This window comes from Nocardia nova, from assembly GCF_002933465.1.
In the GTDB taxonomy this organism is placed as follows: domain Bacteria; phylum Actinomycetota; class Actinomycetes; order Mycobacteriales; family Mycobacteriaceae; genus Nocardia; species Nocardia nova_B.
On sequence record NZ_PSZE01000007.1, the window covers coordinates 1 to 112,804 of the forward strand.

Genomic DNA, 112,804 nt, shown 5'->3' on the forward strand with positions numbered 1-112,804 from the left:
AGACAGCCTCTCCCTCCTCTCCACCGACGGCGGCACCCTCCTCATCCCCACCACCACACCCACCAACCTCGACACCCTCATCACCCACCTCTCCCACGCCGCCAGAGTCCCCATCACCGCCACCACCACAACCACACCCACCACCGACATCCCCACCGCCACCGACCAAACCCACCAACTCCTCGACATGGTCACCCGCCTCCAATCCACCCCCGGCCTCTACCGCTTCGACGACCTCGCCCTCGAATACCAACTCACCCGCCCCGGACCCGGACGCGACCACCTCCACACCCTCCTCAACCCCCTCGACCACCACCCCGAACTCCTCACCACCCTCCAAACCCACATCGCCAACAACCTCAACCGCCAACGCACCGCCCGACTCCTCCACATCCACACCAACACCGTCGACTACCGCCTCAAACGCATCGCCCAACTCACCCACCTCGACCCCACCCAACCCAGCGGACTCTGGTACCTCCGCAGCGCCCTCATCGCCCGCACCTACACCACCACATGAGGCGCCGGTCGCCGTATCGCACCGGCGGTCAGCGGGCGGCGTGTCCCCGAATTTCGGCGACGTAGGCGCGGGAAACGGTGCAGGTCAGCAGATCCAGCATGTCGACCAGGAAACTGCGATCGGCCACCGGATCGGTGGTTCCGTTGCCGCCCGCCGGGTCGATGCGATTCAGGGTCGATTTCACCCCGTCGTGAATCGCGTGCTGCACCATATCGATCGGTATGCCGTCGCGCGCCCACACCCCCGCGGCGTATTCGAGTCGCCGCAGCGCCCGCGTCGCCCCGCTGGGCGCATCGCCGAGCAGGATCAGCGCCAGTTCGAATCCCATCCGCATGACTATCGCGGGATCGGAATGCGTTGCACTCCTGGAATTTCCGGAATCGAACCCATCGCCCTCCGCGGATTCCGCATCCCAGGAGTCGTAGGCCGGCATCGCGCTCCTTCCGTGCGCCCGATCCGCATCGCACTGACGAAGGTAACGGTGACGCGCGGTGATTACGAGCAGTCGGCGCGGGTTGGCCCAAACATCCGAACCACAGGGGTCCGCGGTTGTGAGATCTCCCAATAATCGGCCGGATTCGGGTCGTCCGTCCGCAATTCGGACGGCGCCGTCCGGCATGCGAGAACCGGCGAGATATTCCGGCGAATCCGTGCGTACTCGTGACTCCGGCCGCACTCGGCTGTCGCCGAAACCATGATAGCCTGAGTGTGATACATGCTAGCGTGATTATCACGCGAAGGAAAGCGATTGGGACGGAAGAGATTTCGTCGGGCGTATGATCATCATGCAGCAGTGCCTCGTTTCGTCGACCTCCCGGGCCGCGCGTCGCGCCGATACGCTGGCACCCATGGGAGCCCGATTACGTACCGCGCGAAAATTACTGCTGGGTCGCGAGATCGAACACATGATCAGCGCCGCGGGGGTGAATCAGGCGGAGGCCGCACGGATCATCGACACCAGCCAGAGCCGGATCGCGATGTTGATCAACGGCGCCAGCTCGATCACCGTGGGCGATCTCGAACGCCTCGCGGTCGCCTTGGGATTCACCGACCCCGGCTATCTCGACAGCCTCGAGGCGTTACGCCGGGACAACCACAAACGCGGTTTCTGGAATACCGGTCACCGCCGCGCCTACCTCGAGGAATTACGTCTGCTGGTGGACCTCGAGGCCCATGCCAGCCTGCTGCGGGTCACCGAGGCCGAGATCGTGCCCGGACTGATCCAATGCGAGTCCTACATCCGGGCCCTGCACGAACCCCCGCACGACGCGCAGACCGCGTCAGCCGATCCCTGTGCGGTCACCGTGGAGGATTCGGTACGCGCGCGGCTGGCCCGCCAAGACGTCCTCACCGGCCCCGCCGCACCGCGGTTCCACGCCGTGCTCTCGGAATCGTGCCTGCGCCGCGAATACGGCGGCCGCGCGGTGATGGCCGATCAACTGGAATACCTGCTCGACCTGTCGCATCGGCCCAACATCACCCTGCAGGTGCTGCCGTTCACCGTCCCCACCCGGGGTGCGGGGATGGAGGACCGCTTCACCCTGGTACGGGTCCCCTCCCCCGGCGCGGCGGGCGACCTGGACATGGCGATCGTGGAGAGCCAGGGCGACATTCGCTACATAGACGACAAGTCCGCGGTACGCGCCCGCGAGACCGTCTGGGACCGATTATCCGCGGCCGCAGCGGATCCCGATCGGTCGCGAGCGTTCATCGACCGGATCGCGCGTTCGTTCCGACGCGAGAGCGTCACCGGGACGTGACCCACCGTCCGTAATCTGCAAAGCCTAAGGAGTGCCGGGCCTCTATGAGCGACAACGACTTTCCCTCACGCGACTTCGACACGAGCCGGCCCTCGGCGGCGCGCATGTACCACTACTACCTGTCGGGACAGGCGCTGTTCGACGTCGACAAGGTTTTCGGTGAGCGGGTGTTCGCACTGTTCCCGCACGCCGACGCTTGGGCACGGCACAATCGCGAATTCCTGCACCGCGCAGTCGATTTCATGGCGGCACTCGGAATCCGGCAGTTTCTCGACATCGGCGCCGGCCTGCCGACGGCGGACAACACCCACGAGATCGCGCGGGCCCACGACCAACGGACCCAGGTCGTGTACGTGGACAACAACACCGAGGCGGTGGCGCGCTGGCTCGACCTGCTGCGCGGCGCCGACGCTCTCGCCACCACCGCGGTCGTCGATGCCGATCTGCGATGTCCCGACGATATTTTCGACCATCCCGAGACCCGGCGCCTCATCGATCCGGATCAGCCGCTCGGATTGCTCATCGTCGGCGTCTGGCCGTTCGTGCCGGACAGCGACCGCCCGTACCGTCTGATGGCCCAGCTGCGGGATCGGCTCCCGCGCGGTAGCTGTGTGGCGATGAGCCATGCCGGTCTCGACGACGCATCCGAGGATGTCAAACGCGGAATGGCCGCAGCGGCAGAGCTCTACAAGCAGACCTCGGATCCGTTGACCCTGCGCCGCCGTGACGATTTCGCCGCCTTCTACGACGGCCTCGAGCTCCTGAACCCCGGGATCGTGCACGCCCCCGATTGGCGGCCCTCTGCACCGGTGGACATGGCGGATCCGGCACGGCCGTGTAATTTCGCGGCCGTCGGCTACAAGCCGTAGCCGGCACGGTCGGCGCGTCGGTCCGCGCATCGGTGCGCCGGCAGCTTTACTCCGTAGAAAGGGCATCCGATGATGCGGCCACCGACCTTCACCGTAGGCGAATTCCGAAAAGCCTCAGCCAGTTCCCCGCACCAGAACTGCGTGCGCGTCGCACGCAAACGCGGATGGACCGCCCTCTGGGACGACAAGTGCGCTACTGCCGCCACCACCGCCATCACGGCCGTGGGCAGCACCGAGATACTGCTGGTGACCGACGAACAGTTCGACAGCTACCAGGCCGGTATCCGCGCCGGGCGCACCGAGCGATTACCGATCACGCAGTGGCGGCGCCCCGACGGACGCTACGTGCTGCGTACCGAAACCGGCCGTCCCGCAGCGGATGTTGAGCTCGTTTTCGATCGGGCCGAGCTAGACGCCTTCCACCACGGTGTGCGGACCCACGAATTCGATCTGCACAGATTCACCGCACCGAGGCTCGACGGCACCGAATATGACACTCGCGCAATCGGTCTCACGGCCCGAATACCGGCCTAGCGGCTCCCACACGCCTCCGGTGCCCGCCCGAGCGGGCACCGCTCCCTTGAAAACTCCTGCGCCGCAGGGTGTCTGGATCAGTCCGAGCCCGCGGCGGCGTTGTCCAGCCGCACCCGTACCCGCACCCGGCCCTTCTCGTCGCGCGTCGCCACGGCATGGCCGCGGCGGTCCCCACCGTCCAGGTGCAGCGTGATGGGGCCGCCCTCGCCGGTGAAGTTGCGCCACCAGCTCTTGCGATCGGGCATCGCGACGCCGATGAGGATCGAATCGCCGGAACGCCGGTAGTTCACCGGTGTGCTGAACGTCTTACCCGACTTCCGCCCGACATAGCTGATCTCGACGAACCCCTTGCGCATCAGCGGGCCGAGAACCGGGGCCTCCGTCAGCGTGAGTACCACCGAATTGAAGCCGCGCACGGCCGATTTGACGTCCACCTGTTGCCTCCTGACTGGCCCGACCGAGAGATGTCACTCTACCGGCGGGCAGTGACATCGTCAGGCGAGCGGCGACATTCAGCCCATGTCCGGCCCGGACCGGATCTCGGCCCCGAGCAGGTGCCCGGCACGCCGCGGCGATCGGCCGGCCGGCCGGCACCCCGCCGCACCGCGGCCGCCGGCGGAGGCGTCCGTGGCCCCGTCGATGGTCCGGTTCGGTCCGCGCACGGGGGGCTCCGGCGTCGGCTCCGGCAGGGCACCCGCCAGCCCGGCGCCGATGCCGAGTGCCGGCCCGGCGACCGCGCCCGGGGCGAAGGCGGCGATCACCGCGCCACGCCGAGCGGGCCACGGCGACGTCGCGCGCACCATCGCCCACCAGACCCGGATGCCGTCCGAGGCCGCATCGCAGACGCGCAGATACGGCGCGGCGGCGTAACCGGCGGCGAGGATCAGTGCCGCACCGGCGGCGCAGTCGAGCAGATAATGGTTCGCGGTGCCGATCACCACCAGCGTGATGAGAATCGGGTACCCGACACCGGCCCAGCGGACGAGCGGAGTCCGGCCGAAGCGGTACAGCATCAGTCCGCACCACAGCGCCCAGCCGACGTGCAGGCTCGGCATCGCGGCGAAATCGTTGGTGAGCGAATCCAATCCGCGTGGCGTGCTGGCATCACCCTGCCACCAGCCCACCGAGGCGTGCAGTGCCATCACGTCGACGAAACCGTAGGACTCTTCCAGCAGTCGCGGCGGCGCGGTGGGCAATGCCACGAATCCGACCAGACCTGCGACGGTTGCGATGCCCAGCTGGGTGCGAGCCGCCCGATACTGCTCGCGGTGCGCCCACCACATCCAGATCAGGATCGCCGGAGTCACGACGTAGTGCAGCGTGGCGTAGGCGAAGTCGGCCGGTATCGCGATCCAGGCGTGGCCGACGAAGATCCGGTTCAGCCACAGTTCCGGGTCCAGCCGCAGCCAGTCCTCGATCCGCAGCAACGCGTGCGCGTCGCGGCGGGCGTGGTCGAGACCGCTGCCGACCAGCAGCCGGGCGCCGTCGTAGGCGAAATACACCACGACGACCAGCACCACTTCCCGAAACCAGCCCCCGGCTCGCGCCGGAACCTGCGCGAGCGGACCCGAGATGGTTGTTGCAGCCACGAACCGACCTCCACGACGAGGGCTGACGTACAACGTACGGTACGTCGTACGTCCATATTACAATGGCGTCGAGACCGGATTTCATCCAGACCGGAGAAGTTGCCGTGACATCTGAGCCCGCCCGACGAACCCGAACCGGGGGCGGCCGCCGCCGAGTACCGCGCCATACGCTCAGCGCCGAGGCGATCGTGGACGCCGCGCTGCGCATGCTCGACGACACCGACTGCGAGGGCATCTCCATGCGCGCCCTCGCCGCCGAACTGGGCGTCGGCACGATGACGCTCTACACCTACTTCCGCAGCAAGGACGAACTGCTGCAGGCCGCGCGCGATCAGGTGCTCGACAGCTTCCATCCCCCGGCCGTCTCGGGCGACTGGGCCGACCGGGTGCGGGCCTGCTGCCAAGCGCTGTACCGGCTGCTCGTGAAGCGCCCGGCGGTGCTTCGGGTACTCGCCGTGAGACCCGACGGCGACGGCGATTTCGCCGATACCGCCACCGCCGCACTGGAATTGGTGCTCTCCCAATTACGGGCCGCCGGCCTCGGCCGACAGGAGACCGCGCGCGGCTACCTGGTGCTGTTGCAATACACCTTCGGCTCGGCGCTGCGGCATGTGTTCGCTCCAGTGCCCCGCAACGGTGAGAACATCCCCAGCCGCCTGCAGATGCTGGATCCGGTCGCCCATCCGACGATCGCCGATCTGATACCGGAACTGGCGATCACGCACGGCAGCGGCGAGGAGCAGTATCTGTTCGGCCTGGATCTCATCCTCGACGGGTTGCGTAAGGCGGCCGCGGCGCAGCACTAGACCCGCGCTGCCGTCCACCTCGCGGCGGCCGGTCGATCGACAAGCGCAGGGCCACGTCGGTGATCACCGTCTCACGCGGCGTTCAGCCGCCGCGTTTGCGGCGATGGCGGCGATGGGTCGTATCGCAGAGCGGATAGATCCCGGAGCGGCGGCAGGTGCACACCGCGACGACGAACCGATCGCAGCGCACGACGCGGCCGTCGTCGGTCACCAACTCCACCGGCCCCTCGACGAGTGCCGGACCGTCCTTGGTGAGCGTGACCCGGGTACGGCGGGCCGGGCGGGGGGTGGGCTCGTCATTCTCGATCGGCACGGATCACCACCAACTCCTCTTGCCGTGTTCCCGGTTCGATCAGGCGCTGTTGCTCCAGCCAGTGGGCCCGCCGGCTCAGCACCGGACCGAATTCGCAGGTTTCCCGCACGACGATCGCGGCCTTGAGCCCGCCGTCGCGCAGTTGTCGTACGGTCAGATCCGGATCGCACAGCGACGAATGCACGATCAGCGCGATTCCCTTGGTGCGCAACAACTCCGGCATCAGCCGACACAGCGGATCCAGCAGCGCCCGGCCGCGCGGTCCGCCCTCCCAGGCGCGCGCCCGGCCACGTGCCGGAATTTCCGCGGGTCCCGGCACATAGGGCGGATTCGCCAGCACCGCGTCGAAGGTACGCCGGTGCAGCACCCGGCCGAAATCGCCGTGCAACAATTCCAGCGGCACCCCGTGCAACCTGCTGTTGAGCCACGCCGAGGCCAGCGCCCGCCGCGAGATGTCCACCGCGGTGACAGCGGAGGCACCGGTCCGCCCCGCCTCGATCGCCACGGCGCCGGTACCGGTGCATACGTCCACTACCTTGGCCCCCTCGGGGATGGCGGCAGCCCCCAGCGCTCTGATCAGCAGTCCGGTATCGGCTGTCGGGGCGTAGACGCCCGGTGCGCGGAACAAGTTCATGATCGCCGAATACCCGCCTTCCGATGATCAACCCGCGCGATCTCGCGGGATCGCCTCCGGGTCGCGCAGCGAGCTGCGCCCGGCCGACCAGCTGTCGAGCATGTGCCGGTCGATGGCGTTCTCCAGCAACGTCGTCGCCTGGATGCCGAAGACCATCGGTGCGATCAACTCGGGCTCGCGAGCCGACAGATCCCCGATGACGTCGCGGCGCATCACCTGTTCGTGCACCGCGTCGGCCTCCACGTGTTCGGCGTAGAAGCGCACACACGCCGGATGCGCGTCCAGTCGCCGCAGCGTGTCGACCATGCGGCGCGCCGCGGGTGGCGACCCGATCTCCACGCTCGCGAAGTGGCCGACCAGCTCGCCCCGGAACTGCCGGTGCAGGCCGAACAGCGACATCATGTTCACCAGCGCCAGCATCGGCGCCGGGACGGCATCGAGATAGTGCAGGTAGGTGTCGTCGAGGCCGGCGCCGGCCAGCAGATCGGCGAACAGCTGAGCGTGGACGTCCTCGCCCCGGCCGGCGCCGAACTCGTCGTATTCGACCGCGACCAGCGCGGCCTTCGCCTGACCGCGCAGACGAGGAATCACCCACGCGTAGGGATCGGCCTCCTTGTGGTGGTAGATCGAACGGTGCGCGAAGTATTCGCATACCTGCCACCACTGGCCCTGCTCGTTCAGGAAGTGCCCGACGCCCGCGCCCTCGACCGGCTCGACGAGCAGATCGTCGAGTTCGCGGTCGAGATCGTCCCCGCCGGGCACATCGCGTCGCATCGCGGCCAGGAACCGGTCCTCGAGGTGGGCGCGCATGCGCAGCAACGCCGGGTCCCACTCCCACCGCGGGTCGACGGAACCGAAACCGCGGTAATGCAACTCGTAGCACAGGTGCAACGCCAGCTGCAGATCCTCCCCGTACGGGTCGGTGTTATCAGTGTCGAAATCGACATGGCAGGCGGTGCCGTTGAGCAGTGCGCACAGACCGGCGGACAGCTCGCCGCGCGGCTGCGGGAGCGGCGGCGCGCCGGTATTCGGCGTCACCGGCGCCGGGGCGGGCCGATGCCGGGACGCCGAGAGGTGCCGATGGCCGGATGTTCGGCGCACTTCGGGGTGCGGAATCTCCATAGGCGCCGCATACCCGGTGCTCGTCGCCTTCAATCGGCGCACCGGGGGAGACCGGTTCGAGCGCGGAGCGGCGGGTATGCGCGAAACAGAGCATCCCGTCGCCCGTCGAAAGGAGCACATTGTGAACGACCCGACCGGTTCCCGAGCTCCCGGGGACGACCTCACCGCCATCGCGATCAGTTGCACGCTGAAGAAGTCGCCCGATCGATCGAGCAGCGAGCTGATCGCCGAGCAAGTACTGCGCGAACTGTCGAACCACGGCGTGACCGGCAAGACCGTGCGCGCGGTCGACCTGGATATCCGACCCGGCATCACCGCGGACGAGGGTGACGGGGATCAATGGCCACAACTGCGCGAACAGATCAGCGCGGCCGATATCGTGCTGATCGCCACGCCCACCTGGCTGGGCCACATGTCCTCGGTCGCTCAGCGCGTGCTCGAACGCCTCGACGCCGAACTGTCGGTCACCGACGACGAGAACCGGCCCGCCATGGTGGGCAAGGTGGGTATCGCCGCCGTCGTCGGCAACGAGGACGGCGCGCACAAGATCTGCGCCGATACGTTCCAGGCACTCAACGACATCGGCTTCACCGTGCCGGCCCAGGGTTGCACGTACTGGAACGGCGAGGCCATGAGCGGCGTCGACTATCTGGACCTGGACAACACTCCCGAGGCCGTCGCGACGACCACCACGGACATGGCGCGCAATGCCGCGCACCTGGCACGGACCCTGAAGGCCGCGCCCTACCCGGCCTATCCGTCGTAGGGCCCGGGCGGATCGCACAGCGAATCTCCATGTTCGAGGAGCCGATATGTACACCTACAGCGCCGGACCGCGAATACGGGCGAGCGAGCCCCCGGCCCCAGAACCGGTTCCGCCGCAGCCGGTTCCGGATCCCACGCCCGAACGTCCGATCCCGGCCCCGGAACCCGATCCGCGGCCGCCGTTCCCGGAGCCCGATCCCGTGCCGGGCCGTCCACCCGGACCCGGCCGCCCGATACCGGGACCCGCCCCGGATCCGATCCCCGGCCCTCCGCCGCCGGACCCCGGCCGGCCGATACCACCGGAGCCCATTCCCGAGCCGCTGCCTGATCCTGGCCGGCCGATCCCCGGCCCAACGTCCCACCCGAACCCGGCGGTACCCGGCCGTGATCCGCGGCCCACGGTTCCGCAGGCCGGTGTTTTACCGGCCGCACGCCGGGCACCCGCCGGACATGACATCCGATGAGCAGACCCCTGGAACACATCCGCAGGTCACCACCGAGGATCTGCGGATGCTGCTGGACGCGGGCAGCCCCGGCACCCGCCTGGTGCTGACGGAAGGCCGGGTCCGGCTCGCCACCGACAGTGGTGAGGACGGAGTGGAGTTGATCCGGCGCCCCGAACTGGCCGACCGCATCGGCACCCACCCCGATCAGCACGAACTGGCCGAGCAGGCCGAACTACTCAACACCCTGATTCGCATGCAGGGCGCCTGAGCGCCCGTGCGAGCCCCGAGAAGGAGGCGAGATGAGCCGACCCGACCGAGAGCCCACCGTCCTGGTGGTCACCTCGCAGACCGGTGTGGAACGCGACGAGCTACTGGAACCGCTGAAGCAGTTGCGCGACACCGGTATTCGCGTCACCCACGCGGCCCCGTCCACCGATGCGGTGCAGACCTTCGTGCACGACACCGAAGCCGACACCACCGTCGATCCCGACACCGATCTGGCCTCGGTATCGGTGAGCGATTTCGACGCGCTGGTGGTGCCCGGTGGCACCGTCAACGCCGATAAGTTGCGCACCACGAAGGAGGCCGTCGACCTGGCGCGCGGATTCGCCGACGCCGGAAAGACCATCGCCGCGATCTGCCATGGCCCGTGGCTGCTGGTGGAGGCCGATCTGGTCCGCGGCAAGACCATGACCTCGTATCCGTCGCTCCAGACCGATGTGCGCAACGCGGGCGGCCGGTGGGTCGACGAGCAGGTGGTCCGGACGCAGGACGGCTGGACGCTGATCACCTCCCGCAATCCGCGCGATCTGGACGCGTTCTGCTCCGCGATCGAGACCGAAGTGAGCGCGAAGTGACCGGAGAAGGGTGAAGGATCGGTCATGGTGAAAGCCCCGGGTGCGGCGGAATTCGTGCCGGACACCACGGATCTCGCGCGATTGCGCGAGGCCGCCCGCGGATGCCACGGCTGCGATCTGTACCGGAATGCGAGCCAGACCGTCTTCGGCGAGGGCCCGCCGCACGCCCCGATGATGATGATCGGCGAGCAACCCGGCGACCGCGAGGATGTGGCCGGACATCCGTTTGTCGGCCCCGCCGGGGCGCTGTTGAATCGCGCCCTCGCCGATGCCGGAATCGACCGTGACGCGGTATATCTCACGAACGCGGTGAAACACTTCAAGTTCACCGAGCGTGGTAAGCGTCGCATCCATCAGAAGCCCGGGCGCACCGAAATCGTCGCGTGCACGCCCTGGCTGACCGCCGAACTCGACGCGATCCGCCCGCAGTTGGTGGTCTGCCTGGGTGCGGTGGCGGCCCAGGCCGTCTTCGGTCCCGCTTTCCGGATCACCCGCGACCGCGGGCGGCTGATCGCGCACGACGATCGCCGTGCGCTGGCCACCATTCACCCGGCCGCCGCGCTGCGCGCTCCCGATCGCGCCGACGCCTACGACGGTCTGGTCTCCGACCTCACCGAGGCGGCCACCGCACTGTCCGGAACGAGCTCGTAGAAGCGAAAACGCTTGCGGCACAATACGGCCGCCGCCGGTGGTCCGGCGGCGGCCGTTGCTGCCGGCGACGGGCGGCCGAAGGGTGTCAGCTCAGTTTCAAGGAGCGGCCGATGATCTCCTTCATGATCTCGGTGGTGCCGCCGTAGATGGTCTGCACACGCGCATCCATATACGCCTTGGCGATGGGGTATTCGCGCATGTAGCCGTAACCGCCGTGCAGTTGCAGGCACTTGGTGATCAGGTCGAGCTGTTCCTCGGTGCTCCACCACTTGGCCATCGCGGCGTCCTCGGCCGAAAGCGTGCCGGCGTTGAGCGCCTCGATGAAGCGGTCGACCAGCACGCGCACCGCGGTGGTCTTGGTGGCCAACTCGGCCAGGACGAAACGCGTGTTCTGCTGGGCGCCGATCGGTTTGCCGAAGGCCTTGCGGTCGCGCACGTACTGGATGGTGGTTTCCAGGCAGCCTTCCATCGCGGCGGCGGCCATCACGGCGATCGACATCCGCTCCTGCGGCAGGTTCTGCATCAGGTGGATGAAGCCCATGCCCTCGGTGCCGAGCAGGTTCCTCGCCGGAACCCGCACGTCCGTGAAGCTGAGCTCGGCGGTGTCCTGCGCCTTGAGACCGATCTTGTCGAGGTTGCGGCCGCGCTCGAAGCCGGGCATACCGCGCTCGACGACGAGCAGCGAGAAGCCCATCGCCCCCTTCTCGGGATCAGTCTGCGCGACCACGATCACGATGTCGGAGTTGATGCCGTTGGTGATGAAGGTCTTGGCGCCGTTGATGACCCAGTCGCCGCCGTCCTTCACCGCACGGGTCTTGATGCCCTGCAGATCCGAACCGGTGCCCGGCTCGGTCATGGCTATGGCGGTGATGATCTCACCGGAGCAGAAGCCGGGCAGCCAGCGCTGCTTCTGCTCGTCGTTGGCCAGCTCCAGCAGATACGGCGCGATCACGTCGTTGTGCAGCGAGAAGCCCAGACCCGAGTACTGCCCCTTGGTGGTCTCCTCGGTGATCACCGCGTTGTAGCGGAAATCCTTGACGCCGCCGCCGCCGAACTCCTCGGGCACCGCCATGCCCAGGAAACCCTGCTTACCGGCCTCCAGCCACAGCTGCCGATCCACGACTCCCGCCTGCTCCCACTCGGCATGGTGCGGCGCGACGTGCTGATCCAGAAATTTACGGTAGGACTCCCGGAACAGATCGTGTTCGGGCTCGAAAAGGGTGCGCTCCACGCCAACCTCCTAGTGACCACATCGGCAACTCGCCTGCCACATACGGTACCCGGAATGGGAATCGCGGTTCACTTTAGATCCGAAAAAAGTCGCCTACCTGTGCGGAAAGCTCCAGCAAGTAATCTCTGCGCACCCTGAACGCGGGTAAACCTCTACAGCCCGACAGTGCCGCGGACCCGGCCCCACAGGGTGCGACCGCGATCACGATCGCGCTCGGCCAGCAAAGCGGTGATCTCCTCCTCCAGCGCCTTGCGCACCACCTGCTGCAACTCCTCCGCGGCGGCGTCCAGATCGGTGGCGTCCTGCCACGGCGTGGTCTCGATGGGCGTGCCGATCGAGTAGTAGAACCGTTCGGGCCGGGGCACGACGGTGGGGCCGATTCCGCGCAGGAGCGGCGGAGTGAGATTGCCGCGGATACCGAGCGCCTCGACGGTCCAGCGCAGCGGGCTCATCACCGGATGATCGCCGTCGAAGACCACGTCGAACACGTCGTCGGCGCCGATCATCGCGGTGGGCAGGATCGGCGCGCCGGCCTCGATCGCCATCCGAGCGAAGCCGGTGCGACCCTCCCATTTGAGATGGTACTTCTCACCCTTGCGGCGCATCGCCTCGCGGCCGCCGCCGGGGAACACGATGACGGCCTCGCCGTTCTCGAGTAGGGTGCGGCAGTTGTCGCGCGAACCACGCACGCTGCCGATCCGGTGCACGAGCTCGCGCACCGGCGGCACCCGCATCAGCACGTTCTCCGCCAGAGCGCGCACCACCCGGCCAGTGCGGTGGTAGATCTCGTGCACCAGCAGCGGCGCGTCCACGCCGCCGAGCAGCGTGTGGTTGCCGACGAGCATGACCGGGCCGGTCTCGGGAATGTTGTCCAGGCCGTGGAAGACCGGACTGTTCCACAGCCGCACCGGCGTCGACAGCGCGTCGAAAACGCGAAGATCGATGGCGGGCACCGTCATTCGCAACGGTGCGCCGTCACTGAGCGTAGCGGGAACGCTCGGCTTCGCGGCAGCGCTCGGACTTGCGGAGGCGCTCGGCGTCGCGGACTCCCCCGGTGTTGCCGGCGAGCGCTCGGCGGTGGATTCGACAGCCATGACATCGTTCCCGGACATTTGCACCCTCCCCGCAGCCGTTCGGTGAGGACGCGATTCTACCGAAAACAACTGTGGCACACAGACTACGAAAGCTTCAGTGCGAAGGCCCCGCTGCTTCCGCACTGCCGATGGTGCCCGCGTGCGCGTACCGCGACAGGGTCGGCGCGAGCGCCCGGGGGACCCGGGCCCGCACCCGCGTACCACCCTCCTCGTGCGAGGAACTGATGATGCGGCCGTCGGAGTGGATGCGCGCGAGCAGATCACCACGAGTGTACGGGAGCAGCACACTCACCTCGACATCGAGCCCGCCGAGGATCTCCGCGAGCCGTTCGCGCAACTGGTCGATGCCGCGGCCGGTGCGGGCCGAGACGAACACCGCCCCCGGCAGCTGAGCCCGCAGATGCGCCAGCTGCGTCGCGTCCAGTGCGTCGATCTTGTTCACTACCAGCAACTCCGGCGGTCCGGATCCCTCGCCCTGCTCACGCAGCACATCGGTGATCACCTCGCGCACGGCCTTGATCTGCTGATCGGGCAGCGCGTCGGAACCGTCGACCACGTGCAGCAGCAGATCGGCGCCGGTGACCTCCTCGAGGGTGGAACGGAACGCCTCCACCAGCTGGGTCGGCAGATGCCGGACGAATCCCACGGTGTCGGTGAAGACGACCTCACGGCCGTCGTCGAGCGCGGCCCGGCGGGTTGTCGGATCCAGGGTGGCGAAGAGCGCGTCCTGCACCAGGATGCCCGCACCGGTCAGCGCGTTCATCAGGCTGGATTTCCCAGCGTTGGTGTAGCCGACGATCGCCACCGCCGGAATGCCGCTGGAGGTGCGCCGTGACCGCTTGGTGTCGCGTGCGGTCTTCATCTCCTTGATCTCGCGGCGCAGCTTGGCCATCCGCTCGCGGATCCGGCGGCGATCGGTTTCGATCTTGGTCTCACCGGGGCCACGGGTGCCCACCCCGCCGCCCGCACCACCGGCCCGGCCACCGGCCTGCCGCGACATCGATTCACCCCAGCCGCGCAGTCGCGGCAGCATGTACTCCATCTGTGCCAGCGACACCTGCGCCTTACCCTCGCGGGAGGTGGCGTGCTGGGCGAAGATGTCCAGAATCAGCGCGGTGCGGTCGATGACCTTCACCTTGACGACCTTCTCCAGCGCGGTCAGCTGCGCGGGGGTCAGCTCACCGTCGCAGATCACCGTGTCGGCGCCGGTCTCGAGCACCACCGAGCGCAGTTCGTCGGCCTTACCCGAGCCGATGTAGGTGGCCGGATCGGGCTTGTCGCGGCGCTGGATCAGCGCGTCGAGCACCTGGGAGCCGGCGGTTTCGGCCAACGCGGCCAGTTCGGCCATGCTGGCCTCGGCCTGCGCGGCGCTGCCCTCGGTCCACACGCCGACCAGCACGACCCGCTCCAGTCGCAGCTGCCGGTACTCGACCTCGGTGACGTCGGTGAGCTCGGTGGAGAGCCCGGCGACACGACGCAGCGCGCTGCGTTCGTCGAGTTGCAGTTCACCGACCGTGGGCTCGGCCGCCCAGCCGCTGCCGGCGTAGCCGCTGCCGTCGGTCTCGGCGTCGTAATCGGTCACGCCGGTGTCGGCGTCGTCATCGCCGATGCTGTAATCCTGGTCCGCGTAGCCGTCCGTCTCCGAGTCGAGCTGCTCGATCGGGGTGAACTCGTACGTTTGTGATTTCCTCATACACCTCCATGGTCCCACGCCACAACGACACGGCGCACTCGGATATTTCCGGCTGACGCCGGGAGCGGCCCCGGCACGGCGCGGCTCACACGAATCAGGCGCCGGCCCACCACTCAGCGGCGAGGTGTCCGGAACCGACCAGCACCGAGGGGCCGCGCAACCACGCCTGCCCGTGATCGATGCCGACGGTGACGGCGCCGCCGGGCACCCGGACCCGGACCTGCGCGGATTCCGCCGCCGGATCGATGCCCGCAGTCCTCAGCGCCGCCGCGGCCGCGGCGACCGTGCCGGTGCCACAGGAGCGGGTTTCGCCGACGCCGCGTTCGTAGACCCGCATATCGACCGCGCCGTCCTCGCCGAGCGCGGTCAAGATCTCCACGTTCACGCCCTGCGGGAACAACTCCGGATCGAAACCGGGCGCCACGGTGAGATCGAGCGCGGCCAGTCCGTCGGCGGTGAGCCCGGGATCGACACAGGCGAGATGCGGATTGCCCACGTCGACTCCGACTCCGGGCAACGCGCTGCCGGCGACCGTGGCGGTGGAATCGCCGAGCATCAGCACCCGGCCCATACCGACGGTGACCTCGCCGTGCACCGCGTCGAAGGAGTGCACGACCACCGAGCGCGCGCCCGCCCGGGTGCCGACCACGAATTCGGTGTCACGCTGCATTCCCGTCGCGAGCAGATAGTGGGCGAACACGCGAACGCCGTTGCCGCACATCTCGGCGATCGACCCGTCGGCGTTGCGATAGTCCATGAACCAGTCCGCCGCGGCCACACCGTCGGGCAGTTCGGCCAGCTCGCCGCGCTCCACCAGCGCCCCCGCGCGGGCGACGCGCAGCACACCGTCGGCACCGATGCCCTGGCGTCGGTCACACAGCACGGCGACGGTACCGGGGGCCAGGCGCAGGCGGGCGTCGGAGTCGGGCAGCACCACGAAATCGTTCTGGGTCCCGTGGCCCTTGCTGAACTCGATATCGGCCGCGACGGACACCGTCTGCTCCTGCTCGCTCATCGACGTCGATCCTCCACCCGTCCCGCACTATTCGCCGGCCGCACCGGCGTTCACCTTGGTTACCGACACCCGGCGCTGCCGGGATATTTCGTACAGCACGACCGATACGGCGCAGGGGGTGGCCGGCATCGCACCCGCCGGAATCCGCACCATCTCGTCGCACGCGTCGCGCCACCGCACATCGAGTTCGCCGTCGTCGGCGAACACCATGATCGTCGCATCCGCGAAGGTGTGCGCATCGACCGGCCGGTCGGCGGGCTCCGCGCCGACACCGACCAGCCGGGCCGCGACTCCGGCGCCCGCCCGCAGTTCGGCGACGCTCGCCGGCCCGGGCACCCGCAGCACCGGCACCGCGAACAACGCGCCGGCCGAGGCGCGCACACATCGCGGGTCGTATTCGTCCGCGCCGGCACCGCTGATCACCACCGCGGCGGCGCCGAAGGCGTGCGCGGTGCGCAGCACACTGCCCAGCCGCAGCGCGGAGGCCGGGCGATCGATCACGACCACCGGACGTGCCGGATCGAGGCAGACCTCCGATCCGTCCCGGCTGCGGGTGTGCGCCAGCGCCACCAGTTCCGGTGTGCCGGTATCGGGTTCGGCGAGTTCGTCGAGGGCGTCGCCGACCAGTCCGATCGCCGGCACCGCGTCGTTGTCGAGCACCTCGCGCGCCCACGCCGGCAGCGGGGCCCCGAGACGGTACAGCACCGCTTCCAGCGGCCAGCCGTTCGCCACCGCCGCGGTGATCGGTTCGCGGCCGTGTACGAGAAAGCGGCCGTCGCGCCGGCGGCGGGCGCGGTTGCCGAGATAGGCTCGCCACTCCCCCACGGAGGCATTACGGGTCATCGATGTGCGGGTAGTCGATGTGCGGGTGGTCGATGGGCGGGTCACTGCCGAATCGATTCCTGTTCGTCGAGCACATGGGCCAGTACCACATCCGCCAGGCGCGGATCGGCGCCGTCGACCCAGTGCACCCGCGGGTCGCGGCGAAACCACGAGCGTTGCCGGCGCACGTAGCGGCGGGTGCCGATCAGCGTGCGCTCACGCGCATGGCTCAGGTCGTATTCGTTGTCGAGATGAGCCAGGACTTGTGCGTAGCCGATCGCCCGGCGTGCCGTCAGGCCCCGGCGCAGGCCGCGGCCGATCAGTTCGCGCACCTCGTCGACGAGCCCCTGCGCGAACATCGTCTCGGTGCGGGCCTCGATACGCGCGTCGAGTTCGGCGGTCTCGCGGTCGACGCCGATGATCGTGGTATTCCATCGGGGCGTGCCGCGTTGCGGCTGCGAGGCGGCGAACGGCCGGCCGGTGAGTTCGACGACCTCGAGCGCCCGTACGATCCGCCGCCCGTCGGTGGGCAGAATGGTCTGCGCCGCAACGGGATCGGCCGCGCGCAGGGCAGCATGGACGGCCGCGACGCCGTCGCGTTCGAGGACCGCCTCCCACTTCTCGCGGACGCGGGTGTCGGTGGCCGGAAATTCCCATTCGTCCAGCAATGCCTGCACGTACATCATCGAACCACCCACGATGACCGGCACCCGGCCGCGCGCGAGAATGTCCTCGACATCGGCGGAGGCCGCGGCCTGATACGCGGCGACGGTGGCCGTTTCGGTCACCTCCAGCACGTCGAGCTGGTGGTGCGGAATGCCGCGGCGCTGCTGCGGCGGCAGTTTGGCGGTGCCGATATCCATGCCGCGATACAGCTGCATGGCGTCGATATTGACGATCTCCCCGTCCAGGCGAACCGCCAATTCCAGTGCCAGCTCCGACTTTCCGGTCGCGGTCGGCCCGATGACGGCGATGGGCGTACTCATCGCGCTCATCGCGCACCCGCCGGATACCAGACCGACGCGTGGTATCCCACACCGAAAGGTGCCGCGCGATAGAGGGTTTCGACCTTCGGATCGGCGGTGTCGATCCCGAACAGACCGGCCAGCACCTGAAAGCCGGGACGGCCCGCCACCTCGAGTTCGGCACACAGCCGCGGGTCCAGTGCGCCGAGTGCCGCGCGGTCACCGGCGTCGAGGGCGGCGTCGATCCGCTGTTGTTCGCCCTCGGCACGGGGATCGAAATATCCGGGCGAGGTAGTGGACAGGGTCGCGGCGCCGTCGGCCACGATCAGCACACCCTGGGCACGCGGGTCGGCGTCCAGCTCGCCACGCAATCGGGCCCCCAGGTCCACGCAGCGGGCCGGCTCGGCGCCGGGATCGACCGGCAGCGCCCGCGCTTCGATGTCCTCGCCGTCCTCGGCCGCGATCCGTCCGCGCAGCCATGCGCCCACCAGCAGTGCGGTCGGCCAGTCGAACCGCGGCTCACCGCCGGGCTCCGCCGCCGACAACGCGACCCGGACGTCCGCGCCGAAGCCGCGGAAACTGCCCACACCGGTCGGCGGCTCGGTCCCCGCGCCGACGATGGTCCACTGCCGGGCCTGCCGGGCCAGCAGCCGCCCGGCCTCCAGCACGGCCGCGCGCAACTGCGGTACCTGCGCGGCCGGATGGGTGGAGTCGGTCAGCGGGGTCGCACCGCCCAGTTCGGGAATCAAAACGAGCGGCGAGGGAATCAGCGCGGCGACACGAAACACCCGTCAACGGTAGCGGCCGCCGGGAAACGGCAGCCGAGGCCGCCGCTCACCGTGGTTGAGCGTGGTCCCACCACCCTCAACCGTCACTCGGCCCACGCCACCGTTCGCAAGAGAGGGCAATTCTGTCTATTGGCTGGTTGAATGGGATCTGCTAGGGCGTAACCAGGCAGCCGTGACGCGCGGCAGGGATGAGGAGCGATGACCGACAACAGCGGAACCGAGAAGGCAGTGCATCCGGAAACCGGCGCGGCGCAGCAGTCCAGCAATCCCGCCGCGAAGCGTCCGACTCCGGCCGATGCCGCCCCGAAACCCGGCGCGGCACCACGACCGGGAGTACCCAAGCCGGGGGTGCCCAAACCCGTCGCGGCGCAACGAGCCGAACCGGCGGCGAAACCGGCGGCAACGCACCACGTCAAACCGGCTCCCGTCCCCGGCCCCGCCCATGAGCATCCACATCCGGTGGTCGTGCCGACCGTCAGCGATCCCAGCGAGTGGGGCCGGGTCGACGACGACGGCACCGCCTGGGTCAAGACCGCCACCGGCGAACGCGTCGTCGGCTCGTGGCAGGCCGGTGACGCCGCCGAGGGCCTGGCGCATTTCGGGCGTCGCTTCGACGATCTGGCCACCGAGGTCGCGCTGCTCGAGGCTCGCCTCGCGGCCGGCACGGACGCCCGCAAGACCAAGGCCGCGGCCGTCGCGCTCGCCGAATCCCTGCCGACCGCGGCGGTGATCGGCGATGTGGAGGGTCTGGCGCAGCGCCTGCAGGCGATCATCGAACATTCCGACGAGGCGGCCGCCCACGCCAAGGAGGAGAAGGAGCGCACCCGGCACGAGCACACCGAGCGCAAGGAGGCGCTGTGCGCGGAGGCCGAGCAGATCGCCGCCGAATCCACCCAGTGGAAGGCCGCGGGTGATCGGCTACGCGAGATTCTCGAGGAGTGGAAGTCCATCCGCGGGGTGGACCGCAAGGTCGACGACGCACTGTGGCGGCGCTTCTCCAAGGCGCGCGAGGCGTTCAACCGCCGCCGGGGCGCGCATTTCGCCGAACTCGATCGTGAACGTGCCGCCGCGAAGGCACGCAAGGAAGAACTGTGTGCGCGCGCCGAGGAGCTGTCCGATTCCACCGACTGGGTGGGCACCGCCGCGGTCTTCCGGGATCTGCTGACCGAGTGGAAGGCGGCCGGGCGCGCCCCGCGCGAGGCCGACGAGCAGTTGTGGCGGCGCTTCAAGAGCGCCCAGGACGTATTCTTCGCCGCGCGCAATGCCGCCGCCTCCGAACGCGATGCCGAATTCGGCCAGAACGCGGCGGCCAAGGAGGAACTGCTGCACCACTACGAGGACCGCATCCCCGAGCACATCGAACCCGATTCCGCGACACTGGATTCCGCCCGCGCGGCCCTGCGCGAACTACAGGAGCGGTGGGACGCGATCGGTAAGGTGCCGCGCGAGCGTATGCACGAACTCGAGGGCAAACTGCGAGCCCTGGAGAAGCGGGTCCGCGAGGCGGTGGACGCCCAGTGGCGGCGTACCGATCCCGAGGCGATGGCCCGCGCGGCGCAGTTCCGCGAGCGGGTCGCCCAGTTCGAGGAGCAGGCAGCCAAGGCCGAGGCGGCGGGCCGCACGCGCGATGCCGAGAAGGCACTCGAACAGGCCAAGCAATGGCGAGAATGGGCGGACGCGGCCGAGGGCGCGGTCAGCCGGCGCTGAGTGCGTTCGTCGCCGGTCGGTGGTGTCGAGTTCGCCGCCGACCGGCCGGTGCCCGCCGTCGCCGCCGCTGCCCCGCAATAATCCGGACGAGGAGCCGACCATGGATGTCCGCGAGATCAATCGAGGCGTCATCGAGCAGTTCCGCGCCGGCGGCCCGATCGAGGGGATGCACCGGGATCGTCTGGTGCTTCTCACCACCACCGGCCGCCGGTCGGGGACGCCGCACACCACGCCGATGATGTTCCATCTCGACGGCGACCGGTTGCTCGTCGTCGCCTCGAACGTGGGCGCCCCGCAGCATCCGGACTGGTATCTGAACCTCGTCGCCGATCCGGCCGTGACCGTCGAGGTCGACCGGGAGACCTATCCGGCCACCGCCGTACCGTTGCAGGGCCCCGACTACGACCGGGCGTGGACGGAGCTCACCACGCTGTATCCGTTCTTTGCCGAGCACGCGAAGAAGACCGAGCGCACCATCCCCGTGGTAGCCCTGCGCCGCTGAGCGCCGCAGCGGCTACTTGTCGTCGCCGAACAGCCGGCGCCGGTCCTGCTCTTCCTGTTCGGCGGCCGCGATGCGACGGCGCTCCTCGGCCTCGAGCTGAAGCGCGGTCCGGCCCCACACCACGCGGATCCAGTGAAAGGTCAGCACCACGATCCCGATCGTGGCCAGAATCAGCCCGATGCCCGGTCCGGCGCCGTGGTAGTTGCCGAGACCGGGGGTCTGGCGGTGCCAGATCGAGAGCACCCCGAAGACGCTGCCCACCGCGGATCCGGCGACCGCCACCCACGCCAGCGCCCAGCGGCGGGTGACCAGCGCCAGCGACGAGAACCCGATCCCGAAGATCACCACGAACCATTCGAAGACTCGCGACGGCAGCCCGATGTGCTCGGCCTGTGCGTGGTTGTCGAAGGCCAGTACATCCAGCCCGCGGGCAGCCCCGGCATGCGGCAGGATCAGCGACAGCAGCAGCACGAAAACCGCGATCGCGACCACCATCGCGCGCGTCCCGGGATCGATCTCGCCGGCGATCTTGCGTTCGACGGCCTCGAGGTCGCCGCGGAATTGCTCGAAGACCTTCGACTCTGCGGGGTTCATGCTCTCCTCATTCGGCTCGGTCGCATCGTTCGGTTGCTGCGCCGGTGGCTGGTGCGGGTGCTGCGGCGCGGACGCGTCACCGGATCGCTCCGGTGTGGCGTCGCGATCGGCGTCCTCGTTCCCGCGTTCAGCCATCGGTCACGCCCCGCATCCGGTATCACAACCGGCGGCCGCCGGCTGAGTCTCACAGCCGGCGGCCGCCGGCAGCGGCTCCGGCGCACCGATCCGCGGCAGTCCGAGGCCCACCCCGATCGGTGCGGTCGTGGGCAGCACACCGCGTTCGTGCGCATCGCCGGCGCGGGTGCGGCGGTGGGTGTGGACCAGACCGTCGGCGATGAGGTGGTGTGGCGCCGCCTCGGTGATGTCGACGGTGACGATATCGCCGGGCCGGATCGCCGCCTCGCCAGGCCGGAAGTGCACCAGCCGGCCGTCGCGCGCCCGGCCGCTCATCCGCGCGGTCGCCGCGTTCTTCTTACCGGCGCCCTCGGCGACCAGCAGTTCGACCTCGGTGCCGATCAGCGCGCGATTGGCTTCCAGTGAGATCTGTTCCTGCAGTTCGATCAGCCGGTCGTAGCGCTCCTGGACCACCGCCTTGGGCACCTGATCGGCCATGGTGGCCGCGGGCGTGCCGGGGCGGATCGAATACTGAAAGGTGAAGGCGCTGGTGAACCGCGCCTGCCGGACCACGTCCAGGGTCTCCTGGAAATCCTCCTCGGTCTCGCCGGGGAAGCCGACGATGATGTCGGTGGTGATCGCGGCGTGCGGCATCGCGGCCCGCACCTTCTCGATGATGCCGAGGTAGCGATCCTTGCGGTAGGACCGGCGCATCGCCTTGAGCACCCGGTCCGAACCCGATTGCAGCGGCATGTGCAACTGCGGGCAGACGTTCGGAGTCTGCGCCATCGCCTCGATGACGTCGTCGGTGAATTCCGCCGGATGCGGCGAGGTGAAGCGCACCCGCTCGAGTCCGTCGATGCCGCCGCAGGCCCGAAGCAGTTTCGCGAACGCGCCGCGATCACGGTGGTCGGGCGCGAAATCGGCCGGATGTCCCTGCGGCAGTGCGGGTTCGGCGAAGTTCACACCGTAGGAGTTGACGTTCTGTCCGAGCAGTGTCACCTCGAGCACACCCTGATCCACCAACGCCTGCACTTCGGCCAGCACATCGCCCGGCCGCCGGTCGATCTCTTTGCCGCGCAGCGAGGGCACGATGCAGAACGTGCAGGTGTTGTTGCAGCCCACCGAGATCGACACCCAGCCGGCGTAGGCGGATTCGCGACGGGCCGGGAGCGTGGACGGGAACGCCTCCAGCGATTCCAGGATTTCAACCTGCGCCTGCTCGTTGTGGCGGGCGCGCTCGAGCAGCACCGGCAGCGACCCGATGTTGTGGGTGCCGAAGACGACATCGACCCACGGCGCCTTGCGCACGACGGTGTCGCGGTCCTTCTGCGCCAGGCAGCCGCCGACCGCGATCTGCATACCAGGCCGCTCGGCCTTGATCGGCGCCAGATGTCCGAGCGTTCCGTACAGTTTGTTGTCCGCGTTCTCGCGCACCGCGCAGGTGTTGAACACCACCAGATCGGCGGTTTGCCCGCCCGCGGCCTTGGTGTATCCGGCGTCCTCGAGCAGGCCCGACAGCCGTTCGGAGTCGTGCACGTTCATCTGGCAGCCGTAGGTGCGCACCTCGTAGGTCCGCGGGGACTGCGGATCGGTGGCCGAACCGGGGGCGCGTCCCGCAGCCGAATGTGCTGCAACCTGCATGGACGAATTCACGGGTCCAGGGTAGACGCTGCACGAAATCGGACGCCCACCCCGGTCGCCCGCGGCCGGCCCGCCGTGACGTCGGTCACGCGGGCGGGCGCCCAGGTCACCACCGGGTTAAGCGCAGGCGGCGACGGCGCGACGCACGCGCCAAAAGTGCGCATTTCGCGCAGGACCGCTCTAGGGTCGACTGTCATGACCGATGCTGCCGACGCAAGACCCGGCACCGCCAGCGCTGGGAACACCTCCGACCCGGCCGCGGCCGACGCATCCGCGGGCACCGCGACCGTTCCGCCGATGATCTCGATGCGCAACGTGGACAAGCATTTCGGTGCTCTGCATGTGCTGCGCGACGTGAATCTGGAGGTGCCGCGCGGGCAGGTGGTGATCGTGCTCGGCCCGTCCGGGTCGGGCAAATCCACGTTGTGCCGCACCGTCAATCGGCTCGAGCCGATCGATTCCGGCACCATCGCCGTCGACGGCGTCGAGCTGCCGGCCGAGGGTCGCGCACTGGCGAAGTTGCGCGCCGACGTGGGCATGGTGTTCCAGTCGTTCAATCTGTTCGCGCACAAGACGATCCTGGACAACGTCATGCTCGGGCCGGTCAAGGTACGCCGCATCGACAAGAAGCAGGCCCGCGCGCGGGCGCTGGAACTGCTCGAGCGCGTCGGCATCGCCGATCAGGCCGACAAGTATCCGGCGCAGCTTTCGGGCGGTCAGCAGCAGCGCGTGGCCATCGCCCGGGCATTGGCGATGAATCCGAAGGTGATGCTGTTCGACGAGCCCACCTCCGCCCTGGATCCGGAAATGGTCAACGAGGTGCTGGAGGTGATGGTCGCACTGGCCAAGGAGGGCATGACGATGCTGGTGGTCACGCACGAGATGGGATTCGCCCGCCGCGCCGGAGACCGTGTGCTGTTCATGGCCGACGGCCGGATCGTCGAGGACGCCGCGCCCGAAACCTTCTTCACCGCACCCGCTTCCGAGCGTGCCAAGGATTTCTTGGGCAAAATCTTGAGCCATTGATCGCAATGCACGACCGCGGCGGGATCGATAACAGGCCCTCGCACCGCGGAGCACCCTTCACACTTCACGAGAGAGAAGGCATTCGATGAGGATCACCCGAGCGCTGCGGTTCGGCATCGGCGCGCTGGCCATCGCGGTCGTCGCGACCGGATGTGGCGGCGGCAGCAACAAGACCGCCACCGAACACGCGTCGGAAGGCAAACTCACCATCGGCATCAAATTCGATCAGCCGGGTCTGGGCCTGCGCAATCGGGACGGGTCGTTCTCTGGATTCGATGTGGACGTGGCGACCTACGTCGCCGGCAAACTCGGCGTGAGCCCGGACAAGATCACCTTCAAGGAGGCTCCCTCCGCGCAACGTGAGACGCTGATCCAGAACGGGCAGGTCGATTATGTGGTCGCCACCTATTCGATCAACGATCAGCGTAAGCAGAAGGTCGACTTCGCCGGGCCGTATTACGTTGCGGGCCAATCCTTGCTGGTGCGCGCCGACAAAACCGATATCACGGGCCCGGAATCGCTGAAAGGCAGCAAGAAACTCTGCTCGGTGAAGGGATCCACACCGGCGCAGAACATTCAGAAGAATTTCGCCAACGATGTGCAGTTGCAGGAATACGACACCTATTCGCTGTGCGTGGAGGCGCTGAAATCCGGGGCGGTGGACGCGGTCACCACCGACAACATCATTCTGGCCGGTTACGCCGCGCAATCTCCGGGCCAGTTGAAGGTGGTCGGGCAGCCGTTCACGACCGAGAACTACGGCATCGGCCTGAAGAAGGGCGACAAGGAGTCTCGCGACAAGATCAACGATGCGATCGAATCGATGATCAACGACGGCTCCTGGAAAGCGTCGCTGGAGAAGAACTTCGGCAACACCTTCCCGATCCCGTCGCCGCCGCAGGTCGACCGCTACTGATTCGGCTCGGGTTCCGGCCGCCGCGGAAACCCTTTCCGGCACAGAGAAGTAGGAGGGCGCGTCCACCGTGTTCGACTTGATCTCCCGATACGACAATCAGCTGTGGGACGCCTTCTGGGTCACCATCAAACTGACCGTGTTCTCCGCGATCGGGGCGCTGATCATCGGCACCCTGGTGGCGGCGATGCGCGTGTCGCCGATTCCGGTGGCGCGGTGGATCGGTACGGCGTATGTCACCGTTTTCCGCAATACCCCGCTCACTTTGCTCCTGGTGTTCTGCTCACTCGGTCTCTACACGACCCTGGGCATCAAGCTCGCGAGTGCGAGTTCTGGACTGGATTTCCTGCCCACCAACAACTTTCGTTTCGCCGTCCTCGGCTTGAGTGTGTACACGGCGTCGTTCGTGTGTGAATCGCTGCGCGCGGGAATCAACACCGTGCCGCTGGGGCAGTCCGAGGCAGGACGGTCACTGGGCTTGACCTTCGGTCAGAATCTGCGACATGTGGTGTTACCGCAGGCCTTCCGGTCGGTGATCGCGCCGCTGGGCAGTGTGTTGATCGCGTTGACGAAGAATTCCACGATCGCGTCGGCGATCGGCGTGGCCGAGGCGGCGGCACTGATGGCCTCCATGAACGAGACCGAGGCCGACATTCTCGCCATCGGCGCGATCTTCGCCCTCGGCTTCGTCATTCTCACGCTGCCCACCGGATTGCTGTTCGGCTGGCTGGCCAAGCGATTCGAGGTGAAGCGATGAGCGCGAACGCCTCGGTCCTCTACGACGTCCCCGGTCCGAAGGCGCGACGGCGGCATGCGCTGTATTCGGTGCTGGTGCTGGCGGTCCTGGTGGTGCTCGGCTGGCTGGTGTGGCGGGCGTTCGACGAGAAGAGCCAGCTCACCTCGGAGAAGTGGAAGCCGTTCGTGCAGTCGGAGGTCTGGCAGACCTACATCCTGCCGGGCTTGCGCGGCACCGTGGTAGCCGCCGCGCTGGCGATCGTGTTCGCGATGGTGATCGGCGTGATCTTCGGTGTGCTGCGGCTGTCCGACCATCGCGTCGTGCGGTGGGTGGCGGGGGTGATCGTCGAGGTGGCCCGGGCCGTTCCGGTGCTGATCCTGATGATCTTCCTCTACAACTGGTTCGCCAAGGACAATCTGTTCGCCTCCGACCAGCTGGCGCTGGCGGCCGTGGTGATCGCGCTGACCGTGTACAACGGGTCGGTGATCGCCGAGATCGTGCGCTCGGGCATTCGGTCACTGCCGCGGGGCCAGACCGAGGCGGCCCAGGCGCTGGGTTTGCGCAAGGGGCAGGTGACGAGGATGATTCTGCTGCCGCAGGCGGTGACGGCGATGCTGCCGGCGCTGATCTCGCAGATGGTCGTGGCGCTCAAGGACACCGCACTCGGCTACCAGATCACCTATCAGGAAATCGTGCGCCAGGGTCAGCAACTGGGTGCGGCCGAACAGAACACCGTGCCGGCGCTGATCGTGGTCGCCGTCATCATGATCGCCCTGAACTGGGCGCTGACCTTCCTCGCCACCAGGGTGGAGCGACGGTTGCGGTCGCGGCGCCGAGGGCGGACCGTGCTGGGCGCGAATTCGGTGCTCACCGATGCCGCACCGGGCGTGGATCTGTCGCTGAGCCGGACCGCTTCGCCGTAACGGGCAGTCCGGCGACGGCACCTCCGGCAGGGTTGTGCTCGCACCGAACGCAACCCTCGCCCCGGGGGTCCTGAATAGTCGATCCTGGACGCGCACCACCCCGGTCGCCAGGCCACGCCACTCGCGGCGACCGGGGATGGGTGTCCAATCGGGCCGCTGCGGCCTCTGTGGCCGGCTATCTGGCCAGGAAATGCCAGCCGAGCCACGCCCACAGGAGCACCGCGACGACGCGGGCGGTTCGGGTGCGGGTCAGATAGCGCACGGTGTCGCCGAGGCCGGCGAACGACAGGCGGCGCCGCCGGGCCACTGCCGCCGTGCTGATCACGAGGACGGCCAGGACGGCGAATCCCGTGATCACGAGGGCGCGATCGGTCATTTCCGCACCAGCCACCATCCTGCACCCAACCAGATCAGCCATCCGATGAAGCGACCCGGCCCACCCTCCAGCGCGGGACTGAGCAGTGTCGACAGGGTCGGATGGGCAGCGTCGGGCACGAGCAGTGCGGGTTGAGACAGCCAGGCGTACAGTTCCCACGCCAGTACGGCTGCGAGCAGGACCGACCACACCACAACTGCACGCCGAACCGGCGGCGTGAACGACATTCGCCGTGTCCCGACCCGCATGGCACCGATGGCGACCACGACAACGACAGCGGCGACCAGCACCGTCGCGGCAACGCCGAACGGACGGGTGAACGACCCCGCCACCGCCACCCCGGTCCAGACGACCGCCGGGCCGGCGCGTCGGCGCGATCTGCTGCCACCCTCCACATCGGCGGTCATCAGCGCAGCATAGGACTTCTGCCGGCGACGGAGCGAGCCGCGCGGCCCGCCACCGCGCGGGCGATCGCGGCGAAGATGGCCCGGCTCGGGCTCGTGGGTGTCGGTTCGTAGGCGTTCATAGCGACCGAGGGGCGGGCGTGGGGTTCAGTCGGGTGGGTATCCCTGCGCGAGTTCGGCGCGCACGGCGGCGTAAGCGATCGACTGCCGGTATCCCTGGCGGGCGAGCATGCCGACAAGGCGGTTGACCACCTTGTCCTCGGAGAGGTTTCGCGGCAGGGTGCGCATCTTGCGGCGCACCAGTTCCGCTGCTCGTTCCGCATCGTCGTGGCCGGAATCCGCCACTACCGCATCCACGTCGGCGCTCTCCTCGGCATCGCCGACGGTGTTCTCGGTCCGGTTCGGCTGGGCGGCAAAGGATTGCGCGGCCGCGGCCATTTCCTCCTGCACCACGGCATACGCCATGGACTGCGGGTAACCGCGGCGAGCGAGCATACCCACCAGTCGGGCGGTTGCCTTGTCCCGCGGTACATCGTGCGACAGCGTTGCGAGCTTTTTCCGCACCAACTGTGCGGCGTGCTCGGCGTCGTCGGTCCCGGACTTCCGCGACGCCGCCCCGGTCCCGCCGAGCCCGGCCCGTCCGCCGGCCCGGCCCTTCGACGAACGGTGTCCCGCTGCAATGGGTCGGGAACCGCCGACCGGTTCGTCGTCCCCGACGTGATCTGTGTGGTCGACACCATCGGGGCCACTGCTCGACGTGGCGGCCGCTGCGAGCTCGTCCTTGACCACCGCGTAGGCCATGGACTGGTTGTAGCCGCGGCGGGCGAGCATGCTCACCAGCCGGTTGGCCGTCTTGTCGGCGGGAATGTCCGGCGGCAGGGTGGTGAGTGTGCGGCGGACCAGTTCGGCGGCGCGGGCGCTTTCGTCGGCGGGAGTGATGGCGGCCAGCGCGGGCCCAGCGTCGGTGTCGGACACCCCTTTACGCCGAAGTTCCTGGGCGAGAACCTTTTTCCCTTTGCCGGAGAAGGTGTGGCGGGAATGCACCCACTGTTCGGCGAAGGCCGCGTCGTCGATCAGCCCGACCTCGGCGAGGCGGTTCAGTGCCCGCTCGGCGACCTCGGGCGCGAACCCTTTGGCCGCCAGCTTGTCCGCCAGTTCGGCGCGGCTGCGCGCTCGATCGGTGAGCAGGCGCAGACAGATATCCTTGGCCTGCGCCTCGGTCCCCGCCTTCGGTGCGGCACCCTTCGACTGTCCCTCCGCCAGATGGGTGCGGCCGGACCGACCGTTGCCTGTGGCGCGCTCGTCCCGCCCTCGCTGCAGCGCCTCGACCTCAGCCGGCAGTGCGCGAATCCGATTGCGCGCCTGGGAATCCTGTGTCGCCGAGCCATTACCAGGACGACTGGAGATTCCGACTTCGCTACTCGACCGCTCCAACGCGGACCGGTCCGCCGGCTCGGGTACGTCCGCATCGTCGACCGAACCACGCTGGGTCACCGGACCGTCATCGGAACGCCATACACCGGCAGACGCGCCCTCCGCCTCCTGCTTCGATCGTCGGCGACGGACCGAAACACCCTGTCTGCGAACGGGTTTCGACCACGATTCGCTTTCTGGGCCGCCGCTGCGTCGGGAGCGGGATTCGATGTCTTCCAGTTGCCGCCGCAGGCGTTCGACGGCGTCGAGCCGAGAGGCGCCAGGGTCCGGGAGGGGTGAGGACCCCGGCGCTTCCCGGTGCGGCATCGGCTAGAAGTCGACGGGCGCCTCGGCACCCGCGTCTGCGGTGACGTCGGCACCGATGCCGAGCTTCTCCTTGATCTTCTTCTCGATCTCGTCGCGCACGTCGGTGTTCTCCAGCAGGAACTTGCGGGCATTCTCCTTGCCCTGGCCGAGCTGATCTCCCTCGTAGGTGTACCAGGAGCCGGACTTACGGATGAAGCCCTGATCGACACCCATATCGATGATCGAGCCCTCCTTGGAGATGCCGGCACCGTAGAGGATGTCGAATTCGGCCTGCTTGAACGGCGGCGACACCTTGTTCTTGACGACCTTCACACGAGTGCGGTTACCCACCGCATCGCTGCCGTCCTTCAACGTCTCGATGCGGCGCACATCCAGGCGCACCGAGGCGTAGAACTTCAACGCCTTACCACCCGTGGTGGTTTCGGGCGAGCCGAACATCACGCCGATCTTCTCGCGCAACTGGTTGATGAAGATGGCGGTGGTGCCGGAGTTGTTGAGCGCACTGGTCATCTTACGCAGCGCCTGGCTCATCAGGCGGGCCTGCAGACCGACGTGGCTGTCGCCCATCTCGCCCTCGATCTCCGCGCGCGGCACCAGCGCCGCGACGGAGTCGATGACGATGATGTCCAGCGCACCGGAGCGCACCAGCATGTCGGCGATCTCCAGCGCCTGCTCACCGGTGTCGGGCTGCGACACCAGCAGGGCGTCGGTGTCGACGCCGAGTTTGCGGGCGTATTCCGGATCCAGCGCGTGCTCGGCGTCGATGAAGGCCGCGAGTCCGCCGTTGGCCTGCGCGTTGGCGATGGCGTGCAGGGCGACCGTGGTCTTACCGGACGATTCCGGACCGTAGATCTCCACGACGCGGCCACGCGGCAGACCGCCGATGCCCAGCGCCACATCCAGCGCGATCGAACCCGTCGGAATGACCGAGATGGGCTGATGCGCCTCCTCACCCAGGCGCATGATCGCGCCCTTACCGAAGCTCTTCTCGACCTGCGCCAGAGCGAGCTCGAGCGCCTTGTCGCGGTCGTAGGCCTGTGGTGCCATCGTCTGTTCCCCTTCTGACGGGTAAGTCTCGTTGTGTGGTTGGCCCCCACGGTAGAGGGCGGCACCGACAAGTTCTGACGGCAAGCTTAGACGAACACGTGTTCGAGGCAAGCGACGCGCCCGACAAGGCCGTGACCCTTCACCGAGTCGCCGTCGGCACCACCGCGATCCGGTCGGTCTGCATCAACGCCTGCGCCTGTTTCAGCATCCGCAGCGTCGGGGTGACCTCGACATCGACGATCCCGTCCAGAGCCCCCAGCCGCTCGGTGAGGTAGCGGTACAGATGCGAACTGTCGCGGCAGACGATGGAGGCGACCAGATTGGTGGGCCCGGTGGTGGCCGCGACGAACGCCGTCTCCGGATGGGTGGCGATCGCCCGGCCGACGGCGTCGAGCTCGGCCGGGCGCGTCCGCACCCACAGCGAGGCCCGCACCGCGTATCCCATACGCTCGACGGCGAAATCGAGATCGAAATACAGCACGCCGGCCTTTGCCAGCTCGGACATCCGCCGCGCGACCCGGGTCGGACTCCAGCCGGTTTCGGCCGCCAGCCGGGCATAGGAGGCGCGCCCGTCGCGGGCCAGCAACGCGAGCATCGCCTCGTCGGCCGCGGACAGGTCCATCGGCGCGTCGGGCCCGCGCTGATCGTTCATCGCGGGCCGCGGTCCCAGCTGCCGCAACTGTTCGGCGGTCAGCAAGCGGCTGTATCGCGGCCACTCCTCCGCCAGCGGAAACCGGTGGATGATCTCGTAGGCCATCAACCCGGTGACCTGGCTGGCCCGTGGAAGTACATTGAGCAGCAACGCATCTCGCTGTTCGATCGAGCGCGGGCGGCTCACACAGGTGACCTCCGAACCGGTCGACAGCAGCGCCACCCAGCTCACATCCGGCAGCCGCGCCAGCGATTCGGCCAGCCGCAGCGCCTTGTCCGGGGTGGACCGCACCCGCAGCATCCAGCGCGTATTCCCCAGCGGCATGGCGTTGATCTGGCCGGAGACGTGCAGGATGCCGCGTTGGCGCATCGACCGATAGCGGCGGGAGACACCGAGGATCGCGCCCAGGGTGGCGAACGGGATGCGGGCATCGGCAACCAGGCCGTGCACGATCTGCTTGTCGAGCGTATCGAGAACGGAGGATTCGAGTTCGTCTTCAGGGTTCACAGGCGGAATCTCACATCGACGGCCGGTTAGCTGGATGGATATTCAAACATCTCGCACGCTTGGCGTCGATATCGTTCGCACTACCCGGAGGTCGCCATGCGGAAATGGCTCCCCTTGTTCGCGGCGTGCCTCGGCACGCTGATGCTGCTCATCGACGTCACCATCGTCAACGTCGCGCTCCCGGACATCGCCGCCGATCTCGGCACCGGACTGTCGGGGTTGCAGTGGGTCGTCGACGGCTACGCGCTGGGCCTGGCCGCACTGCTGCTGGTGCTCGGCTCGGTTGCCGACCGGTTCGGCGCCAAACCCACCTATCTCGCGGGTCTCGCGATATTCGCGGCCGCCTCTCTGGCCTGCGGACTGGCTCGGTCCTCGGACCTGCTGGTGGCCGCGCGGGCCGTACAGGGAGTGGGTGGTGCGGCCATGTTCGCGACCACGCTGTCGCTGCTGCACGCCACCTACACCGGCCGCGATCGCGGCACCGCGTTCGGCGCCTGGGGTGCGGTTGCGGGGGCGGCCGCCGGCATCGGGGTGGTGCTCGGCGGGGCGCTGACCGACCTGCTGTCGTGGCGATGGATCTTCCTGGTGAACCTGCCGATCGCGGCGATCGCCATCGTGTTGTCGCTGCACGCCTTCGGTCCTTCGCCGCGCAGGCCCGGCCGTAGCGTCGACGTCGCCGGGATGGCCGCCTTCGCCGTCACGGCGACCGCGCTGGCCTACGGCATCATCCGGGGCGGGGAAGACGGGTGGAGCGACGGCGCGGCAGTCGGCACGCTGATGCTCGGCGCGATCGCGCTCGCCTGCTTCGCTCTCGTCGAATCGCGGAGCGCCACACCGATGTTCCCGCTCGCGCTGCTGCGCAACCGAGAATTCACGGCCACCCTGGTCGCGGCGGCGGGCTTCAACTTCGCCGCCTTCGCGAGCAGCCCCCTGATCTCCCTGTGGTTGCAGCAGCCGTTGCAGCTCAGCCCGCTGCGCGCCGGCCTGTCCATGCTGCCGATGGCGGCGACGGCGTTCGTGGTCTCGGGGGCGTTCGGGCGGTGGCTGCACGACGTGGCGCCCCGCTGGACCATCGGCGGCGGATTGATGATCACCGGTATCGGGGCGGGTCTGCTGGGCGTGATCGATGCCGAATCCACTTGGAGCACACTACTTTTCGGCTACGTGATGATCGGCGTCGGCATCGGTGTGCTGGCGCCGCCGCTGGTGGCGGTCGCGATGGCCGCGGTGCCTGCCCAGCAGAGCGGCACCGCCGCCGGAGCGGTGAACACCGCCCGGCAGCTGGGCCTGGCCCTCGGTGTCGCGGTACTCGGCACGGTATTCCGCAGCTCGGCGGGCGAGGGGCGGAGCACGGTGTCGCAGTTCGTGTCCGGACTGGACGCCGCGGTCGCGGTGGCAGCGGGTGTGGGCGTCGTTCTCGGCATCATCGCCTTCGTCCTGTTGCGCCCCCGCACCGGGACCGCCGAGCCGACGGAACCGGCTGCTGCCGAGATCCCGGTCGGTTGAATCGGCGCCGCGGCTCCGATTCCTCCTGAGAGAATGCGGTCACCCTTCGGATCCGAGTCCCGCCGGCAACCGCGGCGGGGTTCCCTGAGTCCAGCTGATGCGCAGCGATGAGCCCCGGATCCGCCGTCGCTCACCAGCGGTTTTTCGGTACGTCGAATTCGGCGCACAGGGCACGCCAGACCTCGCGAGGGTCGATCCCGTCCTCGATCGCCTGGGCGCCGGTACGGCCGTTCATCGCGGGCAGGACATGATCGGCCAGCAGCAGGTCGCCGCGGGCGACGCCGAATTCGGTATGCAAGAGTTCCTGAAATTCAGTCAACCGCACCGTGCCGAGGGTACCGGTCGCACGCGAACCGCCGGCGGCGGCGCGGTCAGCTCGCGCGAGCCCGATCCAGCGTGCGGTGACAGATGTCGACCGGATCGGCGACATCGGAGACGGTGGCAGCGGCCGCGGCGGCGGCCTTGCGATAGGAATCGTCGTCGAGAACGGTGTGCACCGCCGCGCGCAGCGATTCCGGGGTGAACGGCCGCACCAGCAGCGAACTCCCCTGGCGGACGGCACGATTGGCCAGTTCCCACTGATCGCCGCCACCGGGCACGGTCACGATCGGCACGCCGGCGAGCAGAGTCTTGGCCAGCAATCCGTGTCCCCCGCCGCCGATCACCACGGCGGCATGGCGCAACAGCTCGTCCTGCCGTCCCAGACCCGCCGTCGCCCACGGCGGAAGATCCACCGGCGGCGTGTCGAGCATCGAAATCGCCACTCGCACATCACTGTCCGCGAGCGCCTCCAACGCACCGGTCGCCAGATCACCGAACCCGGTCCCGGCCGTCGACGGCGCGACCACCACCAGCGGCCGGTCACCGGGCGGCGGCGCCAGCACCTCCGAGGTCGGCTCCCACAACAGCGGACCCACTACATGCGCGTCCTGGGGCCAATCCGGCCGATCGACCTCCAAAGCGGGCAGGGTGGCGATCAATCGCGCGGCCGGGCCCGGATCCACCTCCGGCAGGCCCACGCTCGCCCGGGCCGCCCCACGCTGGCGTTCACCGCGGGTGATCGCGCGCGCGGTCAGTCCGCGCAGCACCGTATCGCGCATCCGCCCACGCAGGCCCTCACCCGGCGCGAGCCCGCTGCCGATGGGCGGCAAGGCTTTCGACGGCAGATACAGCGGATGCGGCGACAACTCGACCCACGGCACCCCCAGCCGCTCGGCGGCCATCCCACCGCCGGCGGTGAGCACATCCGAGACCACCAGCTCCGGCAGCATCGCACTGAGATCGGGGAGGATCTCCGAGGAGATATGAGCCGCCCGTTCGTGGATCCGCGCGCCCGCGTCGGCGTCGTCGTCCTGCGGGCGCGGCGCCAAACCCTTCAGCCGCCGCACCGCGATACCCGCGTCCCGCGCCGCATCGAACCAGCGCGGACTGGTGAACAACACCGGATCATCGCCCGCCCGAAGAAACCGCAGGCACAGCGCGATCGCCGGAAACGCATGACCCGGATCCGGCCCCGCGACGACAGCCATTCGCATGCGCCCCACCCTGCCATACCCCGTCCCCACACGATGCCGGGCGGGCACAGCTATCCGACGGTCATGAACGCCGCCCGGGTCGATCGTGGCCGCTCACAGGGCCGGCGATCAGCCGGCGAAGTGGACTTCGAAACGCCAACACGACTGGGGCACGGCTCCGCCATCGCGAAACAGCAACGGGCCGTTCGGTATTCGTACCGAACGGCCCGGGTGCGGCTCGCTACAGTTTGGTGACCGTCGACTTGTTCGAGCCGGAGACGGCCTTGTACAGCAGGTACAGGCCGAAGACCACGACGCTGATCATCAGGATCGGGAACAACGCCTTGACCAGCGCGCCGATCACGATCAGCGCCAGCCACACGAGCGCGACGACGCCCAGAATCTTCCAGAACATGTCCATTCCTCCCGAAGGTTTCCGAACCGCCGTCAACGCGATCCGACTCCTCCATACTGTCAACTCGGCGCCGGAAAATCACCAGGTCACAACCGATATCCGGGAAATCTCAGGGTGAACCCCTAGCCGGATCGTCCGCGAGGAGCGGTCCGCGAACGGGACGCCCCAGCCCCAGCACCACGGACCCGACGCCGCCGAGGCGCCCACGCTCAGTGCCGGTCCGCCAGGTCGGTGAGCGCCTGGGCCCAGCCGTCCAGTCGGTCGGCCGCCTCGCGCAAGGTGAACATGGCCCAGCCGAATTCATCCGCCGGTGCCGGCGCTTCGCTCGCGCCGGCCGCCAGGATCTGACCGGCCGCGGCGACAAGCTGCTCGTATTCGGTCACGCCCGATTCCAGCCGACCGACCATCGCGGCCGACTGCTGCCGCAATCCCGCCCCGGCATGCGAGGTCGCGACCACCGCGAGCGCCTTCTCCATCGCCGCGATGTCCCCGGCGAGAGCGTGCAGGGCGGCCGCGCCGGATTCCGCGGTCGCGACGGTGTCGGCGAAATCCTCGGGCGGCACGCGGCCGCTCGCGTCGATTTGACGGCCGAGGGCGTGAAAGGCCCGTTCCGCCCTGACCAGCCGGGCGATGGGCGCCCGCGCCGCGGGCTGCACTGCGGGCAGCCGACGTGGCACGAACGCCGCGGGCGGCAAGGGGTTTCGACGCAACTCCAGATATCGGCGGGTGCTCACCGCCGCACCGGTCACCAGCGCGGCCGCACCGCCACCGACCACGACAACCGCCCACACAGGCGCCGAGATCGCGACCAGTCCGGCCGTTCCCAGCGCGGTCACGCCCGAGGCCGCGCTCCAGCGGAGGCTGCGCCGCCGCACCCGCCGCCGACGGCGAAGTTCCCGCTCCCGCGGGTCGGCCCACTTCCGGACCGCATGCAAGGCGAATTCCCCGGCATCGCGTAGCGCGCCCGGTACCCGCCCGGCGCGGGCGAGCGGCTCCGCCGCGGCCATCTGGTCGGCGATGGGATCACGAAACGCGCCTCGGCCAAGCGAACGACGGCGCTCGCGCGAATCCCCACCGGCCTCACGTGATCCGGTGGGCGACCAGGCGGCGGGCCCGCTGTCCGGCTCACGGGTTTCGTGGCTCACGCGGTAAGCGCTCGGGTTGTCCGTGTCCGATGCGGGATCGAATGTCGGTCGGCCGCCATCGGATTCGATATCGGGGGCCCTACCGCGTCGGCGAGATCGGCGGCCGGACGGCGCTACACGACGACCGCGCAGCATCTGGCGGGCCGCGCTGCGACGGGTGTTCACGTATCGGCCCTCGGCCCGGGAGTTCCGGTCCGCGCCGGTGTCGTCCGCTGTTCCGGATGAGGCCTCGGACGATCGGCGTTGTGCGCCGGCACCTTCGGGCTCGGCATACGTCGCGGATCCGGTCGCGCCCGGCGGCGGGGGATCGTCGACGCCGGTCAGCGAGTTCTCCTCGGAAGCCGAGGAAGGTGGGACCGAACCGGAAACCCGATACCGCTCAATGGATTCGGCGATCGACTGCCACGCGGTAGCCTCAGCGGCGGGTGGGGAGGTCATCAGTGGCGTCCGCGCCGCATCGGCCGACGGTGCGGCGGAGGCGGGCGGCGCGGACGCGCTGCGAACGGATCGAGACCAGGGCCGCGCACGGGTCGGCGCGGGCTCGTTACCTGCCCGCGTTCGCCCCATCTGCCCAGCCTTCCGATCGACCCGCTCCGCGCTTACTGCTGCGCGGCCTGGCCCTTGTTCACCTGCGGCTGAGCCGGGTTGGCGATGGACTGACCGGCGGAGTCACCCGAGGGCAGCGCGTCGCCGCGCATAGAGGCGCGGATCTGCTCGAGGCGGTTGTGGCCGGCCATCTGCACGCTGGCCTGCTGCACCTCCATCATGCGGCCCTGCACGGTGTTCTGCGCGAGCTCGGCGGCGCCCAGCGCGTTCGCGTACCGACGCTCGATCTTTTCGCGCACCGCGTCCAGGCTGGGGGTGCTGCCGGGTGCGGACAGCGTCGAATCCATCTGCTGCAGCGATGCGGAGACCTGCTCCTGCATCTTGGCCTGCTCGAGCTGGCTGAGCAGTTTGGTCCGCTCGGCGACCTTCTGCTGCAGCAGCATGGCGTTCTGCTCGACCGCCTTCTTGGCCTGGGCGGCGGCCTGCAACGACTGGTCGTGCAGCACCTTCAGATCCTCGACGGACTGTTCGGCGGTGACCAGCTGGGCCGCGAACGCCTCGGCGGCGTTGGTGTACTGGATCGCCTTGTCGGTATCGCCGGCGGCATTGGCCTGATCGGCCAGCTGGACGGCCTGGCGCGCGTTGGCGTTGAGCTTCTCGACCTCGTCGAGCTGACGGTTGAGCTTCATCTCCAGCTGACGCTGGTTACCGATCACCGACGCGGCCTGCTGCGAGAGGGCCTGGTGTTGACGCTGGGCTTCCTCGATAGCCTGCTGAATCTGTACCTTCGGATCCGCATGCTCCTCGATCTTCGAATCGAAGAGGGCCATCAGGTACTTCCAGGCCTTCACGAACGGATTAGCCATCGATTGATCCCGCCTCCATCTGACTACGCCGCGCCCCAGCACGGCGGCGGTGCGCGACCGTCACGCACCCCTGTGTCCCTATCCTCCACGGCGTCGGATCCGGGCTGCCGAACCGCCCGTAACCGACGCTTACAGAGAATCTATCGGTTTCCGCTCCGTCGTACAGCCTTGCCGGCGCCGACCCGGCGCCGGCAGTTGTGGCCGCCGGTTCGCGGCGAGTCACTTCGCTTGCACCAAGACCAGTTTCTCGGCCTTCGGGGCCGGAATCACGATCCGGGTGTCCTCGGCGATGCCCGCCCGCGCCGATGCACTCGCCGCGGGCGCGGTGTCGGCGGTCTCCGTCGCGGGCGCCGGGGCGTCGGCGTCGGCCATGGTGGCGCTCACATCGACCAGCACCTGCGACAGCGGCACATCCAACGCCTGGCAGATCGCGGCCAGCAGTTCGCTCGAGGCCTCTTTCCGGCCGCGTTCGACTTCGGACAGATAACCCAGGCTCACGCGTGCCGACGTCGACACCTCGCGCAGGGTCCGGCTCTGGGCAATCCGAGCGCGCCGCAGACTCTCGCCGATGGCCTCTCGAAGCAGCGTCATCTCGTTCTCCTCACGTTCTCGCCTCACCGGGCCGAGCGCGACCGCCGTCGAGCGTGACGCACCCTCCGTCTACAGTGCCAACGTCGCATGCCACCCCGTTGGTTCCCGCCCGCGGGAACCGATCGGCAGCCACCGGAAGCCGTCGTCAGCCGGTGCCGGTGCGATCGCCGCCACCGACGCGGCGCAGCAGCTCCGCGACGGCCGTGCGAACCGCGCTTATCCTGATCGTCCACCGGTCCCCGGCCAGCTGCAACCGCACCACCTCGGTGCCCTCGGGTCCGCTCAACCCCAGGAAGACGGTGCCGACCGGGCAGCCGTTCTGCGGATCCGGCCCGGCGACGCCGGTCAATCCGATCCCCCAGTCGGCCTCGCACACCGTGCGCGCGCCGACGGCGAGCTGTTCGGCGGTTCCCGCCGCGACCGGCCCGTCCGCGGCCAGAGTGCCCTCACTCACGCCGGCGAGGCGATGTTTGAGATCGGTGGCGTAGACGATCACTCCGCCGCGCAACACCACACTGGCGCCCGGTACCCCCGCGATCGTGGCCGCGAGCAAACCGGCGGTCAGGGATTCGGCGGTGGCCACGGTCTGACCGATGCGGGTCAGCGTCGCCACCAGCTCGGCGGCCTCGGGGACAGCGGCCAGCGGGTCGGCGGCGGCCACGTCGGTGCCCACCGTCGTCACCGCCGCTCGACCGGCCGAGCCCACAACCGGGCGGCCTGCACCACGTAATCCAATCCGGTCACCACGGTCAGCACCACGGCGACATACATCAGCGCCATTCCGGCGCCCGCCCACGCGCCCGCCAGCGGCAGCAGCAGAACGCCGATCGCCACCGACTGCACCAGGGTCTTGGCCTTACCGCCGCGGCCGGCCGGAATCACGCCGCGGCGCACCACCGCCAGCCGCAGCAACGTCACGCCGATCTCGCGGGCGCAGATCACGACGGTGATCCACCACGGCAGATCGCCCAGTGCCGACAACCCGATCAGGGCCGCACCGATCAATGCCTTGTCGGCGATCGGATCCGCCAATTTGCCGAAGTCGGTGACCAGTCCGTACTTGCGCGCGACCTGGCCGTCGATACGGTCGGTGATGGCCGCGACGCCGAACAGCGCGGCCGCTGCGATCCGCCACCCGGTGTCGTGGCCGCCGGCGGCGAACAACGCCAGCAGGAAGATCGGCACGATCACGATGCGCAGGACCGTGAGAATGTTGGCGATGTTCATCAGCGGTACCGCGGAGGGCTCGACCGTCCGCTTCGGCTGCGGCGGAACGAGATTCGCCCGCGCTCTGCCGGCCTCGGCCCAGGTCCGGTCCATATCGTCGCTCTGCACGCTCACCGGCACCCCCGGCCGGAATGCACGCAGCCGCGACCCCCGGCGGATCGAGGCAGGCGGGCGGACGAGATGTGCGGCACTCCACCAGACTATCGGTTGACGACCCGACTACTGTGCACCCCATGACGACGCGGGCACACCAGAGTGATTCGATCGGCGCCACCGGCCCCGGCACCGTGCTCGTCCGACGGGCCCGCACCTCGGATGTGCCCGCCATCAAAAGCCTCGTCGACGTCTACGCCGGCCGCATTCTGCTGGAAAAGAATCTCGTCACACTCTACGAGTCGGTCCAGGAATTCTGGGTGGCCGAGGTCGACGGGCGCCTGGTGGGCTGTGGCGCATTACACGTATTGTGGGCCGATCTGGGCGAGGTGCGCACGGTCGCGGTCCACCCCGATGCCAAAGGACAGGGCGTCGGCCGCCTGATCGTGGATCAGCTGATCGCGACCGCCCGCGAACTCCAGCTGCAGCGTCTGTTCGTGCTGACCTTCGAGGTGGAGTTCTTCTCCCGGCACGGATTCGCCGAGATCGACGGCACGCCCGTCACGGCGGAAGTGTTCGCGGAGATGTGCCGCTCCTACGACACCGGTGTAGCCGAATTCCTCGACCTCAGCTACGTCAAGCCGAACACCCTCGGCAATACTCGAATGCTGTTGACCCTCTGAATCTTTCGGGAGCGCGCGTGCCGATCTTCGCCGTCCACTACACCTATTCCGATGCCACCGTCGCCGGGCGCGACGAGCACCGGCCCCGCCATCGGGAATGGCTGTCGAATCTGGTCGACCGAGGTGTGGTTCTGTCGACCGGGCCGTATGCCGACGGTTCCGGCGCGCTGCTGCTGTTCCGCGCCGACGATGCCGCGGCACTGGACGAGCTGCTCGCGGCCGATCCGTTCGCCCAGGAGGGGCTGATCGACGCGAAGCGATTCCTGGAATGGACCCCGGTGATGGGCGCCTTCTCCGCACAGGCGGCCCCGAACTCCTAGGCAGGCGCGGCGCGGCCCGCTACGATCCTCGACATAGTCAACCAGTTGCATATGCGAGGTGACGATGCAGGCATTCCGGGGCACGACTCGACCCTGATCTTCGAGGCGACGGTCGACGGTAAGCACGTCACCGGCGCCGACTTCATCCGCACCGACGAGGCAGGCCGCATCGACGACCTGATGGTGATGGTCCGCCCGCTCTCGGCGGCCAATGCCCTGGCCGCGGCGATGGGTGCGCAATTCGAGCGCATCCGAGCCGAGGCGTCCGAGCAAGTCGAGCGGGATAACGCGACGCCGTAGGCCACACCGCGCCGGGCGGCGATCTACCGTGAACCGGTGCGATTGGATCCCGATACAGCGCTGGCGCGAGCCCGCGCGGCCCGCGTGGCGCGGCTGGGTACGACCGACCCGACCGGCCGGCCCCATCTGGTGCCCGTGACCTTCGCGCTCTCCCCGACGGGCCGCGTCCTGGTCACCGCGGTCGATCAGAAGCCCAAATCGACGACGGACCTGCGGCGGCTGCGCAATATCGCCGCCGAGAACCGAGTCTCGGTGCTGGCCGACGAATACGACGAGGACTGGTCGCGGCTGTGGTGGGTCCGGCTCGACGGCATCGCCGCCGTCGCCACCGGCGAGACCGAACGCGCGGAGGCGATCGCCTGGCTCACCGCGAAATACCCGCAGTACCGGGACAACGCTCCCCGCGGACCGGTCATCCGGGTCGAGATCCGGACCGTCACCGGCTGGGCCTACACTGGGTGAGGCCTACGCCGGAAGCCTAGGCATCGATCGCATCGGGCTCGGCCGCTTGCTCCGCCTCTCCCCCGCCGCGAATCGAGTACAGCAGCCCGTCCAGCTCATCGGGTTTGACGAGCACGTCGCGCGCCTTGGAGCCCTCGCTCGGGCCGACCACGCCGCGGGTCTCCATCAGGTCCATCAGGCGGCCCGCCTTGGCGAATCCGACGCGCAGCTTGCGCTGCAGCATCGAGGTGGAACCGAACTGCGAGGTGACGACCAGTTCGACGGCCTGCAGGAAGACGTCGAGATCGTCGCCGATATCCGGGTCGACGTCCTTCTTCTCCCCGGCCTTGGCGGTGGTGACGCCCTCTTGATACTCGGGTTCGGCCTGATTCTTGGCGAAGTCGACGACGGCCTGAATCTCCTCGTCGGAGATGAACGCGCCCTGCAATCGGGTCGGCTTGGACGCGCCCATCGGCAGGAACAGGCCGTCGCCCATACCGATCAATTTTTCCGCACCCGGCTGGTCCAGGATGACGCGGGAATCGGTCAGCGAGGAGGTCGCGAACGCCAGCCGGGAGGGAACGTTGGTCTTGATCAGACCGGTCACCACGTCCACGGAGGGCCGCTGGGTCGCCAGCACCAGATGGATACCGGCCGCACGCGCCTTCTGGGTGATGCGCACGATGGCGTCCTCGACGTCGCGCGGCGCGGTCATCATCAGGTCGGCCAGCTCGTCGACGATCGCCAGGATGTAGGGGTAGGGCCGGTACACGCGCTCGCTGCCCAGCGGCGTGGTGATCTGGCCCGATTTCACCTTCTTGTTGAAATCGTCGATGTGGCGGACCTTGCTGGCCTGCATGTCCTGATACCGCTGTTCCATCTCCTCCACCAGCCAGGCCAGCGCGGCGGCGGCCTTCTTGGGCTGGGTGATGATGGGCGTGATCAGATGCGGAATGCCCTCGTACGGAGTGAGTTCCACCATCTTCGGGTCGATGAGGATCATCCGGACCTCGTCCGGAGTGGCGCGGCCCAGCAGCGAGACCAGCATCGAGTTGACGAAACTCGACTTACCCGAACCGGTGGAACCGGCGACCAGCAGATGCGGCATCTTCGCCAGATTCGCAGAGACGAATTCGCCCTCGATGTTCTTGCCGAGGCCGATCACCAGGGGGTGGTGGTCGTTTCGCGTGGACGGCGCCTTGAGCACATCCGCCAGCCGGACCAGTTCGCGGTCGGCGTTGGGCACCTCGATACCGACCGCCGACTTGCCCGGAATCGGTGCGAGCAAACGCACATTCTCGGTGGCCACCGCATATGCGATATTGCGGGCCAGGGCGGTGATCTTCTCGACCTTCACACCGGGGCCGAGTTCGACCTCGTAGCGGGTGACCGTCGGACCGCGCACGAAGCCGGTGACCGCCGCGTCGATCTTGAACTGCACCAGCACCTCGGTGATCGCCTCGATCATCGATTCGTTGGCGGCGCTGCGCTTCTTCGGCGGATCGCCGTCGGTCAGCAGGGTCAGCGGCGGCAGCTGATAATCACCGTCGACCTCACGATCGGTGACGAATTCCAGTTGCTGCGGAGGCTGCGGCTCGGGTGTCTGGTCGACGACCTTCGGCGGCTTGCGCGCCTTGGGTTTGCTTGCCGGGGGCAGTGTTTCGTCCGGCTCGGCGATATCTTTCGCATCGCGCAACGGCGGTTCGCCGAGAACCTCGGTGACCGCGTCGGCGCCGCCGAACTCGTCGGTCGGATAATTCTCCTCCGGGGTGCGGCCACGCCGCGAGGAACGGCTCTTGTGCATCGGAAAGCCGTCGGCGTCATAGTTTTCCGGGTCGTAGAGCCCGTATTGCCCGTCGTCGTCGGCGAATTCGGGATCGGGCAGCCCGAAGAGTTCGCGCAGGCGGTGCGGGACCTCACGCACCGTCGTCCCCGTCACCAGCAGCAGTCCGAAGAGCATGGCCAGCAACAGCAGCGGCACCGCCAGCCACGCGGTGAGGCCGTTGCGCAGCGGCCCGCCCAGCACATATCCGACGAACCCCGCCGCATGGGCGCGTCCGTGCGCATCGGCCGGCGCGCCCGCGAAGATGTGCCAGATTCCGAGCGCCGGCAGTCCCACCAGCAATCCGCCGAGTACCAGCCGCGGCCGGATCTCGGGCCGGGGTTCGGTGCGCATCAGCACCACCGCGATACCGGAGGCCACGAACGGCAGCACGGCCGCCGCGGATCCGGCGATCGCGCGCACCGCGGTGTCGACCCAGTGACCCACCGGACCGCCCGCCGACATCCAGACCGCCGCCGCGATGACGACACTGAAAGCGACCAGCGCCAACGCGATTCCGTCGCGGCGATGACCGTGTTCGATCTCCCCCGCCCGGCTGATGGTGCGGGTGGTGGCGCCGAATCCGCGCGCCAGCACCGACCAGCCGTTGCCGATACCGCGGCCGATCACCGCCAGCGGCGCGGTCTGCGGTGACCGGCGCACCGGCCGGCGGGTCGCGGTGGTGCGGCCACGCGGCGCCGATCGGGCGCGTCCGCCTCCGGAGCGAGTCCGCGCCGGAGCCCGCCCCCGGGTGGATCCCGCCCGCGAACTCGACGTCGTGGTGCCGCGGGACTTACCTGCCATGACCTCAGGCTAGCCGCAACAGCCCCATCGGGACCATCCGCAACACCCATCCCAACCACATCATTGCCGACCTCACAACGCCGTCAGCGGCCGGAAACGACGCGCGCGGTGGGCTCAGACGCTGCGATCGGAGGCGAAGACCGCGGCCACATCGTCGACACCGCCCGCGGCATCGATGCGGACCTCGTTGCGGCCGAATGCGTGAAGCAGCAGTTCGGAGGGCTGCCCGGTGAGTACCACAGCATCGCCGCCGACGTTGTGCGCCGTCACGCGTTCGCCCTCCGGCGTCGCCAGCACGACGGTGACCGGGGATTTGCGATATGCCATCCGCGCCATCCGCCGCGTCGCCGACCACAATGCGCGCTCGTCCTCGGCCGACAACGGGCGCGGCTTCCACTCCGGGTCGGCCCGGCGCACGTCCTCGTGGTGGATGAACATCTCGGTCAGGTTGACCACGGCGTCGACCGGCTTCAGCGGCGACCACCACGGCGGCCCCGTGCGGATCTGCTCCAGCAGTTCGGTGAACGGCTTCTCGGACACCTTCGCCTGCACCGAATCGAGGTATCCCGCAAGGGGTTTCAGCAGGATCCCCGGTGCGGCCGCGGGGTGGCGTTCCCGTACCACCAGGTGCGCGGCCAAGTCGTGCACCGTCCAGGTACCGCACAGGGTCGGGGCGTCGGGACCGACCGCCGTCATGGTCGACACCAGGGCCCGGCGTTCCCGTTGAGCCATACTCATGGGCCGAGCGTAATGGGTCGGAGGCCGGTGGAGGTAGGCAGCGTCACCCTGGACGTGTCCCCGGCGCTTCATCGGTACTGCGTAGCGGCCCCGCCCAGCTTCCTTGCCGCGGGCGGGGCCACATCCGGCGTCAGACGCCGATGACGGTCGGCACGATCATCGGGCGGCGGCGGTAGGTGTCGGCGACCCAGCGGCCCACCACGCGCCGCACACCCTGTGCGATGCGGTGCGTATCGGTGACACCCTCCCCGGCCAGGCGCAGCAGTTCGGCCTCCACCAGCTCCTGAGCGCCCAACAGCGCACCCGGATCGTCGGAGAAACCGCGGCCGCTGACCTCCGGCGTGCTGACCGCCTTACCCGTGGTCTCGTCGACGACCACAGTGATCGCGATGAAGCCACCCTCACCGAGCACCAGACGGTCCGACAACGTCGATTCGCCGACGTCGCCGACCGACAATCCGTCGACATACACCTGCCCGACCGGATAGCGGCCGACGATCGAGGCGATGCCGTCGACCAGGTCGACCACCACACCGTCCTCGGCGAGCATCACCCGCTCCTCGGGCACTCCGGTCGCCACCGCGAGCGCGGCGTTGGCGCGCAGATGCCGCCACTCGCCGTGCACTGGCATGGCATTCGTGGGGCGGACCGCGTTGTACAGGTAGAGCAGCTCACCGGCCGAGGCGTGCCCGGAGACGTGCACCTTCGCGCTCTGCTGGGTCACCACGGTGGCGCCCAGCCGGGCCAGGCCGTTGACCACCGCGAAGACCGCGTTCTCGTTGCCCGGGATCAGCGACGAGGCCAGCACCACGAGATCGTCGGCGCGGATGTTGATCTGGCGGTGGTCGCCGCGCGCCATCCGCGACAGCGCCGAGAGCGGTTCGCCCTGCGAGCCGGTCGAGATCAGCACCAGTTTGTGCACGGGCAGATTCGCGGCCTGATCCAGATCGACCACGATGCCCTCGGGAATGTTCAGATACCCGAGATCCTGCGCGATCTGCATATTGCGGACCATCGAGCGGCCGACGAAGCACACCCGGCGGTTGTAGCGCTGCGCCACATCGACGACCTGCTGGATGCGATGGACGTGGCTGGCGAACGAGGCCACGATGACGCGGCCCTTGGCCTTGCCGATCACACTGTCGAGGACCGGGCCGATCTCGCGTTCCGGAGTGACGAAGCCGGGCACCTCGGCATTGGTCGAATCGACCAGGAACAGGTCCACGCCCTCGTCGCCGAGGCGGGAGAACCCGGCCAGATCGGTGAGGCGGCCGTCGAGCGGCAGCTGATCGAGTTTGATGTCACCGGTATGCAGGGCCAGCCCGGCCGGCGTGCGCACCGCGACCGCGATGGCATCGGGAATGGAGTGGTTGACCGCGAAGTACTCGCAGTCGAACGGGCCGTGGGTGGTCCGCTGGCCCTCGGTGACCTCGATCAGCTTGGGCTGCAGGCGATGTTCGCGGCATTTCGCGGCGACCAGCGCGAGCGTGAATTTCGATCCGACGACCGGGATGTCGGGACGCAGCCGCAACAGGAAGGGCACGGCGCCGATGTGGTCCTCGTGCCCGTGGGTCAGCACGACGGCGGCCACCTCGTCGATCCGGTCCTCGATCGGCCGGAAGTCGGGCAGGATCAGGTCGACGCCGGGCTGCTGATCCTCGGGGAACAACACACCACAGTCGACGATCAGCATCGCGCCGTCGTATTCGAACACGGTCATATTGCGGCCGATTTCGCCGATGCCGCCGAGCGCGTAGACGCGCAGGCCCTGCTTCGGCAGCTTGGGCGGAAGTCCGGTCGGCAATTCCGGCGAAACCGGTTGCGGCGCAGACTGTTCCGCACGACCACGGCTCGACTGGCGACCCCGGCCGGACCGCCGGGAACGGCCCCGGTCGCCGGTCTGCTCGCCACGCTGGGCGGGAGCCGATTCGCCGCGCTGGGCGGGAGCCGATTCGCCGCGCTGGGCGGTGGGAGCGGTTTCGCGCCGCGCCGCCGGAGCGGTTTCGCGCCGCTCGGCGGCGGTCCCGCGCTCGACGGCCGGCTCGGCGGCGCGCGCCGGCTCCGCCGGTACCTGTTGCGCCGCGGGCGCTGAAACCTCTTGCGCCGCAGGCTCTTCGGACGTCCTCCGCGGCACCGGCGGCGGCGCCGGAGCCGGTGCTCCCGCCGCTCGGCTCGCGGTCCGACGCGGACGACGGTTCACCGGTTCACTCATGCAAGCACTCCCGCCAGCCGCAGTTCGGCGACGATCGATTCCAAGTTCACACCCACGGGCATCAGCTGCGGCAGCCGCGGCTCGCCGACATCCATTCCGAGCAGCCGCAGCGAGGATTTGATCAGGGCCACGCCGCCGACGCGAGCCATCGCACGGTTGACGGGCAGCAGGCTGGCGTTGATGTCGCGCGCCAGCGTCACCTCACCGGCCGCGTACGCATCGCGCAGCTGCACCAGCCGCTCCGGCACCAGATGCCCGATCACGCTGATGAATCCGACCGCGCCCACCGACAACCACGGCAGGTTGAGCACATCGTCACCGGAGTAGTAGGCCAGTCCGGTGTCGGCGATCAGTTCCGCCCCCGCGCCCAGGTCGCCCTTGGCGTCCTTCACCGCGACGATATTCGGATGTTCGGCCAGGCGACGCAGCGTATCCGGGGCGATCGGCACGATCGAGCGCGGCGGAATGTCGTACAGCGTCACCGGCAGATCGGTGGCGTCGGCGACGGCCGTGAAATGGGCCAGCAGGCCTTCCTGCGAAGGACGCGAGTAGTACGGCGTCACCACCAGCAAACCGTGCGCACCCGCGCGCTCGGCATTGCGCGCGAGCTCGATGCTGTGCGCGGTGTCGTAGGTGCCGGCGCCCGCGATGACGGTGGCGCGGTCGCCCACGGCGTCGACGACGGCGTGCAGCAGGTCGAACTTCTCCGATTCAGTGGTGGTCGGCGATTCCCCGGTGGTGCCGGAGACGGCGAGCAGGTCGACACCGCGGTCGACCAGGCGTGCGGCCAAGGCGACGCCGGAATCGACATCGAGCTTGCCCTCGGCGGTAAAGGGGGTCACCATCGCGACACCGACCGTGCCGGACGCGCGCAGCTCTGTTCGCGTCGATTCACCGTTCGTCATGGTCAGAAAGGCTACCCGGTCGCGGATACGACACCGAACCGTCGTCCGTGATATCGGCAGACATTCCGGTCACATTCCAGCAATGACAGCAACTGTGACAGCATTTCGGCGCTGGCATGATGTCTCCGATGACGTCATACTGATGTCATGGATTTGAACAAGTACGCCGCCCGGCTGCACGACGATCTCATCGCGGCGGCTGCCCTCGGCGACGAGAAGACCCAAGCCACCGCCGCCGCCTTGGCCGCCGCCACGGAGAATTCACTGCGGCTGACGCTGCTGGCCGCGCTCTCGGATCTGGCCGACGAGATCAACGCGACCCTCGACGATCGCACCGTGCACGTCTCCCTGTCCGGTACCGACGCCCAGGTGGAGGTGCGCCGCACCGCGCGCGAGGAGTCGCACCCGACCTTCGAGGAGATGACCGGCGACATCAGCCGGGTCACCCTGCGCATGGTCGAGAACCTGAAGGCCCGCGCCGAGGAGGCCGCGAATCAGAGCGGTCAGTCGCTGAACTCCTGGCTCTCCGGTGCGGTACAGGGCGCACTGCGCGATCAGATGCGCAAGGGCGGCCCCGGACGCTGCGACAGCTGAGTCAGTCCATCACCGTCACCGTGCCGGTGGGGCCGATCTCGGTGCGGCGGTCGCGATCGGGCGACTGCGCGAGAACCGTCGACAGCACCCGGCGCCCCGGCGGCAGGATACGCACCGTCACCGAACCGGCGTTGGCCGCGTCCAATTCCCGTGTGGCGACGTCGATGACGCGTTCGCGCAACCACTTCGGCGCATCGGTGAAACCGCCGTCGTCGAGCAGGACGACCTCCACCCCGCGCGCCCGCGCACCCCGCGCGGCGCCGCTGAGTTCCTCGGTCATCAACTGCGGGGCGCGCAGACCGTCGCGCAGTTCGGCCTCCAGGAGCCGGCACTGTTCGCGTTCGCCGACGGTGAGGACCGCACCCTCGGCGATGCGTTCCAGGATCGGGCGGGCCACCCGGTCCAGGCGGGCCAGCTGCCGCGTGCGCTCGCCGTCGGCGGCCGCCATCGTCGCCTCCGCGGCGGCCTGGGCGCTCGCCTCCTCGCGCAACATCCGCAGCGAACGCTGCGTGGGCCGCATGATCTGCGCGAACACCGAGATGGCGATGACGGTGCCGATGGGCACGATCGCGGCGACGATCGCGCTCGCGCTCAGCCAGGCCCGCGCGGTGGCGACACCGATGACGACCGCGACTCCGGCCACGCCCAGCCACGCCGTCCCCATCCGGCCGCGCAGCACCAGCACGGCGAGCACATACGAGGTCGCGAAGGTGGTCCACACCATGTGCCAGGTTTCCGGTGTGCCGGGATCGGCCGAGGTCAGCGCGGTGGCGACCGGGCCGACGGCGGCGACGAAGATCGTCACGGTCCACGGCAGCGGATCACCGGGGACCACCAGCACCAGCGCACCGGCCACGACCATCACGATCAGCGCGGTCAGCGCCGGCAGCGCATTGGTGGTGTCGAGGTTGCGGACCATGTAGAGCGTGATGGTCACTTCCAGCAGGACCAGGAACAGCCAGGCGGTACCGCCGCGCAGTCCGAGCAGCTCGCGCAGCCCGAAGGCCTGTTCACGACCGGATTCAGTGCGCACCGTCACCACCCCAGACCAAGGTCACCGCGGTGCCCTCCCCGGGTTGCGATTCCACGAATCCGGCGCCGCCGGCCAGCTGGCGCATGCGGCCGAGAATGCTCACCGAGATGCCGAGGCGGTCCGCGGAGACCGCGTTCACGTCGAATCCCGCGCCGTCGTCGGCGAAGACGACCCGAATACTGCCCGCGCTGATCGTGCAGGTCACCGTGCGCGTCACCGCGCGACCGGGCACCGCGGCGTGGCGCAGGCTGTTGCGGACCGCTTCGGCCAGGGCGGCGGCGAGGGTGCGCGCGGCTCCGGCGGGCATGCGCAGATCGTCGAAGCCCGGCCAGGTCCTGGTGGTGAAGCGAATGCCGGCGTTCACCTCGTGCACCGACGCGCGCAAGAAGTTCACAGCCGCGCGGGCGTCGAGTACATCCGGTTCGCGCGATTCGACCCGGATCTCGTCGAGTTGTTCCAGGGTGCGTTCGGCCTGCCGGCGCAAGACATCCGAGGGTTCGCTGCCGCGGGAGGCGTCCAGCAGCGTGGACAGGACGGCGTCGTGGATGAGGGCGGCAAAGCGGGCGCTCTCGTTGTCGCGGGCCGCGGCCGCGGCGGCTTCGGCGGCCTGCTTGCTCGCCGCCACCGATTCGCGGTCCACCCGAGCCGCGGCCGACAACGCCGAGAGTACGCACCACAGGAACAGCGCCGACAAGCCGACCGCCCGCGCGAAGGCGCTCAGTGCGGACGCGGCCGTGAACTGTTCCGCCAGATAGATATTCGTCAACGCGACGGCCGCCGACCCGATCAGCAGATAGGCCACCGCGACGAGAGTCGGCCACGCCAGGGCCGCGGCGAGCACCCCGAGCGGCAGCATCCGGTACAGCCACACCGAATTCGCGCCGATGCTGTGGGTGTCGAGTCCGATCAGCATGGTCGCCACCGCGGACAGGAACGCCACCGCAGCGCAGCCCGACACCAGCCGGATGGTGCGCGGGTTCGACCGGATCGACAGCACGGCCAGCACCGGGAACAGTCCGAATGCGAAGGCACCGGCGCTCGGCGTCCACCAGGCGGGGGTGAACTGCGCCTGCTCGGTGATCTCCGGGACGTCGGCCAGGCCCATGATCACCCCGCCCGCACCGATCGAGAGCCCGAGCCGGCGCATGACGCGTTCCACCGCGGGAGCATCGGAGCGCACCTGCGCGCGGCCGGGAACCCGGATCCGGGCCGCGGCCGCGGTGCGCGCGAAGACTCCGGCGGCGTCGACCGCGATCATGCCTGGTTGCGCTCGGGCACCGGTAGCCATCCGTCCTCCACCGCGCGCTTGTAGAGGTCGGTCTTGGTGGGCGCCGGGCGGCCGGCGTCGGCGTACTTCTGACGGATCCGGCCCAGGTAGTCGTTGACGGTCTGCTCCGAGAGCCCGGTCAACCGAGCCACCCGCGAGGCCTTTTCGCCGGAGGCGTAGAGAGTCAGCACCTCCTGCTGGCGCGGGCTCAGTCCGACATCGGGCAGCTGCGGATCGCCATCGATGGCGGCCGCCCAATCGGTCGTGACCACCTGTTCACCGCTCGCGGCGGCGCGCACCGCGGCGACGACGGTCTGCACATTTTCGGATTTGCGCACCACGCCCAGCACCCCGGCTCGCGCGGCCGAGCGCACCAGGAACGGATTATCTGCTCCGGTGAACACCAGCACCTCGAGCCCGCGATCGCGCAGGGCCTGCACATTGGACTGCGGGGTGGAGCCGTCGGCGAGCCGCAGATCGAGTATCACCAGATCCAGTTCCGGTGCCGCCGAGAGCAATTCGGACACCGTTGCGGCGGTGATGACCAGCTCCAGATCGCTCTCGCCGGCCAGCATGCTGGCCAGGCCGAGCGCGACCGACTCGTGGTCCTCGACCAGACCGATCCGCCGCGGTGGCGTCATATGGCCCTCACCCTTCCCGAAACCCGATCATCGCGCCGCGCCCCAGCCGGGAACGCGACGTCCTGCCGTCGAGTATGACGGTGCCGGTGATATCCGTGTGAGACACCAGAAATCGGGTCACCGGCTCAGGCGGTCAACTGCGCCGCTATCGTCGCGCCCAGTTCCCAGCACTTCTCCCGGTCGTCCGTGCCCAGCTGACCGGTGACGATCACCGGCGCGGCGGCCTGTTGCCACCCCATCCCCGTCGTCACGGTCGTGATGCTGCGCTCGGCCCCCTCGGTGCCTTGGTTACCGTGGATGTACACCCCGAACGGCCGGCCGCGGGTGCTGTCGAGACACGGGTAGTAGAAGGTGTCGAAGGCGTGTTTGAGCGCACCCGACATGTAGCCCAGATTGGCCGGCGTGCCCAGCACATAGCCGTCGGCGGCGAGCACATCGCTTGCGGTCACGGCCAGCGCCGCCCGCCGCACCACCTCGACTCCCTCGATCTCGGGGTCGGTGGCGCCCGCGACCACCGCTTCGAACATGTCCTGCAGGAACGGCGAAGGCGTGTGATGGATGATCAGCAACGTCGGCACCCAGGCGAGCTTAGTGGGGCCGGCGGTGTGTCAGGACCGGGTCCGGCGTTCGACGCGCTCGAGTTCCACGGCGCGGCGCATGGTTTCGCGGGCGCGGGAGCGGTCGCCGGCGTAGTCGTAGGCGCGGGCGGCGCGGTAGTTGGTGCGCCAGTTGTCGGGGTCGGCTTCCCACTCCTTCTTGACCTGTTCGAACAGGTCGTCGGCCGCGGCCTTCTCCAGCCGGCCGGAGGGACGGCGGGGCAGGTCGGAGACGTCGAGTTCGAGGCCCTCGTCGTCGATGCGCCGCGCCAGATGCTGGTGGGCGAGGGCGGCGCGGATGCTGGTGGCCACCACCCACACGCCGAGGATCGGCAGGATCAGCACGCCCACGCCCATCGCGACGGCCGCGGCCTTGCCCGAGGTCATCAGTTCGATCGCGATGCGACCCAGCAGCAGGAAGTAGAAGGCCAGCGCGACGACCAGGAAGGCGATGAAGGCGACGATGCGCAGCACCTGCCGCCCGCTGTCGCGCTCGTTCACAGGTCCAGCAGCGGATCGAGCCCGACGGTGAGTCCCGGGCGGGCGCCGATCTGCCGCACACCCAGCAGCACACCCGGTGCGAAGGAGGTGCGATCGATCGAATCGTGACGGATCGTGAGCGTTTCGCCCTGAGTGCCGAACAGCACCTCCTGGTGCGCGACCAGCCCGGCCAGGCGCACTGAATGCACCCGCACCCCGTCGACGCTCGCACCGCGCGCGCCGTCGAGTTCGGTGGTGGTGGCATCGGGGCTCGGGCCCACGCCCGCCTGCTTGCGGGCCTCGGCGATGATGCCGGCGGTGCGATAGGCGGTGCCGGAGGGGGCGTCGGCTTTGTTCGGGTGATGCAGTTCGATGACCTCGACCGACTCGAACCAGCGGGCGGCCTGTTCGGCGAACCGCATCGACAGCACCGCCCCGATGGCGAAGTTCGGGGCGATCAACACGCCCACCTCGGGATTGTCCGCCAGCCAGGAGCGCACCTGCGCGAGCCGGGATTCGTCGAAACCGGTGGTGCCGACCACGGCGTGAATACCGTGCTCCACCAACCACTTCAGATTCGGCATCACCACGTCGGGGTGGGTGAAGTCGACCACGACCTGGGTGCCGGCCTCGGTGAACGCCTCGAGCGCGTTGTCCTTGTCGACCCCGGCGACCAGATCCAGGTCGTCGGCGGCCTCGACCGCCGCGCAGATCGCCTGCCCGACCTTGCCCTGCGCGCCGAGTACGCCCACCCGGATCCGGTTCGTCGCCACCGTGAACTCCTCACATACCGTTCGATGCCCGTTGCGCTCAGAGCCTATCGGCAGGGGTGCCGGCCGCCGCCACACCGGTCACCAGGAAGTCGTGTACGTCACCCGGCGCGCCCACCGAGAGCCGATCCGGCAGCCGCGCGGACGCCGGGACCGCCTCGTCGTCTCGACCGATCGGCGAGCCGCAGCGTCGTCCAGCGACGACCATGCGGTGCGGGCGGCGACGGGCGACCTTCGACATGCGGGGGCACCACGGGCGCGAGGCCGGCGCATCAGTCGAAAATGATCACCTGGCGCAGGGCGTGCCCGGCAGCCAGCTCGTCCATCGCGTGATTGATCTCGTCGAGCCGGATGCGCGAGGACACCAGGCGTTCGACGGGAAGCCGCCCCTCCCGCCACATCCGCACATATTCCGGGATGTCGCGCGCCGGGACCGCGGAACCGAGGTAGCTGCCCACGATCGAACGCCCCTGCGCGACGAGCCCGAGCGGTGAAATGCTCGCGCGAGCTTCCGGATTCGGCAGCCCGACGGTCACCGTGGTGCCGCCGGGCGCGGTGGCGGCCACCGCGGTCTCGAAGGCACGCACATTCCCCGCCGCCTCGACCACGACCTCGGCCGCGATGCCACGCTCGGCCACCTCCGCCGGTGTGTAGACCTGGGTCGCGCCCAATTCCTTTGCCAGCGTGAGCTTTTCGGGCACGGTGTCGACCGCGATGACCTCCGCGCCGAGACTTTCCCGCAGCGATGCGGCCACCAGCACGGCGGCCATACCCACGCCGCCGAGACCGACGACCATGATGCGGTCCCCCGCACCGGGCCGGGCCGAATTCAGCAAGGCCCCACCGCCGGTGAGGACCGCGCAGCCGAGTACGGCGGCGACCTCCGGCGGCACATCGTCGTCGACCGGCACCACCGACCGCCGATCGACCACGGCGTGGGTGGCGAATCCCGAGACGCCGAGATGGTGGTGCACGGGTCCGCTCGCATCGTGCAGGCGTCGCCCGCCGCCCAGCAACTCGCCCGCGTTGTTGGCGACGCTGCCCGGGACACACGGCGTGCGACCGCCGGTGGCGCAGCCCTCACACTGTCCGCAGCGCGGCAGGAAGGTCATCACGACGCGCTGGCCGGCCCGCAGATCGCTGTCACCGGGGCCCACCTGTTCGACTCGTCCGGCCGCCTCGTGGCCGAGCAGCATCGGCACCGGCCGCACCCGGTTTCCGTCGACCACCGACAGGTCCGAATGGCACAGTCCGGCCGCCTCGATCCGGACCAACAGCTCCCCCGGTCCCGGCTCCGCCAACTCCAGATCCTCGATCACGATCGGGGTCGAATCGGCATAGGGAGTCGGGTCGCCGATCCGCTCCAGCACAGCACCACGAATCTTCATGGCACCGACGGTACCGGGCGAGCGCGACGCCGAGTATCACTCGGCCGACCGCGATCATCCGGAGCCGCCGCGGGCGCGGTGCACCCGATTCGCCGTCGGCGCCGGAGGCATCGGCCTGCCCGGTCCCGGATGACAGCGGACGCCTCGCGAGTACCGGGGCCGGACCTACGCCGGTGACCGGTTGGCTGGGCGCCGGAACGGGCACGGGGAGTATCGGCTGCGGCTACTCATGCGTCCGGTTGTCCCGCGACGACAGGGCCGGCGCCGTCAGGATCTCGCACCCCGTCCAGCGTCGGCGTCTCCTCCGGCGCCGCAGGGCCGAACGGGCAGCCGGGGATCGCAGCACCCTCGTTCGACACGCTGCCGCGACAGGTGACGCCACGAAAATCGGCCGGCAGCGAATCACCATCGGAGCCGATGCGGGCGTTGTCGAACACCGTACGGGAGGCATCGAAACGGGTGCCGACGAACGTGATGTGCGAACCGCCGATCACGGCCTCGTCGAAACGGGTGTCCGCGCCCGCGAAGCGGACGTCGTCGAAATGCGTCCGGCCCCCCTCGAAACGGGTCTGCCGGAAATCCGTCATGTCGGCCCCGAAGTTCGCGCCACTGAACGACGTCGGTTCCCCGGCGAAGCGGGCGCGCAGGAATCGTGTTCCCGGACCGAGGAATTCGGCGCCGGTGAAGTCGGCACCGTGATGGAAGACGGCGTCCACGAAACTCGTTCCGGCCCTGGCTGTATGGTCGGTGTAGGCGGTGGTGGCGAAGTGCGCGTTGTGGAACAGCACGTCGTTGTCGAATCGCGCGGCATGAAAGGTCACATGCTGTCCGACGAACTTGACGTCGGTGAAGTTGGCCGAGCGGCTACCGGCGAAACGCGCGCCGCGCAGATGTGTATGCCGGCCGGCGAAGACCGCCCCCCGGAAGTCCACATCCTCCAGCACCGCGTCGTCGAAGTTGAAATTATGTGTGGACCACGATATTTCGGCCGTCGGGCGCAGCCGCGAGGCGATCACCGAGACGATGGTGCGACGCACTTCACGATCGTTCTGACGCAGCTGATAGGCCCGTTCCACCTGGGAGTTCCCCGCTTCCTCGGTGACCTTGCGCGAGCTCAGGTGGGTGGCGCCCTCATCGGGGTCGTAGGGCAGTCGCAGATAGCCGCACAGGACGTCGATGCACTGCTGCCGCATGCCGCGCGTCGCGAACTCGTCCGCCACACCGGCCATCGCGTAGACGCCGGCGATCCGCACCGCGACATCGGCATTACCCAGTTGCGCCGCCGCCGCGCCGAACAGTTGCGCGAAGCGGCCGCGTTCGTTGTCGCGCTGCTTGCGATAGGCCACGACCAGCGCCACCGCACCGCCGACGCCGGCCGAGACCGACAACGCGATCTTCGTCAGATCCAGCTGATTCGGCGTATCGGCCTTCGCGCCGAGCACGAGCCACAGCGCCCACCAGGCGACACCCGCGATCGCCAAGCCGCCGAGCACCACCGTGACGACCGATACCAGCAGTGCCGAGCGCTGTATCCGCTGAGCCTGCCGGTGCAGAAATGTCCCCCGCCGAACCATGGGCGCATAGTAACGAGAATTCGAATCCGCCACAGCTTCCGCAGGATTCGGCCCGGCCGCAGCGCGGCGATGCGGCGCACACCTTCCCGGTGCGCACCGCATCGTTCTGTCCGGCAACCAGTTTCGCGCCGATCAGTTCGCCGCGCGACTCCCGCGCACACCGATCGCGGCCGCTGTCAGGCAAGCCAGCGCAACCACCACCACGAACCACGGGAAGATCGTGCCCATCCCCCACTGCGTGGCCGCCCAGCCGGCCAGCACAGTCGGCAGTGCCATCGCCGTATAGGCCAGCAGGTAATACGCGGACATGGTTTCGCCGCGCTTGTGCTGCGGCACCACATTCGACAGATGCCGCAACGATCCCCCGAAGCCCAGGCCGAAGGTGGCGCCGAGCAGGACACCGGCCAGCAGGACGACCACCCAGTTGTGGGTCGCCAGCGCCGGAATGGTCAGCAGCAGTGCGATCGCCATCCCGGTATCACCGCCGACAGCCGCGCGACGCGCCGGAATCGCGGTCGCGAACAGCTGAGCCAGCGCCCCGGCCGTCGCGGTCGAGGCGACCACGGCCCCGCCGAAGACCAGATTGTGCACGCCGGTCTTCTCCGCGGCGAGCGAGGGATACAGCGACAACAGCACACCCAGGACCGACCAGGCCGCCATCACGCCCAGCGCCGAGAACCAGAAATCGGCCCGAATCTCCTGCGGTACCGCCGGTTTCGCGATCCGGATGGGACCCGACATCCGCGCGGTGTGCGTTTCGGTCATCACCACCACACCCACACCGATCAGCAGGCAGAACACCGTGATCACCACATACGGCGTGCGCAGCGGATGCGGTACGTACTGAGCGAGCAGCGCCGACCCCAGAATGGCCACGGCCATACCGACATTGAAGGCCACACCCGTCAGCTGTCCCGATCGCGCGCCGTGCTGTGGACGCAGATCGAGCAGTGCCGCCGCCCCGGCGACGACGGTGGCGCCGACGGCCACTCCGTGCAACGCCCGCGCCACCAGCAGCATCGCGACATTGTCGGCGAACAGAAAGACGACCAGTCCGATCACCATCGTGGCGAATGCGCCGAGCAGCACCGGCTTGCGGCCGAGCACATCGGAGATTTTGCCCGACACCAGGACCGCGGCCAGCGCGGCGACGGCATAGACGGCGAAGACGATGGTGGTGGTCAGCGGCGAGAAATGCCATTCCTTCTGATACAGGCCGTAGAGCGGGGCGGGAACACCGGACACTCCGAGCGCGACTCCGCTGGCGGCCAGAATCAGTGCATAGGCCCAGGACTGCGTGGTCCGCGGAGCCGGTGCGACCGTGACAGTTGCGGTCATCGATTCTCCCCATCAGGTAAGTTTGATTGCGATCGAACTCAACCACCGTAGCGGTGGTTTGATTCCCATCAAACCGAATGTCCCGTGAGAAAGATCATGAGCGATAGCAACAAGACCGTGGAATCTCATCCGGTCGCCACCGTGCAGGAGGTGCTCGGTGCCCTGCACGACCCGGTCCGGCTCGAGATGGTGCGCCGGCTCAGCAACGCCGGCGGCCCGGTGCGCTGCGGCATGCTCTACGACACCATCAACAAATCCACCGCGACCCACCACCTGAAGATTCTGCGCGAGGCCGGGGTCACCGAACGCATCGTCACCGACGGCCAGACCTACGCCCGGCTGCGGACGGAGGAAGTCGAGCGCGCCCTGCCCGGACTGCTCGCGGCGGTGGTGGGCGCCGCCAATCGCGCGGACGAATCCGGCGCCGCACCGCCCGACTGACTCAGTCCGCCAAGCGCTTCACCGCACCGGGCAAGTCGCGCATCCTCCGATACGGCCCCGCCACCGAGGCCGCGTACGGCCGCGCCAGCAGGGTGCGGGCGATCGCGGAAACCTCCGCGGTGGTGACGGCGTCGATGCGCGCCAGCGTCTCCGAGACGCTGCGGTGGTTGCCGTAGCTGAGTTCGCTGCGGCCGATGCGGTTCATCCGGGAGCCGGAATCCTCGAGGCCCAGCACCAGTCCGCCGCGCAGCGATCCCTTGGCTCGGGCGCATTCGGCATCGGTGATCCCGTTGGCGGCAACATCTTCCAGGACCTCGCGCGCCAATGTCGTGACCTCGCCGAGGTTTTCCGGCTGACATCCCAGATAGACCGAGAACGCGCCGGTGTCGGCGAAGGTGTCGACGCTGGAATACACCGAGTACGCCAGACCGCGTTCCTCTCGGATCCGTTGGAAGAGACGGGAACTGAGCCCGCCACCGAGCACGGTGTTCAGCACCGACAACGGCCAGCGCTTATGCCCTTCGTGCCGGCCGAACGCGCGCACACCGAACACCAGATGAGCCTGTTCGCTGTCGCGGTAGGTCCAGTGCAGCTGCGGTGACGTGCGCTTGCGGAAATGACCTTCGCGGCGCGGCGCCGGTTCCCGCGACGGATCGAGCCGATCGGCGAACGCGCGATGTACCAGCTCCACGGTGTGTTCGTGCTCGATGTTGCCGGCCACCGCCACCACCATCCGATCCGGACGGTAGCGCCGCAGATGGAACCCGCGCAGCTGCGCGGCGGTCATCTGCTCGATCGAGTCGACGGTGCCGATCACCGGCCGCCCGATCGGATGGTCGCCGAACAGCGCGGTCAGGAACGAATCGCCGACCAGGTCCTCGGGATCGTCGTCGCGCATCGAGATCTCCTCGAGCACCACCTGACGTTCCACGTCGACATCGATCGGACGGCACAACCCGTTCAGCACCACATCGGAGACGACATCGACCGCGAGCGGCAGGTCGTCGTCCAGCACATGCGCGTAGTAGCAGGTCTGCTCCTTGGCGGTGAACGCGTTGAGCTCGCCGCCAACCGCGTCGACGGCCTCGGCGATGTCCAGCGCCGTACGAGTCGGAGTCGCCTTGAACAGCAGGTGTTCCAGGAAGTGCGCGGCACCGGCCACCGTGGGCCCCTCGTCGCGTGAGCCCACGCCCACCCAGACACCGATCGACGCCGATCGCACGCCGGGCACATGTTCGGTGACCACCCGCAGGCCGCCGGGCAATACCGTACGCCGCACTCCGCTGTCGGAGAACGAACCGTCCTCGGCGAGGACCAGCGAAGCGCCCCCCTGCTCGAGGGCGAGCAAGGGGGCGTCGGCGCTGGATTTCGCCGGAGTCCTCGCGCGCGGGGCTTGCTTCGTCTTCGGCGCGCGAGCTGTGCTGCCCGGCGCGCGTGTCGAAGCCGAGGGCTTCGGGGCGCGCGCCGAGGACTTCTTCTTCGTCACATCCAACTATTTACTCGGCCGCGGCCTCGGCTGCAGCCGGAGCCTCGTCGGCGGCCGGAGCAGCGGTCTGCGCGTTCTCCTCTTCCGACACCGGGACCAGCGAGATCTTGCCGCGGTTGTCGATATCGGCGATCTCGACGCGGATCTTGTCGCCGACGTTCACCACGTCCTCGACCTTGCCGACCCGCTTGCCGTTGCCCAGCTTCGAGATGTGCACCAGACCGTCGCGGCCCGGCAGCAGCGAGACGAACGCGCCGAAGGCGGTGGTCTTGACGACCGTGCCCAGGAAGCGCTCGCCGACCTTCGGCAGCTGCGGGTTGGCGATGGCGTTGATCGCGTCGATCGCGGCCTGCGCCGACGGGCCGTCGGTCGCGCCAACGAACACGGTGCCGTCGTCCTCGATGGAGATGTTGGCGCCGGTGTCCTCGGTGATCTGGTTGATGACCTTGCCCTTGGGCCCGATCACCTCGCCGATCTTGTCGACCGGGATCTTGATCGCGGTGACGCGCGGCGCGTAGGGGCTCATCTCGTCCGGGGTGGCGATGGCCTCGGCCATCACGTCCAGAATGGTCAGGCGCGCGTCGCGAGCCTGGTTCAGCGCGCCCGCCAGCACCTTCGACGGAATGCCGTCGAGCTTGGTGTCCAGCTGCAGCGCGGTGACGAAGTCGCGAGTACCGGCGACCTTGAAGTCCATATCGCCGAAGGCGTCCTCGGCGCCGAGGATGTCGGTCAGCGCGACGTAGCGGGTCTCCGACTCACCGTTGTCGCCGGTGACCTCATCGGACACCAGACCCATGGCGATACCGGCGACCGGGGACTTCAGCGGCACACCCGCGTTCAGCAGCGACAGCGTGGAGGCACACACCGAACCCATCGAGGTGGATCCGTTGGAGCCCAGCGCTTCCGACACCTGACGGATGGCGTAGGGGAACTCCTCCTGGCTCGGCAGCACCGGCACCAGCGCCCGCTCGGCGAGCGCGCCGTGGCCGATCTCGCGCCGCTTGGGCGAGCCGACGCGGCCGGTCTCACCGGTGGAGAACGGCGGGAAGTTGTAGTGGTGCATGTAGCGCTTGCTGGTCTCCGGGCCGAGCGAATCGACCTGCTGGGCCATCTTCACCATATCGAGGGTGGTGACGCCCAGAATCTGGGTCTCACCGCGCTCGAACAGCGCCGAACCGTGTGCCCGCGGCACCACGGCGACCTCGGCGGACAGCGCCCGGATGTCGGCCAGGCCACGACCGTCGATGCGGAAGCCGTCGGACAGGATGCGCTGGCGCACAAGCTTCTTGGTGACCGAGCGGAACGCCGCGCCGATCTCCTTCTCGCGGCCCTCGAAGTCCTCGGTCAGCGCCGAGAGCACCTCGAGCTTGATCTCATCGATGCGCTCCTCGCGCTCCTGCTTGCCGGCGATCGACAGCGCCTCGCCCAGCGGGTTCTTCGCGGTGCCCTCGACGGCGGTGTAGACGTCGGCCTCGTACGGCGGGAAGAGCGGGAACTCCTCGGTGGGCTTGGAGGCCAGCGCCGCCAGGTCGGCCTGCGCCTTGCACAACCGCGCGATGAACGGCTTCGCGGCCTCCAGGCCTTCGGCCACAACGGTTTCCGTCGGCGCCTGGGCGCCGCCCTCGACCAGCGCGATGACCTTCTCGGTCGCCTCGGCCTCGACCATCATGATCGCGACGTCACCGGATTCGACCACGCGGCCGGCGACGACCATGTCGAAGACGGCCTCTTCCAGCTGCTCGACGGTCGGGAACGCGACCCACTCGCCCTGGATCAGGGCCACCCGCACACCGCCGACCGGACCCGAGAACGGAAGTCCCGCAATCTGAGTCGAGGCCGACGCCGCGTTGATCGCGACCACGTCGTAGAGATCCTTGGGATCCAGGCTCATCACCGTGACCACGACCTGGATCTCGTTGCGCAGGCCGTCGACGAACGACGGGCGCAGCGGACGGTCGATCAGGCGGCAGGTCAGGATCGCGTCGGTGGAGGGGCGGCCCTCACGACGGAAGAACGAGCCGGGGATGCGACCCGCGGCGTACATCCGCTCCTCGACGTCGACCGTCAGCGGGAAGAAGTCGAACTGGTCCTTGGGGTGCTTACCGGCCGTGGTGGCCGACAGCAGCATGGTCTCGTCGTCCAGGTAGGCGACGACGGAGCCGGCGGCCTGCTTGGCCAGACGCCCGGTCTCGAACCGGACGGTGCGGGTGCCGTAGCTCCCGTTGTCGATCAGGGCCACCGATTCGAACACACCGGGTTCGACCTCGATGGCGGAGCTCGTCTGGGATTCGGTCATATTTCTGTCTCAACCTCTCGTCTCGCCGGATCGAACGCCGTCCAGGCGCGATCCGGCTGGGTGTCCCTGCGCTGTTTCATCCCTGCCCGGAGGCAGCGGCTTGTCTGCGCGCGGGCAGCCGTACCCGGGTTCGGGCGCGCGACAGCCCTCCTGACTGTGGCGCGACACCCGGCCGATCCCCCATGGAACCGGCGACGCGGAGGCGGTCATCGATCGAAGCCCGCCGGCAACTCTCGCCGAAAGGCCACTACCGAAGACCGACGCCACGCGTGCGGGTGCATACGGCTGGTGCGGTGCCGATATACGACTAGCCGACGGGGAGATTCTATGCCTCCCCATCGGCTGCGCGTTAACTACCTGTGATTGTCAGCGCGTCTGTCTCGCGTCCGTGCGGGCGCGAGCAGATCAACGCCGCAGTCCGAGCCGCTCGATCAGCGAACGGTAGCGCTCGATGTCCTTGTCCTGCAGGTACTTCGACAGCCGCCGGCGGCGACCGATCAGGCCCAGCAGGCCGTGGCGGGTGTGGTGATCGTGCTTGTGCACCTTCAGGTGCTCGGTCAGGTCGGAGATCCGCTTGGACAGCAGCGCGATCTGGGCCTCCGGCGAACCGGTGTCCTTCTCGTGCAGGCCGTACTCCTTGAGGATGGCCGCCTTCTGCTCGGTGGTCAGAGCCACGAATTCACTCCTTGATTCTCAGTCCGCGCTCGAGGAAACCGGGAAATCCCGGCCGGGCGCCACCGCGGACCGCAGCAGACCCGACGAGCCAGCCTACCGGATCGCCGCACGCCGGGCCGAATCGGGCAGATCCGGACCTCGATCCGCGCGGCCCACCCCCACGCAGGGCACCCGTTCGACCGGCGGATTCGCTCAGCGCTGGGCGTCGCTCGCCTCGGCGGCGGCCAGCACCTGCCGCGTCTGCTCGACGTCCTCGCCCATCGCCCGCACCAGATCGTCGATCGAGTCGAACCGGCGCATACCGCGCAGATGCTGCACGAAGTCCACGGCGACGTGCTGGCCGTACAGATCCGCCTCGGTGTCCAGGACGAAGGCCTCGACCGTGCGGGTCCGGCCGGAGAAGGTCGGATTGGTGCCCACCGAGATCGCGGCCATGGCCCGCTTGCCCGGGCGTGTGACGCCGACCGTCTCACCCGCGGCCAGCACGGTGAACCAGCCCGCGTACACGCCGTCGGCCGGGATCGCCGCATGCATCGGCGGAGCCACGTTGGCGGTCGGGAAGCCGAGTTCGCGACCGCGGCCGTCGCCGTGGACGACGACACCCTCGACCCGGTGCGGGCGGCCGAGCGCGTCGGCGGCCGCGGCCATGTCACCGGCGTCGACGCAGGCTCGGATGTAGGTGGAGGAAAAGGTGACCGCGTGTTCGCCGACCAGCTTCACACCGTCGACCTCGAAGCCGAACCGGCCGCCCAGCTCGCGCATGGTCTCGACGGTGCCGGCCGCCTTCTTGCCGAAGGTGAAGTTGTCGCCGACCACGACCTCGGCGACGTGCAGCTTCTCGACCAGCAGGTCGTGCACGTAACGGCCGGGGGTGAGCTTCATGAAGTCCTGGGTGAACGGCATCACCAGGAACACATCGATACCGAGTTCCTCGACCAGCTCCGCGCGTCGGGTCAACGTGGTGAGCTGCGCCGGATGCGATCCGGGACGCACCACTTCCATGGGATGCGGGTCGAAGGTCATGAGAACCGAGGGAACACCGCGCACCGCAGCGGATTTCACCGCACGGCTGATCAATTGGGCGTGACCGCGGTGCACACCGTCGAACACGCCGATGGTGAGCACACACCGACCCCAGTCCGGTGGCATTTCCTCGAGACTTCGCCATCTCTGCACACACCGAAGCCTACGCAAGCACGGTCACGAACCGGGATTCGGCGGGGCTGTTGTTCACCCGACCGTCACCCACACGCGGCGGCCTCCGTGGTTACGCGGGCTGCCTCCTCCGGCCGCAACGCCGCCCCCGCTGGGCCCGATGGCGGGGGCAGCGGCAGCCTCCGTGGTTACGCAGGCTGCCTCCTCCGGCCGCAACGCCGCCCCCGCTGGGCCCGATGGCGGGGGCAGCGGCAGCCTCCGTGGTTACGCAGGCTGCCTCCTCCGGCCGCAACGCCGCCCCCGCTAAGCTCGATACGTGCCCGGAAAACGTGATGTCGCCACCCGGCGTGAGCTGGCAGATTCCGCTGCGTCACAGGCGTCTCCCGATGCGGGTGCGGCCGGGCGCGCGGCGAATGTGGCCCCCTCGCTGTCGTCGGTCGCCCAGGATTATCTGAAGGTCATCTGGAGTGCGCAGGAGTGGTCGCAGGAGAAGGTGTCGACCAAACTGCTGGCCGAGCGGATCGGCGTGTCGGCGTCGACGGTGTCCGAGGCGGTGCGCAAACTCGCCGATCAGGGCCTGGTCGAACACGCTCGCTACGGCGCCATCACGCTGACCGACAACGGCCGCCGGGCCGCGGTCGCCATGGTGCGCCGCCATCGGCTGATCGAAACGTTCCTGGTCAGCGAGCTCGGCTACGGCTGGGACGAGGTGCACGACGAGGCCGAGGTGCTCGAGCACGCGGTGTCGGAAACCCTGGTGGATCGCATCGACGCCAAACTCGGCCATCCCGATCGCGATCCGCACGGCGACCCGATCCCCTCCGTCGACGGTGCGGTCCCCACACCGCCCGCCCATCAGCTCAGCGACTTCCAGGCCGGACAATCCGGCCGGGTGGCGCGCATCTCCGATTTCGATCCCGCGATGCTGCGGTATTTCGATTCCGTCGGCATCGCGCTCGACACCGTGATCACCGTGGTGGAGCGGCGCGATTTCGCCGGCACCATCGCGGTGCGGATCGGCGAGCACACCATCGATCTGGGAAGCCCTGCGGCAGAAGCGATCTGGCTGACCTCCCGACCGGCCACCGACACGGCGGATCTCCACCCCTAGCTCGAGTTTATGCTCTTCGGCGTGGCCCGTGGCCCGGCTGGTTTCGATGCTTGCGTGTTGCTGTGTGTCTTGATGTGCACGTCGTAGCGGGGTGCCGGGTGCTGGTTGCGGTGACCGGGCGGTCGCCCCGGGGCCGGGTCGTGAGGGTTTCGGCACAGCCCGGGACAGGCGATGTTCGCACCGGAGGTGCCTAAACCCGCGTCGGACGCGCGCTGGTGTAAGTCGTTGCGGGGCAGCAGGTTTCTCCCATGGATGTCTCAGGTCGGCGGCGAGGCTGCGCGCCGGGCGGAGCTGGGTGTAGGCGGCCAGGTCCACAGGTCGGCCGCAGCCGGGTCGCCTAGCTTGGGGCTGGTCCAGCCCAGGGTCTGTTTTGAGCATGCGGAAGGTGTCCTCGATATCGAAACGGCGCAGGAACGCCTGCCACAACACATCAACCATGTCCGCGTCGAGATCGACGACCGAGTGCCACAACCACACCGGTTTCGGAATTGCCCCACTCGGCAGGCGGTGCGACGTCGAGCCGGATCACAGTGCCCTCGATGACGGGCAGCGTTGCGGTCCGTGCGCCCCAGGACGAGCAGTGGGTAAGCCCGGGGTGCAGCCGATTCCATGATCTGGCGATGGCCGGGCCGTAGAGGCGGGTCTCGTTCGCGGTAGCAGTGTCGGGCTCGCCCTGGGTGGCCGGATCGGCGAAAACGAACTCGCCGCCGCGCGGGCCACCGACATCCACCACGGATTCCTCGACCTCGCCGCCGCCCTGACCTGCTGGCGACGACTCAGCAACCGAACCCGATAGGAGCTCTAATCCGCCTGGGCCTGGTCCGCAATAAAACCATCGGCCAATGAGATAAAACGCGGCCGCCAATTGAGCCGGAGCCGCGCGCGAGCATTGTCAGCGCCACGCAGTTCGTTCATAAATGCGACGCCCCAACTACCGACTGCGAGTCTGGCCAGCATCGCAGGCGCATGTTTCGGCTTCGGCCCTCCTACCAATTCCGCATACCGCGGCAGCCAATCCGACAACGGCGCCGGCGAGTCGTCCACAACATTCAGCGCTCCTGAAACGTGCGAGCGGTCAAGCGCCGCAACGACAGCCCTTGCCGCATCTTCAGCATGAGTGAACGAGAAGACTGAGTGCCCACCGCCTACCAGCGGAGCCTTGCCTGCCCTGACCTGCCCGGCGAATGAGCCGTCCGGAGCATAGATCGAGCCAGGGCCGTACAAATGACCGAACCGAAGGACGACACCATTAGCTGCGACGGTGGCCCGTTCGAGCTTACAATCCGTGCATTCCCAACGGCATCCGCTGCCGAAACCAAATTCCGCGTCCCCTCGGTCCGCAATCGGTTTGTCGTGGCGAACTGAAAAGCGAGTTTCCTCGGGTTCAACTCGGAGGGAATCGCCGTTAGCATGTTCACGATCGCGTCCGGCCGCACATCTTTCACAGCCCGCAAGACCGCATCAGCGTCGAGCGCATCCGCAATGACCGCCTCAGCGCCTTGGCCGATAAGCCGCTGTGCGCTTTCTTGCGTACGCGCCAGCCCGACCACCGGGTGGTTCATCGCCGCCAGTAGCGGCACGAGACTCTGGCCGATCACACCGGTAGCTCCGGCCACCAATACTCGCATAACATGTCCTCCTTGCTCTTCTCTGGCGCTAGGCCGAGGATCTTTTACACTGAGAGGACGGGCGAGCGCGCTCATCCGTGACACGGTTGTCAAGTGACCTGCGACACAGTCTTTCGCAAATCATGCGCTGTCTTCCACTGTGGCCGTTCTCATGAAGACTTACTTCTAAGACCTCCACGAGACGGCGGCACCGACGGAGCGGACCGCTTGTCGCAATCGGCTTGCTACCCAATGCAAGTGGTCGTTCGATACGTGAGTCATCAGGGTATTCGCCAAACTTTGCGGCGCCGCCTCTCAACCGGCAAGTAGTGGCAAGGCAACCGGCCGGTACCGACTCAGTCGCGGGCTGAGTGATGAGGAAACCTCCCGGCACGTCGACTTACCGCAGCGCGGCGCCTACCTGCTGATTCTCCGGCGGACCGCGGCCGTTGCCAGTTTGTCCGGATTCCGGATCACGTAGAGATCGGTGATCTTCCCGTCGCAGATGTCGAATACGTAGATGCCGCGCAGGACGTCGTTTTCATAGATGGCCAGCGCCGGGGTGTTGTTGCAATTGACCGTCTCGACCCGCAGTCCCGGCCTATTCCTGGTCTTCTCGAAAAGCCGCAGGGCGTATTCCGCCACAGCCTCGGCACCTACGACCGGATGACGCACCGCGAGTGCCTTACCGCCACTGTCAGCGGTCCAAGTGACGTCAGGCGCTAAGAGGGCGAGCAAACCGGCGGTGTTCCCGGTCGCCGCCGCGGACAGGAACTGTTCGGTGACGCGCGTGATCTCCGCCGAATCGACAGGTTCGAAACGTTTACGCCGTGCGTGTACGTGCTCGCGAGCGCGGTGCGCCACCTGGCGGACCGCGGCCACCGATTTCCCTACCGCCGTGGCGATCTCGTCGTAGCCGAATCCGAAAACCTCGTGCAGCACGAACACTGCGCGTTCGTCGGGTCCGAGGGTTTCCAGTAGCACCAGCATCGCCATCGACACCGATTCGGCGAGTACGACGTCGGCCGACACGTCGTGCTCGTCGAGGAGCAGCGGTTCGGGCAGCCATGGGCCGATGTAGTCCTCGCGTCGGCGGCTGCCCGCACGCACCGCGTTGAGCGCCTGCCGGGTCACCAGCCGCGCGAGATAGGACTTGGTATCGCGCACCGTCGAGAGTTCCACCGCGGACCACCGCAGATAACTGTCCTGCAGCACGTCGTCGGATTCGGTTGCCGAGCCCAGGATCTCGTACGCGATGGTGAACAGCAGCGGCCGCAACACGGTGAATCGCTCGGCGTGCTCATCGGTACTCATGCCGACTCGACCGCCGGCACCGACGCCGGTTCCGGGCGCGGGCCGCCCTTCACCCACGCCAACGATCCCGGCTTGCGCGCCTCGCGACGGATCTTATCCACCGCGATATTGCAAGTGAATTCCTTGATCCGAGCGCCTGCCCAGCCACCGAGAAAGAATTTCACCGAAACGTCGTCCTTGCCGGCGAGCTGGCGGATGCCAACGCGGCGCCCGAGGCTCACGCACACTCCGGTGAGCGCCACATTGAGCGCCGCAGGTTCACTTCCCGCGATGCGGCTCAGCACGGTGTCCGCAGCGGAGGCGCCGAGGGCTCCGGCGCCCTGCGAACACATCCGCAACGGAGAATCCGATGGTGCCGCGCAGTCGCCGGTGGCCACGATCCGATCGTCGTCGATGCTGGTCAGATTTTCGTGGGTCAGCAACCGGCCCAGCGCGTCAGTTCGCAGACCGCTCTGGGCAGCCAGCTGTGGAACACCGAAACCTGTGGTCCAGATTGTTAACGCGCTCGGAAGTTTTCTGCCACTGGTGAATTCGACCGCCTCCGGCAGCACCTCGCTGACCCGCTCGCCCTCGAGCACTGAGACAGTGTGCCGCGACAGCCACTTGGCGACCGAGCGACGCGCCGGCGCGCCGAGCGACGGCATCAGGTCCCCGCCGCAAACCAAGGTAACCCGACGACCCTGTTCGGCGAGTTCGGCGGCAGTCTCGATACCGGTCGCCCCGCCGCCGACCACGGTGATTGCGGCCTCGACAGGCAGTACGGCGAGCTTGGTACGCAGCCGCCGTGCGTATTCGAATTCGGCTATAGGAAAGGAGAATTCGGCCGCGCCCGGCACCGGCGGAATCGCCGCCGTGCTGCCGACGGCATAGACGAGGTAGTCGTATTCGAGTACGTCGCCGGAAGCCAGGCGTACAGTGCGACCAGCGGTGTCGATGCGGGTGGCGCTGTCGACGACCAGGTCGATGCCCTCTCCGAGCAGCGTTCGGTAATCGATCGTCGCCTCGCCGGTTCCGGCCACGAACTGGTGCAACCGGACCCGGTTCACGAATTCGGGGCGGGGATTGACCAGGGTGATGCGGATGTCGTCGCGCATGCGCAGCCGGTTCGCCGCCAGCGTTCCGGCGTATCCCCCGCCGACGACGACAACCCGATGATGTGTTTGCTTTTCGATCATGCCCTCCAGACACCGCCGCGAATCGAAACGTGACACTCTCTACTGTGACTTACATCACTGTCGGCGGCCTTATCCGTGTGCGGGTTCGCGGGCACGATGTGGCCGGCGAAGTTGAGCCCCTCCCGCACCGGCCGGGCCGGCTGACCGTCGCGCCGGGCCGGGTTGCCAGGACTTCAGCCGATTTGGGTGCCGATCGGGCGTTGAAGCCCAACCCGTCGGGATACCAGATGCGATTATGTTGCGTCTGATACAACGTCTGGGTGATCGAGCCCCCGACCTCGGCCTCCCAGTCCTCACCACCACCGAACTCCGCAATGAGCCAACGGATTTCAGACGCAGAACACTAATGCGTGACCGGTGCCGCGGCTCGCTCGGCTATCGCGGTACCGAGTTCGGCGGTGGTCGCCGTACCGCCCAGATCCGGGGTGAGCACCTCCCCCGCGGCCAGCACATCGCAGACCGCGCGGTCGACGGCCGCGGCCGCCGCGGATTCGCCCAGATGGTCGAGCATCATCGCGCCGGCGAGGATCTGCGCCACCGGATCGGCGATCCCCATACCCGCGATATCGGGCGCACTGCCGTGCACCGCCTCGAACATCGACGGCGCGTCGCGCGCGGGATTGATATTTCCCGACGGCGCGAGCCCGAGCCCGCCGGTCACGGCGGCGGCGAGGTCGGAGAGGATGTCGCCGAACAGATTCGAGCCGACGATCACGTCCAGCCGATCCGGATGCAGCACGATCTCGGCGGCCAGCGCGTCGACGTGCATCTGCCGCGTCTCGACGTCCGGATACTCGGCGGCGATCCGTTCGAACACGCTGTCCCAGTACGGCATCGAGTGAATGAGGCCGTTGGATTTGGTGGCGGAGCAGAGTTTCCGGTCGCGTCGGCGCGCCTGCTCGAACGCGTACCGGATGATGCGTTCACACCCGATGCGGGTGAATATGGATTCCTGGACCACGAATTCGTCCGGCCGCCCAGGATTGTGCATCCCGCCGATCGCGGAATACTCGCCCTCGGAATTCTCCCGCACGATCAGAATGTCGAGATCCTTTGCGCTGCGGCCGCGCAGGGCCGACTCGGTGCCGGGCAGCAGCCGGACCGGCCGCAGATTGACGTACTGTCCGAAGGCGCGGCGCAGCGGAATCAGCAGGCCCCACAGCGAAATATGGTCGGCGACACCCGGAAATCCCACGGCGCCGAGCAGAATCGCGTCGAAATCCGCCAGCTGCTGCGGACCGTCCTCGGGCATCATCGCGCCGGTGCGCAGATATTGCTCACAGGACCAGTCGAATTCGGTCCAGGCGATGCCGGGCAGCGCCGCGTCGAGCACTTTGACCGCCTCGGCCGTGACGTCCACGCCGATACCGTCGCCGGGAATGGTGGCAATGCGATACATCGGCATCACAGTGCCACACCGATGTATTTGGTCTCCAGGAATTCGTCGATGCCGGCGAAGCCGCCCTCGCGCCCGAGTCCCGATTCCTTCACCCCGCCGAACGGCGCCGCCGGATTCGACACGACTCCCTGATTGAGTCCGACCATTCCGGTGTCGAGCGCCTCGCTCACCCGCAATCCACGCCGCAGATTCTCCGTGAACACGTACGCCACCAAACCGTAGGGCGTGTCGTCGGCGCGTTCGATCACCTCGTCCTCGGTGTCGAAGACGGCCAAACCCGCGACGGGACCGAAGATTTCGGTGCCGAACATCGCGGCATCGTCCGGGACACCGGTCAGCACCGTGGGCGGATAGAAGTATCCGGGCCCTTCGACGGCGGTTCCACCGAGCACGACGGTGGCGCCGCGCCGGCGCGCATCGGCGACCAGTTCCGACACCTTCGCGACCGCGGCGGCGTCGATCAGCGGTCCGACCACCACGCCAGGATCGGCGCCGCGCCCCATCGGCAGGGCCGCCATCCGTTCGGTGAAGCGGCGGGTGAATTCGTCGGCGATGCCGCGGTGCAGATAGATCCGGTTCGCCGCGGTGCAGGCCTGACCGATGTTGCGCATCTTCGCCGCGAGCGCACCCTCGACCGCGGTGTCCAGATCGGCGTCGTCGAACACGATCAGGGGTGCGTTGCCGCCCAACTCCATCGAGGTACGCATGACGGATTTCGCGCACTGTTCCAGCAGTATCTTTCCGACCGCGGTCGATCCGGTGAACGACAGCTTCCGCGAGCGGGAGTCGGCGATCATCGCGCCGGTCACCGCCGCCGGATCGGAAGTGGTCACCACATTGACCACACCGTCGGGAACCCCTGCGGCGGACAGTATTTCGGCGATCGCCAGCGTGCACAGCGGCGTCTGCTCGGCGGGTTTCACCACACATGTACAGCCCGCCGCCAGCGCCGGGCCGATCTTGCGGGTCGCCATCGCCATCGGAAAATTCCACGGGGTGATCAGGATGCTCGGCCCCACCGGCCGGCGCGCCACCACGAAACGCGAACCGCCTGCGGGCGCCGGCATGTATCCGCCGTCCAGTCGCACCGCCTCCTCGGCGAACCAGCGGAAGAACTCCGCCGCGTACGCGACCTCACCGCGCGCCTCGGCCAGCGGCTTGCCCATCTCAGCGGTGGCGATGCGAGCGAGCCGGTCGGTGTCGTCGAGCAAGGCCCGGTGGGCACGCATCAGGATGTCGGACCGGATGCGCGCGGGTACTTCGGCCCACGCGTCCTGCGCCGCCGCAGCCGCGGCCAGCGCCGCGACGCCATCGTCGGGCCCGGCGTCGGCCACGGTGGTCAAGGTCTGCCCGGTCGCCGGATCCTCGACCGCCAGCCGCGCTGCCGTCTCGCGCCATCGGCCGCCGATGAACAGTCCGGTCGGCACGCTCTCGATCGCCGCGATCGTCGCCGCGTCCGACTCCGCCACGGTGTGCGTCATCGCTCGCTCCTCAGCTCGGAACAGCATCTCGGATCAGCGCTGTCATTGCCGTCACCATCGCGGTCATGTTATACACATTGTCAACAATCCGACAATAAGAATCCGGGCGTCACCGCGCCGGATTTCCCGTCGCCGGGAGGCGGATCACCATGACTGCACTTTCCCCCGTTCTCCGGCAGGCCACGCCGGTCACCGTCGACCATGGCGAGGGCTGCTACCTGTACGGCACCGACGGTCGCCGGTATCTCGACTTCACCGCCGGGATCGGTGTCACCAGCACCGGGCACTGCCATCCGCGAGTGGTCGAGGCCGCGCGCGAACAGATCGGCAGCCTCATCCACGGCCAGTACACAACGGTCATGCACCGGCCGCTGCTACAACTGACCGAACGACTCGCCGATGTGCTACCCGTCCACCTGGATTCGGTGTTCTTCGCCAACTCCGGCAGTGAGGCGGTGGAGGCGGCGCTACGGCTGGCACGGCAGGCCACCGGCCGTCCCAACGTGGTTGTGTTCCACGGCGGTTTCCACGGCCGCACGGTCGCCGCCGCGACCATGACCACCTCCGGAACCCGCTTCTCGGCCGGCTTCAGCCCGCTCATGGGTGGTGTCCACGTGGCGCCGTTCCCCACCGCCTACCGCTATGGCTGGTCGGAGGAGGAGGCGACCGATTTCGCCCTGCGCGAGCTCGACTACCTCCTCACCACGCTCACCGCGCCGGCCGAGACGGCCGCCTTCATCGTCGAGCCCGTGCTCGGCGAGGGCGGCTACATCCCGGGCAACACCCGGTTCTTCCAGGGCCTGCGCGAGCGCGCCGACCGGCACGGCATCCTGTTGATCTTCGACGAGATCCAGACCGGGTTCGGCCGCACCGGAAAGTTCTTCGGGCACCAGCATTTCGACGTACGGCCCGATGTCATCACCATCGCCAAGGGGTTGGCCAGCGGATTTCCGCTCTCGGGAATCGCCGCGCCGCAGGAGCTGATGGCCAAGGCCTGGCCGGGATCACAGGGCGGCACCTACGGCGCCAATGCCGTGGCCTGCGCGGCCGCGGTCGCCACGATCGACGTCATCGAATCCGAGGGGCTGGTGGACAACGCCGCCGCACGAGGCGACCAGTTGCTGGCCGGCGCCCGGACCCGCGCCACCAAGGCGATCGGCGATGTGCGCGGCCTGGGCCTGCTCGTGGGCAGCGAATTCACCACGGCGGCAGGCGAACCCGACACCGCCACGGCGGCGGCGGCCCAGCGGCTGGCCGCCGAGCGCGGCCTGCTCCTGCTGACCTGCGGGGCCTACAGCAACGTGGTGCGAATGATCCCGCCCCTGATCGTGACCGCGGAACAGGTCGACGAGGCGCTGGCGCTGTGGACCGGCGTCCTGGACGAGCTGTAGCGATACCCACGCCCCGAGCGGAACAGGAGATCTCGATGGCTCGATACCTCACCATCACCCTCACCAAGGCCGGCGTGCGGGCTCGCGCGCGACTGCTGGACGAGCTGGCCCCACGCACCTGCGCGGCGGTGTGGGACGCGCTGCCGCAGGAGGGCGACGCGTTCCACGCCAAATACGCCCGCAACGAGGTGTACACCCTGGTGCCGCGCATCACCGCCGCACCGCATCGCGAAAACCCCACGGTCACACCGATTCCCGGTGACGTCTGCCTGTTCGACTTCGAGCCGTGGGAGATCGGCAATCCCGCCTACGGGTACGAACCGGGCTCGGCCGCGCACGACGCGCAGGGCGCCACCGACCTGGCACTGTTCTACGACCGCAACAATCTGCTGATCAACGGCGATATGGGCTGGGTGCCGGGCAATGTGTTCGCGACCATCGAGGAGGGACTGCCGGAGTTGGCCACCGTGTGCAACGCGCTGTGGCTACGCGGCGTGGAAGGCGAAACACTGTCCTTCACGCGGGCGTCGCAGTAGCGGCACCTGGCAGGAGCGACCACGCGGCCCGGTCCGAAAGGTCCGGGCCGCGTCGCGTATCAGCTCAGCACCACCTCGGCGAAGCGGGCCAGCGCGAGCACGAAATCGTCGGAGTGGCGCGGTCCGACGATCTGCAGTCCCACCGGCATTCCCGCCGCGGTCCGCCCGGCGGGAATGGTGATCGCCGGCTGCTGGGTGAGATTGAACGGATAGGTGAACGGGGTCCACTGCGGCCAGCTGTCCATCGAACTACCCGGTGGCACATCGTATCCCGCGTCGAAGGCGGTGATCGGCATGGTCGGCGTGACGAGGACGTCGTAGGCGGTATGGAAAGCCCCCATGACGATGCCGATTTCCGCCGCCACCGCACGCGCCTCGATGTAGTCGACCGCGCTCAGCGTGAGGCCGCGGTCCCACATGGCGCCGAGGCCGGGATCGACCCGCTCGCGGGTACCCGCGGGGAACGTCGAGAGCATGGCCGCCGCACCGGCCGCCCACATCGTTTCGAACGCTGCGCGCGGATCGGCGAATCCGGGATCGGCCTCGACCACCCGTAATCCGGCCTCGTCGAGCGCCCGCACCGCCGCCGCGACCACGGCCGCGACCTCCGGATCGACCTGCGCGAAACCGAGATTCGCCGAAAAGCCGACCGTCGCACCGCGCACCTCGCGCTGCAGTTCGCCGCGGAAGGTCAGCAGCGGCGGCGCGCCCGCGGTCGGATCGCGGTGATCGGGCAGCGACAGGATGTCCATCAGCAGCGCCACGTCCTCGACCGTGCGGGCGATGGGCCCCGCGTGCGCCAGCGGCCCGAACGGGCTGGACGGGTACAGCGGGATGCGGCCGTGCGTGGGCTTGAATCCCACCACGCCGCAGAACGAGGCCGGAATCCGGATGCTGCCACCGCCGTCGGTCCCGATCGACACCGGCCCCATGCCGGCCGCCACCGCCACCGCCGAACCGCCGGAGGAACCGCCGGACGTCTTGGCCGGGTCGACCGGATTACGAGTGATTCCGGTGAGTGCGCTGTCGGTGGTGGCCTTCCACGCCAGCTCCGGCGTGGTGGTCTTGCCCAGGAAGACGAGTCCGTCCTCGCGCAGCCGAGCGGTGGCCGGGCTGTCGACCGGCCACGGCACATCCGGCCGGATCGAGGTCGAGCCCCGCAGCGTCGGCCACCCCTCGGTGAGGAAGATGTCCTTGATCGAGATCGGCACGCCGTCGAGCAGGCCCTGCGCATGACCACCCTGCCACCGCGCCTCGGACTCCTTGGCCTGCACCATCGCCCGCTCCGGGTCGACCAGGCAGAACGCGTCGAGGACGTCGTCGCGCGCCGCGATCGCGTCCAGAGCGGCCTGGGTGGCCTCGACGGGAGACAAGGCCCCGGCCGAATAGGCGGCGGCCAACTCGGCCGCGGTCATCGCCGCGGGGTCGGTCCCTGTATCGGGGTCGGCCATCGTGACTCCCTTCAACTGGGCACGTAACCCAGCTTCTTGTCGACCACATTGTGTAAGGGCTGACCGCTGGTCCACCGCTCGAAATTGTCGGTGAACGCGGCGACGATCGCCGCCCGCCAGCCGATGAAGTCGCCGCTGTTGTGCGGCGTGACAACGACATTCGGCAGATCCCACAGCGGGTGGCCGACCGGCAGTGGTTCCGGATCGACCACGTCCAGCGCCGCGCCGGCGAGCACGCCGCCGCGCAGCGCCGCGACCAGATCGTCGGTGACCACGGATTCCCCACGCCCGACATTGATGAAACGCGCATGCGGCTTCATCGCCGCGAAGGCGCTCGCGTCGAACATGTGCCGAGTCTGCGGGGTCAGCGGCGTGACGCAGACCACATAGTCTGCCCCGGGCAATTCGGCGTGCAAATCGGTGGCCACGGTGCCGAAATCGGGATCGCGGGTCCGCGCGGTCCGCCCCAGCCCGCGCACCCGCATCCCGGCGGCCCGCAGCAGGCGGGCGATGGCGCGCCCGATCGAGCCGGTGCCGACCACCAGCACCGCGGCCCCCGCCACCCGCTCGGATTCGCGATGACGCCACTGGTGACGCTGCTGCAGGCGCAGCGACTCGGGCAGATCCTTGGCGAAGGCGAGCACTTGGGCGAGAACGTATTCCGCGATGGCCTCGTCGAACAGTCCGCGGGTGTTGGTGACCTGCACGTCGCTGTCGATCAGCGCGTCGAACATCACGGCGTCGACACCCGTGCCCCCCACATGCACCCACCGCATCCGATCGGCGCGATCCCAGGCACCGGGCAGGGCGGTGCTCCGGAAGTCGTAGACGAACAGCGCCTCGGCACCGGGCAGCGCGTCCGCGAGTGACGCCCCGTCGGCGAAGCGGACGGTGGCCTGCTCCAACACCGGACGCATATATTCGCAGTCGGGCTGGACGCCGTCGTGCAGGACGGTGACAACTGGGCCCGCGTTCATATTGACAGGCTAAAAACCCATCGTATGCTTGTCAACAATCCGATTGTGTGCGGAGGATTGTCGCCCGAACGCGAGAGGGGCCCCTCGTGGAACTGAATTTTCCCGAGCTGGACGGGCCTGTAGCGCAACGGGGCATCGGGATCATCGCGCCGTTCGATCTGGCGCTCGAGCGCGAACTGTGGCGGTGGGCTCCCCTGGAAGTGAGCCTGCATCTGGCGCGCACACCGTACGAACCGGTGCCGGTCTCGCTCGAGATGGCCGAATTGGTCTCCGACGCAGCACATCTCACCGCCGCGACACGCAACGTCCTGCACGTGGAACCCGAGGTGATCGCCTATCTGTGCACCTCGGGCAGTTTCATCAAGGGGCTGGCCTACGAGCGCGCACTGCGCGACACCATCTGCCGGGCGGGTGCCCGCGACGCGATCACCACCTCCGGCGCACTGCTCGAGGCCGTGCACAAGTTGCAGTTGTCCAAAATGTCGGTCATCACCCCCTACGACGAGATTCTGACCACGAAGCTGCACGAGTTCCTGCGCGAGGCCGGTTGCGAGGTCCTGCGATCGGATCATCTGGGACTCGGCGGCGGCATCTGGAAAGTCAGCTACCGGACGATCGCCGAACGCATCATGGCCGCCGACGATCCCGCCGCGCAGGCCATCTTCGTCAGCTGCACCAACCTCCCCACCTACGACCTGGTCGAACCGCTGGAGCAGCTCCTCGGCAAACCGGTCCTGACCGCCAACCAACTGACCATGTGGGCCTGTCTCGGACGGATGAAACTGCCGATGATGGGCCCCGGCAAATGGCTGCAGAACGTGTTCTAGGAGGCGCTGTGGAACGGACACCGACCGTCGGATTCATCTATCCCGATCACGCCGCTGAGGACGAATATCCTTGGGCAGCAGCGCATCTCGGTGCCGATCTCCGGGTCGCACACATCTACGGCACCGACCTGCACGCGGTGCCCGAACTACTCGAGCTGGGCAGTCCGGGCAAGTTGCGCCAGGGCGCGGATCTGCTGGCGCCCTTCGATCCCCTGGCAGTGGTGTGGGCCTGCACCTCGGGCAGCTTCGTCTACGGACCGCAGGGTGCGCGCGACCAGGCGGAGGAGCTCTCCCGGATCTGCGGCGTCCCCGCGTCGAGCACCAGTTTCGCGTTCGTGGCGGCGGTGCGGGCGATAGCCGCCGGCAATGTCGCCGTCTGCGCGAGCTATCCGGACGAGGTCGCCGCCCTCTTCGTGGACTTCCTCGATGCCGCCGGCATCCGGGTGGTCTCGATGTCGAGCGCCGGAATCGACACGGCCGCCGAAGTGGGGACCCTGACACCGCGGCAGGTGCTGGACCTGGCGGTGGCGAACGACCATCCCGACGCCGAGGCGCTGCTGATTCCCGACACCGCGATGCATACGATACAACTGCTTCCGGAGCTGGAATCAGCGCTCGGCAAGCCGGTACTCACCGCGAACCAGGTCACCGTCTGGTACGGGCTGCGACTGGCGGGATTGCCCGCCCACTCGCCTCCGTCCGGACCGGGGCTCGGAACGCTCTTCTCGGAAAGGCCGATTCATGTCGGTGATTGAGTTCGAACCCGTGAATCGGCAGTCCACGGCGGAAATGATCGCCGACCGGCTGCGCGCGGCGATCGTCCGCGGCACGCTGGCGCCGGGGACGCAGCTGGTGGAGGCCGATCTGGCCGCGCAGTTCGACGTCTCGCGCGGCCCGGTCCGGGAGGCCATGCAGCGCTTGGTTTCCGAAGGGCTGTTGCACAGCGTGCGGCATCGCGGCATCTTCGTCATCGAACTCAGCCTGGCCGACGTCGTCGACATCTACCGCGCCCGCACCGCGATCGAGGGCGGCGCGCTGGACCTGATCCTGGACGGCCGCCGCGAGATCGCCTACGAGGCCTTGCAATCCAGCGTCGCCGAGATGCACGCCTGTGCCGAACGCGGCGACGCCACCGGCGTCACCGATGCCGACCACGAATTCCATCAGGCTCTGGTCACCAGCGCCGACAGCCCGCGGCTGGTGCGGGCCGCGCGGACGCTGCTGATCGAGACCCGGATGTGCCTGGGCGCCCTGCAGACGACCTACACCGACCTCGGCGAGCAGGTCCGCGAACATGTGGCGCTGCGCGAGGCCATCGCCGCCGGCCCGCCGCGCGATGTGCATGAACTGCTCGTCGGGCATATGCGCGACGCGGTCGATCGGCTCCGTGAGCAGATCGGCGACGGATAGGCCCGCGCTCAGTCGATGAGCCCGCGCGGGCGCACGACGAAGACCGGCGAGGAGCGCTTGCCCTTCTCCTCGAGCAGGGCGATGGTCCGGCCGTCGGCGGTCGTGGCCGCATACACGCCCCGCAGGCCGACCGGGTCCAGCCAGCGTCCGTCGCGCAGCGATTCGGCCTGTTCGGCGTCGATCTCCCGATGCGGAAAGGCAAGGCGCACAGCGGCATCGACGTCGAGATTCAGGCTCGGATCGCCGGCGAGCTGATCCAGGGTGCGAGCGTGTTCGAGTGTGAACGGGCCGACCCGGGTGCGGCGCAACGCGGTCAGGTGACCGCCGACGCCCAGTGCGGTGCCGAGATCGCGAGCCAGGGCGCGGATGTAGGTGCCCGAGGAACAGTCGACCTCGACGTCCAGATCGACGAATGTCGTGGCGCCGGTATCGATATCACGCCGGCCCAGAATGTCGAACCGGGAGACCGTGACCGGCCGTGCCGCCAGTTCCACCTGCTCGCCCGCCCGGGCGCGCGCGTACGCCCGCTCGCCGTTCACCTTGATCGCGCTCACCGTCGAGGGCACCTGTTCGATATCGCCGGTCAGCGCGGCGACGGCCGCGGCGATATCGGTGTCGGCCACATGGCCGGCGGGGATGGTGGCCAGCACCTCCCCCTCGGCATCGTCGGTGACGGTGGCCTGGCCGAGGCGAATCGTCGCGGTATAGGACTTGGTGGTCAGGCTCAGCAGTCCGAGCAGTTTGGTGGCGCGCTCGACGCCGAGCACCAGCACGCCGGTGGCCATCGGGTCGAGCGTGCCGGCATGGCCGATCTTCCTGGTACGCAGGATCTTCCGGCAGCGCGCGACCACGTCGTGGCTGGTCTGCCCACCGTCCTTGTCGATGATGAGCAGACCGCCGAGCGGATCGACGACCGCCTCGCGTTCGGCCATCAGCCGGCCACGATCGCGGTCAGGATCAACCCCTCGGCGATCGTCCAGCGGCCGTCGAACGCCGTCAGCGGCGCACCGCCGTCGACGGTCTGCCCGGGAACCAGCAGCGCACTGTGGAAGGTGCCCGCGGTGCCGGTGTCGTCGTCGACGGTGAAGGTGATGTGGGCGTCCTCGAAGCCGAGCCAGCGCTGTGTGAGCGGGAACCACGCCTTGTAGGTGGCCTCCTTCGCGCAGAACAGCAGCCGGTCCATATGCAGTCCGGTCGCGGGGATCGCGCCGCGCAGCCAGTCCCGTTCGGCGGGCAGGCTCACCGAGTCCAGCACCCCCTCGGGCAGCGTGTCGTGCGGTTCGGCGTCGATGCCCACCGACCGCCAGCGCAGCCGATGCGCCAGCACCGCGGCCCGGTACCCGTCACAGTGGGTGAGGCTGCCGACCACCCCGCGCGGGAACAGCGGCATCCCGCGCTCGCCCTTGCCGATCGCCGCCGGCGGCTCACCGAGCTGGGCCAGCGCCAGCCGCGCACAGTGCCGGGCGCCGATGAAATCGCGCCGCCGCTTCTCGACGGATTGCGCGATCAGATGTTCCTCACCGGGATGCGGTTTCAGATCCTCCGGATACCGCAACAGCTCCGCCGCGGCCACTCCCGCGGGCAGAATGCTGCCGATGACGCGCGCCTGTTCCTCGATGACCGCCTCCTGAGTCGACCCTGTCTGCGCTACGAGCCTAGCGGTGCGGGCGGTACCCGTTGAGTCGCCCGGCATGTCCCATCGAGGCGCCACCGCCACGCCCGCCGACGAGCCGCTGGTGTGGGCATTCCGGCGAACCGGCGGCGCACACGGCACTCCGGCGCCGGGTACGGCCCCTCACCGCGGGCCCGCGCACGCGCCGCGTGGTCAGCGCACGCCGCGGCGGCGATCGGCGAGGCGGCGCATCTCCTCGGCGGCCGCGCGCATCTCGGGGGTGATCGTGAAATGGCCGCCCCATTCGTTCAGGTCGTCCGGCCCGTATTCGGGGGCGGGCAGGATCTGGCGCAGGAGCTTGTCCGGAAGCCCGCGGCGCTGCCATTCGCGCGGATAGCCGAGCGAAACCTCCTCGAACCGGACACCGTCGTAGAAGGTGGTGCGCGGAATGTGCAGGTGGCCGTAGACCGAGCACACCACGTTGTAACGGGTGTGCCAATCGGCGGTATCCTCGGTCCCGCACCACAGCGAGAATTCCGGATAGAACAGCATCCGGGTGGGTTCGCGCAGCATCGGGAAGTGGTTGATCAGCACCACCGCGGTATCGGGTTCCAGCGCGTCGAGCCGGCGCCTGCTGTACTGGACGCGCGCCCGGCACCAGGCGTCTCGCGTCAGGTAGGGGTCGCTGGCCAGGAGGAATTCGTCGGTGGCGACCACATTGCGGTCCCGGGCGATGGCCAGCGCCTCGGCCTTGGTATATGCACCCTCGGGCATCCACGAATAGTCATAGAGGATGAACAGCGGCGCGATCGTCACCCGCCCGCCGTACTGTTCGGCGCCCGCGCCCTCCCACACCGGGAATTCGTCCTCCGGGGTCACCACATCGAGGTCACGACACAGCGCGACCAGGTAGTCGTAGCGGGGAGCGCCCTTGATCTGCACGGGATCCTTGGTGGTGGTCCACAATTCGTGATTGCCCGGAACCCAGATCACCTTGGCGAAGCGTTCCCGCAGGGTGCGCAGCGCCCAGCGGATGTCGTCGGTCTTCTCCCCCACGTCGCCGGCGACGATCAGCCAGTCCTCGGGCGAATCCGCGCGGATTTGCTCGACCACCGGTTTGTTCCCCTGATGACCGACATGGATATCGCTCACCGCCATCAACTTAGGAATCACCGTTCCACCATCCCATGATCATCGTGATGCGAGCACATCCGACCCTCGCGTGCGGACATACCCGGCGCCGCGTACTTCGCACACCGTCCGCGGTGCGCACGTCGGCGGCCGGGTACCGACACGCTCCCGAATACCGCGTCGTGGTGGTCATGCCGACCGCGGGATCTCGCTGCCGACTCGGGCCCAGCGCCCCGACAGCGCGCGGGCGCCGACCGCAAGCAGGCGCAGCAGGATGAAGGCGCTCAGCCCGGACCAGATCCCGGCGATACCCCAGTCGAAGCTCAGCGACAGCCAGATGGCGGGCAGGAATCCCAGCAGCGCCGCGGCCATCGTGGTGTTGCGCAGATACGAGGCGTCGCCCGCGCCCAGCAGCACACCGTCGAGGGCGAAGACCACTCCGGCGGCGGGGATGAGGGGCACGAAGAACCACCAGATCACATGCACGCGGTCCAGGACCGCCGGATCGTCGGTGAAAACCTGTGGGAAGACGGCGTATCCGGCGGCGAAGACCACGGCGAGCACCACCGCGAACAGGGTGGACCACACCGTGATCCGGCGGGCCAGCACGCGCGCGCCGGATGCGTCGCCGGAGCCCAGCGCCGCACCGGTGAGGGTCTGCGCCGCGATGGCCAGCGAATCGAGCGTCAGGGCAAGGAAATTCCACAGCTGCAGCACGAGTTGGTGCGCCGCCACCGAGGCGGCGCCGAACCGGGCGGCGACCGCACCGGCGGAGACGAAACAGGCCTGGAACGCCAGACTTCGGACGATCAGATCCCGGCCGAGCACCAACTGCGCCCGCATGACTCGCGGATGGGGTCGCAGCGGCACCCGCCGGCGCACCAACGCGGCCACGAACAGTCCGGCCGAGACGACCTGTCCGGCCACATTGGCCACTGCCGATCCGGCCAGTTCCATCCGGGGCGCCCCCAGCAGGCCGTGCACCAGCAGCGGGCAGAGCAGTGCCGAAACAACCAGGCCCGCAATCACGTACACCAGCGGACGCCGCGTCTGCTGCACCCCGCGCAACCAGCCGTTACCGGCCATGGTCAGCAGGATCAACGGAACTCCGAACAGCGCGATCCGCAACCAGCGCAACGCCTCGTCCGCGATATCGGCGCCGCCCGCGATCACATTCACGACAGGTCGTGCGAACACCTGCAGCACAACGACGATCGCCAATCCGGCGGCCACGGCGAGCCAACTCGCCTGCACCCCTTCGGCAACCGCACCTCGTTCGTCACCGGCGCCGTGGCGGCGTGCGGAGCGGGCGGTGGTCCCGTAACTCAGGAATGTCAACTGTGTGCTGACCTGACCGAGTATCAAGCCACCCACGGCGAGCCCCGCGAGCGCCAGCGCCCCCAGCCGACCTACCACCGCCATATCGAAGAGAAGGTAGATCGGTTCGGCGACAAGCACTCCCAGCGTGGGGATCGCGATGCCGAGGATGCGCCGCGGACCCGCATCGTGGCGCGTAGCGTCGGCAACGGCCGTGTTCACCGCCGTGACACCGTCTTCGGGATGTGTCTCGACCATGCCGTCAGACCCGACCTCGGAGGCCGTGCCGAACGCCCGCGGGAACTGCTGCCGACCGCCCGCCGCGTCCCATCCTCAGCTCTCCCGGCCGGGGGCCAATTCCGCGAGCAGATCCGCCACCACGTCTTCGGACGTCCCGTATGTCGTATAGCCGGCGGCGTAGCGGTGGCCACCACCGCCCAGGCCGGTCGCGACCCGGGCGACGTCGACGGCATCGCCGGTGCCGACACCGCTGTCGCGCGAGCGCAGCGACACCGTCCAGCAGCCGGCGTCGGTGCGGGACTGTTTGAATACCGCCGCGACATCCGCCTCGGCGGTGGTGCGGACGACGTCGATGACGCTTTCCACCTCCTCCGACCGCAATCCGTCGGAGTCGTCGCTGCGCACGAACGCGTAGACCAGTCCGGCGCCGCCGGCCGCGCGCGGTTCCAGTCGCGCCGATCCGAGCACCCGCGACAACATCGGCAACCAGCCGAAGGGGTGGGTGTCCATCAGCGTGCGAGTGATTCCCGCGCCGTCGATCCCGGTGGCCAGCAAACGATCGGCTAGCAGATGGGTGCCCGGACCACCCCAGCGGAAACACCCGGTATCGGTGACCAAACCGGCGAACAGGCAGTGCGCGATGTCCCGGTCGATCTCCTCACCCCAGGCGTCGAACAGCCGCGCCAGCACACTGGTGGTGGACTCCGCGGTCTCGTCGATCAGATTCACATCACCGAAGCGGGTGTTGGAGCGGTGATGGTCGATCACCAGAGTGGTTGCAGCGCCATCGATTCGGTCCGCGAGCGCGCCCAGACGCCCGACACTGCCGCAGTCGACGGTGACCAGCAGGTCCACTCGCTCCGCCACCTGTTCGGCGGGCACCAGATACTCCACACCCGGCAGCGAGCGCATCGATGCCGGCAGTTCGGCCGGCTCGGCGAAGGACACCTGGACCGGCACACCGCGCCGATGCAGTACCTGCGCGAGTGCCAGCCCACTGCCGACGGTATCGGCGTCCGGCTGCACATGACACAGCACGGTCACCGATCGCGCGGCCGCCAATACCTCGACGGCCGCGGCCGGATCCGCCGACGACGTCACAGCTGTCATTTCCAAGCTCGATTCTCCGGCGCTCGACTCATCGGCGACAGAACCGGGGAACCGCCTTGCGAGCCCGGCCCGTGCAATGCATCGACCGCCGTCGCGGTCAGTCTTCCTCGTCGGGGTCGGGTTTGTAGGGATCGGCGTCGCCGGCATGGGTGGCGTTGGCCGCGACCTGTGCCACCTTCTCGTCGGCCGCGCGGGCCTTCGCCAGCAGCTGTTCCATCTCGCGCGCCGCGTCCGGCACGGTGTCGAGGACGAAACTCAGCGACGGCGTGAACTTGATCCCGGTGGCCGCGCCCACCTTGGACCGCAACACACCCTTGGCCTTCTCCAGTCCGGCCGCGGCGCCCGCGAAATCCGGTTCGGCGGCGAGGGTTTCACCCATCACCGTGTAATAGACGGTCGCCTCCCGCAGATCACCGGTCACCTTGGCGTCGGTGACGGTGACGAAACGCAGCCGCGGATCCTTGATCTCGTATTCGATCGCCGTTCCGACGATCGAGACGATCCGCTTCGCGAGTCGGCGTGCCCTGGCCTGATCCACCATGGCGGGCCCTCCTCACTTGTCATTCAGTCTTCGGGTCCGAAGATGCGGCGGCGTACTGCCAGCAACTGTAACTCCGGACGGGCCGCCACGTGGCGTTCACACTTGTCCAGCACCGCTGTGAGATGTCCCATCTCGGAGCTGACCAGCGCGACGCCCAATTGTGAACGGCGGTGTTGATCGTGATCTCCGCCCTCGACCGCGCTGACGCCGAAGCGCTGCAGTTCGGCCAGTACCGGGCGGATCACCGACCGCTTTTCCTTCAACGAGTGCACATCGCCGAGCAGGATGTCGAACTCCAGCGCACCGACGAACAACGGCTCACCTCTTCACTTGTCGCGACGAACGCCCGACGAAGCGAACGTCACGTCCGGTCGTTGCCTGCACCGAACGTGACGTTCACTCACTGTGGACAACTCAGTCGCGCGGCTTCTCCCGAAGCTCGTACGCCTCGATGATGTCGCCTTCCTTGATGTCGTTGTAGCCCAACGTCATACCGCATTCGAAGCCCTCGCGGACCTCGGTGGCGTCGTCCTTCTCCCGGCGCAGCGATTGGATCGTCGTATCGGCGATCACCACACTGTCGCGCAGCAGGCGGGCTTTGGCGTTGCGCTTGACCGACCCGGAGGTGATCATGCAGCCGGCGATGTTGCCGAACTTCGAGGAGCGGAATACCGCGCGGATCTCGGCGCGACCCAGTTCGGCCTCTTCGTAGATCGGCTTGAGCATGCCCTTGAGGGCCTTCTCGATCTCGTCGATGGCCTGGTAGATCACCGAGTAGTAGCGGATGTCCACACCCTCGCGGTTGGCGAGTTCGGTGGCCTTGCCCTCGGCCCGGACGTTGAACCCGATGATGATCGCGTTCGACGCCGAGGCCAGGTTGACGTTGGTCTCGGTGACACCACCGACACCGCGGTCGATGACCCGCAGCCGGACCTCGTCGCTGATCTCGATGCCGAGCAGCGCCTCTTCCAGGGCCTCGACCGTACCGGAGTTGTCGCCCTTGAGGATCAGGTTGAGCTCCGAGGTCTCCTTCAGAGCGGCATCCAGATCTTCCAGGCTGATCCGCTTGCGGCTGCGCGCGGCCAGTGCGTTGCGCTTGCGCGCATTGCGCCGGTCGGCGATCTGGCGGGCGATGCGGTCCTCCTCGACGACGAGCAGGTTGTCGCCCGCGCCCGGCACCGAAGTGAAACCGATGACCTGCACCGGACGCGACGGCAGCGCCGCATCCACATCCTCGCCGTGTTCGTCGACCATGCGGCGGACGCGGCCGTAGGCGTCACCCGCCACGATCGAGTCACCGACGCGCAAGGTACCGCGCTGCACCAGCACGGTGGCCACCGGACCGCGGCCGCGGTCCAGATGCGCCTCGATGGCGACACCCTGGGCGTCCATATCCGGGTTGGCCCGCAGGTCCAGTGCGGCGTCCGCGGTCAGCACCACGGCCTCGAGCAGGGCGTCGATATTGGTGCCCTGGCGCGCGGAGATGTTGACGAACATGGTGTCGCCGCCGTACTCCTCGGCCACCAGGTTGTATTCGGTGAGCTGCTGGCGAACCTTCTCCGGGTTCGCGCCTTCCTTGTCGATCTTGTTGACCGCCACCACGATCGGCACATCCGCGGCCTGCGCGTGGTTGATGGCCTCCACCGTCTGCGGCATGACGCCGTCGTCGGCGGCGACCACCAGGATCGCGATATCGGTGGCCTTGGCACCACGGGCACGCATGGCGGTGAACGCCTCGTGACCCGGGGTGTCGATGAAGGTGATCAGGCGCTCTTCGTCGTTGACGTTGGTGAGGACCTGGTAGGCGCCGATGTGCTGGGTGATACCGCCGGCCTCGCCCTCGCGGACGTTGGTTTTGCGGATCGTGTCGAGCAGTCGGGTCTTACCGTGGTCGACGTGACCCATGACGGTCACGACCGGCGGGCGGACCTGCAGGTCGCCTTCGTCGCCCTCGTCCTCGCCGTAGCTGAGGTCGAAGCTCTCCAGCAGCTCGCGGTCCTCGTCCTCGGGTGAGACCACGTGCACGACGTAGTTCATCTCGCCGCCGAGCAGCTCGAAGATCTCGTCGTTGACGGACTGGGTCGCGGTGACCATCTCACCGAGGTTGAACAGCACCTGCACCAGCGAGGCCGGGTTGGCGTTGATCTTCTCGGCGAAGTCCGACAGCGACGCGCCGCGGGCGAGACGGATGATCTCGCCGTTGCCGCGCGGCAGCCGCACACCACCGACCGACGGTGCCTGCATGTTCTCGTATTCGGCGCGTTTCGCCCGCTTCGACTTGCGGCCCTTGCGGGGCGCGCCACCGGGACGGCCGAAGGCACCCGCGGCACCGCCGCGACCGCCGCCACCACCCGGACGGCCACCGCCGCCACCGGGACGACCGCGGAAACCACCGGCAACGGGCGCACCCGCGCCACCGCCGCCACCGGCACCGCCGCCACCGCCGCCACCGCGGTAGTTACCGCCGCCACCACCGGGACGACCGCCACCGCCACCCGGCGCACCGCCGGGACGACCCGGACGACCCGCCGACGGGCCCGGACGGGCCGCACGAGCGGGCATCGCACCCGGATTCGGCCGGGGCGGCATCGAGCCGGGAGACGGACGCGGGCCACCGGGACGCGGACCGCCCTGGCCGGCCGGCGGACGCGGCGCACCCTGACCCGGGCCCGGACGCGGACCACCCTGACCGGGACGCGGACCGCCCTGGCCCGGACGCGGCGCACCCTGACCGGGCCCCGGACGCGGGCCGGGAGCCGGACGCGGCGCCGGGCGCTCGGGCGCCGACGAGAACGGATTGTTGCCCACCCGAGGGGTTTTCGGGCCGGGCTTGGGGCCGGGCGTCGCCGGACGCGGCGCGCCCTGCTGCCCACCCGGAGTACGCGGCTGACCGGGACGCGGTGCGCCCTGGGCCGGACGGGCACCGGGCTGCTGCGCCGGAGCCGACGGGGCGGACGCCGACGGCGCCGCACCGGTGGAGGCCGCCGGAGCGGCCGGTTTCGGTCCGGGCTTGACGGCCGGACCGGGCTTCACCGCATCGGGACGTGCTGCCGCCGCGGGGGTTTCGGCCGCGGGCGCCGAATCCGGCTGCGGCGCAGCCGGAGTGGGTCGCGGGCCGGGACGCGGACCCGGGGTCGCGCCGGCGGCCGGCTTGGCGGCCGGACGCGCCTGGGCGGGACCGGGTTTCGCGGAGGATTTCGCGGAGCCGTTGGACGGCGCGGACTTCGCCGCGAACGACTCCCGCAGCCGGCGTGCGACGGGTGCCTCCACCGTCGACGACGCCGACTTCACGAACTCGCCCTGCTCCTTGAGCGTTGCGAGTAGTTCTTTGCTCGTGACACCGAGTTCTTTAGCCAACTCGTGCACGCGGGCCTTGCCTGCCACTGCTCTCCTCACTGAGAGGTCGAGCGTGGCGGTCCGGTCTCCTCTCGGGAGCCCAGACGCCCGCACGACCTCCGGTTATCTTCGATGGCCGTTCATCGTTGGTACTTCACGGTGTGCTCATGAGTGCTCGTGCCTGTTCTCGACGTAGTGCTCCAGGGCTGAGATATCCAGTTTTCCGGACACTCGTAGCGCTCTGCCGAACGCTCGGCGCCGCTCTGCCATGCTCAGACAAGCCGAAACGGGGTGCAACCAGGCACCCCTCCCGGGAAGTCTGCGCCGCGGATCGGGAACGATCGCGACGACGGCGTCCCTGTCGGGAGCGCTGCCGGGCGATTGCGCCACGACCCGCAACAGATCGGCGGCCAGCTCGCGTTTCCGGCATCCGACACAGGTCCGGACCGGGCCGAGAGTTCGGGTTCTCACCCGAGCACCGACCTGGGCGGAAAGTGCGGATACCGAAGACTCGCGCTGAGCCTGTGTCCACTGTACCGCTGCCATGTCCCGATCTCCGCATCCAGCCCCTGGTTGACCCCCGCACTCGCACTGCCGTCTCGTCGCGGCCTACCCGTGCTGGGCGTGCGGCCGCTGCGATCCGGCCACGTCGGGGGCGGCGTCGGAGCGGATATCGATGCGCCAACCGGTCAATCGCGCGGCCAGCCGGGCGTTCTGACCTTCCTTGCCGATCGCCAGCGACAGCTGGAAATCGGGGACCACGACCCGGGCGGCACGGGCCTCCGGATCGACGATCGTGACCGAGACAACCTTCGACGGGCTCAGCGCATTCCCGACGAAGGCGGCCGGATCCTCGGCCCAGTCGATGATGTCGATCTTCTCGCCCGCCAGCTCGCTCATCACGTTGCGCACGCGCTGGCCCATCGGGCCGATACACGCGCCCTTGGCGTTCACACCGGGCACCGTGGAGCGCACCGCGATCTTGGAGCGGTGGCCGGCCTCGCGGGCCACGGCGACAATCTCCACCGAACCGTCGGCGATCTCGGGCACCTCGAGCGCGAACAACCGGCGCACCAGATTCGGGTGGGTGCGCGAGAGCGTGATCTGCGGGCCCCGCGCGCCGCGGGAGACGCCGTAGACGTAGCACTTGATGCGATCGCCGTGCTCGTAGGTCTCGCCGGGGACCTGCTCGGCCGGGGGAATCAGGCCCTCGGCGCCGTTGGCCTCACTGCCGATGCGCACCACGACCGTGCCGCGGGCGTTCATCCGGGCATCGCGCTGGACGACGCCGCCGACGATATCGCCCTCGTGCGTCGAGAACTCACCGAAGGATTTCTCGTTCTCGGCGTCACGCAGCCGCTGCAGCACCACCTGGCGGGCGGTGGTGGCGGCGATGCGGCCGAAGCCCTCCGGGGTGTCGTCCCATTCGGAGACGACGTTGCCGTCGGCGTCGGTCTCGGTGGCCATCACCCGCACCACGCCGGTCTTCTGATTGATGTCGATGCGTGCGTTGGGCTCATGGCCCTCGGTGTGCCGATAGGCGGTCAGCAGAGCCGACTCGATCGCGGAGAGCACTGTCTCCATCGAGATTCCCTTATCGGCGACGATCGCACGCAGGGCTTCGATTTCGATGTTCATTCCACGATCCCTTCGGTCGGCGCAACTACTGAGTGTTCTCCCCGGGCGGCCTGTTTTCCCCCGGCGGCGGGTGCGGCCGGATCGACGGCCTGATCGGCGGCGCCCGGTTCCGGGCGGCCCGCGGCCACACCCCCGGCCAGTTCCATCTCCGCCGCACCGGGTGGTGCGAACTCCACCTGGACGACCGCGGATTCGATATCCGCCAGCGCCACGCTCACCCGGTGGGGTGCGCGCTTACCGCCCAGCACCAGGGCCACTTCGGTCTCGGTGCTCGCGCCGACGCGGGCGTCGAAGGTGGACGCGCCCTCGGGGGGCTGCGCACCCGGACGCATCCGCACCCGCACCTTGCGGCCGCGAGCCCGTCGCCAGTGGCGCGGGGCGGTCAGCGGGCGGTCGACACCCGGAGTGGTGACTTCCAGCAGATAGGGGGTTTCGCCGAGATCGGCGGCGTCGTCGAGCACTTCCGAGATCTCGGAACTCAGTTCCGCGATCGTGTCCAGATCGACGGTCTCGTCGCCGTCGACGGTCACCGTCACCCGCGCCTGCGGCCCGCCCGCGGCCGTGATGTGCACGCCCTCGAGGTCGAGCCCTCGGCGTTCGACGAGCCCAGCAACAAGCTGGCTCACCCTTTCCTCGGTCGGCATCGGCATATGGGGCGGCTCCTGGTTCAGTTGTGACGCGGTATTGGTCCTGGTCCGACATGGTCGGCGCGCATGTCCCGCGGATTGTTCCGCCGGAGGTCTAGCGTAACGCGCTGCAAGAGTGTAAAGGACCAGCCATCCCGGTCGAGTCGGCCCGGGTCGGGTTCGGCTGCGCGCCCACGGTCCGCCGGACGGCCTCGGGTTCGCCGGAACGAAGCGGCCGCCGCGCCACACCGCGTCCGTTCGGAAGCATCCATCGGCGGGTCTGGAGGCCACCCGGGCCCGGTGGCCACCGCGCACCGACCGAGCTGTCGGCGCCCCACCTCGACCACCTCGCGCTCGCGCTGCGCGAGCACCACCGTGGCACCCGGGCTCAGCAGGGCGGACAGGAGACCGGCCCGGCGCGAACGATCGCGAACATGGCATGTCGGCGGGCTGGGCGCGGGGGCGCGTGGCGATCACTGGCACGATGTAGGCGTGCCCAGCCGTCTCGATGTGATTCCGGTGCCGCCGGATCGGACCGTTCCCCCACGCCTCGACCGCCGCTCGCTGCTGCGCTCGGCCGGAGGTGGCATGGTCGCGCTCGTTGCCGTGAGTGCGGTCGCGGCCTGTTCGGACGACAAGCCGTCGGCACCGGATGTGCTTGTGTCGCAGGAGGAATCGGCGCGAACCGACGCAGTGTGGGCGAAGGCGGCCATCGCCGCCGCACCGGAGCGCACCGCCGCGCTGACCGTCGTGGCCGCACAGCGGGCCCAGCATGCCGATGCGCTGCGCACCGAAATCGACCGCGCGACAGGCGTATACGGCGACGGCACCAAGCCGAAATCCGCGACTCCTTCCGTCGCCGAACCTCCCGCCCCCACCCCGCCGCCGACCGTCGCCGCGCTGCGGGCCCGGCTGACCGACTCCCAGCACTCCGCGGCCGAACTGGCCGCAACCCAGTCCGGATACCGCGCCGGCCTGCTCGCCTCGATCAGCGCCTGCTGCGGCGCTCAGGTGGCGGTGGTGCTCTCGTGAGTACCGATCAGCAGGCGCTGCTCGACGCGCTGAACGCCGAATACACCGCGGTCTACGCCTACGGCCTCATCGCGGCCTACGCGTCCCCGGAGCGCGCGAAGGTCGTCGCCGAGTTCACCGCGGCCCACCGCGCCCGCCGCGACGCCACCGTCGACGCACTGAAGGCGGCCGGTGCGAGTGTCCCGGCGCCCGCCGCCGCCTACACCCCGCCGTTTCCGGTCGACGATCCCATCCCCGCGGCCAAACTCGCCGTCACCGTGGAGACCGACACGGCGGTGGCCTGGCGGGCGGTCGTGGAACACTCCACCACCCCGGATCGCCGCCACATCGGCATCGAGGCCCTCACCGAATGCGCCACCCGCCTGGCCACCTGGCAGTCGATTCTCGGCGTGAATCCCGCGACCACACCGTTCCCCGGCCAGCCCTGAGCCCGGATCGGCGCCCGGACAGGACCATTCGGCCGCCCCGCCGCCGCGCACCGCTCGGCTCCTCGCCGCACCGGTAGCGTGATCTCGGTCTGCGGCGGATGCCGCGGGGATACGTCGAAAGGAGAACGGGAATGGCCGTGGGGATACGACGGATCGGTACGGCGGTGGCCGCAGGGGCGCTCGGATCGCTGCTCGCCGTGAGCGTGGCGGACGCCGACGTCACGGGCGTGAAGGTCGATGCCGGGCCGGACGGATTGCGAACCGGCTGTTCCTACACGCTGACCGCGACGGTCGACACCCCGGTGCCGGACGGCGGCACGGTGACCTTCGTCAACAGTGGCGGCTCGGTTCCGGGTAACGGCGAACCCATCGCGGGCACGCCGGTCTACCACCCCGAGAACGGGACGGTCACCCTGGCGTGGACGCCGAAATACGCCGGACGCCAGAACATCACGGCACAGCAGTTCAAACCCGGAAACTACACGTCGAGCAGCTATATCACCGTCGACGTGGTGGGCAGCGGCCTGAACACCGGTAGCTCCTGCCTTCCGTTGCCGTAGCGCGGTTCACCAGCCGGATGCACCCGGCCGGAGCGACCGGGTGCACTCGAGCGATCAGCCGCGAATCTTCGCGAGCACGGTATCGACCGCCGCGGCCGCCGGGATGTCCTCGGATTCGCCGGTGAAACGATTACGCAGCTCCACCTTGCCGTCGGCCCAGCCCCGGCCGATGACGAGAACCCAGGGCATACCGAGCAATTCGGCATCCTTGAACTTGACGCCGGGTGAGGCCGTGCGGTCGTCGAAGAGGACGTCCAGGCCCTGAGCGTCCAGACCGGCGACGACCTCCTCGGCTCCGGTGCGGGCCGCCTCGTCCTTGTTGGCGATGACGACATGCACATCGAAGGGGGCGACCTCGGCCGGCCAGCGCAGCCCCTTCTCGTCGTGCATCTGCTCCGCGATCACCGCGACCATCCGGGACACGCCGACCCCGTAGGAACCCTGGACGAGCCGGACCGGTTTGCCGTTCTCACCGAGCACATCCACCTCGAAGGCGTCGGTGTACTTGTAGCCGAGCTGGAAGATGTGGGCGATCTCGATACCGCGCGCCGAGTGCAGCACACCGCGGCCGTCGGGCGAGGGGTCACCGTCACGCACCTCGGCGGCCTCGATCGTGCCGTCGGGGGTGAAATCGCGGCCCGCGACGAGTCCCACGACATGTTTGCCGGAGGCGTCGGCGCCGGTGATCCACGACGTGCCGGTCACCACGCGCGGGTCGACAAGATAGCGAACACCGTTGTCCAGCAGCGCCTTCGGGCCGATGTATCCCTTCACCAGGAACGGATTGGCGGCGAAATCCTCATCGGTGAGCAACTCCACCTCGGCGGGCTCGAGGCTCGCACCGAGCCGCTTGGCGTCGACCTCGCGGTCACCGGGCACACCGATGCCGACGATCTCGGACTTGCCGTCGGGGTGGCGCAGCTTCACCATGACGTTCTTGAGGGTGTCGGCGGCGGTCACCGGGCGGCCGTACCGTTCGGCGATACCGGCGTCGTTGGCCCAGTCGACCAGGGACGCGATGGTCGGTGTGCCCGGCGTGTCGTGCACGACGGCGGCCGGCTGCCCCTCGATCGGGATCTCCGGCGGCGCGGGCGTCACCACGGCCTCCACATTGGCCGCGTATCCCGATTCGCGGCAGGTCACGTAGGTGTCCTCGCCGATCGGGCTGCTGGCCAGGAATTCCTCCGAGGCGCTGCCGCCCATCGCACCGGAGGTGGCGGCGACGATCACGTATTCGACCCCGAGCCGGGCGAAGATCCGCTGATATGCCTGGCGGTGTGCGGCATAACTGGCCTTCAGACCGTCCTCGTCCAGATCGAAGGAATACGAGTCCTTCATGACGAATTCGCGTCCGCGCAGAATTCCGGCGCGCGGCCGTTCTTCGTCGCGATACTTGGTCTGAATCTGGTAGAGCGTGACCGGCAGATCCTTGTAGGAGTTGTATTCACCTTTGACCGTCAGGGCGAACAATTCCTCGTGGGTGGGTCCGAGCAGCATGTCGGCTCCCTTACGATCCTGCAGGCGGAAAAGACTGTCGCCGTATTCGGTCCAGCGGTTGGTGGTTTCGTACGGCTCGCGCGGCAGCAGCGCGGGCAGCGAAATCTCCTGGCCGCCGATCGCGTCCATCTCCTGGCGCACCACGTTCTCGATCTTGCGCAGCACCTTCAAGCCCAGCGGCAACCACGAATAGACGCCCGGCGCGATCCGGCGCACGTATCCGGCGCGGACCAGAAGTTTGTGGCTGGGCACCTCGGCGTCGGCGGGATCGTCGCGCAGGGTGCGCAGGAACAGGTGCGAGAGACGGGTGATCACGGATGCACAGACTAGCCGCTGCTGCCCGGATGCCTGCAGGGCATTACCGTATCCGCTCGTGCTGGTGATTCTGCCTCCTTCCGAAACCAAGTCCGACGGCGGAAATCTCGGTCCGCTCGATCTGGATTCCCTGTGGTTACCGCAGCTCACCGCGGTGCGGGACAAGCTGATCAGCGAGCTGATCGGATTGTCCGCCCACCCAGAGGCGGCGCGGGTGGCATTGGGACTGGGGAAGGCTACCGGCGCGGGCGCGGAAGGTTTGCGGACCGCGCTCGCCCGCAACGCGTCGCTGCGGACCGCCGCGACCGCACCGGCGCTGCGGCGCTATACCGGAGTGCTCTACGACGCGCTCGACGCCGGTTCGCTGACCAAGACGCAACGCGCTCGCGCCGAGGCACGGCTGGCGATCGGCTCGGCGCTGTTCGGGGTCGTGCGCGCGGGGGACGCGATTCCGGGGTATCGGCTGTCGGGCGGTTCGAAACTGCCGGGGCTGCCGACGCTGGCGTCGTTGTGGAAACCGGTGCTGGCCCCGGCACTGCGGGAGGCGACCGCCGGTCAGCTGGTCGTCGACTTGCGTTCGGGGACCTATCAGCAATTGGGGCGGCTGCCCGGCGCGGTGACCGCGACCGTACTGACCGAACGCCCGGACGGCAGCCGTACGGTGGTGAGCCATTTCAACAAACATCACAAGGGGCTGCTGGCGCGGGCCCTGGTGTCGACTCGCGCCGAGCCCGGCGATATCCGCGCACTGGCGCGGATCGCCGAAAAGGCCGGGCTGCGTGTGGAAATCGCGTCGTCGAGCGAACTGCTGGTCCTCACGTGAGTGAATTCTCGGTGACCGCCGACGTAATTCGAGCCGAATTGCGCCTGCCCAGCCACGGGAACAATCGCCGGAAAACACCCATCCACCAGCGCGTTTCACGGTCGTCGGGCCGAAACACGCTGGCACGGAACGGGCATTCCGGCTCGCTATCGTAATTTCGGCGCGGCCGGCCGACCGCTGCCGTTGGGAAGCGATTGGGCGAGGAGTTCGGCGTGGGTGACGCCACCGACCGTGAAGAAAAGGCACTGCGTCAGTTGACCGATCGGCTGGTCGGACATTACGGCAGCAGCCATTCCCCGGAATTGGTAGAGGAAATGGTCGACCAGGTGCGCCGGCGCTTCGACGGCCACGCCGTGCGCGATTTCGTGCCGATTCTGGTGGAACGCATCGTGCGCCGCGAATTGCAGCACACGCCACCACAGCCCAAGGCCGACGCCCCTTCGCACGAACTCGACTACGCGGATGCGCCGGTTGTTCCGGAACGGGTGTCGGCGCCCTCGATCGAGGAGGACACCGCCGACGCCGCGCCCATCGACGCCGCGGCCGGATCCGGCGCCGGGTCCTCGCCCGCCGACACGACCGGCTCGCAGCAGCCCGCGCCGGGTACCGACCGCCCCGCATCCGCCGACAGCTCGGACCCCGACCGGCTCGATGCCGACGTCATCGAAAGCGGTACGGACCAACGCAATTCGCGTCTCGCGGCAACCGCTGTGGCTCCGATCGAGTCCACGGCGGTCGAGCGGAAAGATCTCGCATCGCCGGCGGTTGCCGCGACATCCGATGTCGCCGCCGCACCCGGCCACTCCCCCGTCGAACCGACGAAACCGGAGACCGTAACCGCCACACCGTCCGCGAGTGACATTGCAACCGAACCAGAATCGGGCCCCCAGGCCGCGATGAGCCCGGCCTCCGCGGGAGCGGGCACAGCGGGCCTGGTAGCCGCATTGCGACAGCCACGGGTCCTGGCCGTAGCGGCTGCGGTGGTCGTCGTGGTCGTCGCGCTGGTGGTGGCCTTCGGCTTTCGTGGCGGCGACAGCGGCTCCCCCGCCCCCGCTCCCGCGCTGATCACCGCGCACGGCGTGGTCGGGTCGGAGAAGATGGGCTTTTTCACCGATCCGCGCGTGGTGGGCGCACTGGCGCGCAAGGGGATTCGGCTGGAGGTCGACCCCGCCGGATCGCGGCAGATCGCGACGTCGGTGAAGCTGGATGGCGACGACTTCGCCTTTCCGTCGAGCAGCCTTGCCGCCGAACGAATTCAGCGCGAACGCGGGATCACCGCGAAATACACGCCGTTCTCCTCGCCGATGGTGGTCGCCAGTTTCCGGCCGCTCGTGGACCTGCTCGCACGCGCGGGAATCGCCCGTCCGGGGACTGTGCCCGCCTTCGATATGCGGCGGTATCTCGATCTCACTCAGCAAGGCACCCAGTGGGATCAACTGGAGGGCAACACCGCCTATCCGGTGCGCAAGAGCGTGTTGATCTCGACCACCGATCCGCGGACCTCCAATTCGGCGGCGATGTATCTGGCGGTGGCCGCCTACGTCGCCAACGACGATGCGATCGTGCAGGGTCCTGCCGCCGAGAATTTCGTGCTGTCGAAGGTCTCGCGGCTGTTCACCAAACAGGGGTACACCGAGAATTCCAGCGCGGGTCCGTTCGGCGAATATCTCGCCGCCGGAATGGGTCCCACGCCCATGGTGTGGGGCTACGAATCGCAGTTCGTGGAGGCCGCCGTCGCCGGCAAGCTGCCCGCCGACGCGGTGATGTTGTACCCGTCTCCGACGGTCCTGTCCCGGCACACGCTGGTCCCGCTGACCGCCGCCGGCGACCGGGTCGGACAGCTGCTGAGCACCGATCCGGAACTGCAGCGCCTGGCGGCCGAGCACGGCTTCCGCACGGCCGATCCGTCCCAGTTCAGCGCCGTCACCGCCGAACACCACATTCCGGTCGCCCCGGATGTGGTCGACGTCGTCGACACTCCGACCTACGACACCCTGGAACACCTTCTCGACGGGGTCGCGCGCTCCTACAACTGATCGGCCGCCCACTGCGAGACCCCACCGATCGGGCACCGCACGCCGGGCCGATCGAAAGGCAGGTCGCCGGACCGTCGCCCCGGCCGTGGTAGTAATGGCCCGTGGCTACCGACGGTGTGGATCCGGACCTGGTCGAACTGGCGACCAAGCTCTTCGAGCTGGCCCGCACGGGCGAGGCCGCGACGCTCGCGGCGTATATCGACGCGGGTGTCCCGGTGAATCTGAGCAACGACAACGGCGACACGTTGCTGATGCTGGCCGCCTACCACGGGCAGCAGGCAGCCGTGTCCGCACTGCTCGAACGCGGCGCGGACCCCGATCGCGCCAACGACCGCGGCCAGACCCCGGCCGCGGGAGCGGTGTTCAAGGGCGAGGACGACATTCTGAAGGCCCTGCTGGCAGCCGGTGCCGATCCGGACGCGGGCACGCCGTCGGCTCGGGAATCGGCGACCGTCTTCGGCAGAACCGAATTGCTGGAACTGTTCGATCGCCGCTGAGATCCTGGATTGGCGCTGAGACGCCTTAAACCTGCTGCGCTTCCTCCTGCGCGTGCTGGGCTTGAGCGAGTTGCTGCGGCGTGTAGCGCAGAGTGAGCACCAGCAGCCCGATGATCACCGCGCCGATCGCGCAAATGAACAACACAAAGGTGTAACCGCTGGACAGCGCCGCGATTTCGGTGGGCGTCAGATTCGAGGTCCGATCGGTGCGACCGCCGAGTGACAGCGTGCGCGAGGCCGCCAGCGGCGTCAGCAGGCCGACCGCGAACGGGGTGCCGAGGGTGAGGATCATCTGGCCGATCGCCGACAGCGGGCCGACCTCGTTCACCGGTACCCCCACCAGCAGGCACAGCGGTCCGACCACGATCACGAAACCGATCGCCATACCGACCACCGCCAGCAGCACCAGCAGCGTCGGCAGATATTCGACGGAGCGATCCAGGGTCGAGCCGAAGAACAGGGCTCCGGCCAGGACGGCCGCCGCCCCCGCCAGCAGCCACCGCGGCCGGATCATCAACGCCGCCTTGGAAGCCACGCCGGTACCGATGCCGGCGCCGATCGTGAACGGTATCGAGGCCAGACCGGCGACGAGCGGACTGTATCCGACGACGTTCTGCAGGAACTGCGCGACGAAATACGTCATCGCCCCGAGGACGCCGGAACCCAGCAGCAGCGCGATGAACGTGATCGAGCGGTCGCGATCGCGGAAGAGGTTGAGCGGCAACAGCGGATTGACGGCGGACCGTTCGGACAGCACGAACGCCACCAGCAGCAGCAAGCCGGCGATCAGCGCGCCGATGACATACGGGCTGGTCCAGCCGAGGTCGGGCCCCTCGGTCGCACCGAACACCACGCCGACGCAGCCCAGGGTGCCGAGGAAGGCGCCGCGCACGTCCAGGGGCAGTCGTTGATGGGCCGAATCGTGCAGCTGGAACGACGCGCCCAGGATGATCAACAGCCCGATCGGCACGTTGATCAGGAAGATCAGCCGCCAGTTCCATTCGGCGAGGGCGCCGCCGACGACGAGACCGCCGACCGAACCCACGCCCATCATCGACCCGAAGATGGCGATCGCCTGATTGCGCGGCGGTCCGGGCGCGAAGGTACTGACGACCAGCGCCATCGCCACGGGTGCGGCGATCGCCGCGCCGGTGCCCTGCAGGGCGCGCGCGCCGATCAACATGATCTCGTTCTGCGCCAGCCCACACAGCAGCGACGCCAGCGTGAAGAACGAAACACCCAGCAGCAGCATCTTTTTGCGACCGAACGAGTCGCCGAGGCGTCCACCGAGCAGCATCAGCCCGCCGTAGGTGAGCCCGTAGGCGGTCACCGTCCACGCACTGCCCGAACTGGTCAGGCCCAGATGACGTTGCAGGGCGGGCAGGGCCAGGATCACGACCGTGCCGTCCAGCACGACCATCAACTGCAGGCCGGACAGGACCAGGATCGGCAGCCCGAAGGCCCGCTTCGTCACCGGATATCGCATCGTCGCAGCGGGGTTATCGAGCACAGTGACTCACTGTAACGGATATCGGAGCCGGCCAGCCCCACGCGTACTCGCGCTTTCCGCGGGTCGCTCGAGCGGCCCGTGCCCCTGTCCCGGGCACGCACCGCGGGGCTAACCGGCCTGCTCGACGGCATCCGGCGTGCCCGCGGTGAAGCCCGCGGTCGGGCCGATGACGATGATTGCCGGCGGCCGGATGCCCTCGGCGCGGACGCGTTCGGCGACCGTGGACAGATCCGCGCGCACGATCCGCTGGGTGCGCAGGCTGCCCTCCTGGACGACGGTGACGGGCGTATCGGCGGGGCGGCCACCGTCGATGAGTGCGGCGGCGAACTTCTCGATGCGTTCCACCCCCATCAGCAGCACGAGGGTGCCGCGCAACCGGGCCAGGGCCGGCCAGTCCACCAGCGAATCCGGGTGATCGGGCGGAATGTGCCCGCTCACCACCACGAATTCGTGAGTGACACCGCGGTGGGTCACCGGGATGCCGGCCAGCGCGGGCACCGAGATCGCGGAGGTAACGCCGGGAACCACGGTCACCGGTACCCCGGCGTCCACGCACGCCTCGAGTTCCTCGTAGCCGCGGCCGAACACGTACGGGTCGCCGCCCTTGAGCCGGACCACGAATTTGCCCGCCTTGGCACCCTCGACGAGGGCGGTGTTGATCGCCTCCTGCGCCATCGCCCGGCCGTACGGGATCTTCGCCGCGTCGACGACCTCCACATGCGGTCCGAGTTCGGCGAGCAGTTCCGGCGGCGCCAGCCGGTCGGCGACGACCAGATCGGCGCGGGCCAGCAGCCGGCGGCCGCGCACGGTGATCAGATCGGGGTCTCCCGGACCGCCGCCGACCAGCGCGACACCGGGTGCCACGGGCTCGGAGTCGTCGATGACCGCGCCCGATTGCAGCGCCTCCAGCAGCGCGGTTCGCACCGCGGCCGAACGACGGTGTCGTCCACTGGCCAGCACCGCGAGCGTCAGCCCGTCGTAGCGGGCGCTGGCCGGAGTCACGGCGGTGCCGAGCCGGGCATTGTCGGCGCGCACGCAGAAGATGCGGCGGCGGGTGGCCTCCTCGACCACAGCCGCATTCGTCTCGGCCTCGTCGGTGCAGGCGATCGCGTACCAGGCACCGTCGAGATCGCCGTCGGCGTAGGCCCGCAGCGAGATGCGCAATTGACCGGAAGTGGCCATCGCCTCCACCGCGGGGGTGACCGTCCGGCTGATCACCTCGATATCGGCTCCGCTGGCGATGAGCAGCCCGAGCCGGCGCTGGGCTACCGAGCCGCCACCCACGACGACGACGCGGCGGCCGGCCAGATCGAGCCCGACGACATAGTTCGGGTCACCGGATTGCTGGTCGTCTGTCGTATTCGGCACAAGGTTTCAGCCTACGGTGTGGCCGGGTGAACTCCGCAATCACCCGTCGCGACGCCGCGGGCCGGGAAGATCAGGGCTGCCAGGTGATCCGGCCGCCCTGGAAATCCTGGGCCTTGCCGCCGTTGTAGTCGTATTCGTCGCTGGTGGGCAGACCGTAGCGGCCGCGGTCGGCGTTGTTGCCGTTCCAGATCCCCAGAATCGAGCCCCAGACCGGGTGCGCGCCGGTACTCGCCGACCAGAAGATCACGCCGCCGGGGAACTGGTTGAAGCGGGCCTTGCCGTCCTTGCCCGCCTGAGCCTCGTCGGTGAGCGGGAAGCCGAGGGCGCTGTTCTCCCAGCCCATCGAGGCCCATTTGTCGCGGATCAGGCCGCAGATCGCATGGGCGTCGGTGCCCACGGACCAGTAGATCGAGCAGCCGCGGTCGAAGACCTGGAATTTGCCGCCCTTCGCGTCGGATTCCGGTCCGGTCGGGTTGCCGAAGAAGGCGGCGCCGCCGGCGCGGTCGTATTCCTTCTCGATCGCCCCGCCGACGTCGAACGCACCGACGGGCCGGGCGGCGGCCACACCGGCGCCCGTGCCGGTGAGCAACGCCAATGCGGCGGCACCCGCGGCTGCCGCACGCATCCCGGCCCGGCGCGTTGTGCGTCTACTCTGTCTGCGACCTGACGAAGCCAAGAGAAACTCCCTCTACCTGCGAAGTTGGCGCGACGGAAGCTGCCGCTCCCGCCATCCTGCAGGGGTTACACCGGCTCTGCAACGCTCGCTGTATCACAGTCGAGACTCATCTCACAAAATCACACGAGGTGAATTCGGTCGCATCAGAGCCGGCCGTTGATCCGTTCCGGGGTCACCCGCACGACCACTCGCTCGGCGTCGTCGACCGAGGCGGGATTGAATTCGATGTAGGGCAGGCCGGTGTATTTCACCGACAGCCGATCGGGCAGAGCCTTCTCCGGATCGGGAACGACAGTGGCGGTGCCGCGGATCTCGGCATAGACGTACGGATTGTCCGGCGGGTTGATCATGATCGTCACTCGCGGGTCGCGCACCACATTCTTGTATTGCTGACGCGACACGGTGGTGGAATACACCAACTCCTCCCCCTCACGGAGCAGCCAGGTGACGGTCAGATGCGGCTGCCCGTCACGGCCGATCGTCGCGAGCGTGGCGAAAACCTTTGTGTCGTCGAGGATCTTCTTCAGGTCGTCGGAGAGTTCTACACCCATGCCACGGCACAACCGGACGCCACGCACACTCATTCCCACCGGCCGTCGTTGCGTCATGGTGTGTCGGCGCGGTTCTATGCTGCGAACATGCGACGAGCGGTGCTGCAGGTTCTGACGGTGCTGGTGACGGTCGCGGTCGCCGCCGCTGTGGCGGCCACCGCGTATGCGGCCGACCCCTATCACGCGAACGGCCCGACCGAGGCCCGCTACCTGGAGCCCGGCCCGTGGCAGGTCACCGAGCAGTACGAATTCGGCTGCTGCGACAGCACCGGCGCCGCCTACGACATCTGGTATCCGACCGATGTGGCCGCGCGCGGCCCGCGCCATCCGATCATCACCTGGGGTAACGGCACGGCCGCCCAACCTCGCCAGTACGCCTATCTGCTGCGGCATCTGGCCTCGTGGGGATTCGTGGTGATCGCGACCGAGAATCGCAGTACCGGCACGGGCGTCGACATCGCCGGGGCGGCGCGATACCTCGTCGATCGGGCCGCCGATCCGGCGAGCGTGTTCCACGATCGGCTCGACACCTCGGCGATCGGCGCCGTCGGTCATTCCCAAGGTGCCACCGGGGTGCTCAACGCGATGATCGATTCCGGCGGGTTGATTCGCACCGCCGTGCCGATCGAGTTGCCCGCCCAGTCGTTCTGCTCGAACAGGTTGAGCTGCACCGACACTCGCCGCATCGGCGGCGGTTCGGTGTTCTTCGTCAACGGCTCCGACGACGCGCTGATCTCCCCCTCGCAGAAGCTGTGGGCACTTCCGGGCCTGCAGTCCAACCAGGACTACTACGAGGCCACCCCGGCCTCGGTGACGAAGGTGTGGGGCACATTGGTCGGCCCCAATCACAACGACGTCCAAGGGCAACCGGACTGCGCCCGGGCCTCGTCGCCGTGTACCGCGGGCGTGTACGGCTACCTCGGCTATCCGACCGCCTGGCTGGTGGCCCGGCTGTGGGGATGCGCCGGGGCGGCGGCCGCCTTCGCCCCCGGCACCGGGGAGTTCTACGCCCCGAATCCGCACTGGGCCAACCAGATCGGCGCGGCGGCAGGCTGATCTCACTCCCCGGGCGCGTCCTGGATCCAGTGGAAGCCGCGGCTGCGCTGCGGGAAGGCGTCCGGGTCCTGACGCCGGAAGGTCACCGTCACCGGATGACCGTCCAGATCTCCGGTGAACCGCAGCCGGTCCGGGCCCTGCTGGTCGTACGCGAAGCCGCCGGCGGTCACGGAGTGCCCCGCGGTAGCGGGCACGGCACGCAGGTCCAGACGGTGTGCACCGGTGTCGACTCGCACCTGCATGGGCACCAAAGTCCCGTCCATCCGCTGATACCGCATGACGCCGGCGAAGTCGAATACCGCGCGCTGCCACCGGTCCGGGTCCGTGAGCAGCGGCGCAACCGGCTGCCCGTCGCGACTGAATTCGTCGACCTGCCAGATGCCGTACAGCGGCGGTTTCGTCCGGCCAGGGCCCTCGTCCCACAACCGCAGGCTCACGTGAACCAGGGCCACCGCCACCCAGACCCCGATACCGACCTGCACCAGCGCCGCGACCCATCGTGCCCGGCGGGTGCGGAACGGGTACGGCGCCGTCGAGCGTGCGACCGGGCGATCGAGCACCAGCACATCCAGCAGCCGCCGCGCCTGCGGCGCGAGCAACACCATCGACATCAGCATCAGATGCCCGGACAGGATCTTGACCGGCACGTCGAAGGTCATGTTCAGCACGAAGACCTGCGCCATGCTCACCAGCGTCAGCATCGCGCCCACCGTCGCCGTGCGCGGAACGAACAGCAGTATCCCGGCCAGCAATTCCGCGGACCCGAGCAGAATCTCGTAGGCCGGGCTCATTCCGACCTGATTCCACAGCACCCCCATCGGGGTCAGATTGCCGTACGGCTCCAGCAGCGTCGACAGCGTCGGTTCGGGCATCTGCGTGGGGATGACCTTCGCGAACCCGTAGTTGAGCATCTGACCGGCCACACACAACCGGAGGAATAGCAGGAACCAGCCGGCCAGCCGCCGGTAATCGGTGCGGCGACGGTCCAGCAGCGTCCAGATCAGCGTGCCCGCGACGGCGACGACCAGGACGCAGAACACCAGCACCCACAGAATCGTCTGATCACCGCTGCCGTTGGGACTCAGCACCGGATGCACTCCGAAAACCGTGCGGCCCACCCACTGCAGCACCGGGCGCAGCAAGCGCGGTTGCCACAGCACCGCGTCGGCGTCGAGCCAGCGGCCGAACCAGCCGCTGAAGGCGAAGACGATCTGCGGATAGATCAGGCAGAACAGCCCGAAGTACAGGAATGTGAACCGAAAAGCCACCCGGGTGAGCGGTTTCCAGCCCGCCGCCGTCTCGGATTCGTGCTCCCGCTGCCGCGGTTCGGCTTGCGCCACCATGACACTCGCTACCCACTCCTCTCCCCGAATGGTCCGGCGCAAGGCAATGCCGCCGGCGCCGAAGCGACCGGGGTGCGCGGATCGGTGCACGACGTTACGGGGGCCCGCGGCGAAAGTCCTCAGGGCCGGACCCCGATTCGGCGGTACTCCGCGCGGCGTACGTGGCGGCACGAATGTCAGGGTCGGTGGTCCCCGCACCGATCACGCGCACCGTGGGCAAACCGGGTCCCGGTCAGTGGAACGGCGGAAATTCGCCGCCGATTTCGCACCACCGCGCATTAGAACGCGTTACATTTCATCCACACGCCGCCCGCGCCGGGCCGGATATCGCCGTGCCGGTGCGTGAAGAGTTGACGCACAGAGGTTTTCATCACGTCAGGAGGTCCGCAATGTCGGGCGAATCCGATACCGACCCCGGGCAGCGGCGGCAACTGACCACCAGCGCTCGCGATCTCGACGAACTCGCCGAGCGACTCACCCGGTGGCTGGCAGGCAAGCTCACCGCCACCACCGCGCCGGTGGTCACGGGGCTGTCGCGGCCACAGGCGGGCGGCATGTCCAGTTCCTCGGTAATGTTCGAGGCGAGCTGGGAGCGCGACGGCCGCACGGAGACCGGCTCCTATGTGGCACGGATGCCGCCCGAGGAGGGCTCGTTCCCGGTCTTCGAGAATTACGACCTCGACACCCAGTACGCGGTGATGGCCGGTGTCGGCGCGCACAGCGATGTGCCGGTGCCGCGACTGTGCTGGTTCGAGCCGGACGAATCCGTGCTCGGCACGCCGTTCTTCGTGATGGAGCGGGTCAACGGGCGGATTCCGGAGGACAATCCGCCCTACGTCTTCGTCGGCTGGGTCTTCGACGCCACGCCGCAGCAGCGGATGCGGATCACCCACGCCACGGTCGACATCATCGCGAGGGTCCACGCCATCGCCGACCCGGCCGCGACATTCCCCGCCCTGGCCGGCGCGGGCTCGTCGCTGCGCCGGCATTTCGATGCCCAGCGCCACTGGTACCGGTGGGCGCTCGCCGACGACGGGTATCGAATCCCGTTGCTGGAGCGCGGTTTCGACTGGCTCGAACAGCACTGGCCCGCCGATCCGGGGCCCGACGTACTGAACTGGGGCGACGCCCGGCCGGGCAACATCATCTTCGACGAATTCGACCCGGTCGCGGTGCTGGACTGGGAGATGGCCACGCTCGGCCCGCGGGAACTCGACGTGGCGTGGCTGATCTTCATCCATCGCTTCTTCCAGGACATCGCCACCCGCTTCGACCAGCCCGGCCTGCCGGACTACCTGCGCCGCGACGACGTGGTCGCGCGCTACGAGGATCTCACCGGCCACCGCCTGCGAGATCTGGAGTGGTACCTGGTCTACGCCGCGCTGCGGCACGGCATCGTGATGGCGCGCATCAAACGGCGGATGATCCACTTCGGCGAGGACACCGACACCGACGACCGGGACGACTACGTGATGCACCGAGCGGCCCTCGAGGCCCTGCTCAACGGCACCTACCAGTGGGACCGAGGAGACCGATGACAGGCATCGACGGACATCCGGCCCAGCAGGCGCCGGTTCCGCTGGACGAATATCCGGTGCACCAGACGCCGCTGTCGCTGGCGCGCGCGGCCACCACCGATCGTAACTTCTACGACCGCAACTACTTCAACGCTCACGACCGTGGCGGCGGCACGATACTGGTCACCGGCTTCGGCGTTTATCCGAATCTCGGCGTGATCGACGCCTACGCCGCGGTGCGCCGTGGCGATACCCAGCGCACGGTCCGGTTCTCGGACGCACTGCCACCGCGCGACCTGAACCTGAGCGTCGGCGGCTATCGGATCGAGGTGATCGAACCGCTGCGGCGCGTCCGGGTGATCTGCGAGCACGACGATCTGTCCTTCGACCTGACCTGGGACGGTTCGTTCCCCGCGGTCCAAGAGCAGCCGCATCTCATCCACACCGGCAGCCGGCCGATCATCGACGCCTCCCGGTTCGCCCAGGTCGGCTCCTGGTCGGGGACGCTGCACGTCGACGGCGACGACATCGCCGTGGACCCCGACGTCTGGATGGGGACCCGCGACCGGTCCTGGGGTATCCGGCCGGTCGGTGAGGCCGAACCACCCGGGCGCGATGCGAGCGAACCGGCCGCCGGATTCTGGTGGCTGTATGTCCCACTGCGCTTCGACGACTTCGCGATCGTGGTCATCGTGCAGGAGAGTCCGGACGGCTTCCGCACCCTCAACGACGCCGTGCGGGTGTGGCCGGACGGTCGGGTCGAACAGCTCGGCTGGCCCCGCATTCACATCGAATACCGTTCCGGCACACGAATTCCGGTATCCGCACGGCTCGATATGACCGCCGGCGACGGCTCGCCGCTCACCGTGGAGGTACACGCCCACACCTGCATTCCGCTGCATATCGGCTGCGGCTACGGCGGCGATCCGGATTGGCTGCACGGCCAGTGGAAGGGCCTCGGCTGGTCGTCGAGCAGCAGCTACGACCTGACGGATCCGGCGGTGGCCGGGCGCATTCCATGGGGTGTGATCGACCACGTCGGACAGGCACGGTGCGGCGACGCCGAGGGCTGGGGACTGTTCGAACACGGCAGCCTCGGCCGCCACGACCCCACCGGCTTCGCCGATTGGACCTCGGTCGCGCCGTAACTCGCACCCGCTCCGCGTGGCGTGTCCGGTGTGAGCTGGATCTCAGGTATCCTCCGACGGATCGACGCCGGGCCGTCGGCCCGGGACGGCACAGCGAGAGGCAGGCACGATGAGCGGATTCCGTATTTCGCGTGGTTCCTCCCAGGTTTTCCCCGGCCCGGCGCTGTCTTCCGGGCGGGTGTGGCGCGCACGCGCGCGTGCCGGGTTCGTCCTGGCCGCCGGTGCGCTGATGGGCGCGCTGCTTCCGGTGGTGGGAGCGGCCCCGGCCGGTGCGACGGTGGCGCCCACGATCGCGGTATCGATGTCCGGGTCGGCGCTGAGCCCGGTCAGCGGGGCGCTGGTCGGCTGCGCCCAGAACGCGGTGGCGACGGTGCGCAACCCCGACGGCAGCCCCGTCACCCACGGCACCGTCGACTTCTTCAGTCACCTCTCCGGGATCAGCGGCAATATCGTCGGCACCGCGCCGGTGGTCAACGGGGTCGCCAGCATCGGCTGGGTGCCCGACCGGCCGGGCGAGCACGTCGTCAGCGCCGTGTACTACGACGGGCTGCCGGAACTGTCACCGGTCGCCGGATACACCCTCGTGACGACGGCGAGCCTCGGCGGCGCCTGCGTGTAACGCAGAGCCGGACAACAGCTTTCGCAACCTCTCGGCCGAATCCGCACAGCCGCGGACGCGGCCGAGCGTCGTTCGGGGCCGCCCTGTTCGCCGGGCCCGCAACGGCGCTCGGCCCGCCATTCGATCCGGGACGGCCGGATATCGCACAGCCTGCCGAACCGAGACGGCCAGTGCAGGTGGGCGGACCGTGCTCATTCCTGCTCGGCGACAGCGACAGCGATCGTGCCGAAGACCGTCTTGGGCACGATCAGCCGCCCGCGCCGTCCCCAGCGCCGCCAGGCGAGCAGCGCGGCCGCTTCCGCGACACTGGGCGTGCCGATCGCGACCGCCGCGCGGTGGCCAGGATGGGGAACGTCGACGCGGGCCAATTCGTCGGCACCGAATCCGATCACCGGCACCCCGAATGCGGCGGCGGCCGCGACGGTGCCCGGTTCGTCCGCCCGCCGATCGATCGTCGCCAGACACCGGATCGTGCTGTGCCCCACTACCTCCCGCACCGCCTCCATGATGGTTTCGGCCGCGGGATCCGGCCGCGCCCCCAGTCCCACGACCACCGCCTCGCTCATCGGGGCCCCCTCGACCGGCCGCCGCAGACGATCGACGGCCGGCCCGGCACGCCGCGACGACCCGCTCTCATCGGGCGCGCACGTGACGCGACCGCGGCACTGCCGACATGGTCGCAGTCCCATCCGCATTGGCGCCCGAGGATCGGTCCGTCGGCGGGTCGTTTCGAGGAGGGCTCGCCCATCGCCGTCACACGCCGGCGTGCACCGCGGCGAACTGTTCGCACGCGGCGACGAAACGAACTGTGGCCGTGGGGTTTCCGGCCGGATGAGTGTGCAGATACGACGCATGCACCTGGTGCGCCACCGCACCTTCCCGGACCGCCGTCTCGTCGACGCGCCATCCCCACGCGGGTGGGCGCGATCCCGTGGTGACCAAGCGGGTGCGGTGGAATTCGTGGCCGCGCACACGTTCTCCCGTGCGCCACAGCACCGAGTCGGCCAACGCCACCGCATCCCGGTAGCCGAGGGTCAGGCGAGGGCCGAATTCGGCGGCGGCATCGAGGACTCCGGCCATGCGGTGCCCGTCCAGCGAGCGGGTCAGATAGAGCAGGCCCGCGCATTCGGCATGAATCGGCATGCCTCGGGCGGCGCCCTCGGCGACGGCGTTCAGCAGTGACGTATTCGCGGCCAGATCCGCGGCATGCTCCTCCGGGAAGCCACCAGGCAGGACCAAACCCGCTGTCCCCGAGGGCAATTGCTGGTGCAACGGATCGAATACCGCCACCCGGGCTCCGGCCGCCACCAGCAGTTCCCGATGTTCGGCGTAACCGAAGGTGAACGCCGGCCCGCCCGCCATCGCGATGATCGGCGCCGGCTCTCGCACCCCCCTGCCCGAGGCGGACACGGGTACGGGCGTCTCCGGCTCACCGGACTGTTGCCGCCCTGCCGTCTCCGCCGAGGTCCGCGACGTGCCGATCGCAGGCGCCGTGCGGTCGCAGGGCAGCGCTGCTGCGACCGGGCCGGTGTCCTCGCCCGGCGCCGGGCCGTCGAGGGCGGCCCGGCTCACGCCGGGACCCCGCCACTGTCGGTGCGGGGCCGCCGCCGCGACTTCACCGATCGGATCCCACGCGGGCCCGACCACGTCGGCGGCGGCCAGTCGCGCGACCGCGCCCACATCGATGTGCGCGCCAACCAGTTCGGTCATGGCGTCGACAGCCGCATGCGCCGCGGAGCCGTGCTCGACCGCCGGGACGAGCCCGAGATGCCGTGCGGGGACCGATAATTCGTCCATTCGCGGCAGGGCGCCGAGCACCGGAAGTCCGACCCGGGCGCACGCGCCGCGCAGCACCTGTTCGTGGCGCGGACTGCCGACGCGGTTGAGAATCACGCCGCCGAGCCGGATATCGCTGTCGTAGGTCGCGAAGCCGTGCAGCAGGGCGGCCAGACTCTGACTGTGGCCACGCGCGTCGACGACCAGCAGCACCGGGGCGCCGAGCAGCGCGGCGACCTGCGCGGTCGAGCCCTCGGCGATGAGGGCGGGGTTCTCGGCGTCGATCCGGCCGTCGAACAGGCCCATCACGCCCTCGACGACGGCCACATCACAGCCCGCGCTGCCGTGCCGGTACAGCGGCACCACCCGCTCGGCACCGACGAGCACCGGATCCAGGTTGCGCCCCGGCCGCCCGGCGGCCAGACCGTGATAGCCCGGATCGATGTAGTCGGGCCCCACCTTGAACGGCGCGACGCGATGTCCGGCGCGGCGCAGCGCTCCGATCAAACCGGTTGCCAGCGTAGTCTTTCCGCTGCCCGAGGCGGGGGCGGCGATCACCACGGCCGGAGTGGTCATCGGCCGGCCGCCGTCACCACTCGATACCTCGCTGGCCCTTGCGCCCGGCGTCCATCGGATGTTTCACCTTGCTCATCTCCGTGACCAGATCCGCCGCGTCGACCAGCGCCGGCGGTGCGTCGCGGCCGGTGATCACCACGTGCTGGTTGCCGGGCCGGTTCCGCAGCGTCTCGACCACCTCGTCGGCGTCCACCCATCCCCATTTCAGCGGATAGGTGAACTCGTCGAGGACGTAGAAGCGGTGCTGTTCGGCGGCCAGCCGGCGCGCGATCTCCCGCCATCCGGCCAGGGCCGCCGCGGCATGGTCGTCCTCGCTGCCCTGTTTGCGGGTCCACGACCAGCCCTCGCCCATCTTGTGCCATTCCACCGGGCCGCCGGTACCGGTCTCCTCGTGCAGCCGGCCCAGGGTGCGGAAGGCGGCCTCCTCGCCGACCTTCCACTTCGCGCTCTTCACGAACTGGAAGACCGCGATATCGAAACCCTGATTCCAGGCCCGCAACGCCATCCCGAACGCCGCGGTCGACTTCCCCTTGCCGGGCCCGGTGTGCACCGCGAGCACCGGCTGATTACGCCGCTGGCGAGTGGTCAGCCCGTCGTCGGGAATCGTCTCTGGAACGCCCTTCGGCATCGCTGCATCCTCCTGGTCGAGCACCTACGCATCACATTCCCACATCCGCGCACCCGCCCGGCCGCGCGGGTCGGCCGTTCCACGACCGGAGCGGTCGCCGGTGGTGTGGCACGAACATTCACGCCGCCAGGTGATGCGGCAATCCGGACTTCACCGCGGCGGCGACCGAATCGCCGGTGAGCTCGCCGAGGCGCAGGTAGGTGGCGCGCAGCTCCCTGGCGAAATCGGCGGCCAGACCCAGCCGGACCATGCCGCGTTCGCAGTCGACGACCACGCCGGCCACGCCGTCGCGGGCGAGCAGGCGGGCGGCGGCGCGGGCCCGCGGGATCGGGTCGACGCCGCCGGTGGCGCGGCCGTCGGTGAGCAGGACGACCATCGCGCGGCGCTGCGGATCGCGGACATGTTCGCGGGCCACCACCTCGCGCGCCTTCAGCAATCCCTGTGCCAGCGGGGTTTTGCCGCCGGTGCGCAGGCCGGCGAGGCGGCGCACCGCGATATCCACCGAGGAGGTCGGCGGCAGTACCAGTTCGGCCTCGCTGCCGCGCACGGTGATCACGGCGACCTTGTCGCGGCGCTGATAGGCGTCGCGTAGCAGAGCCACCACCGCGCCGGTGACGGCCGAGAGGCGGTCGCGGGCGGCCATCGACCCGGAGGCGTCGACCACGAACACCACCAGATTGCCTTCGCGCCCTTCGCGATACGCGCCGCGCAGATCGGCGGCCTCGAGGGCCAGCGGGCCGTCGACGCGGCCGCGGGCATGCTGATGGGGCGCGGCGGCGAACAGCGTGCCCAGCAGATGCAGGCCGGCGGAGGTGTCGGTGACCGATCGCACCACCCGGCCGTGCCGGGTGTGGGCGCGTGATCGGCGTCCGGGAGCCCCCTCCCCGACTCCCGGTATCTCCCAGTGGGGCGGGCGGGCAGCGGAATTCGCCGGCGCCCCCGCACTGCCCTCGCGGGCGCCACCGCGCGGGCCGCCGCCCGGTGAGCCGGGGCCGTCGTCGTCGGGGCCCTCGTCGTCGGGGCCGTCGTCGGAGCCGTTGTTCTCGGGGCCGCCGTCGGTGTCCGTATCGCGATCGATCTCACGCTCGGGGGCGGTCTCCGATTCGGCTGTGCCGCTTGCTGAATCGCTCTCCGCACGACTCTGCTCGGAGCGGGCGCGCTCGGCGTGTTGTTCGGCCTCCCGCATGGCGTCGTCGAGTTGTTCGTCGGTGATGCCCGGTTCGTCGAACGGATCGCGCCGGCGGCGGTGCGGCAGCGCCAGTTCCGCGGCGATCCGCACGTCGTCGGCTGTCACGCAGTCGCTTCCGCGCCACGCCGCGTGGGCCGTCGCGGTCCGTGCCACCACCAGATCCGCGCGCATGCCATCGACGTCGAAGGATGCGCACAGCGCGGCGATCCGGCGCAGTTCGATATCGTCGAGCGCCACCTCGGCGAGGCGTTCGCGGGCGGCGAGAATGCGCTCGGCGACATCGCGATCGGCCGCGGCGTAGGCGGCGGCGAAGGCATCGGGATCGGCCTCGTAATCGAGCCGGCGGCGCACCACCGCCATCCGCACGTCCACATCGCGCGAGGCCGCGACGTCGACGGTGAGGCCGAAACGGTCCAGCAGCTGCGGGCGGAGTTCGCCCTCCTCCGGGTTCATGGTGCCGACCAGGACGAACCGGGCGGGATGCGAATGCGACACGCCATCGCGTTCGATGTGCACTCGCCCCATCGCCGCCGCGTCGAGCAGGACGTCGACCAGATGGTCGTGCAGGAGATTCACTTCGTCGACGTACAACACGCCGTGATGAGCGGCCGCCAGCAGCCCCGGGCGGAACGCCTGCTCTCCGTCGCGCAGCACCCGCTCCAGATCCAGCGATCCCACGACCCGGTCCTCGGTCGCGCCCACCGGCAACTCCACCAGCCGGGCCGGCCGCTGCCCACCCTCGTCGGTCACCGGCGGCAACAACTGCGCCAGCGCCCGCACCACGGTCGATTTCGCGGTTCCCTTCTCCCCGCGCACCAGCACCCCGCCGATTCCCGGATGCACGGCGCACAGAATCAGCGCCAGCTGCAACTGCTCCTGCCCCACCACCGCCGAGAACGGAAATCCCGCCTCACCGTCACGATGCGCGGACACGGCCGATGCGGATTCACCTCGGAAATCGGACACGCCCCCCACTGTATGCGCGTCCGCTTCCGCCCCCGCACCGGGCTGCCCTGTCGCACTACAGCCGCTGCGCCGCCGCGATCTGCCGCACCACCAGTGGCAACACCACGTGCTCGGCCTCGAGCACCCGCGCGGCCAAGGTCTCGGCGGTGTCGTCCGCGAGCACCGGAACCTCGCGATGCGCGATCACCCGCCCGGTGTCGTAGTCGCTGTCGACCAAATGCACCGTGGGCCCGGTGACCGCGACGCCGGATGCCAGCACCGCCTCGTGCACACGACGGCCGAACATGCCGACGCCACCGAATCGCGGTAACGGCGCCGGGTGGATGTTGAGGATTCGGGAATCGAATTGCCGGCGCGTGCTCGGTCCGAGCTTCTTCATATAGCCCGCCGTCACCACCCACTCGGCCGCGTGCTCGACCAGAGTGGCGCGGATCGCATCGTCCAATGCGTCGGGGTCGGGATGGGTCGCGCCCGAGAGATGCCGGGTCGGAATGCGACTCGCGCGGGCGTAGGCCAGACCCGCGGCTTCGCTGTTGTTGCCGATGACCACCGCGATCTCGAAGCGCGCGCCGGGTTCGAGGGCGGAGCGGTGGAGTGCACGGAGATTCGAGCCGTTGTGTGAGACGAGCACGCCGACTCGTAGCTTGCGCACACCTCGCAGTTTCCCACAGCCGCACGAGGAATGTCGGCGAGCTTCCGGCCCGCCGAATACGCTGGCCGCGTGCGGGATGTGCTGCGGGGGTTCGGGTATCTGATGCGGGGCCAGCGGTGGGCTGCGGCGCATCGGCGGGAACTGTGGTTCGGGCTGTTGCCCGGTGCGATCTCGATGGTGATGTACCTGGGCCTGCTGGTGGCGCTGGTGTGGTTCGCGGGTGATCTGGTGGCGTGGGCGACGCCGTTCGCCGAGCACTGGGCCTCGCCGTGGCCCGGTCTGCTGCGCGGCGGCCTCGCCGTGCTGCTGGTGCTGCTCGGGTTGTTCCTGGCGGTGATCACGTTCACCGCGGTGACGCTCGTGATCGGCCAGCCGTTCTACGAGGCCCTGTCCGAGCGGGTGGATCGGTCGCTGTCACCCGACGGCCGTGCGCCGGAATCGGGGCAGCCGCTGTGGCGGGAGGTGTGGATCGGGGTCCGCGACGGGGTGCGCATTCTGATCCGGGCGGCGGTGTGGGGTGTGGTGCTGTTCTGCGCCGGATTCCTGCCGGTCGTGGGGCAGACGGCGATCCCGGTACTCGGAGTCTGCGT

General features: G+C 68.8%; 115 protein-coding genes and 2 pseudogenes (1 of these 117 cut by a window edge). 39 read left to right on the forward strand and 78 right to left on the reverse strand.

Features of this window, described 5'->3' with window-relative positions; genetic code table 11:
- Positions 1-520, forward strand: a 520-nt coding sequence (locus C5E41_RS10315) for a PucR family transcriptional regulator (protein ID WP_181063189.1), incomplete at its 5' end; no start/stop codon positions are given.
- A 28-nt stretch (positions 521-548) separates the two neighbouring features.
- Here the strand turns inward: C5E41_RS10315 and C5E41_RS10320 are convergent.
- On the reverse strand, positions 549-953 hold the full coding sequence (locus C5E41_RS10320; protein ID WP_104375620.1) for a hypothetical protein: 405 nt from the start codon (positions 951-953) through the stop codon (positions 549-551).
- A gap of 415 nt (positions 954-1,368) precedes the next feature.
- Here C5E41_RS10320 and C5E41_RS10325 point away from each other — a divergent pair, with 415 nt between their 5' ends.
- The 3 genes from C5E41_RS10325 to C5E41_RS10335 all read left to right on the forward strand — a co-directional run bounded on the left by C5E41_RS10325 (position 1,369) and on the right by C5E41_RS10335 (position 3,683).
- Positions 1,369-2,280 carry a helix-turn-helix domain-containing protein gene (locus C5E41_RS10325; RefSeq protein ID WP_104375824.1) on the forward strand — a complete coding sequence of 304 codons (912 nt, stop codon included), beginning with the start codon at positions 1,369-1,371 and terminating at the stop codon, positions 2,278-2,280.
- Positions 2,281-2,324: 44 nt separating this feature from the next.
- The gene (locus tag C5E41_RS10330) at positions 2,325-3,149 is read left to right on the forward strand and encodes an SAM-dependent methyltransferase (RefSeq protein ID WP_104375621.1); all 825 of its coding nucleotides are present in this window, start codon (positions 2,325-2,327) and stop codon (positions 3,147-3,149) included.
- Between the two features lie 141 nt (positions 3,150-3,290).
- On the forward strand, positions 3,291-3,683 hold the full coding sequence (locus tag C5E41_RS10335; protein ID WP_104375622.1) for a hypothetical protein: 393 nt from the start codon (positions 3,291-3,293) through the stop codon (positions 3,681-3,683).
- Positions 3,684-3,760: 77 nt separating this feature from the next.
- On the opposite strand, the gene C5E41_RS10340 is transcribed toward C5E41_RS10335, so the two are convergent.
- Both C5E41_RS10340 and C5E41_RS10345 read right to left on the reverse strand, forming a co-directional pair.
- Positions 3,761-4,117, reverse strand: a complete 357-nt coding sequence (locus C5E41_RS10340) for a hypothetical protein (RefSeq protein WP_104375623.1) — start codon at positions 4,115-4,117, stop codon at positions 3,761-3,763.
- Between the two features lie 78 nt (positions 4,118-4,195).
- On the reverse strand, positions 4,196-5,272 hold the full coding sequence (locus C5E41_RS10345) for a phosphatase PAP2 family protein (protein WP_181063190.1): 1,077 nt from the start codon (positions 5,270-5,272) through the stop codon (positions 4,196-4,198).
- Between the two features lie 104 nt (positions 5,273-5,376).
- On the opposite strand from C5E41_RS10345, the gene C5E41_RS10350 reads away from it, so the two are divergent.
- Complete coding sequence (locus tag C5E41_RS10350) at positions 5,377-6,078, forward strand: TetR/AcrR family transcriptional regulator (RefSeq protein WP_181063191.1); 702 nt, start codon at positions 5,377-5,379, stop codon at positions 6,076-6,078.
- Positions 6,079-6,160: 82 nt separating this feature from the next.
- Here the strand turns inward: C5E41_RS10350 and C5E41_RS10355 are convergent, their stop codons facing one another.
- Genes C5E41_RS10355 through C5E41_RS10365 form a run of 3 tightly spaced genes read right to left on the reverse strand, consistent with a single transcriptional unit; the run spans position 6,161 to position 8,147 of the window.
- Positions 6,161-6,385 carry a CDGSH iron-sulfur domain-containing protein gene (locus C5E41_RS10355; protein ID WP_181063206.1) on the reverse strand — a complete coding sequence of 75 codons (225 nt, stop codon included), beginning with the start codon at positions 6,383-6,385 and terminating at the stop codon, positions 6,161-6,163.
- Complete coding sequence (locus tag C5E41_RS10360; protein WP_104375627.1) at positions 6,375-7,025, reverse strand: HemK2/MTQ2 family protein methyltransferase; 651 nt, start codon at positions 7,023-7,025, stop codon at positions 6,375-6,377. The genes C5E41_RS10355 and C5E41_RS10360 overlap by 11 nt, the downstream gene beginning before the upstream one ends.
- 27 nt (positions 7,026-7,052) lie before the next feature.
- Positions 7,053-8,147 (reverse strand): iron-containing redox enzyme family protein, encoded by a 1,095-nt coding sequence (locus C5E41_RS10365; protein ID WP_104375628.1) that lies wholly within the window; start codon positions 8,145-8,147, stop codon positions 7,053-7,055.
- A gap of 121 nt (positions 8,148-8,268) precedes the next feature.
- Here C5E41_RS10365 and C5E41_RS10370 point away from each other — a divergent pair, with 121 nt between their 5' ends.
- From C5E41_RS10370 to C5E41_RS10385, 4 genes are all read left to right on the forward strand, one after another.
- A complete protein-coding gene (locus C5E41_RS10370) occupies positions 8,269-8,913 on the forward strand; it encodes a flavodoxin family protein (protein WP_258080879.1) in 645 nt (214 codons plus the stop codon).
- 449 nt (positions 8,914-9,362) lie between these two features.
- Positions 9,363-9,626 carry a hypothetical protein gene (locus tag C5E41_RS10375; RefSeq protein ID WP_104375629.1) on the forward strand — a complete coding sequence of 88 codons (264 nt, stop codon included), beginning with the start codon at positions 9,363-9,365 and terminating at the stop codon, positions 9,624-9,626.
- A gap of 31 nt (positions 9,627-9,657) precedes the next feature.
- Positions 9,658-10,215, forward strand: a complete 558-nt coding sequence (locus C5E41_RS10380; protein ID WP_104375630.1) for a type 1 glutamine amidotransferase domain-containing protein — start codon at positions 9,658-9,660, stop codon at positions 10,213-10,215.
- Between the two features lie 24 nt (positions 10,216-10,239).
- On the forward strand, positions 10,240-10,866 hold the full coding sequence (locus C5E41_RS10385) for a UdgX family uracil-DNA binding protein (RefSeq protein WP_104375631.1): 627 nt from the start codon (positions 10,240-10,242) through the stop codon (positions 10,864-10,866).
- Between the two features lie 85 nt (positions 10,867-10,951).
- Here C5E41_RS10385 and C5E41_RS10390 read toward each other — a convergent pair whose 3' ends face one another.
- From C5E41_RS10390 to C5E41_RS10420, 7 genes are all read right to left on the reverse strand, one after another.
- Positions 10,952-12,097 (reverse strand): acyl-CoA dehydrogenase family protein, encoded by a 1,146-nt coding sequence (locus tag C5E41_RS10390; protein ID WP_104375632.1) that lies wholly within the window; start codon positions 12,095-12,097, stop codon positions 10,952-10,954.
- Between the two features lie 152 nt (positions 12,098-12,249).
- Complete coding sequence (locus C5E41_RS10395; RefSeq protein WP_258080880.1) at positions 12,250-13,209, reverse strand: lysophospholipid acyltransferase family protein; 960 nt, start codon at positions 13,207-13,209, stop codon at positions 12,250-12,252.
- Between the two features lie 76 nt (positions 13,210-13,285).
- Positions 13,286-14,884: a GTPase HflX gene (gene hflX, locus C5E41_RS10400; RefSeq protein WP_104375633.1), complete on the reverse strand. Its 1,599-nt coding sequence runs from the start codon at positions 14,882-14,884 to the stop codon at positions 13,286-13,288.
- Positions 14,885-14,978: 94 nt separating this feature from the next.
- Positions 14,979-15,860: a diaminopimelate epimerase gene (gene dapF, locus C5E41_RS10405; protein ID WP_104375827.1), complete on the reverse strand. Its 882-nt coding sequence runs from the start codon at positions 15,858-15,860 to the stop codon at positions 14,979-14,981.
- 66 nt (positions 15,861-15,926) lie between these two features.
- A complete protein-coding gene (locus tag C5E41_RS10410) occupies positions 15,927-16,742 on the reverse strand; it encodes a TrmH family RNA methyltransferase (protein ID WP_104375634.1) in 816 nt (271 codons plus the stop codon).
- Between the two features lie 41 nt (positions 16,743-16,783).
- Positions 16,784-17,707 (reverse strand): tRNA (adenosine(37)-N6)-dimethylallyltransferase MiaA, encoded by a 924-nt coding sequence (miaA, locus tag C5E41_RS10415; protein ID WP_439956386.1) that lies wholly within the window; start codon positions 17,705-17,707, stop codon positions 16,784-16,786.
- A gap of 5 nt (positions 17,708-17,712) precedes the next feature.
- Positions 17,713-18,474, reverse strand: a complete 762-nt coding sequence (locus C5E41_RS10420) for a hypothetical protein (RefSeq protein ID WP_104375636.1) — start codon at positions 18,472-18,474, stop codon at positions 17,713-17,715.
- A 198-nt stretch (positions 18,475-18,672) separates the two neighbouring features.
- On the opposite strand from C5E41_RS10420, the gene C5E41_RS10425 reads away from it, so the two are divergent.
- Complete coding sequence (locus C5E41_RS10425; RefSeq protein ID WP_104375637.1) at positions 18,673-20,181, forward strand: DUF349 domain-containing protein; 1,509 nt, start codon at positions 18,673-18,675, stop codon at positions 20,179-20,181.
- 100 nt (positions 20,182-20,281) lie between these two features.
- Positions 20,282-20,683, forward strand: coding sequence for a nitroreductase family deazaflavin-dependent oxidoreductase (locus C5E41_RS10430; protein ID WP_104375638.1), 402 nt, complete (start codon positions 20,282-20,284; stop codon positions 20,681-20,683).
- Between the two features lie 12 nt (positions 20,684-20,695).
- On the opposite strand, the gene C5E41_RS10435 is transcribed toward C5E41_RS10430, so the two are convergent.
- The gene (locus C5E41_RS10435) at positions 20,696-21,277 is read right to left on the reverse strand and encodes an Rv2732c family membrane protein (protein WP_104375828.1); all 582 of its coding nucleotides are present in this window, start codon (positions 21,275-21,277) and stop codon (positions 20,696-20,698) included.
- A 138-nt stretch (positions 21,278-21,415) separates the two neighbouring features.
- Positions 21,416-23,035, reverse strand: a complete 1,620-nt coding sequence (miaB, locus tag C5E41_RS10440; protein ID WP_104375829.1) for a tRNA (N6-isopentenyl adenosine(37)-C2)-methylthiotransferase MiaB — start codon at positions 23,033-23,035, stop codon at positions 21,416-21,418.
- A gap of 297 nt (positions 23,036-23,332) precedes the next feature.
- Between miaB and C5E41_RS10445 the strand changes: the two genes are divergently transcribed.
- From C5E41_RS10445 to C5E41_RS10460, 4 genes are all read left to right on the forward strand, one after another.
- The gene (locus C5E41_RS10445) at positions 23,333-24,061 is read left to right on the forward strand and encodes an amino acid ABC transporter ATP-binding protein (RefSeq protein WP_104375830.1); all 729 of its coding nucleotides are present in this window, start codon (positions 23,333-23,335) and stop codon (positions 24,059-24,061) included.
- An 85-nt stretch (positions 24,062-24,146) separates the two neighbouring features.
- On the forward strand, positions 24,147-24,977 hold the full coding sequence (locus C5E41_RS10450; RefSeq protein WP_104375639.1) for a glutamate ABC transporter substrate-binding protein: 831 nt from the start codon (positions 24,147-24,149) through the stop codon (positions 24,975-24,977).
- Positions 24,978-25,044: 67 nt separating this feature from the next.
- Positions 25,045-25,731, forward strand: coding sequence for an amino acid ABC transporter permease (locus tag C5E41_RS10455; protein WP_104375640.1), 687 nt, complete (start codon positions 25,045-25,047; stop codon positions 25,729-25,731).
- The gene (locus C5E41_RS10460) at positions 25,728-26,633 is read left to right on the forward strand and encodes an amino acid ABC transporter permease (RefSeq protein ID WP_104375641.1); all 906 of its coding nucleotides are present in this window, start codon (positions 25,728-25,730) and stop codon (positions 26,631-26,633) included. The genes C5E41_RS10455 and C5E41_RS10460 overlap by 4 nt, the downstream gene beginning before the upstream one ends.
- A 175-nt stretch (positions 26,634-26,808) precedes the next feature.
- Here the strand turns inward: C5E41_RS10460 and C5E41_RS10465 are convergent, their stop codons facing one another.
- From C5E41_RS10465 to C5E41_RS10485, 6 genes and pseudogenes are all read right to left on the reverse strand, one after another.
- On the reverse strand, positions 26,809-27,009 hold the full coding sequence (locus C5E41_RS10465; protein WP_146097513.1) for a DUF6186 family protein: 201 nt from the start codon (positions 27,007-27,009) through the stop codon (positions 26,809-26,811).
- A complete protein-coding gene (locus C5E41_RS10470; RefSeq protein ID WP_104375643.1) occupies positions 27,006-27,416 on the reverse strand; it encodes a hypothetical protein in 411 nt (136 codons plus the stop codon). The genes C5E41_RS10465 and C5E41_RS10470 overlap by 4 nt, the downstream gene beginning before the upstream one ends.
- A gap of 144 nt (positions 27,417-27,560) precedes the next feature.
- Positions 27,561-28,202, reverse strand: a complete 642-nt coding sequence (locus C5E41_RS36170; protein ID WP_258080910.1) for a RecX family transcriptional regulator — start codon at positions 28,200-28,202, stop codon at positions 27,561-27,563.
- Positions 28,179-28,676: pseudogene (gene recX, locus C5E41_RS34965) on the reverse strand (recombination regulator RecX); the annotation flags it as partial. The gene C5E41_RS36170 and the pseudogene recX, both read right to left, overlap by 24 nt.
- A 480-nt stretch (positions 28,677-29,156) precedes the next feature.
- Positions 29,157-30,200, reverse strand: coding sequence for a recombinase RecA (gene recA / locus C5E41_RS10480; RefSeq protein ID WP_025351561.1), 1,044 nt, complete (start codon positions 30,198-30,200; stop codon positions 29,157-29,159).
- Positions 30,201-30,339: 139 nt separating this feature from the next.
- A complete protein-coding gene (locus tag C5E41_RS10485; RefSeq protein ID WP_258080881.1) occupies positions 30,340-31,359 on the reverse strand; it encodes an Lrp/AsnC family transcriptional regulator in 1,020 nt (339 codons plus the stop codon).
- Positions 31,360-31,455: 96 nt separating this feature from the next.
- Between C5E41_RS10485 and C5E41_RS10490 the strand changes: the two genes are divergently transcribed.
- Positions 31,456-32,865 (forward strand): MFS transporter, encoded by a 1,410-nt coding sequence (locus C5E41_RS10490; RefSeq protein ID WP_104375645.1) that lies wholly within the window; start codon positions 31,456-31,458, stop codon positions 32,863-32,865.
- A gap of 130 nt (positions 32,866-32,995) precedes the next feature.
- On the opposite strand, the gene C5E41_RS10495 is transcribed toward C5E41_RS10490, so the two are convergent.
- From C5E41_RS10495 to pgsA, 8 genes are all read right to left on the reverse strand, one after another.
- On the reverse strand, positions 32,996-33,190 hold the full coding sequence (locus C5E41_RS10495) for a DUF3046 domain-containing protein (RefSeq protein ID WP_104375831.1): 195 nt from the start codon (positions 33,188-33,190) through the stop codon (positions 32,996-32,998).
- A gap of 46 nt (positions 33,191-33,236) precedes the next feature.
- The gene (locus tag C5E41_RS10500) at positions 33,237-34,400 is read right to left on the reverse strand and encodes a glycosyltransferase (protein ID WP_104375646.1); all 1,164 of its coding nucleotides are present in this window, start codon (positions 34,398-34,400) and stop codon (positions 33,237-33,239) included.
- Between the two features lie 220 nt (positions 34,401-34,620).
- Complete coding sequence (locus C5E41_RS33790) at positions 34,621-34,794, reverse strand: hypothetical protein (protein ID WP_030513209.1); 174 nt, start codon at positions 34,792-34,794, stop codon at positions 34,621-34,623.
- A gap of 209 nt (positions 34,795-35,003) precedes the next feature.
- Positions 35,004-35,801: a phage shock envelope stress response protein PspM gene (gene pspM, locus C5E41_RS10510; protein WP_104375832.1), complete on the reverse strand. Its 798-nt coding sequence runs from the start codon at positions 35,799-35,801 to the stop codon at positions 35,004-35,006.
- Positions 35,802-36,538: 737 nt separating this feature from the next.
- Positions 36,539-37,351, reverse strand: coding sequence for a phage shock protein PspA (gene pspA, locus C5E41_RS10515; protein WP_036503267.1), 813 nt, complete (start codon positions 37,349-37,351; stop codon positions 36,539-36,541).
- A 219-nt stretch (positions 37,352-37,570) separates the two neighbouring features.
- Positions 37,571-37,942 (reverse strand): helix-turn-helix domain-containing protein, encoded by a 372-nt coding sequence (locus C5E41_RS10520; RefSeq protein WP_030513205.1) that lies wholly within the window; start codon positions 37,940-37,942, stop codon positions 37,571-37,573.
- A gap of 145 nt (positions 37,943-38,087) precedes the next feature.
- A complete protein-coding gene (locus C5E41_RS10525) occupies positions 38,088-38,615 on the reverse strand; it encodes a CinA family protein (protein WP_439956387.1) in 528 nt (175 codons plus the stop codon).
- Positions 38,616-38,620: 5 nt separating this feature from the next.
- The gene (gene pgsA, locus C5E41_RS10530) at positions 38,621-39,283 is read right to left on the reverse strand and encodes a CDP-diacylglycerol--glycerol-3-phosphate 3-phosphatidyltransferase (RefSeq protein WP_258080882.1); all 663 of its coding nucleotides are present in this window, start codon (positions 39,281-39,283) and stop codon (positions 38,621-38,623) included.
- Between the two features lie 119 nt (positions 39,284-39,402).
- On the opposite strand from pgsA, the gene C5E41_RS10535 reads away from it, so the two are divergent.
- From C5E41_RS10535 to C5E41_RS10550, 4 genes and pseudogenes are all read left to right on the forward strand, one after another.
- Entirely contained in the window at positions 39,403-39,945 is a 543-nt protein-coding gene (locus C5E41_RS10535; protein ID WP_104375647.1) for an amino-acid N-acetyltransferase, read from the forward strand.
- Positions 39,946-39,962: 17 nt separating this feature from the next.
- On the forward strand, positions 39,963-40,265 hold the full coding sequence (locus tag C5E41_RS10540; RefSeq protein ID WP_104375648.1) for a YciI family protein: 303 nt from the start codon (positions 39,963-39,965) through the stop codon (positions 40,263-40,265).
- Between the two features lie 78 nt (positions 40,266-40,343).
- Positions 40,344-40,565: pseudogene (locus C5E41_RS10545) on the forward strand (nuclear transport factor 2 family protein); the annotation flags it as partial.
- 36 nt (positions 40,566-40,601) lie between these two features.
- On the forward strand, positions 40,602-41,027 hold the full coding sequence (locus C5E41_RS10550; protein ID WP_104375649.1) for a TIGR03668 family PPOX class F420-dependent oxidoreductase: 426 nt from the start codon (positions 40,602-40,604) through the stop codon (positions 41,025-41,027).
- A 16-nt stretch (positions 41,028-41,043) separates the two neighbouring features.
- Here the strand turns inward: C5E41_RS10550 and C5E41_RS10555 are convergent, their stop codons facing one another.
- The 4 genes from C5E41_RS10555 to dapA all read right to left on the reverse strand — a co-directional run bounded on the left by C5E41_RS10555 (position 41,044) and on the right by dapA (position 47,487).
- The gene (locus tag C5E41_RS10555) at positions 41,044-43,632 is read right to left on the reverse strand and encodes a DNA translocase FtsK (RefSeq protein ID WP_104375650.1); all 2,589 of its coding nucleotides are present in this window, start codon (positions 43,630-43,632) and stop codon (positions 41,044-41,046) included.
- 114 nt (positions 43,633-43,746) lie between these two features.
- Entirely contained in the window at positions 43,747-44,370 is a 624-nt protein-coding gene (locus C5E41_RS10560; RefSeq protein WP_104375651.1) for a TIGR03085 family metal-binding protein, read from the reverse strand.
- A 130-nt stretch (positions 44,371-44,500) separates the two neighbouring features.
- A complete protein-coding gene (locus C5E41_RS10565; protein WP_181063193.1) occupies positions 44,501-46,582 on the reverse strand; it encodes a ribonuclease J in 2,082 nt (693 codons plus the stop codon).
- On the reverse strand, positions 46,579-47,487 hold the full coding sequence (dapA, locus tag C5E41_RS10570) for a 4-hydroxy-tetrahydrodipicolinate synthase (protein ID WP_104375652.1): 909 nt from the start codon (positions 47,485-47,487) through the stop codon (positions 46,579-46,581). Before dapA ends, C5E41_RS10565 begins: the two co-directional genes overlap by 4 nt.
- A 147-nt stretch (positions 47,488-47,634) precedes the next feature.
- Between dapA and C5E41_RS10575 the strand changes: the two genes are divergently transcribed.
- A complete protein-coding gene (locus C5E41_RS10575; RefSeq protein WP_104375653.1) occupies positions 47,635-48,081 on the forward strand; it encodes a hypothetical protein in 447 nt (148 codons plus the stop codon).
- A gap of 1 nt (position 48,082) precedes the next feature.
- On the opposite strand, the gene C5E41_RS10580 is transcribed toward C5E41_RS10575, so the two are convergent.
- The 10 genes from C5E41_RS10580 to C5E41_RS10625 all read right to left on the reverse strand — a co-directional run bounded on the left by C5E41_RS10580 (position 48,083) and on the right by C5E41_RS10625 (position 57,168).
- On the reverse strand, positions 48,083-49,114 hold the full coding sequence (locus C5E41_RS10580) for a hypothetical protein (RefSeq protein WP_104375836.1): 1,032 nt from the start codon (positions 49,112-49,114) through the stop codon (positions 48,083-48,085).
- Positions 49,104-50,402: a sensor histidine kinase gene (locus tag C5E41_RS10585; protein WP_146097514.1), complete on the reverse strand. Its 1,299-nt coding sequence runs from the start codon at positions 50,400-50,402 to the stop codon at positions 49,104-49,106. Before C5E41_RS10585 ends, C5E41_RS10580 begins: the two co-directional genes overlap by 11 nt.
- A complete protein-coding gene (locus C5E41_RS10590; protein ID WP_104375655.1) occupies positions 50,369-51,022 on the reverse strand; it encodes a response regulator transcription factor in 654 nt (217 codons plus the stop codon). The genes C5E41_RS10585 and C5E41_RS10590 overlap by 34 nt, the downstream gene beginning before the upstream one ends.
- Before the next feature lie 125 nt (positions 51,023-51,147).
- Positions 51,148-51,600, reverse strand: a complete 453-nt coding sequence (locus tag C5E41_RS10595) for a flavodoxin family protein (protein ID WP_181063194.1) — start codon at positions 51,598-51,600, stop codon at positions 51,148-51,150.
- Between the two features lie 30 nt (positions 51,601-51,630).
- A complete protein-coding gene (locus tag C5E41_RS10600) occupies positions 51,631-52,119 on the reverse strand; it encodes a hypothetical protein (RefSeq protein WP_104375656.1) in 489 nt (162 codons plus the stop codon).
- Positions 52,116-52,871 carry a 4-hydroxy-tetrahydrodipicolinate reductase gene (gene dapB / locus C5E41_RS10605; RefSeq protein WP_439956388.1) on the reverse strand — a complete coding sequence of 252 codons (756 nt, stop codon included), beginning with the start codon at positions 52,869-52,871 and terminating at the stop codon, positions 52,116-52,118. The genes C5E41_RS10600 and dapB overlap by 4 nt, the downstream gene beginning before the upstream one ends.
- Before the next feature lie 37 nt (positions 52,872-52,908).
- Positions 52,909-53,109: a hypothetical protein gene (locus C5E41_RS10610; protein ID WP_104375657.1), complete on the reverse strand. Its 201-nt coding sequence runs from the start codon at positions 53,107-53,109 to the stop codon at positions 52,909-52,911.
- Positions 53,110-53,140: 31 nt separating this feature from the next.
- Complete coding sequence (locus C5E41_RS10615; RefSeq protein WP_104375658.1) at positions 53,141-54,256, reverse strand: alcohol dehydrogenase catalytic domain-containing protein; 1,116 nt, start codon at positions 54,254-54,256, stop codon at positions 53,141-53,143.
- A gap of 227 nt (positions 54,257-54,483) precedes the next feature.
- Positions 54,484-55,830, reverse strand: a complete 1,347-nt coding sequence (locus C5E41_RS10620) for a pentapeptide repeat-containing protein (RefSeq protein WP_104375659.1) — start codon at positions 55,828-55,830, stop codon at positions 54,484-54,486.
- Between the two features lie 132 nt (positions 55,831-55,962).
- Entirely contained in the window at positions 55,963-57,168 is a 1,206-nt protein-coding gene (locus C5E41_RS10625) for an MFS transporter (protein WP_104375660.1), read from the reverse strand.
- Positions 57,169-57,264: 96 nt separating this feature from the next.
- Here C5E41_RS10625 and C5E41_RS10630 point away from each other — a divergent pair, with 96 nt between their 5' ends.
- Positions 57,265-57,609 carry an ArsR/SmtB family transcription factor gene (locus tag C5E41_RS10630; protein WP_104375661.1) on the forward strand — a complete coding sequence of 115 codons (345 nt, stop codon included), beginning with the start codon at positions 57,265-57,267 and terminating at the stop codon, positions 57,607-57,609.
- A gap of 1 nt (position 57,610) precedes the next feature.
- Here C5E41_RS10630 and C5E41_RS10635 read toward each other — a convergent pair whose 3' ends face one another.
- From C5E41_RS10635 to C5E41_RS10650, 4 genes are all read right to left on the reverse strand, one after another.
- Complete coding sequence (locus C5E41_RS10635; protein ID WP_104375839.1) at positions 57,611-58,927, reverse strand: M16 family metallopeptidase; 1,317 nt, start codon at positions 58,925-58,927, stop codon at positions 57,611-57,613.
- Positions 58,928-59,105: 178 nt separating this feature from the next.
- Complete coding sequence (locus C5E41_RS10640; RefSeq protein WP_104375662.1) at positions 59,106-61,391, reverse strand: polyribonucleotide nucleotidyltransferase; 2,286 nt, start codon at positions 61,389-61,391, stop codon at positions 59,106-59,108.
- Positions 61,392-61,796: 405 nt separating this feature from the next.
- On the reverse strand, positions 61,797-62,066 hold the full coding sequence (rpsO, locus tag C5E41_RS10645; protein ID WP_040720363.1) for a 30S ribosomal protein S15: 270 nt from the start codon (positions 62,064-62,066) through the stop codon (positions 61,797-61,799).
- Between the two features lie 192 nt (positions 62,067-62,258).
- Positions 62,259-63,242, reverse strand: a complete 984-nt coding sequence (locus C5E41_RS10650) for a bifunctional riboflavin kinase/FAD synthetase (RefSeq protein WP_104375663.1) — start codon at positions 63,240-63,242, stop codon at positions 62,259-62,261.
- Positions 63,243-63,636: 394 nt separating this feature from the next.
- On the opposite strand from C5E41_RS10650, the gene C5E41_RS10655 reads away from it, so the two are divergent.
- Positions 63,637-64,332 carry a metal-dependent transcriptional regulator gene (locus C5E41_RS10655; RefSeq protein ID WP_258080911.1) on the forward strand — a complete coding sequence of 232 codons (696 nt, stop codon included), beginning with the start codon at positions 63,637-63,639 and terminating at the stop codon, positions 64,330-64,332.
- A gap of 430 nt (positions 64,333-64,762) precedes the next feature.
- Here the strand turns inward: C5E41_RS10655 and C5E41_RS33795 are convergent, their stop codons facing one another.
- The 7 genes from C5E41_RS33795 to C5E41_RS10685 all read right to left on the reverse strand — a co-directional run bounded on the left by C5E41_RS33795 (position 64,763) and on the right by C5E41_RS10685 (position 71,308).
- A complete protein-coding gene (locus C5E41_RS33795; RefSeq protein ID WP_181063195.1) occupies positions 64,763-65,065 on the reverse strand; it encodes a hypothetical protein in 303 nt (100 codons plus the stop codon).
- Between the two features lie 68 nt (positions 65,066-65,133).
- Positions 65,134-65,556: an NAD-dependent epimerase/dehydratase family protein gene (locus C5E41_RS35930; RefSeq protein WP_368854140.1), complete on the reverse strand. Its 423-nt coding sequence runs from the start codon at positions 65,554-65,556 to the stop codon at positions 65,134-65,136.
- A complete protein-coding gene (locus tag C5E41_RS34970; RefSeq protein WP_258080883.1) occupies positions 65,478-65,960 on the reverse strand; it encodes an NAD(P)H-binding protein in 483 nt (160 codons plus the stop codon). Before C5E41_RS34970 ends, C5E41_RS35930 begins: the two co-directional genes overlap by 79 nt.
- Before the next feature lie 396 nt (positions 65,961-66,356).
- Positions 66,357-67,253 (reverse strand): RNA polymerase sigma factor SigJ, encoded by an 897-nt coding sequence (gene sigJ, locus C5E41_RS10670; RefSeq protein WP_104375841.1) that lies wholly within the window; start codon positions 67,251-67,253, stop codon positions 66,357-66,359.
- Positions 67,250-68,428, reverse strand: coding sequence for an NAD(P)/FAD-dependent oxidoreductase (locus tag C5E41_RS10675; RefSeq protein WP_104375664.1), 1,179 nt, complete (start codon positions 68,426-68,428; stop codon positions 67,250-67,252). The genes sigJ and C5E41_RS10675 overlap by 4 nt, the downstream gene beginning before the upstream one ends.
- Positions 68,429-68,771: 343 nt before the next feature.
- Complete coding sequence (locus tag C5E41_RS10680) at positions 68,772-69,833, reverse strand: tartrate dehydrogenase (RefSeq protein ID WP_104375665.1); 1,062 nt, start codon at positions 69,831-69,833, stop codon at positions 68,772-68,774.
- Entirely contained in the window at positions 69,833-71,308 is a 1,476-nt protein-coding gene (locus tag C5E41_RS10685; protein ID WP_104375666.1) for an NAD-dependent succinate-semialdehyde dehydrogenase, read from the reverse strand. The genes C5E41_RS10680 and C5E41_RS10685 overlap by 1 nt, the downstream gene beginning before the upstream one ends.
- Before the next feature lie 149 nt (positions 71,309-71,457).
- On the opposite strand from C5E41_RS10685, the gene C5E41_RS10690 reads away from it, so the two are divergent.
- Entirely contained in the window at positions 71,458-72,699 is a 1,242-nt protein-coding gene (locus tag C5E41_RS10690; protein WP_104375667.1) for an aspartate aminotransferase family protein, read from the forward strand.
- Between the two features lie 35 nt (positions 72,700-72,734).
- Positions 72,735-73,235 (forward strand): DUF3830 family protein, encoded by a 501-nt coding sequence (locus C5E41_RS10695; protein ID WP_104375668.1) that lies wholly within the window; start codon positions 72,735-72,737, stop codon positions 73,233-73,235.
- Positions 73,236-73,294: 59 nt separating this feature from the next.
- On the opposite strand, the gene C5E41_RS10700 is transcribed toward C5E41_RS10695, so the two are convergent.
- Positions 73,295-74,686, reverse strand: coding sequence for an amidase (locus tag C5E41_RS10700; RefSeq protein ID WP_258080884.1), 1,392 nt, complete (start codon positions 74,684-74,686; stop codon positions 73,295-73,297).
- Between the two features lie 11 nt (positions 74,687-74,697).
- Entirely contained in the window at positions 74,698-75,663 is a 966-nt protein-coding gene (locus C5E41_RS10705; RefSeq protein ID WP_104375670.1) for a D-2-hydroxyacid dehydrogenase, read from the reverse strand.
- 86 nt (positions 75,664-75,749) lie between these two features.
- Between C5E41_RS10705 and C5E41_RS10710 the strand changes: the two genes are divergently transcribed.
- From C5E41_RS10710 to C5E41_RS10720, 3 genes are read left to right on the forward strand one after another with little or no spacing between them, the layout of a single operon-like run.
- Positions 75,750-76,490, forward strand: a complete 741-nt coding sequence (locus C5E41_RS10710) for a maleate cis-trans isomerase family protein (protein WP_104375671.1) — start codon at positions 75,750-75,752, stop codon at positions 76,488-76,490.
- Between the two features lie 8 nt (positions 76,491-76,498).
- Entirely contained in the window at positions 76,499-77,245 is a 747-nt protein-coding gene (locus C5E41_RS10715) for a maleate cis-trans isomerase family protein (protein ID WP_258080885.1), read from the forward strand.
- A complete protein-coding gene (locus tag C5E41_RS10720) occupies positions 77,232-77,900 on the forward strand; it encodes a GntR family transcriptional regulator (RefSeq protein ID WP_104375672.1) in 669 nt (222 codons plus the stop codon). Before C5E41_RS10715 ends, C5E41_RS10720 begins: the two co-directional genes overlap by 14 nt.
- Positions 77,901-77,908: 8 nt before the next feature.
- Here C5E41_RS10720 and truB read toward each other — a convergent pair whose 3' ends face one another.
- The 11 genes from truB to rimP all read right to left on the reverse strand — a co-directional run bounded on the left by truB (position 77,909) and on the right by rimP (position 89,475).
- A complete protein-coding gene (truB, locus tag C5E41_RS10725; protein WP_104375673.1) occupies positions 77,909-78,832 on the reverse strand; it encodes a tRNA pseudouridine(55) synthase TruB in 924 nt (307 codons plus the stop codon).
- A complete protein-coding gene (npt, locus tag C5E41_RS10730) occupies positions 78,832-79,593 on the reverse strand; it encodes a 4'-phosphopantetheinyl transferase Npt (RefSeq protein ID WP_104375674.1) in 762 nt (253 codons plus the stop codon). The genes truB and npt overlap by 1 nt, the downstream gene beginning before the upstream one ends.
- A gap of 132 nt (positions 79,594-79,725) precedes the next feature.
- A complete protein-coding gene (locus tag C5E41_RS10735; protein ID WP_104375675.1) occupies positions 79,726-80,685 on the reverse strand; it encodes a metallophosphoesterase family protein in 960 nt (319 codons plus the stop codon).
- A 147-nt stretch (positions 80,686-80,832) separates the two neighbouring features.
- On the reverse strand, positions 80,833-82,218 hold the full coding sequence (locus tag C5E41_RS10740; protein WP_104375676.1) for an MATE family efflux transporter: 1,386 nt from the start codon (positions 82,216-82,218) through the stop codon (positions 80,833-80,835).
- A gap of 75 nt (positions 82,219-82,293) precedes the next feature.
- Positions 82,294-83,310 carry a DHH family phosphoesterase gene (locus tag C5E41_RS10745; protein WP_104375677.1) on the reverse strand — a complete coding sequence of 339 codons (1,017 nt, stop codon included), beginning with the start codon at positions 83,308-83,310 and terminating at the stop codon, positions 82,294-82,296.
- Positions 83,311-83,407: 97 nt separating this feature from the next.
- Positions 83,408-83,851 (reverse strand): 30S ribosome-binding factor RbfA, encoded by a 444-nt coding sequence (gene rbfA, locus C5E41_RS10750; protein ID WP_030513162.1) that lies wholly within the window; start codon positions 83,849-83,851, stop codon positions 83,408-83,410.
- Positions 83,852-83,874: 23 nt separating this feature from the next.
- Positions 83,875-84,165, reverse strand: coding sequence for a DUF503 domain-containing protein (locus tag C5E41_RS10755; protein ID WP_104375678.1), 291 nt, complete (start codon positions 84,163-84,165; stop codon positions 83,875-83,877).
- 100 nt (positions 84,166-84,265) lie between these two features.
- Positions 84,266-87,235: a translation initiation factor IF-2 gene (gene infB / locus C5E41_RS10760; protein ID WP_104375679.1), complete on the reverse strand. Its 2,970-nt coding sequence runs from the start codon at positions 87,233-87,235 to the stop codon at positions 84,266-84,268.
- 117 nt (positions 87,236-87,352) lie between these two features.
- On the reverse strand, positions 87,353-87,733 hold the full coding sequence (locus C5E41_RS10765; RefSeq protein ID WP_104375680.1) for a YlxR family protein: 381 nt from the start codon (positions 87,731-87,733) through the stop codon (positions 87,353-87,355).
- Between the two features lie 63 nt (positions 87,734-87,796).
- A complete protein-coding gene (gene nusA, locus C5E41_RS10770) occupies positions 87,797-88,825 on the reverse strand; it encodes a transcription termination factor NusA (protein ID WP_063028635.1) in 1,029 nt (342 codons plus the stop codon).
- Positions 88,822-89,475 (reverse strand): ribosome maturation factor RimP, encoded by a 654-nt coding sequence (gene rimP, locus C5E41_RS10775; protein WP_104375681.1) that lies wholly within the window; start codon positions 89,473-89,475, stop codon positions 88,822-88,824. Before rimP ends, nusA begins: the two co-directional genes overlap by 4 nt.
- Positions 89,476-89,943: 468 nt before the next feature.
- Here rimP and C5E41_RS34975 point away from each other — a divergent pair, with 468 nt between their 5' ends.
- From C5E41_RS34975 to C5E41_RS10785, 3 genes are all read left to right on the forward strand, one after another.
- Entirely contained in the window at positions 89,944-90,483 is a 540-nt protein-coding gene (locus C5E41_RS34975) for a hypothetical protein (RefSeq protein ID WP_258080886.1), read from the forward strand.
- Positions 90,480-90,911 carry a ferritin-like domain-containing protein gene (locus C5E41_RS34980; RefSeq protein ID WP_258080887.1) on the forward strand — a complete coding sequence of 144 codons (432 nt, stop codon included), beginning with the start codon at positions 90,480-90,482 and terminating at the stop codon, positions 90,909-90,911. The genes C5E41_RS34975 and C5E41_RS34980 overlap by 4 nt, the downstream gene beginning before the upstream one ends.
- A gap of 131 nt (positions 90,912-91,042) precedes the next feature.
- Positions 91,043-91,471, forward strand: a complete 429-nt coding sequence (locus C5E41_RS10785; RefSeq protein WP_104375683.1) for a hypothetical protein — start codon at positions 91,043-91,045, stop codon at positions 91,469-91,471.
- Between the two features lie 54 nt (positions 91,472-91,525).
- Here the strand turns inward: C5E41_RS10785 and C5E41_RS10790 are convergent, their stop codons facing one another.
- Positions 91,526-93,283, reverse strand: a complete 1,758-nt coding sequence (locus tag C5E41_RS10790) for a proline--tRNA ligase (protein WP_104375684.1) — start codon at positions 93,281-93,283, stop codon at positions 91,526-91,528.
- A 58-nt stretch (positions 93,284-93,341) separates the two neighbouring features.
- On the opposite strand from C5E41_RS10790, the gene yaaA reads away from it, so the two are divergent.
- The 3 genes from yaaA (at position 93,342) to C5E41_RS10805 (ending at position 96,639) form a co-directional block, all read left to right on the forward strand.
- Positions 93,342-94,106, forward strand: coding sequence for a peroxide stress protein YaaA (gene yaaA / locus C5E41_RS10795; RefSeq protein ID WP_104375685.1), 765 nt, complete (start codon positions 93,342-93,344; stop codon positions 94,104-94,106).
- Between the two features lie 212 nt (positions 94,107-94,318).
- Positions 94,319-96,142, forward strand: a complete 1,824-nt coding sequence (locus C5E41_RS34435; protein ID WP_219823135.1) for a three-helix bundle dimerization domain-containing protein — start codon at positions 94,319-94,321, stop codon at positions 96,140-96,142.
- A gap of 101 nt (positions 96,143-96,243) precedes the next feature.
- Complete coding sequence (locus C5E41_RS10805; protein ID WP_258080888.1) at positions 96,244-96,639, forward strand: ankyrin repeat domain-containing protein; 396 nt, start codon at positions 96,244-96,246, stop codon at positions 96,637-96,639.
- Between the two features lie 25 nt (positions 96,640-96,664).
- On the opposite strand, the gene C5E41_RS10810 is transcribed toward C5E41_RS10805, so the two are convergent.
- From C5E41_RS10810 to C5E41_RS10825, 4 genes are all read right to left on the reverse strand, one after another.
- Positions 96,665-98,125: an MFS transporter gene (locus C5E41_RS10810; RefSeq protein WP_104375687.1), complete on the reverse strand. Its 1,461-nt coding sequence runs from the start codon at positions 98,123-98,125 to the stop codon at positions 96,665-96,667.
- Between the two features lie 132 nt (positions 98,126-98,257).
- Positions 98,258-99,517 carry a uroporphyrinogen-III C-methyltransferase gene (cobA, locus tag C5E41_RS10815; RefSeq protein WP_104375688.1) on the reverse strand — a complete coding sequence of 420 codons (1,260 nt, stop codon included), beginning with the start codon at positions 99,515-99,517 and terminating at the stop codon, positions 98,258-98,260.
- A gap of 70 nt (positions 99,518-99,587) precedes the next feature.
- Positions 99,588-100,142, reverse strand: coding sequence for an LGFP repeat-containing protein (locus C5E41_RS10820; RefSeq protein WP_104375689.1), 555 nt, complete (start codon positions 100,140-100,142; stop codon positions 99,588-99,590).
- A 194-nt stretch (positions 100,143-100,336) separates the two neighbouring features.
- Positions 100,337-100,744: a PPOX class F420-dependent oxidoreductase gene (locus C5E41_RS10825; RefSeq protein ID WP_063014887.1), complete on the reverse strand. Its 408-nt coding sequence runs from the start codon at positions 100,742-100,744 to the stop codon at positions 100,337-100,339.
- An 87-nt stretch (positions 100,745-100,831) separates the two neighbouring features.
- Here C5E41_RS10825 and C5E41_RS10830 point away from each other — a divergent pair, with 87 nt between their 5' ends.
- Positions 100,832-101,800, forward strand: a complete 969-nt coding sequence (locus tag C5E41_RS10830; RefSeq protein ID WP_146097515.1) for a poly(ethylene terephthalate) hydrolase family protein — start codon at positions 100,832-100,834, stop codon at positions 101,798-101,800.
- A 2-nt stretch (positions 101,801-101,802) separates the two neighbouring features.
- Here C5E41_RS10830 and C5E41_RS10835 read toward each other — a convergent pair whose 3' ends face one another.
- Complete coding sequence (locus tag C5E41_RS10835) at positions 101,803-103,143, reverse strand: DoxX family protein (protein ID WP_258080889.1); 1,341 nt, start codon at positions 103,141-103,143, stop codon at positions 101,803-101,805.
- A gap of 389 nt (positions 103,144-103,532) precedes the next feature.
- On the opposite strand from C5E41_RS10835, the gene C5E41_RS10840 reads away from it, so the two are divergent.
- The 3 genes from C5E41_RS10840 to C5E41_RS10850 all read left to right on the forward strand — a co-directional run bounded on the left by C5E41_RS10840 (position 103,533) and on the right by C5E41_RS10850 (position 106,427).
- Positions 103,533-104,681: a phosphotransferase family protein gene (locus C5E41_RS10840; protein ID WP_104375691.1), complete on the forward strand. Its 1,149-nt coding sequence runs from the start codon at positions 103,533-103,535 to the stop codon at positions 104,679-104,681.
- The gene (locus C5E41_RS10845) at positions 104,678-105,808 is read left to right on the forward strand and encodes a hypothetical protein (RefSeq protein ID WP_104375692.1); all 1,131 of its coding nucleotides are present in this window, start codon (positions 104,678-104,680) and stop codon (positions 105,806-105,808) included. The genes C5E41_RS10840 and C5E41_RS10845 overlap by 4 nt, the downstream gene beginning before the upstream one ends.
- A 109-nt stretch (positions 105,809-105,917) precedes the next feature.
- Complete coding sequence (locus C5E41_RS10850; RefSeq protein WP_146097516.1) at positions 105,918-106,427, forward strand: hypothetical protein; 510 nt, start codon at positions 105,918-105,920, stop codon at positions 106,425-106,427.
- 191 nt (positions 106,428-106,618) lie between these two features.
- On the opposite strand, the gene C5E41_RS10855 is transcribed toward C5E41_RS10850, so the two are convergent.
- From C5E41_RS10855 to purN, 5 genes are all read right to left on the reverse strand, one after another.
- Positions 106,619-106,993, reverse strand: coding sequence for a cobalamin biosynthesis protein (locus C5E41_RS10855; RefSeq protein ID WP_181063197.1), 375 nt, complete (start codon positions 106,991-106,993; stop codon positions 106,619-106,621).
- A 187-nt stretch (positions 106,994-107,180) separates the two neighbouring features.
- Complete coding sequence (locus tag C5E41_RS10860) at positions 107,181-108,779, reverse strand: cobyrinate a,c-diamide synthase (RefSeq protein ID WP_104375694.1); 1,599 nt, start codon at positions 108,777-108,779, stop codon at positions 107,181-107,183.
- A 13-nt stretch (positions 108,780-108,792) separates the two neighbouring features.
- Positions 108,793-109,407, reverse strand: a complete 615-nt coding sequence (cobO, locus tag C5E41_RS10865) for a cob(I)yrinic acid a,c-diamide adenosyltransferase (RefSeq protein ID WP_104375695.1) — start codon at positions 109,405-109,407, stop codon at positions 108,793-108,795.
- 118 nt (positions 109,408-109,525) lie between these two features.
- Positions 109,526-111,562 carry a magnesium chelatase subunit D family protein gene (locus C5E41_RS10870; RefSeq protein ID WP_258080890.1) on the reverse strand — a complete coding sequence of 679 codons (2,037 nt, stop codon included), beginning with the start codon at positions 111,560-111,562 and terminating at the stop codon, positions 109,526-109,528.
- Positions 111,563-111,617: 55 nt separating this feature from the next.
- Entirely contained in the window at positions 111,618-112,214 is a 597-nt protein-coding gene (purN, locus tag C5E41_RS10875) for a phosphoribosylglycinamide formyltransferase (protein ID WP_104379904.1), read from the reverse strand.
- Positions 112,215-112,283: 69 nt separating this feature from the next.
- On the opposite strand from purN, the gene C5E41_RS10880 reads away from it, so the two are divergent.
- Positions 112,284-112,804, forward strand: partial view of an EI24 domain-containing protein gene (locus tag C5E41_RS10880; RefSeq protein WP_104375847.1) — the 5' portion only. 256 nt of this gene lie beyond the right edge of the window; the window shows 521 of its 777 coding nt (coding positions 1-521); its start codon is at positions 112,284-112,286; its stop codon lies beyond the right edge, outside the window.

Bases quoted from the DNA above. Each gene is read 5' to 3' on its own strand.
- C5E41_RS10640 (WP_104375662.1), bottom strand. From the start codon at position 61,391: ATGACCGAATCCCAGACGAGCTCCGCCATCGAGGTCGAACCCGGTGTG.
- C5E41_RS10840 (WP_104375691.1), top strand. From the start codon at position 103,533: ATGTCGGGCGAATCCGATACCGACCCCGGGCAGCGGCGGCAACTGACC.
- C5E41_RS10395 (WP_258080880.1), bottom strand. From the start codon at position 13,209: ATGTCCGGGAACGATGTCATGGCTGTCGAATCCACCGCCGAGCGCTCG.
- C5E41_RS10410 (WP_104375634.1), bottom strand. From the start codon at position 16,742: ATGACCCGTAATGCCTCCGTGGGGGAGTGGCGAGCCTATCTCGGCAAC.
- C5E41_RS34970 (WP_258080883.1), bottom strand. From the start codon at position 65,960: ATGCGAGTATTGGTGGCCGGAGCTACCGGTGTGATCGGCCAGAGTCTC.
- C5E41_RS10435 (WP_104375828.1), bottom strand. From the start codon at position 21,277: ATGAACCCCGCAGAGTCGAAGGTCTTCGAGCAATTCCGCGGCGACCTC.
- C5E41_RS10695 (WP_104375668.1), top strand. From the start codon at position 72,735: ATGGCTCGATACCTCACCATCACCCTCACCAAGGCCGGCGTGCGGGCT.
- nusA (WP_063028635.1), bottom strand. From the start codon at position 88,825: ATGAACATCGAAATCGAAGCCCTGCGTGCGATCGTCGCCGATAAGGGA.
- C5E41_RS33790 (WP_030513209.1), bottom strand. From the start codon at position 34,794: ATGTTCTGGAAGATTCTGGGCGTCGTCGCGCTCGTGTGGCTGGCGCTG.
- C5E41_RS10535 (WP_104375647.1), top strand. From the start codon at position 39,403: ATGACGACGCGGGCACACCAGAGTGATTCGATCGGCGCCACCGGCCCC.
- recA (WP_025351561.1), bottom strand. From the start codon at position 30,200: ATGGCACCACAGGCCTACGACCGCGACAAGGCGCTCGAGCTCGCTCTG.
- C5E41_RS10590 (WP_104375655.1), bottom strand. From the start codon at position 51,022: ATGACGCCACCGCGGCGGATCGGTCTGGTCGAGGACCACGAGTCGGTC.
- sigJ (WP_104375841.1), bottom strand. From the start codon at position 67,253: ATGAGTACCGATGAGCACGCCGAGCGATTCACCGTGTTGCGGCCGCTG.
- C5E41_RS10625 (WP_104375660.1), bottom strand. From the start codon at position 57,168: ATGACCGCAACTGTCACGGTCGCACCGGCTCCGCGGACCACGCAGTCC.
- C5E41_RS10835 (WP_258080889.1), bottom strand. From the start codon at position 103,143: ATGGTGGCGCAAGCCGAACCGCGGCAGCGGGAGCACGAATCCGAGACG.
- pspM (WP_104375832.1), bottom strand. From the start codon at position 35,801: ATGGCCGCGGCGGAGCCGCTCGCCCGCGCCGGGCGGGTACCGGGCGCG.
- C5E41_RS10700 (WP_258080884.1), bottom strand. From the start codon at position 74,686: ATGGCCGACCCCGATACAGGGACCGACCCCGCGGCGATGACCGCGGCC.
- pspA (WP_036503267.1), bottom strand. From the start codon at position 37,351: ATGGCTAATCCGTTCGTGAAGGCCTGGAAGTACCTGATGGCCCTCTTC.
- npt (WP_104375674.1), bottom strand. From the start codon at position 79,593: ATGCCGGGCGACTCAACGGGTACCGCCCGCACCGCTAGGCTCGTAGCG.
- C5E41_RS10830 (WP_146097515.1), top strand. From the start codon at position 100,832: ATGCGACGAGCGGTGCTGCAGGTTCTGACGGTGCTGGTGACGGTCGCG.
- C5E41_RS10565 (WP_181063193.1), bottom strand. From the start codon at position 46,582: ATGAGTGAACCGGTGAACCGTCGTCCGCGTCGGACCGCGAGCCGAGCG.
- C5E41_RS10785 (WP_104375683.1), top strand. From the start codon at position 91,043: ATGGCCGTGGGGATACGACGGATCGGTACGGCGGTGGCCGCAGGGGCG.
- C5E41_RS10680 (WP_104375665.1), bottom strand. From the start codon at position 69,833: ATGCCGATGTATCGCATTGCCACCATTCCCGGCGACGGTATCGGCGTG.
- C5E41_RS10555 (WP_104375650.1), bottom strand. From the start codon at position 43,632: ATGGCAGGTAAGTCCCGCGGCACCACGACGTCGAGTTCGCGGGCGGGA.
- C5E41_RS10630 (WP_104375661.1), top strand. From the start codon at position 57,265: ATGAGCGATAGCAACAAGACCGTGGAATCTCATCCGGTCGCCACCGTG.
- C5E41_RS10325 (WP_104375824.1), top strand. From the start codon at position 1,369: ATGGGAGCCCGATTACGTACCGCGCGAAAATTACTGCTGGGTCGCGAG.
- rbfA (WP_030513162.1), bottom strand. From the start codon at position 83,851: ATGGTGGATCAGGCCAGGGCACGCCGACTCGCGAAGCGGATCGTCTCG.
- C5E41_RS10850 (WP_146097516.1), top strand. From the start codon at position 105,918: ATGAGCGGATTCCGTATTTCGCGTGGTTCCTCCCAGGTTTTCCCCGGC.
- C5E41_RS10320 (WP_104375620.1), bottom strand. From the start codon at position 953: ATGCCGGCCTACGACTCCTGGGATGCGGAATCCGCGGAGGGCGATGGG.
- C5E41_RS10465 (WP_146097513.1), bottom strand. From the start codon at position 27,009: ATGACCGATCGCGCCCTCGTGATCACGGGATTCGCCGTCCTGGCCGTC.
- C5E41_RS10500 (WP_104375646.1), bottom strand. From the start codon at position 34,400: ATGCGAATGGCTGTCGTCGCGGGGCCGGATCCGGGTCATGCGTTTCCG.
- C5E41_RS10720 (WP_104375672.1), top strand. From the start codon at position 77,232: ATGTCGGTGATTGAGTTCGAACCCGTGAATCGGCAGTCCACGGCGGAA.
- C5E41_RS10365 (WP_104375628.1), bottom strand. From the start codon at position 8,147: ATGGAGATTCCGCACCCCGAAGTGCGCCGAACATCCGGCCATCGGCAC.
- C5E41_RS10690 (WP_104375667.1), top strand. From the start codon at position 71,458: ATGACTGCACTTTCCCCCGTTCTCCGGCAGGCCACGCCGGTCACCGTC.
- C5E41_RS10330 (WP_104375621.1), top strand. From the start codon at position 2,325: ATGAGCGACAACGACTTTCCCTCACGCGACTTCGACACGAGCCGGCCC.
- C5E41_RS10855 (WP_181063197.1), bottom strand. From the start codon at position 106,993: ATGAGCGAGGCGGTGGTCGTGGGACTGGGGGCGCGGCCGGATCCCGCG.
- C5E41_RS10470 (WP_104375643.1), bottom strand. From the start codon at position 27,416: ATGACCGCCGATGTGGAGGGTGGCAGCAGATCGCGCCGACGCGCCGGC.
- C5E41_RS10825 (WP_063014887.1), bottom strand. From the start codon at position 100,744: ATGGGTGTAGAACTCTCCGACGACCTGAAGAAGATCCTCGACGACACA.
- C5E41_RS10610 (WP_104375657.1), bottom strand. From the start codon at position 53,109: ATGTCGAAGGTCGCCCGTCGCCGCCCGCACCGCATGGTCGTCGCTGGA.
- C5E41_RS10560 (WP_104375651.1), bottom strand. From the start codon at position 44,370: ATGAGTATGGCTCAACGGGAACGCCGGGCCCTGGTGTCGACCATGACG.
- miaA (WP_439956386.1), bottom strand. From the start codon at position 17,707: ATGAGTACGCCCATCGCCGTCATCGGGCCGACCGCGACCGGAAAGTCG.
- C5E41_RS10615 (WP_104375658.1), bottom strand. From the start codon at position 54,256: ATGAAGATTCGTGGTGCTGTGCTGGAGCGGATCGGCGACCCGACTCCC.
- C5E41_RS10520 (WP_030513205.1), bottom strand. From the start codon at position 37,942: ATGACGCTGCTTCGAGAGGCCATCGGCGAGAGTCTGCGGCGCGCTCGG.
- dapA (WP_104375652.1), bottom strand. From the start codon at position 47,487: ATGACGAACGGTGAATCGACGCGAACAGAGCTGCGCGCGTCCGGCACG.
- C5E41_RS10385 (WP_104375631.1), top strand. From the start codon at position 10,240: ATGGTGAAAGCCCCGGGTGCGGCGGAATTCGTGCCGGACACCACGGAT.
- C5E41_RS10430 (WP_104375638.1), top strand. From the start codon at position 20,282: ATGGATGTCCGCGAGATCAATCGAGGCGTCATCGAGCAGTTCCGCGCC.
- C5E41_RS10460 (WP_104375641.1), top strand. From the start codon at position 25,728: ATGAGCGCGAACGCCTCGGTCCTCTACGACGTCCCCGGTCCGAAGGCG.
- cobO (WP_104375695.1), bottom strand. From the start codon at position 109,407: ATGCCGAAGGGCGTTCCAGAGACGATTCCCGACGACGGGCTGACCACT.
- C5E41_RS10740 (WP_104375676.1), bottom strand. From the start codon at position 82,218: ATGGTCGAGACACATCCCGAAGACGGTGTCACGGCGGTGAACACGGCC.
- C5E41_RS10425 (WP_104375637.1), top strand. From the start codon at position 18,673: ATGACCGACAACAGCGGAACCGAGAAGGCAGTGCATCCGGAAACCGGC.
- C5E41_RS10445 (WP_104375830.1), top strand. From the start codon at position 23,333: ATGATCTCGATGCGCAACGTGGACAAGCATTTCGGTGCTCTGCATGTG.
- C5E41_RS10765 (WP_104375680.1), bottom strand. From the start codon at position 87,733: ATGGCAGCGGTACAGTGGACACAGGCTCAGCGCGAGTCTTCGGTATCC.
- C5E41_RS10360 (WP_104375627.1), bottom strand. From the start codon at position 7,025: ATGAACTTGTTCCGCGCACCGGGCGTCTACGCCCCGACAGCCGATACC.
- C5E41_RS10620 (WP_104375659.1), bottom strand. From the start codon at position 55,830: ATGGTTCGGCGGGGGACATTTCTGCACCGGCAGGCTCAGCGGATACAG.
- C5E41_RS10585 (WP_146097514.1), bottom strand. From the start codon at position 50,402: ATGGCTACCGGTGCCCGAGCGCAACCAGGCATGATCGCGGTCGACGCC.
- C5E41_RS10745 (WP_104375677.1), bottom strand. From the start codon at position 83,310: ATGACAGCTGTGACGTCGTCGGCGGATCCGGCCGCGGCCGTCGAGGTA.
- C5E41_RS10490 (WP_104375645.1), top strand. From the start codon at position 31,456: ATGCGGAAATGGCTCCCCTTGTTCGCGGCGTGCCTCGGCACGCTGATG.
- C5E41_RS10675 (WP_104375664.1), bottom strand. From the start codon at position 68,428: ATGATCGAAAAGCAAACACATCATCGGGTTGTCGTCGTCGGCGGGGGA.
- miaB (WP_104375829.1), bottom strand. From the start codon at position 23,035: ATGCAGGTTGCAGCACATTCGGCTGCGGGACGCGCCCCCGGTTCGGCC.
- rimP (WP_104375681.1), bottom strand. From the start codon at position 89,475: ATGCCGATGCCGACCGAGGAAAGGGTGAGCCAGCTTGTTGCTGGGCTC.
- C5E41_RS10380 (WP_104375630.1), top strand. From the start codon at position 9,658: ATGAGCCGACCCGACCGAGAGCCCACCGTCCTGGTGGTCACCTCGCAG.
- C5E41_RS10820 (WP_104375689.1), bottom strand. From the start codon at position 100,142: ATGCGTGCGGCAGCCGCGGGTGCCGCCGCATTGGCGTTGCTCACCGGC.
- C5E41_RS10575 (WP_104375653.1), top strand. From the start codon at position 47,635: ATGGATTTGAACAAGTACGCCGCCCGGCTGCACGACGATCTCATCGCG.
- C5E41_RS10845 (WP_104375692.1), top strand. From the start codon at position 104,678: ATGACAGGCATCGACGGACATCCGGCCCAGCAGGCGCCGGTTCCGCTG.
- truB (WP_104375673.1), bottom strand. From the start codon at position 78,832: ATGGCCGAACGCGAGGCGGTCGTCGATCCGCTCGGCGGTCTGCTCATC.
- C5E41_RS10810 (WP_104375687.1), bottom strand. From the start codon at position 98,125: ATGCGATATCCGGTGACGAAGCGGGCCTTCGGGCTGCCGATCCTGGTC.
- C5E41_RS10860 (WP_104375694.1), bottom strand. From the start codon at position 108,779: ATGACCACTCCGGCCGTGGTGATCGCCGCCCCCGCCTCGGGCAGCGGA.
- hflX (WP_104375633.1), bottom strand. From the start codon at position 14,884: ATGAGGAAATCACAAACGTACGAGTTCACCCCGATCGAGCAGCTCGAC.
- C5E41_RS10705 (WP_104375670.1), bottom strand. From the start codon at position 75,663: ATGAACGCGGGCCCAGTTGTCACCGTCCTGCACGACGGCGTCCAGCCC.
- C5E41_RS10685 (WP_104375666.1), bottom strand. From the start codon at position 71,308: ATGACGCACACCGTGGCGGAGTCGGACGCGGCGACGATCGCGGCGATC.
- C5E41_RS10375 (WP_104375629.1), top strand. From the start codon at position 9,363: ATGACATCCGATGAGCAGACCCCTGGAACACATCCGCAGGTCACCACC.
- C5E41_RS10450 (WP_104375639.1), top strand. From the start codon at position 24,147: ATGAGGATCACCCGAGCGCTGCGGTTCGGCATCGGCGCGCTGGCCATC.